Origin of the sequence: Pseudacidovorax sp. (genome assembly GCF_017991995.1) — a bacterium.
Lineage (GTDB): Bacteria > Pseudomonadota > Gammaproteobacteria > Burkholderiales > Burkholderiaceae_C > Xenophilus.
In genome coordinates, this window is sequence record NZ_JAGOPN010000022.1 from 1 (window position 1) to 113116 (window position 113116).

Below are 113116 nucleotides of genomic sequence, written 5' to 3' on the forward strand. Positions count from 1 at the left end.
CCGAGGCCTTCAAGATCATGCTGAAGAACAAGAACGTGAAGGCCATCCTGGTCAACATCTTCGGCGGCATCATGAAGTGCGACACCATCGCCACCGGCGTGATCACCGCCTGCAAGGCCGTGAACCTGTCCGTGCCGCTGGTCGTGCGCATGAAGGGCACGAACGAAGAGCTGGGCAAGAAGATGCTGGCCGAATCCGGCCTGCCGATCATCAGCGCAGACACCATGGCAGAAGCGGCCCAGAAGGTCGTGGCGGCCGTCAAGTAAGGAATCACCAGCCATGTCGATCTACATCAACAAGGACACCAAGGTCATCACCCAGGGCATCACGGGCAAGACCGGTCAGTTCCACACCGAGAAGTGCCAGGAATACGCGAATGGCAAGAACGCCTTCGTGGCCGGCGTGAACCCGAAGAAGGCCGGCGAGTCGATCTTCAACATCCCGATCTACGCCTCGGTCAAGGAAGCCGCCCAGCAGACGGGCGCAACCGTGTCGGTGATCTACGTGCCGCCGGCGGGCGCTGCCGCCGCCATCTGGGAAGCCGTCGAGGCCGACCTGGACCTGGCGATCTGCATCACGGAAGGCATCCCCGTCCGCGACATGCTCGAAGTGCGCAACAAGATGAAGGCCAAGGAAGCCAAGGGCGGCAAGAAGACGCTGCTGCTGGGCCCCAACTGCCCCGGCCTGATCACGCCCGACGAGATCAAGATCGGCATCATGCCCGGCCACATCCACAAGAAGGGCCGCATCGGCGTGGTCTCGCGCTCCGGCACGCTGACCTATGAAGCCGTGGCGCAGCTGTCCGAGCTGGGCATCGGCCAGTCGTCGGCCGTGGGCATCGGCGGCGACCCGATCAACGGCCTCAAGCACATCGACGTGATGCAGGCCTTCAACGACGATCCGGACACCGACGCGGTCATCATGATCGGCGAGATCGGCGGCCCGGACGAGGCCGAAGCAGCCCAATGGTGCAAGGCCAACATGAAGAAGCCGGTGGTCGGCTTCATCGCCGGCGTCACCGCCCCTCCCGGCAAGCGCATGGGCCATGCCGGCGCGCTGATCTCGGGCGGCGCCGACACGGCCGATGCCAAGCTCGCCATCATGGAAGAGTGCGGTTTCAAGGTCACGCGCAACCCGTCGGAGATGGGCCGCATCCTGAAGTCGCTGATCTGAACGGGTGACGGCGCGCCCAGCCGGTCGATCGATCCGGCGGGCGCCCGCATCCCAGGCGAAGCCAGAGGCGTCGAACGAACGCCGTGCCTTCAGCCACTCCATAAAAAAAGCCGGAGGGCGCCCGTGGTTGTCGGAGACCGCAGGCGCCCTTCATCAATTCACTACACCGTGGAGGTAGCAAGCCGTGGAGATTCTTTCCAACCCTGATCTGTGGATCGGTCTGCTCAAGATCATCTGGATCAACATCATTCTTTCGGGCGACAACGCCGTGGTGATCGCCCTGGCGGCGCGTGCCCTGCCGCCCGACCAGCAGAAGAAGGCCGTCATGCTCGGCTCGGCCGCGGCCGTCGTGCTGCGCATCGTGCTGACCATCGTGGCGGTCAAGCTCCTGTCCCTGCCCTACCTGCAGATCATCGGCGGCCTGCTGCTGCTGTGGATCGGCGTGCAGCTGCTCGGCGGCGAGGACGAGGGCGAGGAAGGCGGCGGCAAGCAGCATTCGACCCTGGCCAGCGCCGTGCGCACCATCCTGATCGCCGATCTCGTGATGAGCCTGGACAACGTGATCGCCGTGGCCGCGGCCGCCAACGGCAGCATGGTGCTGCTGGTGCTGGGCCTGGCCATCAGCATCCCCTTGGTGATCTTCGGCAGTTCGCTCATGATCAAGCTCATGAACCGCTTCCCGATCATCATCCTGCTGGGTGCAGCCCTGATCGGCTGGGTCGGCGGCGAGACGATGGCGAGCGACGTGTCGCTGCACGACGCCATGGCCGCCAATCCTGCGCTGCACTACGTGGCGGCCGCTGTCGGCGCCGTGCTCGTGGTGGCGATCGGCAAGCTGCTGGCCAGCCGCGGCCGGCAGCAGGCCGCGCAGCACTGAGCCCCATGGCGCGCCCGGCTGCCATCCTCCAGGACCTCGCCGGGCCGCCCTGGGAGTTCGCCGCGCAGACCGACACCGGCCGGCTGCGTCGCAACAACGAGGATTCCATCGCCTTCGACCCACGCCTGGGTCTGGCGGTGCTGGCCGACGGCATGGGCGGCTATGCCGGCGGCGAGGTGGCCAGCGAGATGGCCGTGGCCTTGCTGCAGGCCTCCATGGGCCGGTGGCTGGCCCAGGCCGGCCACGCGCCCGGCAGCCGGGCGGTCATGAAGGCCTTGCATCAAGGCATCGCTCAGGCCAACCGTGCCGTCTTCAACGCCAGCACAGTCAACCCCGCCCTGCGCGGCATGGGCACCACGCTGGTGAGCGCCGTATTCGGGCCGTGCGGCGCGGTGGTCGGCCACATCGGCGACTCGCGCTGCTACCGGCTGCGGGGCGGCCGCCTGACCGCGCTGACGCGCGACCATTCCTTCCTGCAGGCCCAGATCGACGCCGGCCTCATGACGGCCCAGGAGGCCCTCGCCTCGCCGCATCGCAACCTGGTGACGCGCGCACTGGGCATCGGCGCCGAGGTGGAGGTGGATCTGCTGCACGAGCCCGCGCAGCGCGGCGACCTGTACCTGCTGTGCTCGGACGGCCTGACCGACATGGTCACCGACGAGCAGCTCGTGTCGCTGCTGACCCCCGACATCCCGCTGGCCGACAAGGTCGCCCTGCTGATCACGGTGGCCAACGACAACGGCGGCAAGGACAACGTGTCGGTCATCCTGGCACGCTTCGGCGGCCATTGACCGCCCATGTCATCCGAAAGGTTGCGGGCCTGCCCGCTCGCGGTTACAAATTGATGTCCTGCGCCTGCGCGCCCGTCCGGTCTGAGGAGTGTCGGCCATGCCGAAATTGGTAGTTGCCATCGATGGCGTCGTGCTGAAGGAAGTGCCCCTGCTCAAGGAACGCACCACGCTCGGTCGGCGCCCCTACAACGACATCGTCATCGACAACCTCGCCATCAGCGGCGAGCACGCGGTGCTGCACAAGATCGGCAGCAGCGTGTACCTCGAGGACCTGGACAGCACCAACGGCACCTACGTCAACTCGCGGGCCATCCGCAAGCAGGTGCTGGAGCACAACGACCTGATCGAGGTCGGCAAGTACAAGATCCGCTACCTGCAGACGGCGGAGATCGACGAAGGCGCACACCTGCGCATGACCGCCACCGCACCGCTGCACGACTCGCGACCCATGCCGTTGACCGAGGGCGAGACGGTGCCGGCGGCGCTGGAAGGCGGCAGCGGGGCGCAGGCCTGCATCCGCATCCTCAGCGGATCGGCGGCGGGCCACGAGATCGTGCTGCGCAAGGTAGTGACCACCATCGGCAAGCCCGGCGTGGCGGTGGCGGCCGTCACCCGTCGCCTGCAGGGCTATGTGGTGGCACCCGTGGACGGCAGCGCCACGCTCAATGGCGAGACACTCCAGCCGCGCGCGGCGGCCCTGCAGGACGGCGACATCCTGGAGCTGGGCGGCACCCGCATGCAGTTCGTGCTGGGCTGAGGGCCCGGACGTCAGGGCACCGAGCCACGGCATGGGACCGGGAAGGCTGTTGCGCGGCCTTCGGGGCCATGGCTGGCGCATCGCGATCACCCTGCTGCCCCTCCTCGCCGGGCTGGCCCACACGGCAGGGTTGCTGCATCTGCCTGGCGTGGATCGGCTCGATGCCCAGCTGCAGGACGCCCGGCTGCGCTGGCACGCCCCGCGCGGCATCGACCCCCGCATCGTCATCGTCGACATCGACGAGCCCAGCCTGAAGGCCTTCGGCCAGTGGCCCTGGAGCCGCGAGCGGCTGGCCCGCCTGACGCAGGAACTGACGCAGCGCCAGCAGGTGCGCGTTCTGGCCTTCGACATGGTGTTCGCGGAAGCGGATCGCACCAGCGGACCGGCGCTGGTGCAGGCGCTGGGCGGCCGCTGGCCGGCCGAGCCCGGCTTCGATGCCGAACTCGCCCGCCGCGCATCGGCCCTCGACCCTGATGGCGAATTCGCGCGGGCGCTGGCCGCGGCGCCCGGCCGCGTGGTGCTGGGCGTCCATTTCGACGGCGAGGCTGGCGCCCCGGACCACCCGTCCGCCGCACCCAACGTGCAACCGCCAGCGCCGCTTCTGCCCGCCGACGCACTGGGGCCGGATGCCGCCCGGATTCCGGCCTGGCCCACGCTGGTCGCGAGCCTGCCCGGCCGGACGACGGGCGCCCGACCGGGCTTCATCAACGTCGTCTTCCAACGCGGCCAGGACGGGGTGGTGCGCACCGTACCGCTGCTGGCCCGGCTGGACACCGCGCCCGGCGGCTATTACGAGTCGCTGGCCCTGGCGACCTTCCGGGCCGCCACCGGCAGCGCGCCACCGGTGCTGCGGCTCGCCACGGCGCCGGGGGCGTCCCCGCGGCTCGTCGCCCTGGGGCTGCAGACCGCCAGCGGCCGCCTGGACGTGCCGGTGGGCACCGACGGCGGCCTCGTCGTCCCCTACCGGCGCCCTGGGGAGGACGCGGGGCCGCGGTTTCGCTATGTCTCGGCCCGAGACGTGCTGGAAGGCCGCCTGCCGCCTGCGGCCCTGCGGGACCGCATCGTCCTGGTCGGCGCCAGCGCCGCCGGCCTGCAGGACCTGCGCGCCACACCCATCGCCGCGGCCCTGCCGGGGGTGGAAGTGCATGCCCATGTGCTCTCCGGCCTGCTCGACCGGCGCCTGCCGCATGTGCCCGACTACGCGCCGGGCTATGCCTGGGCCAGTCTGGTCGTGATCGGCCTGCTGCTGGTTCTGGGCGTGACCCGGCGCTCGGCCGCCGCCGGCTTCGCCATCGGGCTGGGGGCCTGCGGCGGGCTGCTGCTGCTCAATGACCTGCTCTACCGCCATGGCGGTCTGGTGCTGCCCCAGGCCGCCGCGCTGCTGGCCGGCGCCGCGGGACTGCTGCTGAGCATGAGCTGGGGCTACTTCGTGGAAAGCCGCAAGCGCCGGGGACTGATGCGCCTGTTCGGCGCCTATGTCCCGCCGCAGCTGGTGGACGACATGGCCCGAGAGCCGCACCGCTACAGCATGCGGGCCGAAAGCCGGGTGCTCACCATCATGTTCTGCGACATGCGGGGCTTCACCCACCTGGCCGAGCACATGGCGCCCACGACCTTGCAGGCCCTGCTGCACGAGGTCTTCACCCGCTTCACCGAGATCGTCAACCGGCACGGCGGCACCGTCGACAAATACATGGGCGACTGCCTCATGGCCTTCTGGGGCGCACCGGTCGTGCAGGCCGACCATGCCGCGCGGGCGGTGCATGCCGCGCAGGACATCGTCGCCGCGCTGCCCGCGCTCAATGCGCAGCACGAGGCGGCTGGCCTGCCCGCGGTGGCCATCGGCATCGGCGTCAACACCGGCCCGGTGGTGGTCGGCAACATGGGCTCGGCGCTGCGCCGCAGCTACACCGTGATCGGCGACGCCGTGAACCTCGCCGCGCGGCTGGAAGGCCTGTGCACGCCCCATGGCGTGCCCATCGTCGTCGGCGAGAACACCCGCGCGCTGATGCCGGATGCGCCCTGGCGCGAACTGGGCGAGGTGCAGGTGCGCGGGCGCCAGCGGGGCGTGCGCATCTACACGCCCGAAGGGCCCGCGCCGGCCAGGCCGCCTGCCGCCGCTCCGGTGCACCGGGGGCACGCTGGGGGCTCTCGCCCACCGGCGCCGGCCAGAACTGCAAATTAGTGACAACCGATCCTGTGCGGCCCCGACGAACAGGCATACTCGCGCCCCGGCGAGGCGTGACGGAAGTCCTTTGCGCCGCAGCAACCGACGCCTTAGCCTGCACTGTCCGCGGGCGAGCCGGCCTGCCGCGGTGCCCGCCCGGCTCCATCGCCTCCTTTATTCAGAGCTCTTCATGAACAGCCTGCAGGTGCGTGTTCTGGGCTGCTCCGGCGCCATCGCCCGGGGCGCACGGACCACCTCCTTCCTGATCGACGACGACCTCCTGGTCGATGCCGGCACCGGCGTCGGCGACCTGTCCCTGGAAGAGATGGCGCAGATCGACGACGTGGTGCTGACCCACTCGCACCTGGACCACATCGCGGCCCTTCCCCTGATGGTGGACGCGGTCGCCAGCCTGCGCCGCCGGCCGCTGCGGGTGCACGGGCTGCGCGCCACGTTGCAGGTGCTGCGGGCGCATGTGTTCAACAACCTGGTCTGGCCGGACTTCACCGCCCTGCCCAGCAGCGATGCGCCGCTGGTCCACTTCGTCGAGTTCGACGTCGGCCAGAGCCTGATGCTCGGCCGCCGCGCGCCCAAGGTGGTGGAGGTGCTGCCCGCCGTGCACACCGTGCCCGCCTGCGGCTTCGCCGTGCGGCGCGCGGACGGCCATTCGCACTGGGTCTACAGCGGTGACACCGAGCGCAACAAGCCCTTCTGGCGCCGGATCAACCAGATGGACGTGGGCGCCCTCGTGATCGAGACCGCCTTCAGCACGCGCGAGCGCCAGCTGGCCGAACGCAGCCTGCACCTGTCGCCCCCCACCTTGGTGGAAGAGCTGGCGCAGATGTCCCCCATGGCCCGCTACCCCGTCTACGTGACGCACACCAAGCCGGCCGCCGCCGCCGAGATCATGGCCGAGGTCAACGCCCTGGTGGGCCAGTTGCGGCTGTGGGACCGGATCGAACTGCGCTGGCTGGAGGCGGGGCAGACGATCGAGGTGCACGGCGCGGGGCATCCGCGCAGCTGAGGCCTGCAGGCCCGGCCTCCGCGGAGGCGCAAGGGGCGACCAAAGCTGTCACCGCCAGCGACTCTGACTTTTTTGTCACTCGGAAACAGTTGTTTACAAACAAGAAGTGTCAGACTGTGTGGCCTAAATGTGAACTTTTAGGCGCATTCAAGGCGGGCAGCCGCATGGCACGCGGTCTGCAAAGAGAAGGCACGACCGGGGCAGTACCCGGACCGCTTTCAACCTGGAGTCTGACCATGAACCGTCGCACCATCGCCCGCACCGCCCAGAAGGGCTTCACCCTCATCGAACTGATGATCGTCGTGGCGATCATCGGCATCCTGGCCGCCGTCGCGCTGCCTGCCTACCAGGACTACACCGTGCGTGCACGGGTGTCGGAAGCGCTGGTGATGGCCGCCTCCGCCAAAACCGGTGTCGCTGAAAACGCAGCCAACGGTGCGTCTACCCTTAATATGGGCATCACGACCGTGCCGTCTGCTACCAGCAATGTGTCGACGATGACCGTTGCCAGCGACACCGGCATCATTACCGTTAATACAACCACGCGAGCCGGTGCGTTGACGCTGACGCTGACCCCTTCTGCTGGCACCGCTCCGCTTGCGACCGCCGCCGTCCCTGCTGCACCCATTACCTGGAAGTGCGCGGTGAGCGATAACACTAAGAATAAGTACGTTCCGACTGAGTGCCGTATCTAAATACTCGTATTTTTAAAAGAAGGCCGTCTCGAACGGCCTTTTTTTTTGCAAAATGAAAATTGATTTGAAATCAGCTCCAATCTGGGCGTTCTTTTTTTTCCTTGTTGCTGCGGTATGTTGGGCGTTGATCGCGGGAAAAGATCTCAATTTCGATTTTCGCAACTACCATCTCTATTCCGTGTATTCTTTACTTCAGAATAGGATAGGAACTGACTATTTTCCTGCGGCTGTCAGCGGATACCTAAATCCACTGGCTGAGGTCCCCGTATATGCAATGGTTAAAGCAGAATGGGATGATCGTTTGGTAGCGATTACGTTAGCAATCATTCACTCATTAAATTTGATTTTTATTTGGAAGATTACAAAGCTTATAATTAAACCAGAAAATGGCTTGGCGATTTCCGCTTGCTTTTTTGCAACTCTTCTTGCCTTTTTGTCTCCGATTCAGCTGACGACGTTAAGCAATACCTTTGCTGATCCTATATCTGGTCTCTTTACGTTAGGAGGAGTTTTTTTTCTCCTGAGGGGGCCGTCACAGTCTAATATCTCGAACATTTTTCTGTCTGGCATTTTCTTTGGCGCCGGAGCAGGATTAAAATTAACCAACCTCCTGTTCTGTCCCGCTTCGTTCGTAGCGCTATTATTTTTATCAGATGGATCCTGGAGAAAGACAGCCAAGTCAATGGCACTTCTTTTTGGGGGAAGCGTTTTTGCTTTTCTTGCCACCAATGGATGGTGGATGTGGCAAATGTACGAGCATTTCGGCAACCCAATATTTCCGCTGTACAACGATTTATTTAAATCTCCGGACTTTATAGATCAGAACTTTTCTGATAAACGAATGCTGACTTATGGCGCTTGGACTTGGGCAGTTCTGCCCTTAACCATGCTCAAAAGCGGCGGGATGCTATATTCCGAAAATTCAGCACCGGATCTTCGCTTAATGCTTTTGATAGTAATCGCTGTCGCAAGTGCCGCGAAAATTTTTATTCGACCCAAAGTAAAACTTTTAAACAGAGAATTTTTGGCGGAAAATCATTGCGCTCGATCAGCAAGAAGATGCTTTTTTGCGCTCTGCGCGTACTTTTCTATTTCATATTTATTATGGGGCATCGTAAGCGGTATAGGGCGGTACGGGTATGTCTTGTGGCTCGTGATCAGCTGCCTATGTGTGGGACTTTTAAATCGCTATTTTAATAGATCCGTTTTCAGGATCGTTCTAACGACGGCAGCGATTGTTCAGATCACCATGATCGTGCTCAATGGTAACCCTTCTTTTACCGCTCATCGGTGGCACGGAAAATGGATTGATTTAGATGTTCCAGCTTCGCTAAAAAACGAGCCTGCAACTTACTTGGTGCATGGGGTGCAGAGCAACTCATTCATATTTCCGTATCTTAATCCACAGTCTAAATTCTCTAACATTATCGGTCAGTACGTCCAGCCCATTGGAGAAAAAATGACACCGAATCTAAAGAAATTCATTTCTTCTCCTATTGGGCCGATAAGAATCTTATTTGAGACCAATGCGGCCTCGGACATTTCTCCTAAACTCGACGAAAGCGTCGAACCTGAATTGAATGCTCTACTTTCAGGTTACGGATTTAAGATTAAAAATATGAATTGCTCACATATTCTGCTTAAGGGAAAAGAACTAACAAAGAGTGCATTGACTGGACTTGAGTGGTCAAGTGCTGCGCTTTCCTCATCTTCTCAAAACAACATTGCGAACGTCTATTGGACGTGCGATTTGGAAGGCCTTAGTCAACAATCACATGAGGCCGCGCTAACAGAGTACTCTAAGGTTGATCGGATTTTCGACGCCATTGAAGACAAATGTGGGTTGGCCTTGTCTCCCCATCGCATACAAACGATTAGATCGATCAATGGCTGGTTTCGAAATTATTTCAATACTATTACCGTCCTAGGAATTAGAGGTAATGAACTCTACATTCACCCACTTAACTCTGCGTTAACGTTTCCGCTGGGAACGATAGAGGAATGGGATAAAAATAAGCTCTCATTTAAATGCCCTGCAATAGACGAGGAAAAAAATAAAATCAAAATTAATGTATCTCCCGTTTAAAACATCTGCATCGGAACAGGGAATAAAATTTCAATACTGGATCTTAGCAGCTGCTTTCGCGGGAGGCTGTGCCTTAACTTTTAACTTAGAGGCCGTGCAGTCGGCACCACGGCAGCTTTGGATTTTGTTGCTGATGTGTGGTGTTGCCGCCTTTGCAAAAGGCACTATTTCGCGGGAGGTCTCTACACTATTGGCCTTATCGGGCTTTTTCATAGCAACGTCAACGCCTAATGTTTGCGCTGCTTTTCCAGCGATTTCGGCATTACTAATCGTGATGGTCGCAGGGCAAGTTCAAAGCGCATCGCTGCGCCCAAGCCCAAGCACGGTCTTTTTCGTATCGTTGATTGCAGTAGACGTCGTAAACGCAATCGTTGGGCTGATCCAATACCACGGCCTCGCCACCCCCCTGCGCCCCTGGGTCGCCGTCCCCATGGAGCCCATCGGCATGGCCTACGGCAACCTGCGCCAGCGCAACCAGTTCGCCACACTGCTGAACATGGGGCTCGTGGCCCTGCTCTGGACGCATGGCCAGGCAGGCCCCCGCGGACGTCGCGTCCTGATGGTTGCCGGCGCCTTGCTCGTCGCGGGCCTGGCCGCCTCCACGTCCCGCACCGGATTGCTGCAGTTGGGAGTCATCGCCGCCGCGGGCGGGTGGATGGCTTGGCGCGAACGCGCGCCGGTCGAACCCGGCGCCGTGACGCAAGGAGCCGCCCGGCAGCCGCTGCTGCCGCGTCCGGGCTGGTTCCTGGGCGCGCTGGCGCTCTACGCCCTGCTGTCCTGGGCGCTGCCCTGGTCGGCCGTCATGGTCGCGTCGTTCTTGGCAGGCGGCGGGAGCGCCGGGGCCGACGTTCAGGGCATGCTCACCCGGCTGCGCGAAGGCGCGCCGCCCGGCCACAGCCGCTGGCTGCTGTGGAGCAACGTGCTGTGGCTGATCGCCCAGCGGCCCTGGACGGGCTGGGGCTGGGGCCAGCTCAGCCTCGTGCACTACCTGGCCGAATACCCGGGCCCGCGCTTTGTCGAGATCCTGGACAACGCCCACAACCTGCCGCTGCATCTGGCGGTGGAGCTCGGCATTCCGGCCGCGGTGCTGATCTGCGGCGGCTTCCTGTGGATGGTGGCGGCGGCCCGGCCCTGGCAGGAGCGCGATCCCGCCCGGCTGATGGCCTGGGGCGTGCTGGCCATGATCGTGCTGCACAGTCTGGTCGAATATCCGCTGTGGTACGGGCCCTTCCAGCTCGTGTTCGGGCTGTGCCTGGGCATGCTCTGGCCCGGCCGCAGGCGCGCCTGTGACGTGCCGCACGACGCCGGCGCCGCGTCGATCGCCGTCCTGCAGCGCCAGGCCGCCCGCGCGCGGTGGGCCGCCCGCCTGACGGCGGCGGCCCTGCTCGCCGTCGTCGCCTACGCGGGCTGGAGCTACGTGCGCGCCAGCCAGCCCTTCCTTCCGGCGGCAGAGCGGCTCGCCGGCTGGCGTGACGATCCGCTCGCGCAGCTGGATCCGGACGGCCGGGACTGGCTCTTCGCCCGCCAGGCGCGCTTTGCGGAACTGGCGCTGACGCCCCTGACGCCCCAGACGGCTGCGCGCGTGCATGCACTCGCCCAGGCCACACTGGCCTTCTCGCCGGAGCCGCGCGTGGTGGTCAAGCTGATCGACAGCGCGCGCCTGCTGGGGCTGGAGCAGGAGGCGCAGTTCCACCTGGAGCGCCTGCGCGTGGTCTATCCCGAAGCCTACGCGCGCTGGCTGGCCGGAAAGCCGCCCGTCTAGCCCGGCGCGCGCCGCCAAGGCCAGGCGGCCGGTCAGCCGGACCGGCGTCGACCGCCGCGGCGACGGCCTCCACCGAGCCCCCGCCCGCGCAGCGCCCACCGCGGCCAAGGGACAATCGCCGGATGACCAAACATCGGATCGTCGTCGGGCTGTCGGGCGGCGTGGACTCGGCCGTCACGGCGCACCTGCTCAAACAGCAGGGCCACGAGGTCGTCGGCATCTTCATGAAGAACTGGGAAGACGACGACGACAGCGAGTACTGCTCGTCGAACGTCGATTTCGTGGACGCGGCCAGCGTGGCCGACGTGCTGGGCATCGAGATCGAGCACGTCAACTTCGCCGCCGACTACAAGGACCGCGTCTTCGCCGAATTCCTGCGCGAATACCAGGCCGGCCGCACGCCCAACCCCGACGTGCTGTGCAACGCCGAGATCAAGTTCAAGGCCTTCCTCGACCACGCGATGCGCCTGGGCGCCGAGAAGATCGCGACCGGCCACTATGCCCGCGTGCGCGCTGTCGACGCCGCCACCGGGCTGGCCTTCGCCGCCGGAGAGCCGGTGCCGGCCTCCGCGCGCTACGAGTTGCTCAAGGGCCTGGACCCCGCCAAGGACCAGAGCTACTTCCTGCACCGACTCAACCAGGCGCAGCTGTCGAAGGCGCTGTTCCCGGTGGGCGAACTGCACAAGACCCAGGTGCGCCAGATCGCCACCGACATCGGCCTGCCCGTGGCCACCAAGAAGGATTCGACCGGCATCTGCTTCATCGGCGAGCGGCCTTTCCGGGAGTTCCTCAACCGCTACATCAGCAAGGCACCGGGCCCGATCAAGGACGAGCGCGGCCGCAAGCTGGGCGAGCACCACGGCCTGTCCTTCTACACGCTGGGCCAGCGCCAGGGCCTGGGCATCGGCGGCATCAAGGAAAAAGGCGCACAGCGCGGCGGCGGCGAGCACGCACCGTGGTTCGTCGCCCGCAAGGACGTGGAGGCCAACACGCTGTGGGTGGTGCAGGGCCATGACCATCCCTGGCTGCAGTCGCGCGCGCTGCTGGCGGCCGACGCGAGCTGGGTGGCCGGCGCGCCGCCCGCCGCAGGCACCTACGGCAGCAAGACCCGCTATCGCCAGGCCGATTCGCCCGCGCTGCTGCAGGCCCTGCCCGAAGCCCGCTTCCAGCTGGTGTTTCCGCAGCCGCAATGGGCGGTCACGCCCGGCCAGTCGGCCGTGCTGTACGACGGCGAGGTCTGCCTGGGCGGCGGCGTGATCGACGCGGCAGAGGGCGCACGCTGATGCCGCGCATCCATTGCGCCACGCCCCTGGCCAGCGGCCAGTCGCTGGGCCTGCCGCCCGGCGCCGCCCGCCACGTGCAGGTGCTGCGGCTGCAGCCCGGCGACGGCATCACGCTGTTCGACGGCCGCGGCGGCGAGTTCGAGGCCACGGTCGAGCGCATGGGCCGCAACGATGTCGACGTGCGTGTGGGCGCCCACCACACGGTCGAGCGCGAGGCCGCGCTGGCCGTGCACCTGGCCGTGGGCATGCCCGCCAACGACCGCATGGACTGGCTGGTCGAAAAGGCCACCGAACTCGGCGTGGCCAGCATCCAGCCGCTGCAGACGGCCCACGGCGTGCTGCGCTTGGCGGGCGAGCGGGCACAGAAGAAGCAGGACCACTGGCAGGCCGTGGCCGTGGCCGCCTGCGAGCAGTGCGGCCGCAACCAGGTGCCTGCGGTGCATCCGGTGCGCGACCTGGGCACCTGGCTGGACGGGCTGGGCGCGGATGCGCCCGCCGCCCGCCATGTGCTCGGCTTCGGCGACGAGGCGCAGCCGCTGGGCCGCGGGGCGCCAGCGGGGGGCAGCGCGCTGTTCCTCAGTGGCCCCGAGGGCGGACTCAACCCGCAGGAAGAGGCCCGGGCCCGCGCCAGTGGCTTCGTGCTGACCACCCTGGGCCCGCGCATCCTGCGTGCCGAGACGGCGCCGCTGGCGGCGCTGGTGCACCTGCTGGCCGTGGCCGGCTGAGCCGGCTTCACCGGCCGCCCGGCGGCGGGATGCCCTGCGACTCCTCGGCCACCTGCGCATCCAGCCAGGCGCCGAAGGCCTGCACGGTCGCGTCTCCCGCCCGGTGCGGTGCCACGAACAGGCTGTAGCCGCGCGGCCCGTCTCCCTCGAAGGGATGGGCCAGGCACAGTTCGGCACTGGCCAGCTCGCGCGCCACGCCGTAGCGCGGCAGCAGGCCGATGCCCAGGTCGGCGCGCACCGCCTCCAGCACCATCGAGAACAGATCGAAGCGGTGGCCCACCATCGCGTTCGCCGGAGGCCGGGCGATGCCAGCTTGCGCGAACCAGGCCTGCCAGGCGCCCAGGCGCGAGCTGAGCTGCAGCAGCGGCACGTCGCGGAAGTCGCCCTGGGCCACCGCGGCACGCCAGCGCGACCGCGGTGCGCACACCACGACCACCCGCTCGGCGCGCAGCGGCCACACGGCCGCACCGGGCCAACTGGCGTCGTCGTACTGCAAGGCGACGTCGAAATGGGGCTCGTCCATGTAGACCTGCGTGGGAAAGACCTGCAGATGCACGCTGCAGGCCGGCTGCTCGGCCAGGAAGCCCGGCAGCCGCGGAAGCAGCCAGCGCTCGGCCAGCATGGGCACGGCGCCCACCAGCAGCCGCTCGCCGTCGGGGCGCTGGGCCATGGCCTCGAGGGTGTGGTTCTCCAGCCGCAGCAGGTCGCCGGCCACCTGCGCGTGATAGCGCCGGCCCGCCTCGGTGAGCAGCGTGCCCCGGGCACTGCGCTGCACGAGGCGTACGCCCAGTTGCAGCTCCAGCAGGCGCAACTGCTGGCTGACGGCACTGTGCGTCAGGCACAGCTCCTCGGCGGCCTTGCCCACGCCGTGACAGCGGGCGACGGCGTCGAACACGAGCAGGGCGCGGGTACTGGGAAGGTGCCGGGGCATGTAAGAAAAACTGACGGTGCGGCGGATTAAATCAGAGCGGGGCCTGCATGCAGCCGCCAGAATTTCCGCCGACCCGCGGCACCCGGTCAGCCTGATGACAGGTGCCGCATCCCCCCGCCCCGATTGCCCTCCAACCGACGCCCATGACTCGCCCCTCTTCGAACCGGCCCCCCATGCCACGCCTGCGGCCGCTCGCCTCGCTGCTCGCCCTGTCCCTTGCCTTTGCCGGCGCCTCGGCGGCCTGGGCCCAGTCCTTCGCCGCCATCGCCCCCACGCCCGCCCAGGTGCGGCCGGCGGTGGACCAGGCCTACACGCAACTGCTGTCGGCCCCGCAGATCCAGGCGCTGATGGAGGCGGTCAAGGCCGACCATGCGCGCTCCATCGACGACCTGAAGATGCTCACCGAGATCGAGGCGCCGCCCTTCAAGGAGCGCCCGCGCGCCGAGGCCTTCCTCGCGCGCATGAAGGCCCTGGGCCTGGCGGACGCCCGCATCGACAGCGAAGGCAACGTCGTCGGCCTGCGCAAGGGCAGCGGCCAGGGGCCCAAGCTGCTGATTTCGGCCCACCTCGACACCGTCTTCCCCGCCGGCACCGACGTCAAGGTCAAGGAGCGCGACGGCCGCCTGTATGCGCCGGGCATCTCCGACGACACGCGCGGCCTGGCGGTGTTGCTGTCCTGGCTCAAGGTGCTGAACGACCAGAAGATCCAGACCGTTGGCGACCTGCTCTTCGTGGGCAACGTGGGCGAGGAAGAACTCGGCAACCTCCGCGGCATGAAGCACATCTTTGCCGAGCACCGCGACATCGACGGCATGGTCGGCCTGGAGCCGGCGCCGGACGGCACCGTGCTGATCCTGGGCACCGCCAGCCACCGCTACGAGGTCAACTTCAAGGGCCCGGGCGGTCACAGCTACGCCGCCTTCGGCCAGGTGCCCAGCGCCATCCACGGCATGGGCCGCGCCATCGCCAAGATCGCCGAGGTGCGCACGCCCACCTTCCCCAAAACCACCTTCACCGTGGGCACCGTCGGTGGCGGCACCTCGGTCAACACCATCGCGCCGGATGCGCGCATGGCCGTGGACATCCGCTCGGACCAGATGGATTCGCTGCTGTCCACCGAGAAGAAGATCCTCGCTGCCATCGACGAAGCCGTGGCCGAGGAAAACAAGCGCTGGAACGTCGAGACCCTCACCGTGCAGACCAAGCTGATCGGCGACCGGCCGGGCGGCCGCACGCCGTCGGACTCGGTGATCGTGGAAGCGGCCACGCGTGCCAACGCCTCCTTCGGCCACAAGACGCTGCTGACGGGCGCCAGCACCGACGCCAACGTGCCGATGGCGCTGGGCATTCCGGCCATCATCGTGGGCGGCGGCGGCAAGACGGGCGGCTTCCACGCGCTGAGCGAATGGATCGACCTGACCGACGGCTGGAAGGGCGCGCAGAACTCCCTGGCCACGGTGCTGGGCCTGGTGGGCGTCCAGGGCGTGACGCCGCCGCTGCTGGAAAAGCGGCCGCCGCGCGCGCCGTGATTGCGTCAAATCCAGTGTCCAAAAGGTGAATTACGCACGGCTTCGCTGAAAAAGCGGCGCCGTTCCGCGAAGAACACGAGGCTGCCCTGAACAATGGCGGCCTCGTTTTCATTTCGCAGGGAAGAAGCCATGGGCTTGCTCGATTCCGTCCTCGGCCAGGTGCTCAACAGCGGCGCACCGGCACCGCATTCGCCGGGCAGCGATCCGGTCGCCATCTTCGGCAGCCTGCTGCAGGAAAGCGGCGGTGTGGGTGGCTTGGTGCAGAAGCTGCAGCAGGCCGGCCTGGGGGACGCCGTAGGTTCGTGGATCGGCACCGGCCAGAACCAGCCCGTGTCGCCCGACCAGGTGCACGGCGCGCTGGGCCAGGACGTGATCGGCGCCGTGGCGCAGAAGCTGGGCCTGAACGTGCAGACGCTGCTGCCGCTGCTGGCGACGCTGCTGCCGGTGCTCATCGACCGCCTGACGCCGCACGGCCGGTTGCCGGATCAGGAGCCGTCGCTGTCGGCCGGCGCGGGCGGGCTGGGCGATCTGCTCGGAGCGCTGGGCCCGCTGCTCGGCCGACGGTAAACGGCGGTCCGGCCCGATCAGTCGGCCGGCGCACGCCAGCGCCCGGGCTGAACGCCCGGCCACATCGGCAACAACCTCGCTTCAGGCCGCCTGTTCGGCCGCGTGCTTGGCCGGCATCGCGGCCATCACCTGCGCGACGGCGGCCGTCAGCCGCTTGGCATAGGGCACGTGCAGGAACTCGTTGGGCCCGTGCGCGTTGCTCTTCGGACCGAGCACGCCGCACACCATCATCTGCGCCTTCGGGAAGCCGGCGCTCAGCATGTTCATCAGCGGAATCGTGCCGCCCTGGCCGATGTAGCCGCAGGGCGCGCCGAAATGGGCCTGGCTGGCAGCGTCCAGCGCCTGCTGGAACCACGGCACCATGGCCGGCGCGTTCCAGCCGGTGGCGCCGCCACCGGACTCGAAGGTCACCTTGGCCTGGTAGGGCGCGTTGTCCTCCAGCAGCGCCTTCAGCTCCTGCACCACCTGCGCCGCCTCCACCAGCGGCGGCAGGCGCAGCGAGAGCTTGAAGGCCGTGTAGGGCCGCAGCACGTTGCCGGCATCCTTCAGCGCAGGGAAGCCCTCGGCGCCCGTCACCGACAGCGTCGGCCGCCAGGTGCGGTTGAGCAGCGCCTCCACCGGATCGGTGGTGGTCGGCAGCGCGAAGGCGGTGGCGCCGCCGCAGTCGTAGTGCGCCCAGGGGAAGCGCTTGTAGACCTCGTCGCCCAGGATGGCCGCCGTGGCCTTGGCCTGGGCCAGACGTTCGGCGGGCACCTCGCAGTGGAAGCTGGCGGGCAGCAGGCGGCCGGTCTTGCTGTCCTCCAGCCGGTCCAGCACCTGCCGCATGATGCGGAAGCTCGACGGCACCAGGCCCGAGGCGTCGCCCGAATGGATGCCCTCGGTGAGGATCTCCACCTTCAGTGTGCCGCCGGCCAGGCCGCGCAGCGAGGTGGTGAGCCAGAGCTGGTCGTAGTTGCCGGCGCCCGAGTCCAGGCAGACCACCAGCGCCACCTCGCCCAGGCGGCTGCGCAGCGTGTCCACGTAGGGCAGCAGGTCGTAGGAGCCCGATTCCTCGCAGGTCTCGATCAGGCCGACGATGCGCGGATGGGCCACGCCCTGCGCCTTCAGCGCCTGGATGGCCGCCACGCTGGCGTAGATGGCGTAGCCGTCGTCCGCGCCGCCACGGCCGTAGAGCAGGCCGTCCTCGTACTTGGGCGTCCAGGGGCCGAGGTCGCGGCGCCAGCCGGTGAACTCGGGCTGCTTGTCCAGGTGGCCGTACATCAGCACGGTCTCGTTCATCGACGTGCCGCTGGCGGGCAGCTCGAAGAACAGCACCGGGGTGCGGCCTTCCAGGCGCACGATCTCCAGCCTGAGGCCCTTGACCTTCTGCGCCTCGACCCAGGTGGCGGCATTGCGCAGCACCGTCTCCAGGTAGCCGTTGGCCGACCAGTCCGGATCGAAGCCCGGCGACTTGGCCGGAATGGCGATGTAGTCGCTGAGCTGGCGGACGATGTCGCCATCCCAGCGGGCGGTGACGTCGGCCAGAGCGCGCTCGGTGTCGAGCAGGCCAGCGGGAATTTCTTTGTGCAAAGGGGCGTTCATCGGCGTTTCTCCTTGGGGGCGCGTGGCCGGGGCAGTCGATCCATTTTGCGCCGGGATGCCCCCCGGCGTAGAGTGCGCCAGCCGCATCACCCCAGCACGCCCATGCCCAAGAAAGCTGCGCCCACCGCCGCCGACCTGCCCGCCCCGCCGCAGACGCCCGTGCGGGTGGGCATCGGCGGCTGGACCTTCGCGCCCTGGCGCGGCAGCTTCTACCCGCCCGGCCTGCCGCATGCGCAGGAGCTGGCCCACGCCAGCCGGCGGCTCACGGCCATCGAGGTCAACGGCACCTTCTACAGCACCTTCAAGCCCGACACCTTCCGCAAGTGGCGCGAAGCCACGCCCGAGGGCTTCGTCTTCTCGCTCAAGGCGCACCGTGTGACCACGCACCGCCGCGAACTGGCCAAGGCCGGCGATGCGGTGCAGCGCTTCATCGGCAGCGGCCTGGCCGAACTGGGCGACCGGCTGGGGCCCATCGTCTGGCAGTTCATGCCCACGCACGCCTTCGACGCCGTGGACTTCGGCGCCTTCCTGGAACTGCTGCCGCCCCAGGTCCATGGCCTGCCGCTGCAGCATGTGATGGAGGTGCGCCATCCCAGCTTCATCGACCCGACCTATCAGGCCCTGGCCAAGCGCCATGGCGCGGCGACTGTCTTCACCGACAGCCCGAAATTCCCGTCCTTCGACGCGCCGCAGGGCCCCATCGTCTATGCGCGGCTGATGGATGCGCAGCCGCGCTTCGCCAACGGCTACGCGCCCAGTGCGCTCGATGCACTGGCGACCCAGGCGCGGGGCTGGGTGGCCGAGCGGCCCACCTATGTCTTCTTCATCAACGGCCACAAAGAAAAAGCCCCCGCCGCGGCGGAGGCTCTTCTGAAGCGGCTGGCCGACGCGCCTTGAACGGCGCGCCGAGCAGCGCGGGCGATGGCGATGCTCAGGCCGCCAGGGCGGGCTTGGCGTCGCTGGAGGTGCTCGTGCCCACGCTGATCTCGCCGGAGAGCTGGCCGCCCTCCTCGATCACGATCTTGCCGTAGCGGATCTTGCCCGACACCTTGCCGGTGGCATGGATCACCAGCTTCTGGCGCACGGTCAGGTTGCCGTCGAACACGCCTCGGATCTCGGCGATGTCGATCTCGGCCGAGCCCTTGAAGGCGCCCTGCTCGGCGATCTGGATGACGCGCGAATCCATGGTCGCTTCGACCGTGCCCTCGACCACCAGCGTGTCGCAGTCGGTGATCTCGACGCCCTTGAGCTTGATGTTGGGACCGACGGTCAGCTTGCTGCCCGTTTCCTGCACCGGAGCCTGTGCGGCGGCTGGCGTGGCGGCAGGTGCCGAGGCCAGCGCCGGCCCACCCACAGGATGGCCCGACAGCGTGCCGGCGCCCATCAGCGGGGCGGGACGCGAAGTCACACTGTCGTTGGGGTCACGGTCACGTTTGCCGAAGAAGGGGGATTGCGAAGCCAAAGGGTGATCTCCTTGCGAAAGCGCCAATGGTAGGCAAGTGATTCTGAATGTTGACACTTCTTTGCGAAAGATCGGTAACAACCCGCGGCAAGGCCGATGTCGCCCGCCTCGCCGCCTTGCCGTCAGAATTCGCCGCGTCCGGCTCACGCCGCTGTACCTCGCTCTTCATGGCCCCACACATCGACCCCGCCCATCACGCCGACGACGACATCCCAGGCATGTTCGATGACCGGGCGGCCGACGCCCGCTTCGGCAAACCCGCTTCCGGCTGGCGCCGCACGCTCTTCACGGTCATCTTCGAATCGGAGACGCGGGCCGGCCGCAGCTTCGACCTGCTGCTGATCGCGGCCATCCTGACGAGCGTCGGCGTGGTCATGCTCGAGAGCATGGCCGGGATGCGGGCCCGCCATGGCGCCTTGCTGCACGGGCTCGAATGGGTGTTCACCGCGCTCTTCACCCTGGAGTACCTGGCCCGCCTGGTGTGCGTCCAGCGCCCGCTGCGCTATGCCCTCAGCTTCTATGGCGTGATCGACCTGCTGGCCCTGCTGCCGACCTACCTGGTGGCCCTGGAGCCATCGCTCGGCGCGCTGATCGACGTGCGCGTGCTGCGGCTGCTGCGGGTGTTCCGCATCTTCAAGCTGTCGCGCTATGCGCACGAATACCGTACGCTCGCCCTCGCGCTGGCGGCCAGCGCGCGCAAGATCACGGTCTTCCTGGGCTTCGTGATGCTGCTGGTGCTGGTATCGGGCACGCTCATGTACGTGGTGGAAGGGCCGCCGCACGGCTTCACCAGCATTCCCACCGCCATGTACTGGGCGGTCTCGACGATGACGACGGTGGGCTTCGGCGATCTGGTGCCCCGCACCGACATGGGCCGGCTCATCGCCTCGGCCATGATGCTGACCGGCTGGGGTGTGCTGGCGGTGCCCACCGGCATCGTCACGGCCGAGATGGGCGCGCAGCGGCGGCTGCAGACGCTGCGCGACCGCGCCGCCGCCGATGCGCATTGCACCGCCTGCGGCGCGGGCGGCCATGCGGACGACGCGCACTACTGCCGGCGGTGCGGCACCGCGCTGCCGCGCGCCGGGGTCGCACTCAGTCCCGCTCGAACTTGAAGACGGCCGTCGCGGCGCGCAGGTTGGGCAACCAGCGCACCTCGCGGCCGTGCTGCACGCCGAACGCATCCAGCACGCGCAGGCGGTTCTTGCGCGCCAGGGCGTCGAAGTCGCGGAAGGTGCCCACGCGGATGTTGGGCGTGTCGTACCACTGGTAGGGCAGCCGCCGCGTCACCGGCATGCGGCCCTGCAGGATGCTCAGCCGGTTGGGCCAGTGCGCGAAGTTGGGAAAGGCGACGATGCCGATGCGACCCACGCGCGCCGTCTCGCGCAGCATGATTTCGGCATTGCGCAGGTGCTGCAGCGTGTCGATCTGCAGCACCACGTCGAAGCTGGCGTCCTCGAACATCGACAGGCCTTCGTCGAGGTTCAGCTGGATCACGTCGACGCCGCGCCGCACGCATTGCAGGACGTTGCCGTCGGCAATCTCCACGCCGTAGCCGGTGCAGCCGCGCTCGCGCTGCAGGCGCTCGAGCAGCGCGCCGTCGCCGCAGCCGAGGTCGAGCACGCGCGCGCCCTCGGGCACGAGGCGGACGATGCGGTCGTTGATGTCGTGGGTCGTGCGCAAGGGCGTGCCTTCGGCGTCGCCTGCGGTGCGGGGGCCCCTGGGAGCAGCCGGGCGGGTGGTCATTGCAGCTCCTTCGCGATGCCGTCGAACCAGGCGCGTACGACGCCCAGGTAGCGGGTGTCGTCCAGCAGAAATGCGTCGTGACCATGCGGCGCGTCGATCTCGGCATAGCTGACGCTGCGGCGGTTGTCGAGCAGCGCCTTGACGATCTCGCGGCTGCGCGCCGGCGAAAAGCGCCAGTCGGTGGTGAAGCTCACGAGCAGGAACTTGGCCATGGCCCGCTCGAAGGCCGCGCGCAGGCTGCCGCCATAGGCCGCGGCCGGGTCGAAGTAGTCGAGTGCGCGGGTGATGAGCAGGTAGGTGTTGGCGTCGAAGTACTCGCTGAACTTGTCGCCCTGGTGGCGCAGATAGCTCTCGATCTGGAACTCCACGTCGTGCGTGGTGTAGCGCACCTGCATGCCCTCGCGCAGCTGGCGGCCGAACTTGGCGTTCATCACGTCGTCGCTGAGGTAGGTGATGTGGCCGATCATGCGGGCGATGGTCAGCCCTCGCTTGGGCACCACGCCGTGGTCGTAGAAGTGGCCACCGTGGAAGTCGGGATCGGTCACGATGGCCCGGCGCGCGACCTCGTTGAAAGCGATGTTCTCGGCATTCAGGTTGGGCGCGCTGGCGATCACCGCGGCGTGGCGCACACGCTCGGGGTACTGCAGCGTCCACGACAACGCCTGCATGCCGCCCAGGCTGCCGCCCATCACGGCCGCCAGGGTGTCGATGCCAAGCGCGTCGAGCAGGCGGGCCTGGGCGTCCACCCAGTCTTCCACCGTCACCACCGGAAAGTCCGCGCCCCAGGGCCGCCCCGTCGCGGGATTGGTGTGCATCGGCCCGGTCGAGCCGAAGCAGGAGCCCAGGTTGTTGATGCCGATGACGAAGAAGCGGTCGGTGTCCACCGACTTGCCGGGGCCGATCATGTTGTCCCACCAGCCCTGCGACTTCGGCTGGCCGGCGTACTGGCCGGCCACATGGTGCGAGGCATTGAGCGCATGGCAGACCAGCACGGCATTGCTGCGGTCGGCATTGAGCGTGCCGTAGGTCTCGTAGGCCAACGCGTAGTCGCCGATGGCGCTGCCGCTGCGCAGCGGCAGCGGCGTCGCGAAGGACATGGACTGGGGTGTGACGTCGAAGGACATGGGAGCAAAAAGAAAACCCGGCCTCGCCAAAAACGAGCCGGGTTGCGGGCATCCGTCTTTAGCTGCATTTATCAAGCGCCCGCAAGCTGGAGCAAATCGGCGCTGGTGGAAAGTATAGGCCGGGCGGCGCTGTCGCCGCCCGGCGAGGGTCATGCCTCAGGCGCCCCAGCCGATGAGCGCAGCCACGCCCAGCACCAGGAAGATCACGGCCGAGATGCTGTGCACGAGCTTGATCGGCACCTTGCGAACGATGCGCTCGCCCAGCCATACCACCGGTGCGTTCGCCAGCATCATGCCCAGCGTAGTGCCGATCACCACCCACAGGTAGTCGTGCGTGAAGCGGGCCGCCAGCATGACGGTGGCGATCTGCGTCTTGTCGCCCATCTCCGCCAGGAAGAAGGCCACCAGCGTGGTGCCGAAGACGCCGAACTTGGAGACACCGCGGGGCGCTTCGTCCTCGTCGAGCTTGTCGGGAATCAGCATCCAGACGGCCATGGCGATGAAAGACAGGCCCAGGATCCAGCGCAGGACCGTGGGCCCGAGAAAGCCGGTCACCCAGGCGCCGACGGCGCCCGCCAGCGCATGGTTGACGACCGTGGCCGCAAAGATGCCCAGCACGATGGGCCAGGGCTTGCGGAAACGCGCCGCGAGGACGAGGGAAAGGAGTTGGGTCTTGTCACCCATTTCAGCCAGCGCGACGATGCCGGTGGCTACCAGAAAGGCTTCCATAGAGATGTGGGGTTCCTCGGCCGAAGGACGCAATCGACCACGCAGCGCCTTCGGCCTTGTTCCCGAAGCTGCGTGGTCAATGGTCTCGCCAGGTCTTCACTGCAGGCGCCATGTTCCGCGTGGGGCGCGGTACAAGTCTGTTGACGCATGCCCTTCTCGCACTCGGAAGGCGGCTACTCCCCAAAGACGGGGCGGATTCTAGCGGCTCTTGCCGCACTGCAGCATGAAACTATGGGTGCGGGCGCAGGAACGCCTGCCGCAGTTGGCGTCAGAAAAAGGAGGCGCAACCGCGCCCGATTAACTCGATGATCTCTTCCGATTACTTAGGAAACCTGTGTTTTCACCGGGCCATCGATGTCAGTGTGCGCAAGCTTCGCAGACTCACGGAGGTTGTTGCAATTCAAGGGAAATTCCTGCCCCCCTCCCAAATAAATCACCCATAATGGGTGGACCTTCGGCCCGGAAAGCCGCAGGCCATTGGGTGATCGGTCAGTTTCGTCAGCCCCGCAGGCCAACATGCTGCGGGTCTTGCGCCCGGGACTCCATCGCTGCTTTTCTTTGTGTTTTACAGGAGTCCCATTCATGGGCAACAAACTCTACGTCGGCAACCTGCCCTATTCGGTGCGCGACGGTGATCTCGAACAGGCTTTCGGCCAGTTCGGCGCAGTGACCAGCGCCAAGGTCATGATGGAGCGCGAAACCGGCCGTTCCAAAGGCTTTGGTTTCGTGGAAATGGGCAGCGACGCCGAGGCGCAGGCTGCCATTCAGGGCATGAACGGCCAGCCGCTGGGCGGCCGCAGTGTCGTGGTCAACGAAGCGCGCCCCATGGAGCCGCGTCCGCCCCGTAGCGGTGGCGGCGGCTACGGTGGTGGTGGCGGTGGTTACGGCGGCGGCGGTGGCGGCGGCTACGGCGGCGGCGGTGGTGGTTACGGCGGCGGCGGCGGTGGCCGCAGCGGTGGCGGCGGCTACGGCGGCCGCGGCGGCGGCGGTGGCGGCGGCAACGACGGCAGCTTCCGCAGCCCCTACGGCACCGGCCCCCGTGGCGGTGGCGGTGGCGGCGGTGGTCGCGGCGGCTACGGCGGCGGTGGCGGCGGGAACAACTACTGATCGCACACGTTGCCGTTCCGCTTTGCGGAACGACTCAATGAAAGGCTCCCTCGGGAGCCTTTTTCATGCGCGCCTGCTTGTGACGGTCCTGCCACAGCCCTCCGCACGCCAGTCGGTCAAGCAGACAGGCTGCGACGCCGCAGCGCTCAGCGAGGCGTATCGGCTTCGTCCCGGCGGCGCTTTCGGCCGCGGCCTTGCACCGCCCGGTCGTAGATGGCGTTGGGCAGCACCCTCATCAGTTTGGCGACGACCCCCATCTGCCAGGGAATGACGCGGTAGCTGACCCCGGCCTCGATGGCGCGGAATGCTCGGTCGGCAAAGACCTCCGCGGAGATGAGGAAGGGCATGCCATACCGATTGCCCCGGGTGAGCGGCGTGTCCACATAGCCCGGACAGACTGTCACCACCCGGACGCCGCTGTCGCGCAACTCGGTGCGCACGCTTTCGCAATACGCCACGACCGCCGCCTTGCTGGCGCAGTAGGCGCCGTGCCCCGGCAGCCCCCGAATCGCGGCAACGCTGCCGATGCCCACCAGCCGCCCGCTCCCCCGGCGCACCATCGCGGCGATGAAGGGATGGAAGGTGGCGGCCAAGCCCACATTGTTGAGTGCGAAGGTCTCGGCCATCACGTCCAGATCCGCACGCTCGGCCGTGTCCATGCCGACGCTGATGCCCGCATTGGCGATGACCACCTCGGGCAGACCCTGCGCAGCCAGGCAGGCCTCGCCCGCCGCGACGATGCTGTCCACCGCAGCCACATCGGCGCCGTAGATGCCGCAGCGCTCCGGCCCCAGGCCCTGGGACGCCGCCCACTCCTGCATCTGCGCCGTGCGCCGCGCCACGAGCGCCAGCCGCCAGCCCGCCTGGGCATAGCGGGCCGCCATCGCCTGCCCGATACCGCTGGACGCGCCGGTGATGAAGACCAGGGGGGCAAGGGCAGGGGCGGACATGGACGGCTCCCGCAGATACGGCTAGCGCCTGCCCGCCGGGGCCGGCGGCATGATCTGGCCCCGGACGCGCCCACGCAGATTGGCGATGCCGCTCATGTGGTCGTAGTCCATCGCATCGGCCTTGAACGTGTCGCTGCCCCGGATCAGCGTGACCGGCAGATGGGAGCGCACCCGGTCCTCGTTGGTGAACACATGCAGGAAGTCGCCCCGGAATTCCAGCCGGGGCGCCGGCTTGCCATCGGGAAGCTTGCCTTCGTCGCGGATCACCACGGCATTGCCGAAGAGCTGGATCTCGCTGGCATCGCCATTGGAAAGACCGCGGTTGGCCGTGGCCCGCGTGACCAGCCCCTGGGGCGACACCGAGCGCACGCGCACGTCATCGACCTCCATCGTGTCGGTGTCGGGGTAATGACGGCCTTCCCGGCCGCTGATCTCGCTGTGCAGCGAGCCGTCGGGCAGGAAGCTGCGCACGGTGAAGTTGCGCATGAAGAAGTCCGGGTCGTGCGAGACCGGGGCCGCGGCGTGCGGCTTGATCAGTTCCGGCGCGTTGCGCACCAGCCAGTAGGTGCCGAGCGCCAGCAGGCCTGTCAGGATGATCGGCAGGTAGAGGCTCAGCCGGTCGAAGGCCAGCCCGAAGACGGAGACGACGCGCTTCATGCGTCGGGCACCCCGATGGCGGCGTCGAGCAGGCCGGCATAGCGCCCGCATGCGCACAGCAGCAGGTCGCAGAACTCGCGGGCCGCGCCCTCGCCGCCCCGCAGGCGGGTGACATGGCGCACGGTGGCCGCCACCTCCGGATGCGCATTGGCAGGTGCGGCCGCGAAGGCCACCCGGCGCAGCACGGGCAGGTCGGGCCAGTCGTCGCCGATGGCCGCCGCCTGTGCCCAGTCGAGGCCCAGGGCCGCCAGGATCTCGGTGGACGCAGCGATCTTGTCCATCACCCCGTAGCGCGCATGCCGTACGCCCAATGCCTGCAGCCGGGCGCGCAGCGGCGCCGAGTCGCGGCCGGTGACCACCACGGGCTCGATGCCGGCCTTGCGCAGCATCTGCAGCCCGTAGCCGTCGAGCACGCTGAAGCGCTTGAGCGTCTCGCCGGCGTCGGTGAAGTAGATGCCACCATCGGTCAGCACGCCGTCGACATCGAAAAAGGCGACGCGGACATCCTGCGCGGCCAGCAGCAGTTCGGGGTCGAAGTTGAGCACGGGTCGGGCGCCCTGCGGTTGCGGCGCCATCAGATGACCTTCGCCCGCATCAGGTCGGTGGTGTTGAGTGCCCCGGCCAGCCGGCCTTCGGCATCGACGACGAACAGGCGGGTGATGCCATGCTGCTCCATGAGTTCGGCCGCCTCGACGGCCAGGGCGTCCTGGCGGATGGTGCGCGGGCCGCGGTGCATGACGTCAGCCGCACGGATCCCGCGCAGGTCGGCGCCCGCCTCGATCAGCCGGCGCAGGTCGCCGTCGGTGAAGATGCCTTCGGCACGGCCCTGGGCATTCATCACCGCCGCGGCGCCGAAGCCCTGCACGCTCATGGCGCGCATGAGCTCGGTGATGCCGGCCTGTGGCGAGACCTGCGGCACCGCACTGCCCTGGCGCATGACGTCGGCCACATGGGTGAGCAGCTTTCGCCCCAGCGCGCCGCCCGGATGCGAGCGGGCGAAGTCTTCGGCACCGAAGCCGCGCGCATCGAGCAGCGCGACGGCCAGCGCGTCGCCCAGCGCCATCTGCGCGGTGGTGCTGGCGGTCGGTGCCAGGTTCAGCGGGCAGGCTTCCTTCTCGACGCCGCTGTCCAGCACCAGGTCGGCATGCCGGGCCAGCGACGAGGTCGCGCCGCCGGTCATGGCGATCAGAGGCACGCCCTGGCGCTTGAGCACGGGCAGGATCGCGTCGAGTTCATTGCTTTCGCCGCTGTTGGAGATGGCCAGCACCACGTCCGCGGCCGTGACCATACCCAGATCGCCATGGCTGGCCTCGGCGGGGTGCACGAACATGGCAGGCGTGCCGGTGGAGGCCAGAGTCGCAGCGATCTTGCGGCCCACATGGCCGCTCTTGCCCATGCCCATGACCACCACCCGGCCCTGCAGGGCCAGGATGCGCCGGACCGCCTCGACGAAGCTCTGGCCGACGCGTGCCTTGAGGCCGAGCACGGCGGCGGCCTCGATGTCGAAAGTGGCGCGTGCGCGGGCCAGCAACGCGTCGGGGTCCGGGGCCGGAAAGCTCATCGGGCGATTTTATCGGCGCGCCTTGCCCCCGCCCCGGTGCAGTGCATGGCCCTTGCTAGCATCCAGCGGATGAACACCTTCGAGCTGACGCTGCTCTACCTGCTGGCCGCCGTGCTGGGCGTGGTGGGTTGCCGCTCGCTCAAGCTGCCACCCATGCTCGGCTATCTGGTGGCCGGCGTGCTGATCGGCCCGCACGCCTTCGCGCTGGCGCAGGATTCGGACGGCGTGCGCCACCTGGGCGAGTTCGGCGTGGTGTTCCTGATGTTCGTGATCGGGCTCGAGTTCAGCCTGCCCAAGCTGCGCGCCATGCGCCAGCATGTGTTCGGTCTGGGCCTTCTGCAGGTGGCGCTGACCATGCTGCTGGCCACGGCGGGTGCCCTGGCCCTGGCCCGCCTGCTGCCCGACCCTTGGCGCATGAGCTGGCAGACGGCGCTCGCCCTGTCGGGCGCCCTCGCGATGAGCAGCACCGCCATCGTGGTCAAGCTGATGGCCGAGCGGCTGGAGCTGGAGAGCGAGCATGGCCGCCGCGTGATGGGCGTGCTGCTGTTCCAGGATCTGGCCGTGGTGCCGCTGCTGGTGCTGATCCCCGCCCTGGGTGCGCCGCCCGAGGCGCTGCTGCGTGGCCTGGGCCTGGCCCTGATCAAGGCCACCGCCCTGATCGGCCTGCTGCTCTACGGCGGTCCGCGCGTGATGCGCTGGTGGCTCACGCTGGTGGCGCGCCGCCGCAGCGAGGAGCTGTTCATGCTCAACCTGCTGCTGGTGACGCTGGGCCTGGCCTGGCTGACCGAGATGGCTGGCCTGTCGCTGGCGCTGGGCGCCTTCATCGCCGGCATGCTGGTGTCCGAGACCGAATACAAGCACCAGGTGGAAAGCGACATCCGCGCCTTCCACGACGTGCTGCTGGGCCTGTTCTTCATCACCATCGGAATGTCGCTGGACTGGCATGTGGTGGTCGAGCGCTGGTCGCTGGTGGTCGTGCTGCTGATGGTGCCGCTGGGCTTCAAGCTGCTGCTGGTGACGGTGCTGGCGCGGCTGCTGGGCGCGACGGCCGGCGTCTCGCTGCGCACCGGGCTGTACCTGGCCCAAGCCGGTGAATTCGGCTTCGTGCTGCTGTCGCTGGCCAGTGGCCGGGGGCTGATGCCGCCGTGGCTGGGCGATCCGGTCCTGGCCTCGATGATCGTCTCGATGCTGGCCACCCCCTTCATCGTGATGTACAGCGAGGCCATCGTGCGCAAGCTGGTGGCCAGCGACTGGATGCAGCAGTCGCTGCAGGTGACCAGCCTGGCGCGCAAGATGATCGACACGGCGGAGCACGTGATCATCTGCGGCTACGGCCGCTGCGGCCAGAACCTGGCCCGCATGCTGGAGCGTGAAGGCATTCCCTACATGGCACTGGACCTGGACCCCGACCGCGTGCGCCAGGCCGCCGCCGCGGGCGACTCGGTGGTCTTTGGCGACGCGGCGCGCCCGCAGGCGCTGATGGCGGCCGGCCTGTCGCGGGCCAGCGCCGTGGCCATCACCTACCTCGACGTGCCGGGCGCCCTCAAGGTGCTGGCCGCGGTGCGTGCCCATGCGCCGACGGTGCCCGTGGTGGTGCGCACACAGGACGACCACGAGCTCGAGAAACTGCGGCGCGCCGGCGCCACCGCCGTCGTGCCGGAGACGGTGGAAGGCTCATTGATGCTGGCGAGCCATGCACTGGCGCTGGTCGGCGTGCCGATGCGGCGGGTGATCCGCTTGGCCCAGGAGGCGCGCGATGCCCGCTACCACCTGCTGCGCGGCTACTTCCGCGGCGCGGACGACGATGCCTCGCTGGAAGACCTGGAGCAGGAGCGGCTGGACAGCTTCACCCTGCAGACCGGCAGCCGCTGGGTCGGACAGGCGCTGGCACGCCTGGGCCTGTCCGATGCGGGCGTGCGCGTGGTGGGCCTGCGGCGCAGCCACGGCCGCACGATGGAGCCGGAGGAAGACACGGTGCTGGAGCCCGGCGACACGCTGGTGCTCTCGGGCCTGCCCGGGCCGCTCGCCACGGCCACCGAACGGCTCCAACGCGGCTGAAGTCTTCGTCGCAGCCCGCGGCCGGGAACGCCAGGGCGGCCGGCGCGCTGGCGGCCCGGTTACTTGCCGATGCAGAAGCGCGAGAAGATCACGCCCAGCAGATCGTCCGACCCGAACTCTCCGGTGATCTCGTTGAGCGCGTTCTGGGCCAGGCGCAGTTCTTCGGCCAGCAGATCCAGCGCGGGCATCGGCGCCTCGAGATGGGCCGATGCCATGTCGAGATGGCCGGCCACCCGATGCAGCGCCTGCACATGGCGGGCGCGGGCCAGGTAGACACCCTCGGGCACTGCCTGCCAGCCCGCCAGAGCCAGCAGCTTTTGGCGCAGGGCTTCGATCCCCTCGCCAGCCTTGGCCGACAGGCGCAGGGCCTCTTCAGGCAGCGCCGGCATCGAGGCGGCCTCGACCGCGTCGGACTTGTTCCAGACCTCCAGCAGCGGCACGCGCGGCGGCAAGCGGCCGGCCAGGCCCGCGCGGATCTCGGCGTCGGCGGCCTGGTAGTCATGCTGGGCGGCGCGCGTCAAGTCGTGCAGGAAGAGCACCGCATCCGCATCCTCGATCTGGCCCCAGGCGCGGGCGATGCCGATGCGCTCTACCTCGTCGCCCGATTCGCGCAGGCCGGCCGTGTCCACCACATGCAGCGGCACGCCCTGGATCTGGATGGTCTGCGAGACGATGTCGCGCGTGGTGCCGGCGACCGGGCTCACGATCGCAAGCTCGGCGCCGGCCAGCGCATTCAGCAGCGAGCTCTTGCCGGCATTGGGCTGGCCGGCGATCACCACCTTGATGCCCTCGCGCAGCAGAGCCCCCTGACGGGCCCGCTGCTGCACGGACGCCAGCTGCGCCTGCAGGCGCGCAAGCTGGCCCGCGGCATCGGCCTGCTGCAGGAAGTCGATGTCCTCCTCGGGAAAGTCGAGGGTCGCCTCCACCAGCATGCGCAGGTGGATCAGCGCATCGCGCAGCGCATGGATCTCGCGCGAGAAGGCGCCGCCCAGCGAACGGCCGGCGCTGCGCGCCGCCGCCTCGGTGCTGGCGTCGATCAGGTCGGCGATGGCCTCGGCCTGGGCCAGGTCGATCTTGCCGTTCTGGAAGGCGCGCTGGCTGAACTCGCCCGGCTGCGCCACGCGCAGGCCCGGCAGGCGCGGCAGGCCGGTGGCGGCATCGACCTCTTCGCCGGCCGCAAGACAGCGGGCCAGCAGCAGTTGCAGCAGCACCGGCCCGCCGTGGGCCTGGAGTTCGAGCACGTCCTCGCCGGTGAAGGAATTGGGACCGGGAAAGTACAGCGCAAGGCCATGGTCCAGCGCGCTGCCATCGGCATCCAGGAAGGGCAGGTACGTCGCCTCGCGCGGCTTGAGGTCGCGCCCGCACAGGCCACGCACCAGCGACACGAGGCCCGCGCCCGACACACGCACGATGCCCACGGCGCCGCGGCCGGGGGCGGTGGCGATGGCAGCGATGGGGTCGTTCAGACGGGCGAGCATGGCGGTGATTCTTTCAGCATTGGCCAGGGTCGGCAGGGGCGATGGCGCGGCCGCCGCAAACGAACAGGCCGCCCGGAGGCGGCCTGTGACGCAAAGCGTGAGCGCCCCGTTTACTTGGTGACGCCCAGACGCTTGTTGATCACGTACTGCTGCGTGATCGACAGGATGTTGTTCGTGATCCAGTACAGCACCAGGCCGGCCGGGAAGAAGAAGAACATCACGCTGAAGGCCAGCGGCATGATCCACATCAGCTTGGCCTGCATCGGGTCCGGCGGTGTGGGATTGAGCCAGGTCTGCAGCAGCGTGGTGCCCGTCATGACCAGCGGCAGGATGAACCAGGGATCCGGTGCCGACAGGTCGCGGATCCACAGGATCCACGGTGCATGGCGCATTTCGACCGAGGACAGCAGCACCCAGTACAGCGCGATGAACACCGGGATCTGGATCACGATGGGGAAGCAGCCGCCCAGCGGGTTGACCTTCTCCTCGCGGTAGATCCGCATCATCTCCTGCTGCATCTCCTGCGGCTTGTCCTTGAGGCGCTCGCGCATTTCCATGATGCGCGGGTTGATCGCCTTCATCTTGGCCATGCTGCCGTAGGCCTTGGCGTTGAGCCAGAAGAAGGCGGCCTTGAGCAATACCACCAGCGCCACGATGGACCAGCCCCAGTTGCCCAGCAGCTTGTGCAGCTGGTCGAGCAGCCAGTACAGCGGCTTGGAGATGATGGCGAAGATGCCGTAGTCCTTCACCAGGTCCAGGCCGGGGGCCAGGGCTTCGAGCTTCTTCTCTTCCTCGGGGCCGGCGAAGAGCACGGTGTCCACCGTCTGCGTGGCGCCGGGCGCCACCGTCGGCAGGTTGGCCACCATGGCCACGGCATACAGGTTGGGGCCCAGAGCATCCGGGCCCTGCACGCGGAACTCGCGCTTGAGGCCGGCGCTGTGCGTGGGCTCCACCAGCCAGGCCGAGGCGAAGTAGTGCTGCACCATCGCCACCCAGCCGGTTTCGGACGCAGGCGGCACCTCGGCCTTGCCCTTGGCGATGTCGGCGAAGGCGATCTTGTGGAACTTCTTCTCTTCGGTGTACGCGGCGGGGCCGGTGAAGGTGCTGGTGCCCAGCATGCTGCCGTGCGCCTCGACGCCGTGGCGCAGCAATTGCAGGTACAGCTGCGGATCGCGCGGCTGGTCGCCCACGTTCACCACCTGGTGGCGCACATGGATGGCGTAGTCGCCGCGCTTGAAGACGTAGGTCTTGACGTACTTGAGGCCGCCGGCGGGCTGCGATTCGAAGCTCACCTCCAGCGTGTCCTGGCCATCGGCCAGCCGGTACGGGCCGGGCTTGGTCGCCATCAGGCTCAGGTGGTTGGGGAACATGGCCCCACCGCCGGCCGGATTCAGCAGGCCGGTCTGGGCGAGGTAGCGGTTGGCCGGGCCGTCGTCCATGAGCACGACCGGCTCTTCAACGACCGGCAGGGCCGGCATGTTCAGCAGGCGGCGCACCATCGGCATCAGGCCGCCGTGCGAGGTTTCCTGCATGTACTGCAGGAGCTCGAGGTGGGCGAGCGTGCCGCCCTGCGGGTCGATGGCCGCCTTGAACACATCAGTCTCGATCTGCACGCGCTCGGCCGGCACGGAGGTGGACGAGGCCGTCGGCGCGGCGGCCGCACTGCCGCCGCCCGCTGCGGGCACCCCGGCGGCGGAGGCCGACGGCGCCGAGGCGCCGGGAGCGGGCGTTGGCGCCTGGGCGGTGACGGCCGGCTTGGTCGAGGGTAGGAAGGTCGGCGCGCGGCCGTTGTGGACCTGCCACTGGTCCCACAGCATCACCAGCGAGAAACCGAAGATCACCCAGAGGATGGTGCGGCGAATGTCGTTCATGAAGAGGACTTCTTGTCGAGAGAGGTGAACAGCCCGGCCCCGGCCGCAGGCGGCACGGGGTCGTGCCCGCCCGCGCACCAGGGATGGCAGCGGGCCAGGCGCCTCAGCGTGAGGTAGCTGCCCTGCGCCGCGCCGTGCGTCTGCAGCGCCTCGATGGCGTAGACGGAGCAGGTGGGCGAAAAGCGGCAGGCGCCACCCAGCCACGGGCTGAGCAGCAGACGGTAGGCGCGGACGATGGCAATCAGAAGACGCTGCATCGGCGACGGTCGGATTTCAGGCAGCCGTGCGGCGCGCGCGGGCGAACAGCTGCTCCAGCTCCGCACGCACGGCGCGGCGCAGGGCTTCGGAGGTGGCGCTGACGAACTGGCGACGGTCGAAGGTCGTGCGCAGGCGCACCACGTACGCGGCGGGCGGCTGGCCTTCGAGACAGAGCCCGACGGTGTAGATCTGGCGGCGGATGGCGTTGCGCGTGACGGCGCGACGGGCCCAGCGCTTGGGCACCATGGCGCCCAGCCACACGCCCGTCGGACGAAACAGCGCCGCGGCAGGCGCCTCCCCATCGGAGACGGACTCGACCGGCAATGGCAACGCACGCCGATGCAAGGCGAAATGCGGCGTGCGTGCAATGGTCGCCCCCGCCATACCCGCCTGGAACTGGTCTCGGTTGCGCAGGCGCAGCAAAGCCGCCGGCACCTGCGCGTGCGCAGCCGGCGAGGGCTCTGAAGGGGGCTGCCCCGAAGCGCGAGGAACGAGGCTCACGCGCTGTGGACAAGCAGTTGGCAACAGCCGGCGGCCGCGGCAAAGACCCGCGACGCCAGTCGGCCAAAACCCACCCCGGCCCGTGCCGGCGGAATCCGCGGCATCGCCAGAGGCGGGCCTGCCCACCACGTCACCGTTCAGACGGCCAGGCGCTTGCGGCCCTTGGCGCGGCGGGCGTTGATGACGGCGCGGCCGCCACGGGTCTTCATGCGGACCAGGAAGCCGTGGGTACGGGCGCGGCGGATCTTGGACGGTTGGTAGGTGCGTTTCATGACGAGGGTTCCTGCAAGAGTGCTGATCGACAGGCCCGTCTGGTGATGTGGAGTCGGACCCTGGATTGCAGCGCGAAGGCACGCGCCTTCGAATTTGCTGCAATCAGGTCCGCGGCCGGGCCCCGGCTGCCCTTGCACCACGCGCGCCGAGGCCGCCCGGTGCAAAAGGGAACCCGAAATTATCGCAGACATCCGAACGCGCAGCAATGCATGCGCTTATCAGCCAGCAATGCCGCCGCCCGTCAAGGGGTGTGGATAAGTTTTTGACAAGTTAGAATCGCGCGTGCTTTCCGTTCGCAACTATCCACAACAGACATACGCGCCGATGAACCCCCAGCGGCCCTTCGGTCAGCGCAGCCGCCATGTCGAGTGAAGGGGTCGGTGCCAGCCTCTGGCAGGCCTGTGTCGACCAGCTCGCGCAAGAGCTGTCCGAGCAGCAATTCAATACCTGGATCAAGCCGCTGACCGCGCAGGTGACCGACGACCTGACGCGGATGACGATCTTTGTCGCCAACCGCTTCAAGCTGGACTGGATCCGCGCGCAATACGCCGCCCGCATCGCCGACATGGCCGAGCGGCTGTCGGGTCAGCCGGTGGCCGTCGAACTGGCCCTGGCGCCGCGCGAGATCCCGGTGCGCCAGCCCGTCACGGTGCAGGCCGTGCCCTCGTCCATCTCCGAGCCCGAACCGCTGCGCCCCGGCGACGGCCCGATGGGCATGTCCGGCATGGGCGGTGCAGCGCCCGACGAACCGGCCGGGGCCTTCAAGAACCGGCTGAATCCGCAGCTCACCTTCGACAGCCTGGTCGAAGGCTCGGCCAACCGCATGGCGCGCGCCGCGGCGATGCACGTGGCCGGCACGCCGGGCCACCTGTACAACCCGCTGTTCATCTATGGCGGCGTCGGCCTGGGCAAGACCCACCTGATGCATGCCGTGGGCAACAAGCTGCTGGCCGACAAGCCCGACGCCAAGATCCTCTACCTGCACGCCGAGCAGTTCGTGTCGGACGTGGTCAAGGCCTACCAACGCAAGACCTTCGACGAGTTCAAGGAACGCTACCACTCGCTCGACCTGCTGCTGATCGACGACGTGCAGTTCTTCGCCAACAAGGACCGCACGCAGGAAGAGTTCTTCAACGCCTTCGAGGCCCTGCTGGCGAAGAAGTCGCACATCGTGATGACGAGCGACACCTATCCCAAGGGCCTGACCGACATCCACGAGCGCCTGGTGTCGCGCTTCGACTCGGGCCTGACGGTCGCCATCGAGCCGCCGGAGCTCGAGATGCGCGTGGCCATCCTGATCAACAAGGCCGCGGCCGAGAGCGCCGAGATGCCCGAAGAGGTGGCCTTCTTCGTCGCCAAGAACGTGCGCTCCAACGTGCGCGAGCTCGAAGGTGCACTGCGCAAGATCCTGGCCTATTCGCGCTTCAACCAGAAGGAAGTCTCCATCCAGCTCGCGCGCGAGGCGCTGCGCGACTTGCTGTCGATCCAGAACCGGCAGATCAGCGTGGAGAACATCCAGAAGACCGTCGCCGACTACTACAAGATCAAGGTCGCCGACATGTACAGCAAGAAGCGCCCGGCCAGCATCGCGCGGCCGCGCCAGATCGCGATGTACCTGGCCAAGGAGCTGACGCAGAAGAGCCTGCCCGAGATCGGCGAGCTGTTCGGCGGCCGCGACCACACCACCGTGCTGCACGCGGTGCGCAAGATTTCCGGCGAGCGCCAGCAGCTCACCGAGCTGAACCAGCAGCTGCACGTGCTGGAGCAGACGCTCAAGGGATGAGCATCCCCACCCCAAAAAGGGGCGCAGACAATGCGCCGGCATCCGGGCCCCTGCCCGGGAAGATCGAGGACGAAGAGTAGAGGACGTACATGATTGTTCTGAAGGCACCCCAAGACCAGGTTCTGGCAGCCCTGCAGTCGGTGGCAGGCATCGTCGAGCGTCGCCACACGCTGCCGATCCTGGCCAACGTGCTGATCCGCAAGGCCGGCGGCCAGCTCCAGCTGACCACCAGCGACCTGGAAATCCAGATCCGCACCACCGCCGAGCTCGGCGGCGACGACGGCGCCTTCACCACCACCGTGGGTGCGCGCAAGCTGATCGACATCCTGCGCACCATGCCGGCCGACCAGACGGTGAGCCTGGAATCGAGCCAGAACAAGCTGGTGCTCAAGGGCGGCAAGAGCCGCTTCACGCTGCAAACCCTGCCGGCCGAGGACTTTCCGCTGGTGCAGGAAGCCGCCAGCTTCGGCCCGGCCTTCAGCGTGCCGCAGCGCACCCTGAAGGCACTGCTGTCGCAGGTGTCCTTCGCGATGGCGGTGCACGACATCCGCTATTACCTCAACGGCATCCTGTTCGTGGCCGAGGGCAAGCAGCTGTCGCTGGTGGCCACCGACGGCCACCGCCTGGCGTTCTCCAGCGCCACGCTGGACGTCGAGGTGCCGCGCCAGGAGGTGATCCTTCCGCGCAAGACCGTGCTGGAGCTGCAGCGCCTGCTGTCCGACGCCGACGGCGACACGCCGCCCATGATCGAGCTGCAGTTCGCCAACAACCAGGCCAAGTTCAACTTCGGCACGATGGAGTTCGTCACCAAGCTGGTCGAGGGCAAGTTCCCCGACTACAACCGCGTGATCCCCAAGAACCACAAGAACAGCGTGACGCTGGGCCGCGCGCCGCTCTTGGCCAGCCTCCAGCGCACGGCCATCCTGACCAGCGACAAGTTCAAGGGCGTGCGGCTGAACATCGAGCCGGGCCTGCTGCGCATCGCCTCCAACAATGCCGAGCAGGAAGAGGCGGTGGACGAGCTGGACATCGACTACGGCGGCGACAGCATCGAGATCGGCTTCAACGTCACCTACCTGATCGATGCGCTGGCCAACATGGGCCAGGACATGGTGCGCGTCGACCTGCAGGACGGCAACAGCTCGGCGCTGCTGACCATCCCCGAGGACGCGAACTTCAAGTACGTGGTCATGCCGATGCGAATCTGAGGTCGCGACGCGCCCTCAAATTCGCTTCGCGTGCATGTGGCGCACCCCCTGCCCCCGCCAAGCGGGGGTTCCAGCCAGATGACAGTCACAGCCGCTTCGCGGCTTCAAGTTAAAGATGAGCGACAACAAGCAGCCCGACGCGCCTGAAACGCCCAAGACCGAGCCCGTGTACGAAGCCGAGATCGACAAGGCGATCCCGATCGAGGTGACGCCCGACACCGGCTATGGCGAAGGCGCGATCCAGATCCTGGAAGGCCTGGAGGCCGTGCGCAAGCGGCCGGGCATGTACATCGGCGACACCTCCGACGGCACCGGCCTGCACCACCTCGTCTTCGAGGTGGTCGACAACTCCATCGACGAGGCCCTGGCCGGCCACTGCGACGACATCGTCGTCACCATCCACACCGACAACTCGATCTCCGTCACCGACAACGGCCGCGGCATCCCGACCGGCGTGAAGATGGACGACAAGCACGAGCCCAAGCGCTCGGCCGCCGAGATCGCGCTGACCGAGCTGCACGCAGGCGGCAAGTTCAACCAGAACTCGTACAAGGTGTCGGGCGGCCTGCACGGCGTGGGCGTCTCGTGCGTGAACGCGCTCAGCAAGATGCTGCGCCTGACGGTGCGCCGCGACGGCAAGGTGCATGTGCTCGAATTCAGCCAGGGCTTCGTGCAGAACCGCATCCTGGAAACGGTGAACGGGGTCGAAGTCTCGCCCATGCGCGTGACCGGCGAGACCGACAAGCGCGGCACCGAGGTCCACTTCCTGCCCGACACCGAGATCTTCAAGGAAAACCACGACTTCCACTACGAGATCCTGGCCAAGCGGCTGCGCGAGCTCTCCTTTCTGAACAACGGCGTGCGCATCCGCCTGAAGGACGAGCGCAGCGGCAAGGAGGACGACTTCTCCGGCGCCGGCGGCGTCAAGGGCTTCGTGGAATTCATCAACGGCACGAAGAAGGTGCTGCACCCCAACGCCTTCTACGCCACCGGCGAGCGGCCGGCCGACAGTTACGGCGGCATTCCCGGCACGAGCATCACCGTCGAGGTGGCGATGCAGTGGAACGACGCCTACAACGAGCAGGTGCTGTGCTTCACCAACAACATCCCGCAGCGTGACGGCGGCACCCACCTGACCGGCCTGCGCGCCGCCATGACGCGCGTGGTGGGCAAGTACATCGACCAGAACGACCTGGCCAAGAAGGCCAAGGTCGAGGTCAGCGGCGACGACATGCGCGAAGGCCTGTGCTGCGTGCTGAGCGTGAAGGTGCCCGAGCCCAAGTTCAGCAGCCAGACCAAGGACAAGCTGGTCTCCAGCGAGGTGCGCGCGCCGGTCGAGGACATCGTGGCCCGCGCCCTGACCGAGTACCTGGAAGAACGCCCGCAGGACGCCAAGATCATCTGCGGCAAGATCGTGGAGGCCGCCAAGGCCCGCGAGGCCGCCCGCAAGGCCCGCGAGATGACCCGCCGCAAGGGCGTGCTCGACGGCATGGGCCTGCCCGGCAAGCTGGCCGACTGCCAGGAGAAGGACCCCGCCCTGTGCGAGATCTACCTGGTGGAGGGCGACTCCGCCGGCGGCAGCGCCAAGCAGGGCCGCGACCGGAAGTTCCAGGCCATCCTGCCGCTGCGCGGCAAGATCCTGAACGTGGAGAAGGCGCGCTACGAGAAGCTGCTGACCAGCAACGAGATCGTGACCATGATCACCGCGCTGGGCACGGGCATCGGCAATGCCGGCGCCACCGGTGGCAATGGGGCCGACGACTTCAACGTCGCCAAGCTGCGCTACCACCGCATCATCATCATGACCGACGCGGACGTGGACGGCGCCCACATCCGCACGCTGCTGCTGACCTTCTTCTACCGCCAGATGCCCGAGCTGGTGGAGCGCGGCCACATCTACATCGCGCAGCCGCCGCTGTACAAGGTCAAGGTCGGCAAGGAAGAGCAGTACCTCAAGGACGGCCCGGCACTGGAGGCCTTCCTGCTGCGCGTGGCGCTGAAGGACGCGGCCGTGCACACCGGTGGCGCCAACCCCACCGTGCTCAGCGGCGAGACGCTGGACGCGCTGGCGCGCAAGCACCAGCTGGCCGAATCGGTCATCGACCGCCTGGGCGTCTTCATGGACGCGGAGGCGCTGCGCGCCATCGCCGACGGCGTGCGCCTGGATCTGGACACGCCCGCGGCCGCCGAGGCCAGCGCCGTCGCGTTGCAGGCCCGCCTGCGCGAGATCAGCAGCAACGGCATCCCGGCCGAAGTGGCGAGCGAGTTCGACGTGCGCACCGACAAGCCGCTGCTGCGCATCAGCCGGCGGCACCACGGCAACATCAAGAGCAGCGTGCTCACGCAGGAGTTCGTGCACGGCGCCGACTATGCGGCGCTGGCCGAAGCCGCCGACACCTTCCGCGGCCTGCTGGGCGAAGGCGCCACGGCCCGCCGCGGCGATGGCGACAAGGCCAAGGAAGAGCGCGTGAGCGACTTCCGCACCGCCATGCAGTGGCTGCTGTCCGAAGCCGAACGCGTCACCGCCCGCCAGCGCTACAAGGGCCTGGGCGAGATGAACCCCGAGCAGCTCTGGGAAACAACCATGGACCCGGCCGTGCGCCGCCTGCTGCGCGTGCAGATCGACGACGCCATCGAAGCCGACCGCGTGTTCACCATGCTGATGGGCGACGAGGTGGAGCCGCGGCGGGAGTTCATCGAGACGAATGCGCTGCGCGCGGCGAATATCGACGTGTGAGCGGGCGACTGGGCATTTCGTCCTGCTTTCGCCCGGCGCGGTAGCGGCAGGCCGAGGCGCGGTCGGCGAGCGGCGGCAGAATGCGCAGCCTCCGGAGCCCCCCCGTGACCGTCCTCGCTCTGCTTCTCGCCGGTTATTCGATCTTCTGCGCTGCGGCGCTGGCTGTTCTCCAACTGCGCAACGATTCCGGGACTCGCCAGCCGTTTGCGCAGACCATGGGCCTGCTGACGCTGGCGCTGCTGGCCGGCCTTCAAGGCGCGCATGCGGCCTGGCTCTACGCCGATGTGCCCGCGCCTCACGAACGCCTGTACACCCTCGCGCTCTTCGCCGTCGCGCCGTGCTTCTTTCTGTTCAGCCGCGAACTGCTGACGCCGGCTCGAGCCCAGCCGCGCCCGCGGGACGCATGGCATGCCCTTCCCATGCTGGCTGCGTTCCTGCTGCCTGAAGAAGCAGCGGGACCGACCGCCTTTCTGATCGGTGCCGGCTACCTCCTCTGGCTGGGCCACCGCCTCCTGGCCTTGCGCCCGGAGCGCGCGCGCTTCCGGACCGAGATCGGACTGCTGGGCACGGCCTTCCTGCTTGCCATCGCCGTGGCGCTTGCCGGCATGGCGCCCGGTCTCCTACCGGACAAGCGCTTCACGGCGCTGTATGCCATCGCCATCGGTATGGCATTCCTGCTGGTGCAGACCACGCTGCACCAGCGTCCGCAGTTGGAGGCCGAAGTCCAGGAAGCAGCGCAGAGCGCCTACCAGCACACGACGCTGGCCCGTGTCGACTGCGACGCCGCGCTGGCCCGGCTGTTCCAGCTCATGCAGACCCAGCAACTCTTCGTCGATCCCGCGCTCAGCCTGCCGGCGCTGGCGGCCCGGCTGGACCTGACGACCCACCAGCTGTCGGAACTGCTCAACACCCGGCTCGGCAAGAGCTTTGCCCGCTATGTGCGCGAACAGCGGATCGAGGCGGCCAAATCGATGCTCTGCGACGAGCCGTCCGCCTCGGTGCTGTCCGTCGGGCTGGCCGTGGGCTTCGCCGCCCAGTCCAACTTCTACGAGGCCTTCCGCGACATCGAGGGCATGACGCCCGGCCAGTACCGCAAGCTGCACGGCCCCGCCGCAAGACGCTGATCGGCACGGCAGGGGCGGACGACGGCGATTTCCGCTCCGAAATGATCGATCCGGAGCGCAAAGCTGCACCGATTCGATCCAACGGGAGGCGCCGCCGCCGGGCGGCTTCCAGACTGAGGGCTGCTCATTCACATGGAGTCCTGCCCAATGGATGCCTCCCTTCCCGCCCCTGCCGGCCAAGGCCTGCCTCAGCGCGGTTCGCCACAGCGCGTCCTGCTCGTGGGCGCCTCCGGCTTTCTTGGGCGCCACATCGCCGCCGTGTTGGCGTCGCAAGGCCACGCCGTCGCCCCCGTGTCGCGCCGCCATGGCCTCGACTTGGCCCACCTCGACCGCCCCGAGGCGTGGCAGCCCCTGCTGGTCGGCATCGATGCCGTGATCAACGCAGCCGGCATCCTGGTCGAGCAGCAGGGCCAGACCTTCGAAGCTGTGCATGTGCGTGCCCCGCAGGCGCTGTTCGATGCCTGCGTGCGCGCAGGCGTACAGCGCGTCATCCAGATCTCGGCACTGGGCGCCGACGACAGTGCCTTCTCGGCCTACCACCTCAGCAAGCGCGCGGCCGACGACGCATTGCGGCGCACGTCGCTCGAGTGGTTCGTCCTGCGGCCCTCGCTCGTGCACGGAGCGGACGGCGACAGCGCAAGGCTCTTGATGCGTTGTGCGCGGCTGCCCTGGATCCCGGTGCTGGGCACCGGCCGGCAGCGCATCCAGCCCGTGCTGGTCGACGACCTGTGCGCCACGGTCCTGGCCTGCCTGCGCACGCGCCAGGCGCGACGCACGCTGGACGTGGTGGGCCCCGAGCCGCTGACTTTTGCCGAATGGCTGCAGCGGCTGCGGGCCGCCCAGGGACGTGCGCCGGCCAGGCTGCTGCACATTCCGAAGGCGTGGGCCTATGTGGCCGCCGCCCTGGCCGGAGGGCTGAGCCCCTTGCTGCATCGCGACAACCTGCGCATGCTGGAGGCCGGCAACGTGGCCGACGCCGAGCCGCTGGCGCAGTTCCTGGGCCGGCTGCCCGCCACCCTTGCGCCGGCCTCCCGCGCCGACACGACACGCGCCCAGGGAGCCGCCTCATGAGCTACACGGCCCTCAAGTCGCTGCACATCCTCAGCATGGTGCTGCTGTTCGGCACCGGCCTGGGCAGCGCCTTCTACAAGTGGATGGCGGACCGCAGTGGCAACGTGCAACACATCGCCATCACCAACCGGCATGTGGTGCTGGCAGACTGGCTCTTCACCACGCCGACCGTGATCTTTCAGCCCCTCAGTGGCCTGTGGATGGCCGCCATGGCGGGCTGGTCATGGCATTCGCCGTGGCTGGCCACGAGCCTGGCGCTGTATGGCCTGGCGGCCCTGTGCTGGCTGCCGGTGGTCGGACTGCAGATCCGGATGCGACGGCTGGCCGAGGCCGCCGCCAGCGCCCATGCACCGCTGCCGGCCATCTACTGGCGGCTGGCACGCTGCTGGTTCTGGCTCGGCGTGCCGGCCTTCACGGCCATGGTCATGATCGTGGTCCTCATGGCGTTCAAGCACCTGCCGGGGGCATCATCATGAGCGGCCAGGCATCCGCCCCGACGCAGGACCGCACGGCCGGCAAAGACGTTTCGGGCTGCGCGGGGGCGCGTTGCGCGCAGACAGGTCGCGGTCCGGGCCTTGACCCGGACACCAGCGTTCCCGGTCCGATGGAGTGCGCGTTGGGCGCGGACTGGGCACGGCTGCCGCCCGCCCTCCAGACGCACCACAGCCGCACCACCGCGGCGGACGTCGGCCACATGGACATCGAGTTTCCCGCCGCGATGCGACCCGTGTTGCGCGTCATGGCCTGGCTGGGCGCGCTGCTCGAAAGACGGGCCGTCGCGGTGCCGACGCACGTGGTCCGGCAGATGGCCGGCGGGCGACAGCACTGGCGGCGCACCATCCGCTTCGACGACGGCCGCGTCTACCGCTTCGACAGCGTCTGGGAATGCGCCGGCCCCGGTCGGCTGATCGAGTACGTGAACCCCTTCCTCGGTCTGGAGATGGCGCCCCGGCTCGACGACTGCCGCCTGTGCTACCGAGGGATTCGCTTCGTGCTGAAACTCGGCCCTGCCAGGATCGGGATTCCGCAATGGCTGGGCCCGGGCGTCACGGACATCGTGGAAGAGGCACTCGACGAGCACCGCTTCGCGATGGATTTCCGCATGACCCATCCCTGGTTCGGTCAGCTGTACCGGTACGCGGGCGTGTTCATCACGGGAGTGCCCGTCTCATCGGCGGAAGAACAAACGTCGCAGGCGGACCCGCCCCCGCCCTCCGGGCCGGCCAGTGCGGCGGCGGGGCGGTGACCTTAAGCCGCACCTAAGGCGGCAGGCGGAAAGTCGAGCGCACTCCCCGGCCGCCACGGCGTCCGCTCCGCCGCCGGGGATGCGAATCCAGCGGACGGAAAGCCAAGGAAGGACATTGCCATGACCACCCTCACCTCCTCCATCGCTCGCCGTACGGCCCGCCCCCTTGCCGTTGCACTGCTACTCGGCATGGGCGCGCTCATGGGCGTGGCGCACGCCGACACCCTGCCCCCCGTACGCACGGCGCCGACCGGCGTCGAGTACATCAGCGGCGGCGTGGGCAGTGACGAGGCCCATGCCATGCAACAGGCGGCGACCCGGTGGCCGGCCAGCTTCGAGTTCGCCGTCAAGGACGGCGCCAAGGCCGACTTCGCGGCCAACGTGCATGTGACGGTGCAGGACGCCCGCACCGGCGCCACGGTGCTGCGCAACGTGAGGGCGGACGGGCCCTTCATGGCCGCCAAGCTGGCCCCCGGCGTCTACCGCGTGACGGCCTCGCTGGACGGCAAGGCGCTGCAGCGACAGATCGACGTCGGCGCCAAGGGCCCGGCGCATGCGGTCTTCATGTGGCCGGCCGGCACGGACATGGCTGGTTGAGCAAGACCCCCAGGCTGCGCGCTTCGCGCTCCGCCTCCCCCCTGTAGGGGGCACATCCTGCGGCCCGGCGAAGCCGGTTCCGCGGATGTTGCTGGCGTGGCCTGCTCCGCGGCCTCCTGATCAAACACGAGGTCTGCCGCACCCGCCACCACCGCGCGGCGGTCCTTTCGAGAAAACGAACCTGTCACACCTCCGTCCATCATGAACACCCCCACACTCGACCGCTCTCTCGCCCGCCCCATCTCCAACCCGATGGTCGCCGTGGGCAACCTGATGGCCGCCAGCCTGCTGGCCGTGGTCGCCGGCGCGGCCCATGCCTCGACCACCTACAACCCGCCCATCGAGATGACCAAGGCCGGCATCGAGTACATGAGCGGCGGCACCACGCCCGACGAAGCGAAGCTGATGAAGGTGGTGGAGCCGCGGTGGCCTGCCAGCTTCGAGTTCGATGCCAAGGGCCAGGGCCCCCTTCCAACGGGCGCACCCATCAAGGTGACGGTACGCGACGCCGGCAGCGGCGCGGTGGTGCTCAGTGACGTGACGGCGGGCGGTCCGTACATGGTGGCTCGGCTGGACCCGGGCCGCTACCAGGTGACGGCCACGCGCGATGGCCAGACCGTCTCACGCGACATCGAGGTGGGCCGCTACACCACGGCCCATGCGGTGTTCGACTGGAACGGCGGCACGGGCGTGGCCAGCAGCCGCTGACGGGGCGCTGAGCCAGCTTGCTGCGGGTGAGCACAGCCGCGGCCCAGGACTCCCCGGCACAGCCCGTGCGTGCCTCGCCGCAGCTTGGCCACAATGGCCCGCTGTTCGACGCAGCCTGCCGTCGCAAAGGAGTCTTCCCATGAGCATGGGCACCCCCATGGCCCGTTATGCCGCCGCCCGCCGGGTCGGCGATTTCGTCTTCATGAGCGGCGTGGTGGCCGTCGATCCGGCCACGCGCCGCGCCGTCTCGCGCTACGAGGACCTGCCCGAGGCCGCGCAGGCCGAGCTGCGTGGCCTGGGCTACGCCACCGGCCAGATGTCGGTGGACGTGTTCGAGGCGCCCGTGGTGGCGCAGAGCTGGTTCGTGCTGGCCCGCATCCGCGACCTGGCGGCCGAGCAGGGCGGCACCATGGACGACGTGGTCAAGCTGGTGCAGTACTTCCGACGCCTGCCCGACTACGCACTCTTCAACCGGGTGCGCGGCCTGTTCTATCCGGGCGAGCCGCCGGTCTCCACCGTGGTGGAGGTCAACCGCTTCCTGCCCGGGGACGAGGTGCTGATCGAGGTCGAGGCGACGATGTACCTGCCGCGCGGCTGAGGCGCCGCGTCAGCCGCGTTGCACGATGTAGCGGTTGACCACAGGCATCGTTTCGCCGCGGTGGAAGGCCAGCCGCCGCTCGCGCAGCGCCAGGTCGGCCGCGGTGGCGCGGTGGAAGCGCCGCAGGTGCTCCGTCCACGACTCGTCCACCACCTGCTCCACATAGCGCTCGGGCGCCGACAGGTCGTGCAGCAGTTCCCACGCGATGGCGCCCTGGCTGAGTCGGGCGCGGCGCGTCTCCTGCATCACGGCATGGAAGGCGGTGGCGCGGGCCGGGTCGATCAGGTATTCGACGGTGATGACCACGCGGCCGTCCTCGCCGGCACTAGCGGGCGGCGGGTTGAAGGCCCAGTCGGTGCCGGCGGGGCTCATGTCGTCCTCGCCCGGGCCGTCGGGTACCCAGCGCAGCACGGCCAGCATCACCAGCGTGCCCGTCACGGCGGCCACCAGCAGGCTGGCGCGCAGCGTGCTCAGTTCCGCGATCTGGCCCCACACCGCCGCGCCCAGCGCGCCGGCGCCCATGATGGCCATCTGATAGGTGGACATGCCGCGCGCCCGCACCCAGTCGGGCAGGGCCAGCTGGGCCGACACCGACAGCGAGTTGGCCACCGTGATCCAGGCCGCGCCACAGAAGAACACGGCGAAGGCGGCCAGCCACAGCGCAGGCGACAGCGCCAGCACGGCGGTGCCCACCGACAGCAGCATCGAGCCGTAGAGCACGCGGTGGTCACGGTCGAACATCTCCCGCAGCCGGGGCAGCAGCAGCACCGCGATGATCGAGCCCGCCCCCATCGAAGCCAGCAGCAGCGTGAAGGTGCCGGCGCCGCCCTTCGGCCCCTCGTGGAAGCCGCGCGCCAGCAGCGGCAGCAACGCCAGCACCGCGCTGGAATGGAAGAAGGAGACGGCCACCCGCGACAGCACGGCCCGCATGCGCTGCGACTGCCGCACGAACTGGACGCCCACGCGCATGGCGCTCACCAGCCGCTCGCGGCCCAGCGGATCGACCTTGTGCTCGCGCCGCCAGCGCAGGATGACGAAACCCGAGGCAATACTCAGCACCGCATTGAGCACGAAGACCCACACGCTGCCCGCGCTGGCGATCAGCACGCCCGCCACCAGCGGCCCGACGATGCGCGAGGCATTCATCGCGATGCCGTTCAGGCCCATGGCGGCCGGCAGCAGCGGGCGCGTGACCAGCTCGGGCACGATGGCCGAGAACACCGGCCAGCGCAGCGCCAGGCCGATGCCGTTGGCGAAGGTGAGCGCCAGCAGCAGCGGCGCGTTCATCTTGTCGAGCCCGATGGCCACGCACAGCACGGTGGCCGAGCCCGCCAGCCAGAACTGCGTGGCCACCAGCCAGCGCCGGCGGTCCAGGATGTCGGCCAGCGCCCCGCTGGGCAGCCCAAGCAGGAAGACGGGCAGCGTGGAGGCCGTCTGCACCAGCGCCACCCACATGGGCGAAGTGGTGAGCGTGGTCATCAGCCAGGCGGCCGCGACGTCGTTCATCCACATGCAGGTGTTGGCGATGAACCAGGTGCCCCACAGCAACCGGAAGACCGGCAGCCGCAACGGCTCCAGGGCCGCGAAGCGCGGCGCGCGGCGGGGTGGCGGGGCGGGGCTGGTCTCGTCGGGGTCGATGGGCGGCATGCGTGCCTGATTGTGGGGCAGCGGGCTTGGCCCTAAGCTCGAACGCTTCGTTCGCCCCCCGGTGCACCCATGAACATGACGGCTTCCACCCCCTCCGGCCCGGCGCTCTGGCGCGGCATGGACCGCCCCACCCTCGACGCCGCCTACGACAGCTCGGCCGCGGTGCCCGACTTCAAGGCCATCACCGGCCGCTGGCCCGAGCGCAGCGCACCCTGGCGCACACGGCCCGACACACGGCTGGATGTGCCCTATGCCGAGCCGCCGCGCTGCCGCATCGACCTGTTCGGACCGGCCGACGCCTCGCCGCTGGTGGTCTTCCTGCACGGTGGCTACTGGCAGATGCGCGGACGGGAGCAGTTCTCCTTTCTGGCCGAAGGGCCGCTGGCGCATGGCCTGGGCTTTGCCGCCGTGGGCTACACGCTGGGGCCGGAGGCCGGCATGGACCGCATCGTCGAGGAATGCCGGCAGGCGCTGGCCTTCCTGCGCCACGAGACGGGACGGCCCATCGTGCTGTCGGGCTGGTCGGCCGGGGGCCACCTGACGGCCTGCCTGCAGAACGAGGCGGGCGTGATCGGCAGCCTGGCGATCAGCGGTCTGTACGAGCTGGAGCCGATCCGCCTGGGCCGGCTGAACGACAAGCTCGGCATGGACGCCGCCACTGCCCGGCGCCACTCGCCGCTGCACCACCTGCCCGCCAACTCGCCGCCGATGGTCATCGCCTGGGGCGAGGCCGAGCAGCCGGAGCTGCGCCAGCAGTCGCTGGACTACGCCGCCGCCCGCGAGGCCGCCGGCCTGCCCACGCGCCGGCTGCCACTGGCCGGCCTGCAGCACTTCGACGAACTCGACACCTATGCTGACCCGAACGGCGCCATGACGCTGGCGCTGGTCGCACTGGCGCGCGGCTGAATGACGACGCGCCGGGTGCCCTACGTGACACGAGCCGGCGATGCACCATCCCCCTTCTTTCAACCCTCAGGAGACTCTCCCGTGATCCTCGAAACCGCAGACATCCGCATCCAGCCCGGCCGCCAGGCCGACTTCGACGCCGCCATCGTGCGCGGCCTGCAGACCGTCATCGCCAAGGCGAAGGGCTTTCGCGGCTGGCGCGTCGTCAAGGGCATCGAATCGCCCGAGCGCTACCTGCTGCAGATCGAATGGGAGACGCTGGAGAACCACACGGTCGACTTCCGCGAATCGCCGGCCTTCGCCGAATGGCGCGCCATCGTCGGGCCTTTCTTCGCGCATCCACCGGTGGTCGAGCACTTCACGCTGGTCGGCGCTGCCTGAACGGCCGCTACCGTCGGCGTGCGGCGGCCGGGCTGAAAGCCGCCCGCAGGCCGATGCGCTCCCCTAACGCCCCGCGCCGCAGCAGGGCCCCTGCGGGCACTCACCCGCCCAGGTGGCCCAGCGGCAGCGCCGAATTCGCCTTCACCTCGCCCAGCGAGAAGCTGGTGTGCAGGTCCTTCACGTTGGGCAGCGTCATCAGGCTGTTGAGCGCGAAGCGGGAGAAGGCGTCCAGGTCCTGCGCCACCACCTGGAGCTCGAACATGCCGTTGCCGCTGATGTAGTGGCAGGCCACCACCTCGGGCAGGCGGCGGATGGCCTCTTCCAGCACGCGGGTGGCGTCGCTGGTGGCGCGGTCGGTGTCCACCCGCACGAAGGCCAGGACGCCCAAGCCGATCTTGCGGCGGTCCAGCTCGGCGTGGTACCCCTTGATGTAGCCCTGCGCCTCCAGGGCGCGCACCCGGCGCCAGCAGGGGGCGGCCGACAGCCCGACCCGCTGGGCCAGCTCGGCATTGGTGAGCCGGGCGTCGTCCTGCAGCTCGCGCAGGATGGCGAGGTCATATTTGTCAATGCTTTCCAAAGCGGCACCCTTTGCGCAAGATCCTTTCCCGATCATCCGTTTTCAGCGCATGGAAAGCAAACACCTATCCAAGGGCCGGGCATACACTTTGCGCACATGATGCATCGGGGGACTTCCACCCGGCGCCCTGCCCACCTGCCACGGCCCACAAGGCCCCAGCCGACGGAGAGAGACAACGATGAACGCTCCCTTGCCCGAACACATCCGCAAGGCCCTCGAGACGGTCACGCTCGATGACAAATACAGCCTGGACTACGGCCGCGCCTTCATGAGCGGCGTGCAGGCGCTGGTCAAGCTGCCCATGCTGCAGCGCCTGCGCGATGCGCAGCAGGGCCACAACACCGCCGGCTTCATCAGCGGCTACCGCGGCTCCCCGCTCGGTGGTTACGACCAGGCGCTGTGGAAGGCCAGCAAGTACCTCAAGGCGCAGAACATCGTCTTCCAGCCCGGCGTCAACGAAGAGCTGGCGGCCACCGCGCTGTGGGGCACGCAGATGCTGGGCTTCTCGCCGAAGGAGCAGCAGAAGTTCGACGGCGTCTTCGGCATCTGGTACGGCAAGGGGCCGGGCGTGGACCGTTGCTCCGACGTGTTCAAGCACGCCAACATGGCCGGCACCGCGCCGCTGGGCGGTGTGATCGCCATCGCGGGCGACGACCACATCTCCAAGAGCAGCACCGCCGCGCACCAGAGCGACCACATCTTCAAGGCCTGCGGCACGCCGGTGTTCTTCCCGGCCAACGTGCAGGAGATCCTGGACCTGGGCCTGCATGCCTTCGCCATGAGCCGCTTCGCCGGCATCTGGTCGGGCATGAAGACGATCCAGGAGATCGTCGAATCCAGCGCCACCGCCATGATCGACCCGGACCGGGTCGAGATCGTGCTGCCCACCGACTTCGACATGCCGCCCGGCGGCCTGCACATCCGCTGGCCCGACGCGCCGCTGGAGCAGGAGGCGCGCCTCATGCACTACAAGTGGTATGCCGCGCTGGCCTACATCCGCGCCAACCGGCTCAACCACAACGTCATCGAGGGGCCCAACGACCGCTATGGCCTCATGGCCAGCGGCAAGGCCTACAACGACACCCGCCAGGCCCTGGCCGACCTCGGCCTGGACGACGCCGCCTGCCGCCAACTGGGCATCCGGCTGCACAAGGTGGGCGTGGTCTGGCCGCTGGAGGCACAGCTCACCCGCGACTTCGCCACCGGCCTGCAGGAGATCCTGGTCGTCGAGGAGAAGCGCCAGGTCATCGAATACCAGCTCAAGGAAGAGCTCTACAACTGGCGCCCCGACGTGCGGCCCAACGTGCTGGGCAAGTTCGACGAGCTGGCGGGCGACTTCTCCGGCGGCGAATGGGCCATGCCCAATCCCACGGCCAACACGCTGCTGCGCGCCAATGCCGACCTCAACCCGGCGCTGATCGCGCGGGCGCTGGTCAAGCGGCTGAAGAAGACCGGCATCCTGGCCTCGGGCGGTGCCGACCTGGTGGCCCGCGTGGAGGCGCAGATGGCGCTGCTGGAGGCCAAGGAGCGCTCGATGCAGGTGCTCAACGCCGGCGGTGTACAGGGCGCGGACCGCGTGCCATGGTTCTGCTCGGGCTGCCCGCACAACACCAGCACCGTGGTGCCCGAAGGCTCGCGCGCCATGGCCGGCATCGGCTGCCATTACATGGCCAACTGGATGGACCGGTCCACCTACGGCTTCACGCAGATGGGCGGCGAGGGCGTCCCCTGGGTGGGCCAGGCGCCCTTCACGCACGAGAAGCACCTGTTCGCCAACCTGGGCGACGGCACCTACTTCCACAGCGGGCTGCTGGCCATCCGTCAGAGCATCGCGGCGGGCGTCAACATCACCTACAAGATCCTCTACAACGACGCCGTGGCCATGACCGGCGGCCAGCAGGTGGGCGAACGGCCCGAGGGCCATTCGGTGCTGCAGATCGCCGAGAGCCTGCATGCCGAAGGCGCGACGAAGGTCGTGATCGTCACGGACGAGCCGGCCAAGTACCAGGGCGTGGCCATTCCGGGCAGCTACGCCGGTGAGACGGTGAAGGTGCGCCACCGCGACGAGCTGGACGCGGTGCAGCGCGAGTTCCGTGAGATCGCCGGCACCACGGCCATCATCTACGACCAGACCTGCGCCACCGAAAAGCGCCGCCGCCGCAAGCGCGGCACGATGGCAGATCCGGCCAAGCGCGTGGTCATCAACGACCTGGTGTGCGAAGGCTGCGGCGACTGCAGCGTGCAGAGCAACTGCCTGTCGGTGGAGCCGCTGGAAACCGAGTTCGGCCGCAAGCGCACCATCAACCAGAGCACCTGCAACAAGGACATGAGCTGCCTGAAGGGCTTCTGTCCCAGCTTCGTCACCGTCGAAGGCGGCCAGCTCAAGAAGAAGGCCAAGGGCAAGGCCGGTACGCCGGCCGAACTGGGCGCCCTGCCCGAGCCTGCGCTGCCGGCGCTGGCGGCCAACCAGGTCTGGGGCATCGTCGTCGCGGGCGTGGGCGGCACGGGCGTCATCACCATCGGCCAGCTGCTGGGCGTCGCAGCACACATCGAGGGCAAGGGCATCGTCACGCAGGACGCCGCCGGCCTGGCCCAGAAGGGCGGCGCCACCTGGAGCCATGTGCTGATCGGGGCGCGGCAGGACGACATCCGCACCACCCGCGTCGGCACCGCCGCCGCCGACCTGGTGCTGGCCTGCGACCCCATCGTCACGGTCAACGGCGAGACCCTGGCCCGCATGCGCGAGGGCCGCACGCACGTGGCCCTCAACACCCACAGCACGCCCACCGCCAGCTTCGTCAAGAACGCGCAGTGGCAGAACCCGCAGGACGCCTGTGCCGTGCAGATCGGCAAGGCCGTGGGCGAGGCCGGCGTGGGCGCCTTCGACGCCGATGCGGCCGCCTCGCAGCTGATGGGCGACACGCTCTTCGTCAACCCGATGATGCTGGGCTATGCGTGGCAGAAGGGCTGGATTCCGCTGGCACACGAATCGCTGATGCGCGCCATCGAGCTCAACAACGTCGCCATCGAGGCCAACAAGGCCGCCTTCGAATGGGGCCGCCAGGCCGCGCACCGGCCGGCCGAGATGGCCCAGCGCCTGAACCCGGGCCAGGTGATCGAGTTCAAGAAGCGCGAGACGCTGGCCTCGCTGGTGGCGCGGCGCGTGGACTTCCTGACCGACTACCAGAATGGCGCCTATGCCGAGGACTACCGCGCCTTCGTCGAACGCGTGCGCGCGGCCGAGGCGCCGCTGGGCAAGACGGCGCTGGCCGAGACGGTGGCCCGCCAGCTCTTCAAGCTGATGGCCTACAAGGACGAGTACGAGGTGGCGCGCCTGCACACGCAGACGGGCTTCCGCGAGCGCATCGACCAGATGTTCGAAGGCGACTACACCGTGCACTACCACCTGGCGCCGCCGGCGATCGCCAAGCGCAACGCCAAGGGCGAGCTGGTCAAGCAACGCTTTGGTCCATGGATGCATCGCGCCTTCGGCGTGCTGGCACGGCTCAAGGGCCTGCGCGGCACCGCTTTAGACCCCTTCGGCCGCACCGAGGAGCGCCGCACCGAACGCGCGCTGATCGGCGAATACCGCGCGGCCATCGAGGAAGTGCTGCAGGGCCTGGACGCCGAACATCATGCGCTGGCGCTGGAGATCGCCGCGCTGCCCGACGGCATCCGCGGCTACGGCCATGTGAAGGAACGCAACCTGGCTGCTGTGCGCACGCGCTGGCAGTCGCTGATGGCGCGCTGGCGCACGGGCGAGCCGGCCACACGCGCCGCGGCCTGATCAGCGCGCGCGGCCGTCCGCCCCGCGGAATGCCGCGCGCCGCTGTCCGGGGTGCAGGCCGAGGCGCGCGGTGACAGCAGCCTTGGCAGGGCGTGCAATATCCCGCGCCGCGTGCCGGCTTGACGCCGGCCCGTCAAGACCCCCCGCATACAATCCGCCGGTTGTGCGAAGCCCTCCCCTCGTGGGTCTCTTCGCGCACCGGCGGCCCCGCTTCCAGCGATCCGGCCGCCCCGGAACCGCGGGCACCGCCTGCGGTCAGACCCCATCCGCTCTCCTGGAGACCTCCCTTGTTCATTTCCTCCGCTTTCGCCCAGACCGCCCCTGCCGCCGGTGGCGGCGACATGATGTCTTCCCTCACCAGCATGCTGCCGCTGGTGCTGATGTTCGTGGTGCTGTACTTCGTCATGATCCGCCCGCAGATGAAACGCCAGAAGGAAACGCGCGCCATGCTCGACGCGCTGGCCAAGGGCGACGACGTGGCCACCGCCGGTGGCGTGGTCGGCCGCATCAGCGCCATGGGCGACCAGTTTCTGACGCTGGAAATCTCCAACGGCGTCGAGATCAAGGTGCAGCGCAGCGCCGTGGTCCAGGTGCTCCCCAAGGGCAGCTACAAGTAATTAGGCGCAGAGGCTGCCCCCGGGGCAGCCTCTCTTTTTGAGCGCATCCGCGTCTCGATTCCTTAGGTATCCAGCGATGAACCGCTATCCGGTCTGGAAGTACGCGATCATGGTGATCGTGCTGCTGGTGGGGCTGATCTACACCCTGCCCAATCTCTTCGGCGAAGCGCCGGCCGTGCAGGTCTCGCCCGCCAAGTCCACCGTCAAGGTGGATGCCTCGACGCAGCAGCGCGTGGAAGCGGCGCTCAAGGCCGCCAACCTCACGCCCGACATGCTGACGCTGGATGCCAACTCCATCCGCGCCCGCTTCGGCACCACCGACGACCAGCTCAAGGCCCGCGACGTGCTGCAGCATGCCCTGGTGCCCGATGCCAATGACGCACCCTACGTGGTGGCGCTGAACCTGGTGTCGCGCTCGCCGACCTGGCTGTCGGCACTGCATGCCTTCCCGATGTACCTGGGCCTGGACCTGCGCGGCGGCGTGCACTTCATGCTGCAGGTGGACATGCAGGGCGCCCTGGACAAGCGCGCCGAGACCTTCGCCAGCGACCTGCGCACCGCCCTGCGCGACAAGAGCATCCGCGGCGCAGCCGTCACGCGCAACGGCCAGGCCATCGAGGTGCGCCTGCGCGACGCCGCCGCCCAGCAGGCCACGCAGAACATCATCCAGGACCAGTTCACCGACCTGGCGGCCACCGCCAGCCAGGACGGCAGCGACTACAAGCTGGCCGTGACCATCAAGCCCGAGGCGGCCCGACGCCTGGAAGACAGCGCCCTCAAGCAGAACATCACCACGCTGCACAACCGGATCAACGAACTGGGCGTGGCCGAGCCGGTGATCCAGCAGCAGGGCCTGGACCGCATCATCGTGCAACTGCCCGGCGTGCAGGACACGGCCAAGGCCAAGGAAATCCTGGGCCGCACCGCCACGCTGGAACTCCGCCTGGTGGACGAAAGCGCCGAAGGCCGCGCCGCCGAACTGGGCACCGGCCCCGTGCCCTTCGGCTCGGAGCGCTTCATGGACCGCGAAGGCCGTCCGGTGATCGTCAAGAAGCAGGTCGTCATCAGCGGCGAGAACCTGACCGACGCGCAGCCCGGCTTCGATTCGCAGACGCAGCAGCCCAAGGTCGACCTGACCGTGGACGCCAAGGGCGGCCGCATCATGCGCGACGTCAGCCGCGACAACTACCGCAAGCGCCTGGCCATCCTGCTGTTCGAGAAGGGCAAGGGCGAGGTGCTGACGGCGCCGTCGATCAACGGCGAGCTGGGCACGCGCTTCCAGATCTCCGGCTCGATGAACGTGGTCGAGGCCAACGACCTGGCCCTGCTGCTGCGCGCCGGCTCGCTGGCCGCGCCGATGGAGATCATCGAAGAGCGCACCATCGGCCCGAGCCTGGGTGCCGACAACATCGCCATGGGCTTCAAGAGCGTGGCCTACGGCTTCCTGGCGATCATGGTGTTCATGTGCGTGTACTACGCGCTGTTCGGCGTCTTCTCGTCGATCGCGCTGGGCGTGAACCTGCTGCTGCTGGTGGCCATCCTGTCGATGCTGCAGGCCACGCTCACGTTGCCGGGCATCGCGGCCATGGCGCTGGCCATCGGTGTGGCCATCGACTCCAACGTGCTGATCAACGAGCGAGTGCGCGAAGAGCTGCGCAACGGCGCCTCGCCGCAGGCCGCGATCCACGCCGGCTACGACCGTGCCTGGGGCACCATCCTCGACTCCAACGTGACCACCCTGATCGCGGGCCTGGCGCTGCTGGCCTTCGGCTCGGGCCCGGTGCGCGGCTTCGCGGTGGTGCACTGCATCGGCATCGTCACCTCGATGTTCTCGGCCGTGTTCTTCTCGCGCGGGCTGGTCAACCTCTGGTACGGCCGCAAGAAGAAGCTCAAGACCGTGTCCATCGGCACCGTCTGGCGTCCGGGCCAGGCCGACGACACGGCCCTGGCCAAGGCCAAGTAAACCGCGGCACGGAGCACAACGACCATGGAATTCTTCCGCATCCACCGCACCATCCCGTTCATGCGCTATGCGAAGGTGCTGAACGCGATCTCGATCATCACCTTCGTCGCGGCCGTCTTCTTCCTGTTCCATCGCGGGCTGCACCTGTCGGTGGAGTTCACCGGCGGCACGGTGATGGAAGTGAACTACCCGCAGGCGGCCGAGCTCGACAAGGTGCGCAGCGCCGTCAGTGGCCTGGGCTATCAGGACGTGCAGGTGCAGAACTTCGGCAGCTCGCGCGACGTGATGATCCGCCTGCCGGCCCAGAAGGGCGTGAGCTCGCAGGAGCAGAGCAACCGCGTGATGACCGCCCTCAAGACGGTCGACCCGTCGGTGCAGCTGCGCCGCAACGAGTTCGTCGGCCCGCAGGTGGGCGACGAGCTCACCACCAACGGCCTGAAGGCGCTGGGCATGGTGGTGGTGGGCATCATGATCTACCTGGCCTTCCGCTTCGAATGGAAGTTCGCGCTGTCCACCGTGCTGGCCAACCTGCACGACGTGGTGATCATCCTGGGCTTCTTCGCCTTCTTCCAGTGGGAGTTCTCGCTGGCGGTGCTGGCGGCGGTGCTGGCGGTGCTGGGCTACTCGGTGAACGAGTCGGTGGTGATCTTCGACCGGATCCGCGAGAACTTCCGGCGCTATCGCAAGATGGACACGGTCGAGATCATCGACAGCGCCATCACGGGCACCATCAGCCGCACGATCATCACCCACGGCTCCACTCAGCTGGTGGTGCTGTCGATGTTCTTCTTCGGCGGCCCGACGCTGCACTACTTCGCGCTGGCGCTGACCATTGGCATCTGCTTCGGCATCTATTCCTCCTGCTTCGTGGCGGCGTCCATCGCCATGTGGCTGGGGGTGAAGCGCGAGGACCTGATCAAGGGCGGCCCGGCCAAGCGCGACGAGGATCCGAACGATCCCAACGCCGGCGCCACGGTGTAAGCGCGCACCGGCCCCCACGTCCAACCCGGCCCCGGCCGGGTTTCTTCTTTTCTGGACAGGGCATGCCGCATGCGGCGCCGCGCGTATCTGTGCAGCCTGTCGCCTTGTCGACGCTTTTCTGACCCGCGCTTCGGGACTTGGGCGGACCCCGCATACGGTGCAGTGGCGGCCTCCGTTACATTCGAACCAGTTGGAATTAACAACAATTCACTATCTTTCGTTCCGCCTGTCTTGCCCCCTGCGTGAACGCCCTGCCCGCTGCCGGCGCTGATGCGCCCTCCCTGTCGCCATGAGCCCTTCGCTCCCCCGCGAATCTGCCCTGCTGCTCGCGCGCGAGTCGCGCGAGCGCTTCGTGCACGCCATGGAGGCGGCGGTGCTGCGCACCACCCAGGCCGTGCGCGACCGGCTGCTGGCCTTGGCCGGCGAGGTGGGCACGGCCCGCAAGATGCAGGAGAACCGCGATCACCTGCTCGCCTGGGAGGCCGACCACGCGCGCTGGCTGGAGGCGGTGCGCCAGCGCTGGTCGCAGGCCCTGTCTCAGGCTCCGGCCGCGGGCACCTCGACCAGCGGATCGCTGCGGCTGGAGCTGGTGGGCGACGAGGTCGTGGAGAACAGCATCCTGGTCTCGCGACTGGCGATGGCGCTCCAGGACCGCTCACCTTTCGAACTGAATGAACTGAAGCTGCGCATCCAGCATCTGGAGGGCAGCAGCGGGGCCGACTGGGCGAGCGGCGACGTGCTGCGGCCGGAGACACTGGCCTCCATCCTGGTCGAGGAATGGACATCGACCGGACTGCCGCGCGCCCTGTGGTCGCAGGTGCAGGACGTCCTCGCGGGCCACCTCGGCGATGCCGCCAGCAAGGGCTACGAGGCCCTGAATGCCTTCCTGATCGCGCGCGGGGTGATGCCGGAGATCGAACTGCGCAGCCTGGTGCGACGGGGCGCGGACAGCGCCGCCAGTCCCCTGGGCCCGGCGAGCGGGAGCGCACCGGCCGGCCGCCAGGGGGCCGCGGGCCCCTGGGATCGCACCCGGGCCATGCCCGACGCTGCCCCCTTCGCCGCGAGCCCCGGCGCCATGGCTTCCGCGCGACAGCAGGCCAGCGCCGTGCTCGGGCGGCTGCGGCGCATCATCGGCGGCGTGGTGGCTGGCGGGGGCGAGGGCGGCCCGGCCTCCCTCGGGGGTGGAGGCGCGAGCGGCATCACCACCGCCCCCGGCGGGCACAGCGGCCGCGGGGGCGCTCCCGGCCCGGCCTACGCCTACGCCTACGGCGCGGGCCCCACGGGCCACACGGCCGGCCCGATGCCCATGGGCGTCGAGCGGCGCAGTTGGGCCACCAACACCGGCGCCCAGGCCTTCACCGCTGCCATCGCCGACGTGGAAGCCGCCTATCCCTTCAACGTGGGCGTGTACGTGGACGTGGCCGAGCCCGGCCTTATGCAGCGTGCCGCCAGCGACCTTCGGCGCCAGAGCGGCGAGCTCAAGCGGCGTGCGCCCACATCGGCCGACAAGGCGACGGTGGAAGTGGTCGCGCTGATGTTCCAGTCCATCCTGGCCGAAGAGCGCATTCCCTTCTCCGTGCGCGTGTGGTTCGCCCGGCTGCAGATGCCCGTGCTGCGGGTGGCGGTGGCCGATGCGGAGTTCTTCGCCTCCCTGCAGCATCCGGCGCGCATGCTGATCGACCGCATGGGCTCGGTCGTGATGGGCTTCGACGCCGCCGCCATCTCCGGCAGCGCGCTGGAGAGCGAAATCCGCCGCGTGGTGCAGGTGATCGAGCAGTACCCGGAAACCGGCCAGCGCGTGTTCAAGCTGGTCTACGACGAGTTCGTGGCCTTCCTCTCCAAGTACCTGACCCAGAACGACGCCACCCAGAAGGTGATGAGCGTCGCGCAGCAGGTGGAGCAGAAGGAGACGCTGGCCATCCAGTACACCATCGAGCTTCGCAAGATGCTCAACGACATGCCGGTGCGCGAGGAGATCCGCGAGTTCCTGTTCAAGGTGTGGGCGGAAGTGCTGGCCATCGGCGCGCTCAAGTACGGCGCACAGGACGAGCAGACGGCGCAGTTGCGCCGGGTGGCCTCGGAGCTGGTCTGGGCGGCCAGCGCCAAGCCGAGCCGCAGCGAGCGCGCCCGCATGATCCAGGCCCTGCCCTCGCTGCTGCAGCGCCTGCGCCAGGGCATGGACCTGATGGGCCTGACCGGGCAGCCGCAGGAGGACCACATCCGCACGCTGGGCCGCACGCTCTCGGACGCCTTCACGGCCAAGACCGAGAGCATTCCCGCCGCGCAGATCGAGAACCTGGCAGGCCGGCTGGCCAATCTGGAGGCGGTGATCGCGGACCAGAGCGCCGAGCCGCTGGCCCTGGACTCGACCCACCTGGAGCTGTTGCTGGGCATCGACGTGTCGTCGATGGAAGTGCTGGCCAACAACGGCGCCGAGGCGCCGCCGGAGGCGCTGGAATGGGCCAACGCGCTGCAGGTGGGCGCCTGGTTCCTCCTCGACCACAACGGACGGCCCAGCCAGGTGCAGTTCGTGTGGCGCAGCAAGCACCGCCAGCTGCACCTGTTCGGCTCGCCCGATGGCCGGCAGTTCCTGATCCAGGCCCAGCGCCTCGCCGCCTACCTGCACGGCGGCCTGCTCGTGCCGGCGGAAGAGGAGACGCTGACCGTCCGCGCCACCCGCGAGGCCCTGGCCAAGATCGACGCCAATCCGGAACGGCTGCTGAGCTAGGAAAAGGGGCGCCCCCCATGCCGCTTCGCGGCTCCCCCCTCTCTTGCGCCTTCGGCTTGGAGGGGGGCGCACCCGGCGGCCTGGCGGAGCCAGTTCCGCGGGTGCTCTGGCATGGCCTGCTCCGCGGCCGCTCGAGCCCTCCCAGCTTGAGCGATAGGCGAAACCAGAATCCAGAATCGCGGCCCTTCCAACGCGGCATGCGCCGTGTTTGCCCGACAGGCGCAGAAGAAGCGCCGACGAAACGCCCCCAGCCAGCTGCCAACCGGGCGTGCTCAGCCCACTTCGATGCGCTGGAACAGGCCGCCGGGCAGTCGGCCGACGCGGCCGTCCAGTTCCAGCTCCAGAAGCCGGGCCTGCAGGACCGGCGTGGCCAGGCCGGTGCGGGCGCAGAGCGCGTCCAGGGTGGCCGGCGCATGGCCGAGGTGCTTCAGCAGTCCGTCGCCGTCCTCCGGCCCGGGCGTGGCCGCTTCGTCCACCTCGCTCGCGCCTTCGCGCTCGAAGAGCGAGGCAGTGCCTGGGACGGATGCCGCGGCGGGCCGGCGCAGTTCCTCCAGCACGTCTGCCGCGGTTTCCACCAGCTTGGCGCCCTGGCGGATCAAGGCATGGCAGCCCCGCGACTGCGGCGAGTGGATGGAGCCGGGAATGGCGAACACCTCCTTGCCCTGCTCGACCGCGCAGCGCGCCGTGATCAGCGAGCCGGAGGCCAATGCCGCCTCCACCACGAGCGTGCCCTGCGACAGCCCGGAGATCAGCCGGTTGCGGCGAGGGAAGTTGGCCGTGAGCGGTGGCGTGCCCAGCGGCTGTTCGCTCAGGATCACGCCCCGGGCCGCGATGCGGTGGGCGAGCGACCGGTGGCGCGCCGGGTAGACGCGGTCCAACCCCGTGCCCACCACCGCGATGGTGCTCAGCCGGCCATCCGCCGCCGTGGCGGCTTCCAGCGCGCCCTCGTGCGCCGACCCGTCCACGCCCAGCGCGAGACCCGAAACGATGGGCAAGCCGGCCTCGGCCAGCGCGCGGGCGAAGAGGCGTGCATCGACGGCGCCCTGCGGTGTGGGATTGCGGCTGCCCACGATGGCCAGGCCGTCGCCGGGCAGGGGCGCATCCACCAGCCCGGCCGGGCCGAGCAGGTAGAGGATCAGCGGCGGATCGGCGATCTCCAGCAGCCCCGGCGGATAGGCGGCATCGCCCAGGGCGACGATGCGGTGCACGGCGCCCTCGGGGCCGGTCGCATCCAACCATTCGCGCGTGCGGTGGAGCATGGCCGCGAAGCCCTCCTGCTCGTCGAGCAGCGCCCGGGCCTGGGCCGGGCTGCACAGCGCCTCCAGGGCGGCGGCCGGTTGCGCGAACACCGCGTCCGGCCATCCGAAGGCCGTGAGCAGCCTTCTTGCGGTACCGGCCCCTACACCGGGGGCCAGGGCCAGCCGCAGCCAGCCCCGCAGATCCTCCCTCTCCACCCCGCGCCCTTGTTGTTCAGGGATTGGTGAGGCGGTCGCCCGCGCGGGGCGTGTCGGTGATCTCGAGCACCAGGGCGTACGAGACGCGCTCGAAGGGACGGAACACCATCAGCAGGCCGATGCGTTCGTCGGGCAGCTTGAGCGTCTCCTTGTCGCCGCCGGTGCGGTCGACGATGGTCTGGCCGTTCTTGAGGATGGCCAGCACGTTGCCGCTCTCGATGCCGTCGCGCAGCCCCTTGTTGATGGCCACGACCTGATTCTGGCCGGCGTACTGCACGCCATTGCCGTAGATCGAGATGATGCGGCCGCCTTCCACCGGCTGGGCCGGCGCGCGGGGCACGTAGCTGATCAGCTGCTCGGGCGGCTCGGGCAACAGGCGGTCGCCGGCACGCATCTCCTCGCGGGCGGCGATCACGTCGACCGAGGCCGGCACCGCGACGCCCGGCGCCGAGTCGGTGGCCGGCGTCTGCGACTCGCCGCGCACGAGGCGCACGCGGCCCACGTATTGCGCCTCGTAGCCGAGGATCTCGCCCGTGCCCGGATCCTTGAGCGGCGTGGCATTGCGGAAGACGCGGTACTGCGGCAGCGGCCCTGCCGGCTCGACCAGCGGCGCCCCGGGTTGGCCGCGGACATAGGCGCGGTCGCCGCGCGACAGCAGCACCCGCTCGTCGTTGCCGGCCACGATCCGCGGGGCGGCGGCCAGCGTGCCCTCCTCGACCACCAGCGGCTCGGTCAGGAAGGCGTCGATGCGGCTGGGATCGAGGGTGGGCAGTGCGAGGTTGGCCGCCGAGTCGTAGCGCGTGCGCGGCGACAGCTTGACCGTGTCGCCGCTGCCGCCCAGGCCGCGACGCAGACTCAAGCGGGCGCGGCCCCCGGTCTTGTCGAGGTAGAGCACCTGGCCGGGATAGATGCGGTGCGGGTTGGCGATCTCGCCGAGGTTCATGCCCCACAGCTCGGGCCATCGCCAGGGCTTGAGCAGGTACATCTTAGAGATGGCCCAGAGCGTGTCGCCACGCTTGACGGTGTATTCGTCGGGCGCGTTGGGCGCCAGTTCGGACAGGGGCACGCCCTGCTGGGCCGTCTGCTGCGCGACGGCCCGCTGAGCCGGCGTCACCGGGTAGTTCTGCGCGTGGGCGGCGAAATGACCGAGCAGGGCCGCGGCGGCAAGGGGGATGGCAGGCAGTCGAAGGTGGTACATGGTCGGCGCGCCATCCTGCCACGGCGCGGGCGGGAGTAGCGAATACTCACAATTTGCAACGATTTTGCGCGCAAGCCCTGCCGGCAGCAACGTCATCCGGGCGCAGCGGCGTCGGGCGGGGGTCGAAATGGCGAAAATAGCCACAACTTTCCGTAAGAGACATGGCCCTGCGAACCATCCTGAGCTATCCCGACCCGCGCCTGCACACCGTGGCCAAGCCCGTGCAGGCCGTCGACGCGCGCATCCGCACCCTGGTGGCCGACATGCTCGAGACCATGTACGAAGCAAGCGGCATCGGCCTGGCCGCCACGCAGATCGACGTGCACGAGCGCCTGGTGGTGATCGACGTGTCCGAGGAGCGCAACGAGCCGCTGGTGCTGATCAATCCCGAGATCGTCTGGGCCAGCGACGAGAAGGTCATGAACGAAGAGGGCTGTCTGTCGGTGCCGGGCATCTACGACGGCGTGGAGCGTTCCACCGCCGTGCGCGTGCAAGCGCTCGACGCCGACGGCAACCCGCAGACCATCGAGGCGGAGGGTCTGCTGGCGATCTGCATCCAGCACGAGCTCGACCATCTGCTGGGCAAGGTGTTCGTCGAATACCTGTCGCCGCTCAAGCGAAACCGCATCAAGACCAAGCTGCTGAAGGCGCAGCGCGACGTGCAACGCGAGGGCGGGCGGCGCAGCGCATGAGCACCGGCCGTCGCCTCGCCCTCGGGTGCGCACTGGCCGCCGCCGCCTGGCTGGTGGGCTGCGCCAGCGAACCGCAATGGGTGCCGCCGGGCGCCCCGCGCGCCGAGGTGCTGCAGCGGCTCGGTGCGCCCACGGCCACCTATCCGCTGCCCGCGGGCGAACGCCTGCAGTACTCCCGCCAACCCGCCGGATTCGAGGTCAACAACGTCGACCTGGACGCCAGTGGCCGCGTCGTCGCCGTGACACAGGAACTGGACGAGGGCCGTTTCGGCCAGATCCTCGTCGACCAGTGGCGGGTGGCCGACGTGCTGCGCGCCTTCGGCCGGCCGGAGGAGATCTCGCGCGTATGGTCGTTCCAGGGCGACGTATGGCAGTGGCGCTACCGCCAGCTGAGCACACCGCGCCTGCTCTACATCTACATCGACCCCCAGGGCGTGGTGCGCCGCTACCACACGGGCGACGACCTGCGCTTCGTGCCGCCCAACCGTCCTTGAAAGCATTTCCCCACCGATGAGGATCGTCTTCGCGGGCACGCCCGAATTCGCCCGCGTGGCGCTCGAAGCCCTGGATGCCGCCGGCATCGAGATCGCCCTGGTCCTGACTCAGCCCGACCGCCCTGCCGGCCGCGGCATGAAGCTGCAGGCCTCGCCGGTCAAGGCGCATGCCCTGACCCGGGGATGGCCGGTAGCCCAGCCACGCAGCCTGCGCCTGGATGGCAAGTACCCCGAGGACGCCGCCCAGGCGCGCGAGCAGCTGGCGGCCGCCCGGGCCGATGCCATGGTCGTGGCCGCCTACGGCCTGATCCTGCCGCAGTGGGTGCTGGACCTGATGGCCGGCCAGGGCGAAGGGGCGCCGGCCGGCACCCAGGCCTTGGGCTGCCTCAATATCCACGCCAGCCTGCTGCCCCGCTGGCGCGGCGCGGCCCCGATCCACCGCGCCATCGAGGCCGGCGATGCCGAAACGGGCGTGACCATCATGCAGATGGACGCCGGCCTGGACACGGGCGACATGCTGCTGGCCGAATCCCTCGCCATCGGCGCCCAGGAAAGCACCGGCCAGTTGCACGACCGGCTGGCCGCGATGGGCGGTCGGCTGATCGTGCAGGCGCTGCGCCAGGCGGAGACCGGGCCGCTGCCGCGCACGCCCCAGCCGGCCGAGGGTGTGACCTACGCCCACAAGATCGAGAAGGCCGAGGCCCGCATCGACTGGACGCAGGACGCCGCCACCCTGGCCCGCCGGGTGCGCGCCTTCGATCCCTTCCCGGGGGCCGTGGCCGAGCTGGACGGCCAGCCGCTGAAGATCTGGGCGGCACGTGCACAACCCGCGGCTGGCGCCACCGGCCCGGTGCCGGGTACCGTGCTGCGCGCCGATGCCGACGGTGTCGTCATCGCGGCCGGCGGCGGCAGCCTGCTGGTGGCCACGCAATTGCAGCGGGCCGGCGGCAAGCGCCTGGCGGCGGCCGACTTCCTGCGCGGGGCGCCCCTGGCCGCCGGCACGGTGCTGGCCTGATGTTCTGGTCGTCCGCCCTCCGCCGGCGGCTGGCTTTCCGCGAGGGCGCCCGGCTGATGACGCCGGTGGCGCTGGGCATTGGCGCCTGGGGCCTGATGACCGGCGTGGCCATGGTGAAGGCCGGCCTGTCGCCGCTGGAAGCAGTGCTCATGACACTGCTGGTCTATGCCGGCAGCGCCCAGCTGGCCGCCGTGCCGCTGCTGGTGGCGGGCGCACCGGCCTGGGTGATCCTGGCCACCGCCTTCTGCGTCAACCTGCGCTTCGTCGTCTTCAGCCTGCACCTGCGCCATTACCTGATGCACATGCCGCGCTGGCGTCGCCTGGTGCACGGCTACCTGACGGGCGACCTGAGCTATGCCGTCTTCACCCGTCGTTATCCGCAGCCACCCACCACCCAGGCCGAGCGCGACGACCAGGAGGCGTACCTCGTGGGCGGCTACACCGTCAACTGGAGCTGCTGGATCCTGCTGAGCCTCGCCGGCGTCGCGCTTGCTGAACTGATTCCCCAGCGCTGGGGCCTGGGCTTCGCCGGCGTGCTGGCGCTGGTGGGCATCCTGGCGTCGATGGTCACCACCCGTCTGCAGGTGCTGGCGCTGCTCATCGCCAGCGCCACCGCGGTGGCGGCCTACGCCCTGCCCCTGCGGCTGAACATCGTGGTGTCCATCGGCCTGGCGGTGCTGGCCTGCTTCTGGCTCGAACAGCAGTTGGGCCGCCTGGCCCGCGGCCGCACCGGAGAGGCGGGCTGATGCAGACCGATCCGTGGACCGTCGCCATCATTCTGGGCCTGGCCGTGGTGACCGTGGTCACGCGCTGCTTCTTCTTCATCAGCGAGCGCAGCCTGCCGCTGCCGGCCTGGGTGCACCGGGCCCTGCGCTACGCACCGGTGGCCGCGCTGGCCGCCGTGGTGGCGCCCGAGGTGGTGATGAGCGGCGGGCACCTGATCCCCTCCTGGCAGGACGCGCGCCTGTTCGCCGCCGCGGTGGGCGCGGCGCTGTACTTCTGGCGGCGCAGCACCCTCATCACGATGGCCGGCGGCATGGCGGTGTACCTGCCCCTGCACCTGGGATTGGGCTGGTAGCGGCAAAGCCGCTCCCTACAATGGCCTGTTGCCCGTCCCGCACGCGGACGGCGCCGAGACAACTTCCTCCCAAGCCGCAACCATGAACGTCATCCGCTTCTCCGATCTGTGTGCACAAGGCAAGGCCCAGGGCCGCCGGGTCTTCATCCGCGCCGACCTGAACGTTCCGCAGGACGACGACGGCCGCATCACCGAAGACACGCGCATCCGCGCCTCGGTGCCCTGCATCCAGATGGCGCTGGACGCCGGCGCGGCAGTGATGGTCACCTCGCACCTGGGCCGCCCGACCGAGGGCGCCTTCAAGCCCGAGGATTCGCTGGCCCCTGTCGCCCAGCGCCTGGGCGAGCTGCTGGGCCGCGACGTGCGCCTGGTGGCCGACTGGACCGACGGCGTGCAGGTCGCCCCGGGCGAGGTCGTGCTGCTGGAGAACTGCCGCCTGAACAAGGGCGAGAAGAAGAACGACGAGGCGCTGGCCCGCAAGATGGCCGCGCTGACCGACATCTACGTCAACGACGCCTTCGGCACCGCCCACCGCGCCGAGGCCACCACCTACGGCATCGCCCAGTTCGCACCCGTGGCCTGCGCCGGCCCGTTGCTGGCGGCCGAGATCGACGCCATCACCAAGGCCCTGGCCGCGCCCAAGCGGCCGCTGGTGGCCATCGTGGCCGGCTCCAAGGTGAGCACCAAGCTGACCATCCTCAAGAGCCTGTCCGCCAACGTGGACCAGCTGATCGTGGGCGGTGGCATCGCCAACACCTTCATGCTGGCCGCCGGCCTGCCCATCGGCAAGTCGCTGGCCGAGGCCGATCTGGTCGACGAGGCCAAGGCCGTGATCGAGGCCATGCGCACCCGCGGCGCCGCCGTGCCGATCCCGGTGGACGTGGTGACGGCCAAGAGCTTCTCGGCCGACGCGCCCGCCACCGTCAAGCCCGCCACCGAGGTGGCCGAGGACGACCTGATCCTCGACATCGGCCCGCAGACCGCCGAGCAGCTCGCCGCCCAGCTGCGCGAGGCCGGCACCATCGTCTGGAACGGCCCGGTCGGCGTGTTCGAGTTCGACGCCTTCGCCAAGGGCACCGAGGCCATCGCCCGCGCCATCGCGGCGAGCAGCGCCTTCTCCATCGCCGGCGGCGGCGACACGCTGGCGGCCATCGCCAAGTACGGCATCGAGAAGGACGTGGGCTACATCTCCACCGGCGGCGGCGCCTTCCTGGAAGTGCTGGAAGGCAAGAAGCTGCCGGCTTTCGAGATCCTGGAAAAGCGCGCAGCGGGCTGAGCGTCCGGAGGCGGCGCGGCGGCGCCTGGGTACCGCCACCGCCTCACCTGCCAGCCAAGCCGTCCGCCCAACAAAAAACCCGGTCCGCATTGCTGCGGCACCGGGTTTTTTGTTTTGTCGCCGCACGCGGCGGCAGGCCGCTGCGGGGGATCAGGTCGTCACGTCAGGCCGGACGGGCGACGGCTTCGGCCGCCTGCGGCGGCACCAACGAGCGCAGCTCGCTCGTGGCGCGGCCCTTGAAGTCGGTCCAGCACTGGCGCGTGAAGTCATAAAGCTTGCAGGCGCGGGCGGTGTCGAAGTACCACTTCCACGAGAAGCGCTGGATGATGATGCGGCCGGGCAGCATCTGCTCGAGCACCTTCTGCGTTTCCTTGAGCTTGTACAGCGGGATGCTCATGTCCACGTGGTGGGCGGTGTGCTCCATGATGTGGTGCATCAGCGCGCCGATCCGGAACGGAAAGGTCAGGTGGACGGTGGTGGAGACGAAGGGCTGGGCGCGCTGCCAGGCGGCCTTCTCGTTGTGCCACTGCACCTTGACGTGGGTGTGGTGGCCATAGATGACGAAGCCCATCATGTTGAACCAGAACACCATCGGCACCACGAAGCCCAGCAGCACCAGCAGCCAGGCCGACTGGCCGCTGGCGAAGGCGGCGCCGACCAGGGCGGCGATCCACACCAGCGCGAAGCCGCTGACCAGCAGGCAGTCGCGGGTGAAGACCGGGCGGTAGGTATTGCCCATGATCTTCTTGCTGGGGAACATCATCTTGGCCCACCAGATCTCGACGGCGTAGTACAGGCCCGGACCCCAGCCGCTGCGGTAGATGCGCTCGGCCACGCGCCGCATCGGCGACATGGCGCGGTACTCATCCTGCGTCATGGGCGCCCAGACGAAATCCACGCCCTTGAGGTTGGTGAAGCCATGGTGCACCACGTTGTGACCCATGTCCCAGAGGCTGTAGGCCGTGAGCGAGGGCAGGAAGGCGATGCGGCCCAGCCACTTGTTGAGGCGGCGGTTCTCGGTCAGGCTCTGGTGGCAGCCGTCGTGCCCAATGATGAACAGGCGGCCGATGACGAAGCCGGCAGCCAGGGCGGCCAGCAGCTTGAGCCAGACGGAATCGACCAGCACCACGGCGGCCATCAGGCCGAAGAAGAGGAGGTAGTCGAGCGTGAGGAGCGCGAAGGCGCGCCAAGTGCTGCGCTGCGCCAGGGGCGTCAGCCAGCTGCGGATGATCTTGCGGTGCGGCAGCGGCGCGCTGGGCTCAAGCGGCTCGGGCAGCGAGAGTTCGGGTCTGTAAGCCATTGAAAAATAGGCGGTTTTCGAATCTGGACAACCGTCGACGATAACCGATGCGGCTTTCCCGAGGATGACGGCCGTCAAATCGGCCCCGCATGTCATGCCGATAAGCCCTATTCCTTGACGGCATGGGAGCAGCGCCAGGCACCTCCGGGCCTTTGGGTGAGAATTCTTCGCCGCCCGGGCTTTTCGGGCGGCGCGACCTGGAGACTCCCGCACATGGCCCCCCGCATTCCCCGCCACGCCACCAAGATCGTCGCCACGCTCGGCCCGGCGTCCAGCACGCCGGCATTGATCGAGCAGATGATCGTCCACAAGGTCAGCGTGGTGCGCCTGAACTTCAGCCACGGCCAGGCCCAGGACCACATCGACCGCGCCGCCATGGTGCGCGAGGCCGCCCGCCGCGCCGGCCGCGAGGTGGCCATCATGGCCGACCTGCAGGGCCCCAAGATCCGCGTGGGCAAGTTCGCCGAGGGCAAGGTCTGGCTGGAGCCCGGTGCCTCCTTCGTGCTGGACGCCGCCCGCCTGGAGCCGGGCGACGTCCAGGCCGTGGGCCTGGATTACAAGGACCTGCCGCGCGACGTGAAGGCCGGCGACCGGCTGCTGCTCAACGACGGCCTGATCGTGCTGCGGGTCGACGGCGTGCGCGGCGATGCGGTGCACACCACCGTGCTGGTGGGCGGCGAGCTCTCCAACAACAAGGGCATCAACAAGGAAGGCGGCGGCCTCACGGCCCCGGCGCTCACGGCCAAGGACATGGAGGACATCAAGACCGCCATGAGCTTCCAGGCCGATTACGTGGCGGTAAGCTTTCCCAAGAACGCCACCGACATGGAGATGGCCCGCCAGCTCTGCAACGTGGCCGGCGCCGAATGGGGCCACAAGCCGGGGCTGATCGCCAAGATCGAGCGCGCCGAAGCCATTCCGCGCCTGGAGGAGATCCTGCGTGCCAGCGACGGCATCATGGTCGCCCGCGGCGACCTGGCGGTCGAGGTGGGCAATGCGGCCGTGCCGGCCCTGCAGAAGAAGATGATCCGCATGGCGCGCGAGATGGACCGCGTGGTCATCACCGCCACGCAGATGATGGAATCGATGATCGCCAACCCCGTGCCCACCCGCGCCGAGGTGAGCGACGTGGCCAACGCCGTGCTGGACGGCACCGACGCCGTGATGCTCTCGGCCGAGACGGCCTCCGGCCGCTACCCGTTGGAGACCGTCAAGGAGATGAGCCGCATCTGCGAGGCGGCCGAGCAGGCCGAGGACACCTCGCGCGACCTGGACTTCAGCGGCCAGCACTACACCCGCATCGACCAGTCCATCGCCATGGGCGCGCTGTTCACGGCGCACCACCTGGGCGCCAAGGCCATCGTGGCGCTGACCGAATCGGGTTCCACCGCGCTGTGGATGAGCCGCCATGCGGCGCACATCCCGGTCTATGCCCTGACCGCGCGGCTGACGACGCAGCGGCGCATGGCGCTCTACCGCAACGTGCGCCCGCTGCTGACGGAGACACAGAACGACCGCGATGCCGCCCTCCACCAGGCGGAGGAACACCTCAAGAAGCGCGGCATCGTCCAGAGCGGCGATGTGTACGCCATCACTTGCGGCGAGCCGATGGGGGCGCCCGGCGGCACCAACATGCTGAGGATCTGCACGGCGTCCTGAACGCCGGCCAGCCGGGCCGCCCCGCCGGCCGCGTAGGACAGCGGCGCGCGCCGGAAACCAAAGCGGCGGCGCCTGCGTATGGGAAGGCATGCCTTCCCACCCTCCCCTGCTGCGCACCGTCGCGGCCGCGCTCGCCGTCGTGGCCGGCGCGCTCTCGCTGGGCGCCTGCTCCCCCATCAAGCTGGTCGACCGGCTCACGCCCACCGACACCTACACCGTCCAGAACGACATCGCCTACGGCAGCGAGCCGCGCCAGCGGCTGGACGTGTACCAGCCGCTGGCGCGCACGGCGCCTGCGGCCGGCCGGCGGCCTCTGGTGGTCTTCTTTTATGGCGGCACCTGGACCACGGGCGACCGGGCCCAATACCGCTTCGTCGGCGAGGCGCTGGCCTCGCGCGGCGCCATCGTGGCCGTGGCCGACTACCGGCTCTCGCACGAAGTGCGCTATCCGGCCTTTGTGCAGGACAGCGCACGGGCCGTGAAATGGGGGCTGGACAACGCCGCCCGCCTGGGCGCGGACCCGGCCCAGGTCTATGTCATGGGACACAGCTCGGGCGCCTACAACGCGGCCATGGTGGCGCTCGATCCGCGCTGGCTCCAGGCGCTCGGGGCGAGTCCCCGGCAACTGGCCGGATGGATCGGCCTGGCCGGGCCCTACGACTTCCTGCCCATCGGCGACCCGGACGTGAAGCGCGCCTTCGACTGGCCGCGCACGATGCCCGAATCGCAGCCGATCAACCATGTCTCGGCCGCCGCGCCGCGCACGCTGCTCATGGCGGCCAGCCGGGACAACCTGGTCGACCCGCATCGCAACACCGCCCAGATGGCGCGCAAGCTGGAGGTGGCAGGCGTGCCGGTGGAGGTCCACACCTTCGACAACCTCAGCCACATCACGCTGATGGGTGCGGTCGCTACGCGCGTGCAGTGGATCGGCGGACCGGTGATGCCGCCGCTTCTGCGCTTTCTGGGACTGCCGCCGTCAGACCTGTCCGACAGGGTCGCTCATTAGAATCGTGGGAATTTTTTCGCACTTTTCCACGATTACTTAAGAGGACATCACCATGGCACTTGTCTCGATGCGCGAGTTGCTGGACCACGCCGCTGCCAACGGCTATGGCATTCCGGCCTTCAACGTGAACAACCTGGAGCAAGTGCAGGCCGTGATGGCCGCCGCCGATGAAGTCGGCGCCCCGGTGATCCTGCAGGCCAGCGCCGGCGCCCGCAAGTACGCGGGTGAGCACTTCATCAAGCACCTGATCCAGGCCGCGACCGAGGCCTACCCCCACATCCCGCTGGTGATGCACCAGGACCATGGCACCAGCCCCAAGATCTGCGCCGGCGCCATCGACCTGGGTTTCGGCTCGGTGATGATGGACGGCTCGCTGCGTGAGGACGGCAAGACCCCGGCCGACTTCGCCTACAACGTGGAAGTGACCCGCAAGGTCGTCGAGATGGCCCACAAGGTCGGCGTGACCGTCGAGGGCGAGCTGGGCTGCCTGGGCAACCTGGAAACCGGCGATGCCGGCGAGGAAGACGGCATCGGCGCCGAAGGCAAGCTGGACCACAGCCAGATGTTGACCGACCCCGAGGAGGCCGCCCAGTTCGTCAAGGCCACCCAGTTGGACGCCCTGGCCATCGCCATCGGCACCAGCCACGGCGCCTACAAGTTCAGCCGTCCGCCCACGGGCGACATCCTGGCGATCAGCCGCGTGAAGGAAATCCACGCCCGCATCCCCAACACCCACCTGGTGATGCACGGTTCGTCGTCGGTGCCGCAGGAGCTGCGCGCCATCATCAACCAGTACGGCGGCCAGATGAAGGAAACCTACGGCGTGCCCGTGGCCGAGATTCAGGAAGCCATCAAGTACGGCGTGCGCAAGATCAACATCGACACCGACATCCGCATGGCGATGACCGGTGCCGTGCGCAAGTTCATGGCCGAGAACCCCGAGAAGTTCGACATGCGCGAGTGGATGAAGCCGGCCCGCGAAGCCGCCAAGGCCGTGTGCAAGCAGCGCTACCTGGAATTCGGCTGCGAAGGCCAGGCTGGCAAGATCAAGGGCGCGGGCCTGCAGGTGATGGCCGCCAAGTACGCCCAGGGCGAGCTGGCGCAGGTCGTCCAATAAACCATCTGACAGGCGCCCGGCGCCTTCCGGACCGGCCACCGCCCGCGCGGTGGCTTTTTTTCGCGCGCGACACGCATACAGGCGGTGACACCGGCCTGTCACCACCCGCGGATAATCGCGCGCTGCTTTCCTCCTTCACCCTGCCGCCCGGCACCTCCATGGCCACGACCGTCCATACCTCCTCCATCCAGAGCCTGCCCCTGCTTGCACGCGGCAAGGTGCGCGACAACTACGCCGTCGGCGAGGACCGCATCCTCATGATCGCCAGCGACCGGCTGTCGGCCTTCGACGTCATCATGGGCGAGCCGATCCCGGGCAAGGGCGAGATCCTGACCAAGATGGCGCTGTGGTGGTTCGACCGCCTGGGCGGCATCTGCCCCAACCACCTGACCGGCGAGGCGCCCGAGAGCGTGGTGCGCCCGGAAGAGGTGGCGCAGGTCACGGGCCGCTCGATGCTGGTCAAGCGCCTCAAGCCCATTCCTGTCGAAGCCGTGGTGCGCGGCTACCTGGCCGGCAGCGGCTGGAAGGAATACCAGGAAAACCGGGAGGTCTGCGGCGTGCCGCTGCCCGAGGGACTCGTCAATTCGGCCAAGCTGCCGCGCGCCATCTTCACGCCCGCCGCCAAGGCCGCCGTGGGCGAGCACGACGAGAACATCAGCTACGAGCGCGTGGTCGAAATGATCGGCCCGCAGCTGGCCCAGCAGATCCGCGAGACCAGCATCGCGCTGTACGAGACGGCGGCCGAGATCGCGCTGCAGCGCGGCATGATCATCGCCGACACCAAGTTCGAGTTCGGCCTGGACGAAACCGGCCAGCTGGTGCTGATGGACGAGGTGCTCACACCTGACAGCTCGCGCTACTGGCCGGTGGAAGGCTACGAGGCCGCGCTGGCTGTCGGCACCAACCCCCCGAGCTACGACAAGCAGTTCGTGCGCGACTGGCTGGAGGCCGTGCGCATCAACGGCAAGCCCTGGGACAAGACGCCGCCCGCGCCGCGCCTGCCCAACGACGTGACCGAACGCACCGCGGCGAAGTACCGCGAGGCGCTGGAACGCCTGACCGGCTGAGCAGCCGGCGGCAGGGCGGCAGGGCGACAGGCGCAGCCCTCAGCGCTGCAGCATCGCCACCGTACGCCCGCTGCCGTCGAGCAGCACGAGGCGCGCCGGCGCCTGAAGGCGGTAGCTCGCCGTGGACTGCAGGGCCTGGAAGAACTGCATTTCGCGCTGCCCGCGCTCGGGTGCGACGCAGGCCATGCGGGTGGCTGCCAGCTGGCCGATGCGCAGCTGGCTGGCCGTGCGGCTGTAGGTGCCCGAAAAGCGGTTGCAGCCGCCACTGCCGACGGCCCGGCCGTCGCTGCCGAACTGCACCGAGGGCGTGCCCTGCGGATCGCCACCACCGTCCACCATCTCGCCCTGCAGCTGGACCAGGCGCCACGTCGGCCCCTCGATGGGCTCGTCCAGGCTGACGCCGCTGCCGCAGGCCGCGAGCGACAGGACGGCAGGCAGTGCGAAGGCCAGAAGGAGTCGGTGTCGGCGAGCGATGGCGGGCATGGAGGGTGCGTCCTTTCGGCGGGAAGTGGGGCCGCGGCATCGTACCCGGGGGCACCGTGTCGCCGCGTCGGCGCAGGCCGGCAACCGCGAGGCCCGGCCGTGTTGCGGAGCGGGCCGGAACAGCCCCCTCAGGCCGGCAGCGCCGCCGGCGCGCCCGAATGCCAGAGCACGGCAAAGAAGTGGCACACGCTGCCACCCAGCACGAACAGGTGCCACACGAAGTGCGCATAGCGCAGCTTCGAGTCGAAGAGGAACACGACGGCCCCCGCCGTGTACGAGACGCCGCCGGCCACCAGCCAGGCCAGGCCGGCGCCCGACATGCGCTCGACCAGCGGCACCGCCGCCACGATCGCCACCCAGCCCATGGCCACATACAGCCCGGTGGACCACAGCGGGTGCTTGAGCCGGTCGAAGAGCTTGGCCGCCACCCCCACCGCGGCCGCGGCCCAGACGATGGCGAACAGCGTCCAGCCCCAGGTGCCGCGCAGCACGCCCAGCACGAAGGGCATGTAGCTGCCGGCGATGAAGAGGTAGATGGAGGCATGGTCCAGCCGGTTGAACCACAGCTTGGCCCGGCCCGCCGGCAGCGCGTGGTACAGGGTGGAGACCAGGTACAGCACGATGGCCGTGCCGGCGAACAGGCTGGCCCCCACCACCTCGGCAACGTGGCCGCGCGCAGCAGCGTGGTGCACCAGGATCGGCAGCGAGGCCATGGCCAGCAGGGCGCCCAGGCCGTGGCTCAGGGCGTTGGCGATCTCCTCGCCGAGGGTCTGGTCACGCAGTTCACTGAGAAGGGACATGAGTCGGTTCAAGCAAGGGCCAGGCCGCGCCCGGCGCATCAGCTGCGTCGCGCGGCGCGGTAAAGGCCTTCGACCTTCGGCACGTTCTGCTCCAGCACGCGGATGCGGTCGGGCCCGGTCGGATGGGTGGACAGGAAGCTCAGGCCGCCCTGGCTCTTGGAGACCTGGGCCATCTTGGTCCAGAGGCTGACGGCGGCCTGGGGTTGGAAGCCGCCGCGGGCGGCGAGTTCCAGGCCGACGAGGTCCGCCTCGGTCTCGTCGTCGCGGCTGAACTTGAGGGAGATCAACTGCGTGCCGGCGCGTGCGCCCATGTCGCCCAGCTGGCCCAGCCCCAGCAACTGGGCGCCCAGCTGCAGCGCCATGCCGGTGCCGGCCGTCTTGGCCATGCGCTCGCGCGCATGCTCGCGCAGGGCATGAGCCATCTCGTGGCCCATCACCATCGCCGTCTCGTCGTCGCTGAGCTTGAGCTGGTCCAGGATGCCGGTGAAGAAGGCGATCTTGCCGCCCGGCATGCAGAAGGCGTTGACCTGCTTGCTGCCGATCAGGTTGACCTCCCACTTCCAGCCGGCGGCCCGGTCGTTCCATTGGCGCGTGTAGGGGATGAGGCGCTGTGCGATGCCGCGCAGACGCACCAGCTGCGGATGCTCGGGGCCGGCCAGCGCGCGCTGGCTGCGGGCCTTGGCGATCAGATCGCCGTACTGCTGCACGGCCGCGCCTTCGATCTGATCGGCCGGCACCAGGTTGCGCGCGGCCGACAGCGGCCCCACGTCGACCTGGGCCGCCACCGGCAGCGCGGCGCCGGCGGCTGCAGCGGCGCCCGCCAGCAGGAAGGCCCGGCGGGGTTGCCAGCGGGGCTGCGCCGGGCCCTCGTCGTCGACAGGGGTGGCGGCGGCAGAACGCAGGTCGCAGAGCAGGCACATGGTGGGCGGAATAATAAGGTTGCAACCTTCCTCCTCCATGTCCAATCCCCCAGCCGTCACTCCCGAATTGCCCAGGCAACCCTGGCGCGAAACCCTGCGCGTGTACCTGGAGCCGGCCTCGCTGCGCATGTTCGCCCTCGGCTTCGCGGCCGGCCTGCCGCTGCTGCTGGTGCTGGGCACGCTGAGCTTTCGCCTGCGCGAGGCCGGTGTCGACCGCGCCACCATCGGTTACCTGAGCTGGGTGGGCCTGGCCTACGGCTTCAAGTGGGTGTGGGCGCCGCTGGTCGACCGGCTGCCGCTGCCGCCGCTGACCACGGTGCTGGGTCGACGCCGCGGCTGGCTGCTGCTGTCGCAGGCCATGGTCATCGCGGGCCTGGTGGGCATGGCCCTGAACGATCCGCGCGCCGGACTGGAGCCGCTGGTGCTGTGCGCCGTGCTGGTGGCCTTCGGCTCGGCCACGCAGGACATCGCGCTGGACGCCTTCCGCATCGAATCGGCCGAGGCCCGCAAGCAGGCCGCGCTGGCGGCGGCCTACCAGACAGGCTACCGCCTGGCCATGATCTGGGCCGGTGCCGGCGTGCTGTGGGTGGCGGCCTGGGCCGAGGGCAGCGCCACCGGCGCCTACCAGAACGGCGGCTGGCGCACGGCCTACCTGGTGATGGCCGGCTCCATGGTGGTGGGCGTGCTGACGGTGCTGCTATCGGCCGAGCCCGTGCGCGTGCCGCTGCCGCCCGCCCGCTCGGCCGGCGAATGGCTGCGCAACACGCTGGTGGAGCCCTTTGCCGACTTCCTGCGCCGCTACCGCTGGCAGGCGGTGCTGATCCTGTCGCTGATCGCCATCTACCGCATCAGCGACGTCGTGATGGGCATCATGGCCAACCCCTTCTACGTGGACATGGGCTTCACCAAGGACGAGGTGGCCACGGTGAGCAAGGTCTACGGCGTCATCATGACCCTGGTCGGCGCCTTCGTCGGCGGCGTGCTGGCCATGCGCCTGGGCGTGATGCGGGTGCTGATGCTGGGCGCCGTGCTCAGCGCTGCCAGCAACCTGCTGTTCGCCTGGATGACTACCCGCGGCCATGATGTGACGGCGCTGGTGGCGGTGGTGTCGGCCGACAACCTGGCCGGAGGCATCGCCTCGGCCGCCTTCATCGCCTACCTCTCCAGCCTGACCAACGTGAGCTACTCGGCCACGCAGTACGCGCTGTTCAGCTCGCTGATGCTGCTGCTGCCCAAGTTCGTGGCCGGCTTCTCGGGGGCCTTCGTCGAGGCCTACGGCTACGCCACCTTCTTCACCGGCACGGCGCTGCTGGGCCTGCCGGTGCTGGCGCTGGTGGCGCTGGCCATGCGGGCCGCCCGCCGACCCGTGTAGCGAGAGGTCTTCAGCACCGCGGGCCCGGCGGCTGTTACGCTCCCGCCTCGTTCCTGAAACCTGCCCGCCGCACCGTGCCGCAGAAGATCCCGCCCCTCGTCATCACGGCCTACACGGCCACCACCGCCCTGGGCACCGGCCTGGAGGCGCTGCGCAGCGCGCTGGCCGCCTCGCGCAGCGGCCTGCGTCCCAACGATTTCGGCGAGCCGACCGAACAGCGCCTGCCCACCTGGATCGGCCGCGTGCCCGGCGTCGAGGACGTGGTGCTGCCGCCCGAGCTCGCGCCCTGGGATTGCCGCAACAACCGCCTGGCCTGGATGGGCCTGAATGCCGACGGCTTCATCGGCGCCGCCCTGGCCGCGCGCGAGCGCCACGGCGCGGACCGCGTCGCCGTGATCATCGGCACCTCCACCTCCAGCATCGGCGAGACCGAACAGGCCTACACCCGGCTGGACGCCGAGGGCCGCTTTCCCGAAGCCATGCGCAACGCGCAGGTCCACACGCCGCATGCACCCGGCCTGTTCGTGCAGCGCGCGCTGGGGCTGACGGGGCCGTGCGAGACGATCTCCACCGCCTGCTCCTCCAGCGCCAAGGTCTTCGCCTCGGCCGAGCGGCTGATCCGCCTGGGCCTGGCCGACGCCGCCGTGGTGGGCGGCGCCGATTCGCTGTGCGGCAGCGTGCTGTTCGGCTTCAACTCGCTGGAGCTGGTGTCGCCCGAGCCCTGTCGGCCCTTCGACGCCGAGCGCCGCGGCATCAGCCTGGGCGAGGCGGCCGGCTTTGCGCTGCTGGAGCGCAGCGGCACCGGCCCGCACCTGCTGGGCCATGGCGAGGCGAGCGACGCGCATCACATGTCCACGCCGCATCCCGAAGGCGCCGGCGCCGAGCGGGCGCTGAACGACGCGCTGGCGCGCGCCGGCCTGGCCACCGACGACATCGACTACATCAACCTGCACGGCACGGCCAGCAGCAAGAACGACGAGGTCGAGGCCGCCCTGGTGGCGCGGCGCTTCCCGGCCCGCACCCATGCCAGCAGCACCAAAGGCTTCACCGGCCACACGCTGGGGGCGGCCGGCATCGTCGAAGCCGCCGTCAGCCTGCTGGCACTGGAGACGGGACTGATGCCCGGCAACATCAACGCGCGGACGTTCGACGCCGTCTGTGGCCCGCAGCTGCGCCGCGAGCCGGCCCAGGGGGAAGTGCGGCACGTGCTGTCCAACTCCTTCGGCTTCGGCGGCAACAACTGCGCGCTGATCTTCGGAAGGGCCGTGCAATGAGCCGGCTGCCCACGCTCTACGTCGAAGGCCCGGCCTTCTGGCATCCGCTGCTGCCTGGCTGGGAGGCGGCCCGCGCCGCCTTCCGTGGCGAAGCGGGCCTGGCCGAAGCTCCGGCCCGCCGCCCGGCGCCGCAGATCCTGGCGCCGGCCGAGCGCCGCCGCGCACCCGACACGGTGGCGCTGGCGCTGGAAGTGGCCAGCGCCGCCGTGGCCGGCTCCGGCCGCGCGGCCGTCGACCTGCCCTGCGTCTTCACCTCGGCCCAGGGCGACCTGGCCATCAGCGACTACATGTGCGCCACGCTCGCGCAGGCGCCCACGCAGCTGTCGCCCATCAAGTTCCACAACTCGGTGCACAACGCCGCCGTGGGCTACTGGACCATCGGCACCGGCTGCCAGCAGGCCAGCAATGCGATCAGCGCCTCGTCGCACAGCTTTGCCGCCGGCCTGCTCGAAGCCGCCACCCAGTGCGCCGCCGACCACCAGGCTGTGCTGCTGGTGGGCTTCGACGCCGAGGCCGCCGGCCCGCTGGCGCAGGTGCACGACACGCACGGCCTGCTGGCCGGCGCCATGGTGCTGGCCCCCGAGGCCAGCGAGCGCACCGTTGCCACGCTGTCCATCGCACTACACAGTGGCGCAGCCATCCCCACGGCATTGCAGTCCGAGGCGGCCCGCGCCCTGCCGCCCAACGCCATGGCCGACTCGCTGCCCTTCTTCGAGGCCCTGGCGCGCGGTCCTGACCCGGGCGGCCAGCCGCTGGTCCTCGCCCTGTCCGACACGCTGGCACTGCACATCACGCTAGGCTGACCGCCCCTTTCAGGAGAGTCCATGCACCCCACGCCCGCCACCCACGACGTCATCATCATGGGGGGCGGCCTGGCAGGACTCACGCTGGCGCTGCAGCTCAAGCGGCGCTTCGGCGACATCGACGTGCTGGTGCTCGAACGCCGCAGCCACCCGGTGCCGCATGCCACGCACAAGGTGGGCGAGTCGTCGGTGGAGATCGGCGCCCATTACTTCGACACCGTGCTCGGACTCAAGCAGCACCTGGACGAAGCGCAGCTGCGCAAGTTCGGCTTCCGCTTCTTCTTCTCTGAAGGCCGGCGCGACCTGGATGCCGTGACCGAGGTCGGCGCGAGCCGGCCGCTGTCGATCCCCAGCTACCAGATCGACCGCGGCATCTTCGAGAACCACCTGGCCGAGGTGGCAGCCGCCCAGGGCGTGCGCTTCGTCGACAACGCGATGGTGCGGCGCATGGCGCTGGACCCCGCCCCGCAGGGCCTGCACCGCATCGAATGGACCGAGGCGGGCGAGCCCCATGCCGCGCAATGCCGCTGGATGGTCGATGCCTGCGGCCGCGCCGGCCTGCTCAAGCGCCAACTGGGCCTGGTGCAGCCCAACGACCACCAGGCCCATGCCGTGTGGTTCCGCATCGGCAACCGGCTCACCCTGGACGACTGGGGCCAGGACCCCGAATGGCGCGCCCGCTGCACGCCCGCCGCGCGCTGGCTGTCGACCAACCACCTGGTGGGCGCGGGCTACTGGGTGTGGCTGATTCCGCTGGCCTCGGGTTCCCACTCGGTCGGCATCGTGGCGGACCCGGCTTTCCATCCGCTGGAGCGCATGGACAGCTTCGACAAGGCCATGGACTGGCTGGCCGAGCACCAGCCCGTGCTCTTCGACGTGCTCGACGGCCAGCGGGACAAGCTGCAGGACTTCGCCTTCATGCGCAAGTTCTCCTATGGCTGCAAGAAGGTCTTCAGCGGCGAGCGCTGGGCGCTCACCGGCGAGGCGGGCTTGTTCCTCGACCCCTTCTACTCGCCGGGCAGCGACTTCATCGCGATGAGCAACACCTTCATCTGCGACCTCATTGCCCACGACCGCGCGGGCCGCTCGGTGCAGGCGCGCGCGCAGCTGTACGACCACATTTACCACTCCTTCTACGACAGCACACTGGCGCTCTACCAGGGCCAGTACGGGCTGTTCGGCGACCCCGAGGTGCTGCCGGTGAAGGTGGTCTGGGACTACACCTACTACTGGGGCGTGCTGTCGCAGCTGTTCTTCCACGAGCGGCTCACCGACGTCGCCACGCTGGGCAACCTGCGCGAGGAACTGCAGCACTGCCAGCAGCTGAACATCGCCATGCAGGGCTTCCTGCGCGCCTGGTCGTCGGTGAGCGAGCGCCGCAACGCGGCACGCATGCTCGACCAGGCGGCGCTGCCGTGGTTTGCCGAGCTCAATGCCAGCCTGCGCGAGTCGCCGCTGCCCGACGCGGCGGCCTTCCAGGCCCGGCTGCGCCAGTGCGTGGCACAGCTGCGCACGCTGGCCCACCAGATCCACCGGCAGGCGCTGGACCAGCACCCCGGGCTGGACGATGGCGCACTGGCCGCGCTGCTGGCCCAGCCCATGCCGCGCACGCCCATCGACCGCGACGCGGCACCGATGCTGTTCGAGCACCTGGCCCGATCCCCCGCGGTGGCCTGAGGCGGAAGGCGACGAGGCAAGCAGCAGGCCGCGGCAGAGGCAGAGGCGGCCGGCAGGCGCTTCGCATGCATCGTCGCGATGCAACCCGGTTTACCCAACTTTACGAAGACTTCAACCGCCCTTGCCGGCGGGCGGCGAGCATTCCCTTCACCATGACGACCCCACAGCTGCTCATGATCGAAGACGACCAGCGCCTGGCGCAGATGGTCGTCGAATACCTGGCCCAGTCCGGCTTCGCCGTCAGCCACGCCGGCGACGGCGCGCGCGGCATGGCGGCGCTGGAGCAGCAATTGCCCGACCTCGTCATCCTCGACCTCATGCTGCCCGATGCCGATGGTCTGGACCTGTGCCGCCGCATCCGCGCCCTGCCCGGCGCGGCCGGCAAGGTGCCGGTGCTGATGCTGACGGCCAAGGGCGACCCCATGGACCGCATCATCGGCCTGGAGCTGGGCGCCGACGATTACCTGCCCAAGCCCTTCGAGCCGCGCGAGCTGCTGGCGCGCATCCGCGCCGTGCTTCGCCGCCGCGGTGAGGGCGGGCTGGCGGCAGGGCCCGAGCCGGCGCGGGGCATGCGCTTCGGCTCACTGGAAATCGACCGCGATGCGCGCACCGTCACCGTGGCCGGCCAGGCGGCCGAACTCACCTCCTACCAGTTCGACCTGCTGGTGGCGATGGCCGAACGCGCGGGCCGCGTGCTCACGCGCGACCAGATCATGGAAGCCGTTCGCGGGCGCGAGCTGGAGGCCTTCGACCGCTCCATCGATGTGCACATGGGCCGCATCCGCGCCGCCATCGAGGCCGACGCAAAGAACCCCAAGCGCATCCTGACCGTGCGCGGCGTGGGCTACGTCTTTGCCAAACAACAGGACTAGCCGGGATTCCATGGTCGGCCTGTTCACCCGCCATCTCTACGTGCGCATCTGGCTGGCCGTGCTGGCCGGCGTGGCCGTGGTCGTGATGGCGGCGGGCTGGGCCTGGAAGGTGGCGGACGACCAGCGCAGCGCCCCGCTGCCGCGCGACGTGACGCTGCGAGACACGCAGAACAACGCCTTTGCCAACGGCAAGTCGGTGCGCACCAGCCGGCCGGGCGAGCCGCTGGAATTCGCCATCTCGCTGGACAACGGCCAGCAGTTCACCATGGAACTGGGCCCGCGCATCGACCGCCGGCCCACGCCGCCGCCCTGGCTCCATCCGCATACCGGCATCTTCTGGCTGCTGGGCATGGTGGGCCTGGCCACCGGCCTGGGGCTGTACCCCATCGTGCGCCGGCTGACGCTGCGCCTCGAAGGCCTGCAGCGCAGCGTGCAGCGCTTCGGCGAAGGCGACCTCTCGGTGCGCGTCGACGACCGCGGCGAGGACGAGGTGGCCGACCTGGCCCGCCGCTTCAACGATGCCGCCACCCGCGTGGAGCAACTGGTGCGCTCGCACAAGTCGCTGCTGGCCAATGCCTCGCACGAGCTGCGCTCGCCGCTGGCGCGCATCCGCATGGGGCTGGAGCTGATGGGCCCCCAGGCCAACAGCGCGGCCCGCGCCGAGATCTCGCGCAACATCGCCGAGCTGGACCAGCTGATCGACGAGATCCTGCTGGCCAGCCGCCTCGACGCCCGCGAAGCCGACGTCGGCACCATCGAGACGGTGGACCTGATGGGCCTGGCCGCCGAGGAATGCGCCCGCGTGGATGCCGACCTGGGCCTGGCCGCGGGCACGGCACTGGACGCGGTGACGGTGCATGGGGTGTCGCGCCTGCTGCGCCGGGCCCTGCGCAACCTGCTGGAGAACGCGCGCCGGCATGGCGGCAGCGGCACGGTGGCCGTCGAGCTGGCGGCCGAGCCGGGCTGGGCGATGCTGCATGTGGACGACCAGGGCCCCGGCGTGCCCGAGGCGCTGCGCGAGCGCATCTTCGAGCCCTTCTACCGCCTGCCCGGTGCCAGCGAGCGCGACGGGGGCGTGGGCCTGGGGTTGGCGCTGGTCAAGTCCATCGCCGAACGGCATGGCGGCGGGGTGCGCTGCACGCGCAGCCCGGCGGGCGGCGCCCGCTTCACCATCCGGCTGCCACGGCCCGCCTGACACGCGCCCGACGGGCCGCCCGCAGGGTCTGCACGATCCTGCCACGGTCGCTTCCTAGAATCGGCAGCCTTTCTCCGGCCACCCGCCGCCTTGTGCTGCACACCAGCCCGCGCGTGCCGACGCCGCGACCAACCGACCCATCCGATGCGCCTTCCCCTTCTTCCCCGCGCCGCCGCCTGCCTGTGGGGCGCGGTGGTGTTCATGCCGGTGGGCCTGAACTACATGGCCTTCCTGCTGCTGCTGGCGACGATGCTGGTGGCAGGCGACTGGCGCGAGCGCGTGGAGCGCCTGGCCCACCATCCGCTGCGCTGGCCCCTCGCGGCGCTGGTGCTGTGGCAGCTGGTCGTGCTGGTCATCGGGCCGCACTACGCCGAGACCGGCGTCAACCTGTGGCACGGCATCCGCATCCCGCTGACCATCCTGCTGGCCCTGATGCTCACCCGCGAGGAGGCGGTGTGGGCGATGCGCGGCTTCCTGGGCATCGCCTTCTTCAACATCGCCTACACGGCGGTGTTCTATTTCATCCTGATGAAGTTCGGCGTGATGCCGCCCATGGGCGTGCTCAAGCCGATGATCATGCTGGTGGGCAACAAGTCGATCAACGATGCGCTGCTCTACACCGTGCTGGGCGGCGCCTCGGCCGCCTGGGCGCTGCAGCGGCTGGTGGAGCACCGGCCCTACCGGGCGGTGGCCGGCTTCGCGCTGACGGCTGCGACGGTCTTCATCGTCAACTGGAACCTGCCTTCGCGCACCTCGCTGCTGGCCATGCTGATCGTGCTGCCCCTGCTGTGCGTGCACCAGTGGCGCAGCCACTGGCGCGGCATGGCCGTGGCGCTGGCGGCCGTGGTGGTGGTGCTCGGCTTCGCGCTGCGCGAGGCGCCGCCCGTGGTCGAGCAGAAGCTGGCCCAGGGTGTGTCGGAGATCGAGGCCGCACGCGCTGGCGCGGTCTCCGAGGGCAGCTGGGTGGTGCGCTACCACATGTACACCGTCACCGGCCGCATGATCGCCGACCGGCCGCTGGCGGGCTGGGGCATCGGCGCCTGGAACCAGATCTGGCGCGAGCGCGGCCCGGCCCTGCTGGCCAACTACAACATGCCGCACAACGACTTCCTGTGGATGGGCTCACAGACCGGTCTGCCCGGCGTGGCCGCGCTGCTGGCCGTGATGCTGTGCGCCGTGTGGCAGGCCTGGAAGCGACCGGACCTGTCTGGCCGCGTGGCCTTCGCCGCCACGCTCATCATGCTGCTGGCCAGCTGCGTCAACTCGGCCCTGCGGGACGCGCAGATCGGGTTGTCGCTGCTGTGGGTGGGGATGGTGTTCCTGCGGCTTTCGCGCGAGCCGGCGGGCGCCTGGCTGGCGGTGCTGCCACGGCGCTGGCGAGGCGCCTCGGTCTAGCACTGCCGCCAGAAACGACAAGGCCGCCGGGGATGACCCGGCGGCCTTGTTTCGTTCTGGCGTAGGGCCCGCGAATCGAGGGCCCGGGTGGCGCCTGCCTCAGTGGCCGCCGGCCACCACCTCGCCCGCCTTCAGGCGGTACAGCGTGCCGCAATACGGGCACTTGGCCTCGCCCGTGCGGGCGACGTCCAGGTACACCTTGGGATGGGTGTTCCACAGCTTCATGTCGGCCTTGGGGCTGGGACAGAAGACGCCGCCCTGGTGGTTCAGGTCCTTGGCGGCGAGTTCGACGACGGCGGAAGTGGACATGGCGATCAGACCTTGGTGAGCCAGTGGGCGTACTTGGGATTGCGGCCGTTGACGATGTCGAAGAAGGCGTTCTGCACCTTCTCGGTCACGGGGCCGCGGCTGCCGATGCCGATCTGCACCCGGTCGAGTTCGCGGATGGGCGTGACCTCGGCGGCGGTGCCGGTGAAGAAGGCCTCATCGGCGATGTAGACCTCGTCGCGCGTGATGCGCTTCTGCACCACCTCGATGCCGAGGTCCTTGGCGATGTGCAGGATGGTGTTGCGCGTGATGCCGTTGAGCGCGCCGGCCGACAGGTCGGGCGTGTAGATCGTGCCGCCCTTGACCACAAAGATGTTCTCGCCCGCGCCTTCGGAGACGAAGCCGGCCGCGTCCAGCAGCAGGGCCTCGTCGTAGCCGTCTTCCGTGGCCTCCATGTTGGCCAGGATGGAGTTGCTGTAGTTGGAGACCGCCTTGGCCTGCGTCATCGTGATGTTCACGTGGTGGCGGGTGTAGCTGCTGGTCTTGACGCGGATGCCGCGCTTGAGGCCCTCTTCGCCCAGGTAGGCGCCCCAGGCCCAGGCCGCGACCATCGCATGGATGGTGTTGCCCTTGGGGCTCACGCCCAGCTTCTCGGAGCCGATCCAGACCAGCGGGCGCAGGTAGCAGCTTTCGAGCTGGTTGGCCCGCACGACTTCCTTCTGCGCCTCGTTGAGTTGCTCCTTGCTGAACGGGATGTTCATGCGCAGGATCTTGGCGCTGTTGTAGAGGCGCTCGGTGTGCTCTTCGAGGCGGAAGATGGCGGTGCCATTCACGGTGTTGTAGGCCCGCACTCCTTCGAAGGCGCCGCAGCCGTAGTGCAGCGTGTGGGTCAGCACATGGATCTTCGCGTCGCGCCAGTCGACGAGTTCACCGTCCATCCAGATCTTGCCGTCACGGTCGGCCAGCGAGGGGATCGCGCTCATGTCTTGCTTGTCCTTGCAGGGAGAAATGCGGGGAGCCGGCGATTTTAAGGCGCCGGCCTGCCCGGGCTTTTACTCGGGCTTACAGGCCGCGCAGGCGACCCCGGCCACGCGGCGCACGCACAATCGCCCGCTTCGCGTTTTTCCCGCCGACCTGCCGTGCCCCGTTTCAAGAACGTCATCAGCTTCCGCATCGAGCCCGCATGGGCGCCCGACTTCGACGCCGCCCAGCAGCAGCTGGAAAAGGAGCGCTTCGTGCCCTGCGGCGCGACGCAGGAATCGTCCGCCGGCTGGGTCGAGCCCCGCGGCCAGGCCGAGGGCCCGCTGCTGGAGTCCGTCGGCGGCCAGTGGCTGTTGGAGTACATGGTCGAGAGCAAGACGCTGCCCGCCTCGGTGGTGCGCCGCAAGCTCGACGAGCGCTGCGCGCAGATCGAGCAGCAGACCGGCCGCCAGCCCGGCAAGAAGGAGAAGAAGCAGCTCAAGGAAGACATCACGCAGGAGCTGCTGCCCATGGCCTTCACCCGCCATGCGCGCATCGCCGTGTGGATCGACCCGGGCGCAAGGCGACTGACGCTGGACACCTCCAACCAGGCCCGCGCCGACGGCGTGGTGACGGCCCTGGTCAAGGCGCTGGACGGCTTCGGCGTGTCGGCCTTCCACACGCAGGTGGAGCCCGGCAGCGCCATGGCCGGCTGGCTGGCCACGCAGGAGCCACCGGCGGGCTTTTCCATCGACCGCGACTGCGAGCTCAAGGCCACGGACGACTCCAAGGCCGTGGTGCGCTATGCCAAGCATCCCCTGGACATCGAGGAGGTGCGCGAGCACATCGCCCAGGGCAAGCGGCCGACCCGCCTGGCGCTGACCTGGGAGGACCGCGTCTCCTTCGAGCTGACCGAGGGCATGCAGCTGCGCAAGCTGCAGTTCCTGGAAGGCGTGTTCGACGGCGCCGGCAGCGATGCGCAGGCCAAGGACGAGGGCTTCGACACCGATGCCGCCATCGTGACCGGCGAGCTGGGGCAGTTGCTGCCCGCGTTGCTGGAGGCACTGGGCGGGGAGATGGCGCCGGGCATGGCGGCGGCAGCCGCGCCAGCGCCGGTGGCCGCGCCGCGGGCTGAATCGCAATTGGTGGCAGAGACAACGCCCGGATCGACGTCGGCGACCGACGACGACGGCCCGCCCTTCTGAAGATGAAGCCCCTCACTCCTTGCGGGAGAGGGGTTGGGGAGAGGGGGAGCCTGCGCGCCAACAGCCCTGCGCCTTGCGAGCGCCGCTCCTCTCCCCCGCCCCCCACAAGGGGAGAGGGAGCAGAAAACGGGCGCCCTCGTGGAAAGAGAAAGGTCGCTCAGCGACCGTCCGGCGCCACCCCGGTCGCCATGCCGCCGGCCTCGGCAACCGAGGGCACGACCGCCGCCGCCTCCTCCACCTGAACCGGCCGCGTCAGCTTCCATTCCCGCAGCTTGCCTTCGTGGAAGGTCGCGTCCACGTAGGAGTCGCTGTTGTCGGTCCAGCGGAAGACTTCGGGCTGCACGCCTTCGGGCGTCTGTGCGGCGCCGATCGCGCGGGTCATGGCGATCACATGCAGCAGCGTCATGCGCGGCTTGAGCTTGGCATTGAGCATCACCGCACTGTCCACATAGCCCATCGGCCGGTTGCCGGCGCGGCGAAGCACCGTCATCGTGCGCGTGAAGTGCAGCAGCAGGAACATCATGATGCCGCCAGCCACGCCAACGACGCCCGCCAGGCCATAGCTGCGCCATCCGATCACCAGCAGGGCCAGTCCCGCGACCGGGACGAGGATTTTCGAGAGAGTCATGGCGGCAGATTGTCCCTGCTCGCGCCGCGGGTCCGCATTGCGGACATCCGCAGGCCGCGCTGCGGGTCAACCCGGATCACTTGACCATCTCGCGCATCCGGCGGCGCAGGGCGCGCTCACGTTTCTGCTCCTCATCCCAGTCGTGGCGGATCGCCCAGGTGACGGAGATCGCCATCAGCACCAACACCAGCGCGAAGGGCAGTGCGAACACGATGGTGGCCGTCTGCACCGCGTTCAAGCCGCCCGCCAGCAGCAGGCTCAGCGCGATGGCCGCCACCAGCACGCCCCAGATGATCTTGACGCGGGCGGGCGGGTTGGGATTGCCCTGCGTGCTCATGGTGCCCAGCACCAGCGTGGCCGAATCGCCCGAAGTGACGAAGAAGACGAACACCAGGATGGTGGCCACCACGGACAGGATGGCGCCGCCGGGCATCGCGTCGAACATCACGAACATCGCGCTCGACACGTTGGAAGCCACGGCCTCGGCCAGCGGGACGCCACGGAAGATCTCGTAGTTGAGCGCCGTGCCGCCAAACACCGCGAACCAGGCGAAGCCCACCAGGCTGGGCGCCAGCACGGTGCCCACCAGGAATTGGCGCACCGTGCGCCCGCGCGAGACCCGCGCGATGAACAGGCCCACGAAGGGCGACCAGGCCAGCCACCAGGCCCAGTAGAAGATGGTCCAGTCGCCGATCCACGAGCTCTGGCGGAAGGGCGTCATGCGCAGGCTCATCCGCACGAAGTCGCTGAGGTAGGAACCCAGGGTGGCGGTAAAGGTGTCGATGATGGCGATGGTCGGCCCCAGGCACAGCACCACCAGGGCCAGCAGGCCGGCCACGATCAGGTTGCCCATCGACAGCCACTTGACGCCGCGCTCCACGCCGCTCACGGCCGAGGTGAGGAACAGCACCGTGGTCACCACGATGATGGCCGACTCTGTCCATCGGCTGTCGGGCAGGCCGAACGCCTGCTGCAGCCCGGCACCGATCTGCGTGGCGCCCATGCCCAGCGACGCGGCGACGCCGAAGGCCGTGGCGACCACAGCCAGCACGTTGACCACCGGCGACAGCCGCCGGGTCCAGGCCCAGGGCAGCGCCTCGGTGGCCGAACTCACCAGCGGCAAGGCCTTGCGCCGGAAGGTGAAGAAGCTGATCGCCAAGCCCACGATGCCGTAGATGGCCCAGGGATGGAAGCCCCAGTGGAAGAAGGAATAGCGCATGGCCGCGCCCGCAGCGTCCGCCGTGTTGGGCGCGATGCCCGGCGGCGGCGTGACGTAGTGCGACACCGGCTCGGCCACGCCCCAGAACACCAGGCCGATGCCCATGCCGGCCGCGAACAGCATCGAGAACCAGGCACCCAGGGAGAACTCGGGCTCGTCGTCCTCGTCGCCGAGCTTGAGGTCGCCGTAACGGCTCACGGCCAGGAAGAAGGCCAGCAGCACCAGGCCCAGCACCACCCACAGGTAGAACCAGCCGAAGGTGCGGGTGATGTCGGCGAGCAGCGTGCCGAAGACGCTGTCCAGTGTGCGGGGCGAGATCAGGCCCCAGAGCACCACGGCCCCGATGATGGCCGCGGAAACGATGAGTTGCATGGCGCACTCCTCCTCGATCGGTGCGCCCTGCGTGGCCCGCCGTGCCCCCCGGGGAACGGTTCAGGCGTCCGCCACGCATGCTGCATGCCGGCACGGGCGCTGATGGATGAAAACACCCGCGGACGACGGCGCGGCATCGGGCGATGCACGAACCAGTCCACGGACGAGGGGCGGGCGGCAGCGGGGCCACCCCGATGCCCAGACTACCGGCGCGAGAGGCCGGATAGGGCGGAACGAAGGCGCGGATTGTAGGCGGCGGGCACCCGGCGTGTCTGTAGGCGCAGGCCGGGCGTCGGGCAGGCGGGACGCGGTTGCGCGGTTGCGCGGTTCCTCCGCACCCGTCGACGGGCGCCGCGCTGGAATCAACGCAGCAGCTCAGTCCAGCTGCCGCACCACCGCCATCGCCTCGTCCACCCGGTCGACGGCATGGATGGTCAGCCCCTCGATGGGCTTCTTCGGCGCATTGGCCTTGGGCACCAGCGCCACCGAGAAGCCCAGCTTGGCCGCCTCGCGCAGGCGCTCCTGCCCACGCGGCGCCGGCCGCACCTCGCCGGCCAGGCCGACTTCGCCGAAGGCCACGAAGCCCTTGGGCAGCGCCTTGCCGCGCAGGCTGGAGCTGATGGCCAGCATCACCGCCAGGTCGGCCGCCGGCTCGGTGATGCGCACGCCGCCCACGGCGTTGACGAACACGTCCTGGTCCATGCTGGCCACGCCCGCATGGCGGTGCAGCACTGCCAGCAGCATGGCCAGGCGGTCGCGCTCCAGGCCCACCGACAGGCGGCGCGGGCTGGGGCCGCCGTCGTCCACCAGCGCCTGGATCTCCACCAGCATCGGCCGTGTGCCCTCCAGCGTCACCAGCACCACGCTGCCGGGCACCGGCTGCGCATGCTGGCTCAGGAAGATGGCACTGGGATTGGCCACGCCGCGCAGGCCGCGCTCGGTCATGGCGAAGACGCCGATCTCGTTGACGGCGCCGAAGCGGTTCTTGATGGCGCGCACCAGGCGGAAGCTGGAATGCGTGTCGCCCTCGAAGTACAGCACCGTGTCCACCATGTGCTCCAGCACGCGCGGGCCGGCCAGCGCGCCTTCCTTGGTCACATGGCCCACCAGCACCACCGCGGTGCCGCTGGCCTTCGCGAAGCGCGTCAGGTGCGCGGCGCATTCGCGCACCTGCGCCACCGAGCCGGGCGCCGAAGTGAGCTGGTCGGAATACACGGTCTGGATCGAATCGATGATGGCGATGGCAGGCCGGTGCGCGTCGAGCGTGGCGAGGATCTTCTCGAGCTGGATCTCGGCCATCAGCTGCACCTGCGAGCGCTCGAGCCCCAGCCGGTGGGCGCGCAGCGCCACCTGGGCGCCGCTTTCCTCGCCGGTCACGTACAGGGCGATCTGCCCGGCGTTCTGCAGCGCGTCGGCCGCCTGCAGCAGCAGGGTCGACTTGCCGATGCCCGGGTCGCCGCCGATCAGCGTCACGCCGCCCGGCACGATCCCGCCGCCGAGCACGCGATCCAGCTCTTCCAGGCCGGTGGCCGTGCGCGCCACGTCGGTGGCCTCGATCTCGGCCAGCACCGCCAGCTCGGAGGCGCCGCCCAGCGCGGCGAAGGTGTTGCCGAAGCGGTTCTGCGCCGCGCCGGGCGCCGCGGCCGGCGCCTGCTCGACCAGCGAGTTCCACGCGCCGCAGGAGGGGCATTTGCCGAGCCACTTGGGGCTGGTGCCTCCACATTCGCTGCACACGTACTGGGTCTTGTCCTTGGCCATCGGTCGAGTGTAGGGACCCCCATCGCGCGGCCCCGGGGCTCGCGTAAACCAGAAGGTCCGATGGCGGGACGCGCTGGAACAATGTCGGCCATCCACCGGGCGCGTCGCGCCCGTTTTTTTCCTCTCGTTCCGGAGACATCCCCATGCAGATCACCCGCCGTCACCTGCTGCAGACCACCGGCGCCTCGGCGCTGCTCGCCGGCATCGGCCAGCAGGCCTTCGCCCAGGCCGCGCTGGAGAACGCCACCATCGTCACCGGCTTCGCGGCCGGCGGCACCTCCGACACCATCTGCCGCCGCGTGGCGCAGAAGCTGCAGCCCGACTACGCCAAGGCCGTGGTGGTGGACAACCGCACCGGCGCGGGCGGCCAGATCGCCATCAACTACATCAAGGCCCGCCCGGCCGACGGCACGACGATGCTGCAGACGCCCACGTCGATGCTGACGATCTATCCGCACATCTACAAGAAGCTGTCGTACGACCCGCAGACCGACCTCACGCCCGTGAGCCTGGGCTGCGTGTTCGACTTCGGCTTCGCCGTGGGCCCGGCCGTGCCGGCCAGCGTCAAGACCGTGGCCGACTTCCTGGCCTGGGCCAAGGCCAACCCGACGGGCGCCAACTTCGGCTCGCCCGCCGCCGGCTCCACGCCGCACTTCGTGGGCGTGCTGATCGGCAAGAGCGCCGGCGTCGAGCTCAAGCACGCAGCCTACCGCGGCACGCAGCCGGCCATGCTGGACCTGCTGGGCGGCAACATCTCGGCCGTGTCGGGCCCCATCGGCGACATCACGCAGCACCTGTCCACGGGCAAGGTCCGCATCCTGTCGGTCTCGGGCACCAAGCGCAGCCGCTTCGCACCCGACGTGCCCACGCTGATGGAGCAGGGCATCAACATGGCGCACAGCGAGTGGTTCGCCTTCTTCCTGCCACCCAAGGCCAACCCGGAGCTGGTCGCCCGCCTGAATGCCGGCATGAAGAACGCCCTGGCGCAGAAGGACGTGATCGACGGCCTGGGCACCTTCGGCCTGGAAGCCATGTCCTCCACCCCCGCCGAACTGGCCGAGCTGATCAAGAAGGACACGGCCAAGTGGGGCCCCATCGTCAAGGAAGTCGGCTTCACGGCCGAGGCCTGACGAGGCCGCAGCGGGACGGATCGCCATGACCTTGCCGGCCTCGTCGCTGATCCATCCCAACCTGCATCCCGACGAGCGGGCCGCCCGCGTGGAGCTGGCGGCCTGCTACCGCGTCTTCGCCATGCTGGGCTGGACGGAGATGATCTACAACCACATCACTGTCCGGCTGCCCGACAGCGTCACGGGCGGCGAGAAGCAGTTCCTGATCAACCCCTTCGGCCTGCACTACAGCGAGGTCACGGCCAGCAACCTGGTCAAGATCGACCTGGCGGGCCGGGTGCTCGACGGCTCGGCGCATCCGGTCAATCCCGCGGGCTTCACGGTGCATGCGGCCATCCACGACGGGCTGCCCGGGGCGCACTGCGTGATGCACACCCACACCACCGCCGGCATGGCGGTGGCCTGCGTGCAGGGCGGGCTGTCGCTGTCCAACTTCTACGCCGCGCAGTTGCATGGCCGGGTGGCGTACCACGACTTCGAGGGCGTGACGGTGCATGCCGACGAGGGCCCGCGCCTGCTGGCCAGCATCGGCGACAAGCCGGCCGTCATCCTGCGCAACCACGGCCTGCTGGTCTGGGGCCAGACGCTGCCGCAGGCCTTCGTCACGCTGTGGACGCTGCAGCGCGCCTGCGAAGTGCAGTTGGCGACGATGAGCATGGGCACGCCGATCCCCGTGGCCGAGGCCATCGCCGAGCAATGCAAGCGCGACGCGCTGCAGTTCCACCCCAAGCAGGGTGCCGGTCAGGACGTCTTCGACGCGCTCGTACGACAGGTGGACCGGCTCGACCCTGGCTACCGCGCCTGAGCATCCGCGGCCGCCGACCGCCGCGTTGCGCGCACGGAGCCGCCCGGGCGACTAGCATCGTCGCCCATCGCGGCTTTGCGACTTTCGGACCCATCCCATGAAGATCTGCATCTACGGTGCCGGCGCCATCGGCGGCTGGCTAGGCGTGGCCCTGGCCCAGGCGGGCGAGCGGCTGAACGTGGTGGCGCGCGGCGCCACGCTCGAAGCGCTGCAAACGAGTGGCCTGCAGCTGGTGCGCCAGGGCGGCGTGGTCACGCGCGTGCCGGTGAACGCGGTGGAGGACCCTGCGGCCCTCGGTCCGCAGGACGTGGTGACCGTCGCCGTCAAGGCGCCCGCCCTCGCCGCCGTGGCCGAGCGCATCGGCCCGCTGCTGGGGCCGGACACCGTCGTACTCACGGCCATGAACGGCGTGCCCTGGTGGTTCCTCGACGGCGGCTTCGGCGGCCCGCTGGCGGGGCGGCGGCTGTCCGCCATCGATCCCGACGGGCGCATCGCCGCGGCCATTCCGGGCCATCACGTGATCGGCGGCGTGGTGCATGCGAGCTGCTCGCTCGACGGGCCCGGCGTGGTGCGCCACCACTTCGGCAACGGCCTGATCGTCGGCGAGCCCTCGGGCGAGCCGACCGAGCGGGTGCAGCGCCTGGCCGACCTGCTGCAGCGCGGCGGCATCGACGCCCGCGTGTCGCCGCAGATCCAGAAGGACGTCTGGTACAAGCTCTGGGGCAACATGACGGTCAACCCCATCAGCGCGCTGACGGGTGCGACCACCGATCGCATCCTGGCCGACGACCTGCTGCGCGGCTTCATCTCGGCCGTGATGCTGGAGGCCCGCACCGTGGGCGAGCGCATCGGCGTGCCCATCGCCGAGATGCCGGAGGACCGCCACGCGGTCACGCGCAAGCTGGGCGCCTTCAAGACCTCGATGCTGCAGGACGTGGAGGCCGGCCGGCCGGTGGAACTCGATGCGCTGGTCAGCGCTGTGCGCGAGCTGGCCGAGGGCGTCGGGCTGGCCACGCCCTTCACCGACGCGCTGCTGGGCCTGGCCCGGGTGCAGGCGCGGGGGCTGGGGCTGTACTGAGTGCGAGGTTGCGGGGCCGTCTAGCGCCGGCCCGTGATGATCCGCAGCGCCTCCGGCAGCGTGTGGGCCTGGGGCACGAAGTGGTCGACCGCGGCACCCAGCAGCACGGCGCACAGCAGGGCACCCAGCAGCGGCTTCCAGGTCAGGCGCACGGCGGCCATCAACCAGCCTTCACGGGCCAGGCGCCGGGTGGTGCGAACCGCCGCATAGGAGAAGGCCAGTTCGACCGCGACGGCCAGCAGCGCCTCCGAGCCGAAGTACAGCCACAGCAGCGAGCCGGCCCCCAGCAGCAGCGCGACACCGATCAGGAAGACGGCCACGACGGGCACCACCACGATGGCGCCCTCGTCCGCAGCGCCGGCGGCCTCGAGCGCCCCCGAGGCCAGGTCACCCAGCGCGTTGCCGTCGGCCGCGGCCGGCGCCGAGAAATCGCCCTGCGCTCCCGCGCCCGCGAAGTCACCGCCGCCGCCCGTGCGGGGCATCGATGGGCCTGCGCCACCGCGGCCGGCCGGCAGGTCGGACCCCGGGAGGTCGAACGCATCGCCCCAATCCCCGCATTCGCCTTCGCGCCGCTCGCCCAGCAGCCGACGCGCCCAGAGGCGCAGCAGGCCCAGGTAGACCAGGTAGCCCACGCCCAGGGTGAGCAGGTAGCGCAGGGCCAGCGAATCGACCTCGGCCCCATGCCGCAGCAGGGCCGAACAGGCCCACATCGTGAGCAGCACGAGGCTGCCGATCAGCCAGCCGTGCATGCGCAGGCTGTGGCGCCGGTGCAGCGCCTGCTCCAGCGCCGATTCCTCCAGGCGCACGGAGCGCCAGGTCGAGCGGACCTTCATTCCAGCGCTTCGACCACGACCGGCACGCGCGGCGCCACGGCGCACATCAGCTCGTAGCCCACGGTGCCGCTGGCGCGGGCCACCTCGTCGATGGGCAGCAGAGTGCCGTGCTGCGCGCTGCGGCCCCACAGCACCACCTCGCTGCCGAAGCCGGCCTCGGGCACGGGCGTGAGGTCGACGGTGACCATGTCCATGCTCACGCGGCCGACGACCCGGGTGCGCACGCCGTCGACCAGCACCGGCGTGCCGGTGGGCGCATGGCGCGGATAGCCGTCGGCATAGCCCACGGCCGCGATGCCGATACGCATGGGCTGCTCGGCCACGAAGCTGGAGCCATAGCCCACGGTGTCGCCCGGCTGCAGCGACTGCACGCCGATGAGCCGCGTGGCCAGCGTCATGCCGGGCTGCAGTTGCCAGTGGGCCGCGTCGTGCTCGGGAAAGTCGGGAGCGCTGCCATAGAGCACGATGCCCGGCCGCACCCAATCGGCCCGGGTGCGGGTTGCATGGCGCAGTACCGCGGCGCTGTTGGCGATGCAGCGCTCGCCGGGCAGGTCGGCCGTGGCGTCGTCGAAGGCGGCCATGGCCGCGTCGATGCCGCACGGGCCGTCGGCATCGCTGAAATGCATCATCAGCGAGACCTCGTCCACCTGCGGCAGGGCCGTGAGGCGCGTCCATGCAGCGCGCATGCGGCCCGGCGCGAAGCCCAGGCGGTTCATGCCCGAGTTCATCTTGAGGAAGACGCGGTGCGGCGCCTGCGTCTTGTGCGCGGCCAGCCAGTCGATCTGCTCGTCGCAGTGCACCGTGTGCCACAGGCTCAGGCGCGAGCACAACTCCAGGTCGCGCGCATCGAACACGCCTTCGAGCAGCAGGATGGGGCCACGCCAGCCCAGGGCGCGCACGCGCTCGGCCTCGGCCAGGTCCAGCAACGCGAAGCCATCGGCGGCCCGGAAGGCCTCGAACACGCGCTCGATGCCGTGGCCGTAGGCATTGGCCTTGACCACCGCCCAGACGCTGGCCGGGGCCGCCCCGCGGCGGGCGCGCTCGAGGTTGTGGCGCAGCGCGCCGGGGTGGATGGTGCAGAGGATCGGGCGGGGCATGGGGCGGCCGGAATTCGATGCGGGATGACGCCCATGTCGGACGCGGACGGGCCGCCTGCGGCAGGGTTATGGGTCATTTTGGCATTGCACCTGCGTGCTATAACCACGGGCCCCCGACCCCGGGGATTTTTTGTATACAGCTTCGAGCCTGCACATGGCCAGCCAGCCCCATCGATGAAGCGCGGCTTCTACACCATCATGTCGGCCCAGTTCTTCTCGTCGCTGGCCGACCAAGCGCTCTTCGTGGCTGCCGTCGAACTGCTGCGGACCGCGGGCGCACCGGAGTGGCAACGGGCGGCACTGGTGCCGATCTTCGCCATCTTCTATGTGGCCCTGGCGCCGCTGGTCGGCGCCTTCGCCGACGCGCTGCCCAAAGGCAAGGTCATGTTCATCAGCAATGCCATCAAGGTGGTGGGCTGCCTGATGATGCTGTTCGGCAGCCACCCCCTGGCCGCCTATGCGGTGGTGGGCCTGGGCGCGGCGGCCTACTCGCCGGCCAAGTACGGCATCCTGACCGAGCTGTTGCCCGCCTCGCAGCTCGTCAAGGCCAACGGCTGGATCGAAGGGCTGACCATCGCCTCGATCATCCTGGGCATCGTGCTCGGCGGCCTGCTGGTGGGCGAGCCTGTCTCCAACCGGCTGCTGGCGCTGGACGTGCCGCTGATCGACACCGGCATCAACACCCCGCCGGAAGCCGCCATCAGCGTGTTGATCGCGGTGTATGCGCTGGCCGCCTGGTTCAACACCCGCATCCCGCACACCGGCGTGGCCATGCGTCCGCTGCGCGCCGATCCGCACCGCAGCTTCGTGGGCAACCTCGTGGCGCTGCTGCCCGACTTCTGGCAGTGCAACGCACGGCTGTGGCGCGACAAGCTCGGCCAGATCTCGCTGGCCACGACCACGCTCTTCTGGGGCGCCGGCGGCAACCTCAAGTACATCGTGCTGGCCTGGGCCTCGCTGGCCCTGGGCTACAGCACGCCGCAGGCCTCGGCGCTGACCGGCGTGGTGGCCATCGGCACCGCCGTGGGCGCCGTGGTGGCCTCGGTGCGCATGCGGCTGGACATGGCGACGCAGGTGATTCCGCTGGGCATCGGCATGGGCCTGCTGGTGATCGCGATGAACTTCATCTCGAACGTGTGGGTGGCCGTGCCCTTCCTGATCCTGCTGGGCGGCCTGGGCGGCTTCCTGGTGGTGCCGATGAATGCACTGCTGCAGCACCGTGGCCACAACCTGATGGGCGCGGGCCGTTCGATCGCCGTGCAGAACTTCAACGAGCAGGCCTGCATCCTGCTGCTGGGGGCCTTCTACAGCGCCTGCACGGGCCTCGGGCTGTCGGCCTTCGGCGCGATCACCGCCTTCGGCATCGTGGTCGCCGGCTTCATGGAGCTCATCCGCCGGTGGCACCAGCGCAACCTGAAGGTGCATGGCGAGGAAGTGCAGCGCCTGCTCGAGATCGCCCGCAGCGATAAGCATCATTGACCACCCCCGTTGCTTGCTCACTTCGTGTAGCCGCCTCCCCCCTCAAGGGGGCGCACCCGGCGGCCCGGCGGAGCCGGTTCCGCGGGTGCCCTTGCATGGCGTGCTTCGCGGCCAGCCGACACGGCCCTCGTCAGCGATGGGCACCACCCACTTGATGAGGAGATCGACATGACGACGCTTCACGACTTCGAGGTTCGCCGGCTGGACGGCTCGCCGGTCTCGCTGGGCGAGTTCCGCGGGCAGGTGGTGCTGGTGGTCAACACCGCCAGCCAGTGCGGCTTCACGCCGCAGCTGGGCGGGCTGGAAGCATTGCATGCCCGCTTCCAGGACCGCGGCTTCGCGGTGCTGGGCTTTCCCTGCAACCAGTTCGGCGGGCAGGAGCCCGGCTCGGCCGAGGAGATCGGCAGCTTCTGCCAGCGCAACTACGGCGTGAGCTTCCCGATGATGGAGAAGATCGACGTCAACGGCGCCAATGCCGCGCCGCTGTACCGGTGGCTCACGAGCGAGAAGCCCGGGCTGCTGGGCACGCAGGCCATCAAGTGGAACTTCACCAAGTTTCTGGTGGGCCGCGACGGGCAGGTGATCCGCCGCTATGCGCCGCTGGACAAGCCGGAGTCCATCGCGGCGGACATTGAGGCGGCGCTGGGCGCAGGCTGAGCCGGCAGGCAGGCCTGCGCGCCGTTCTGCCCTTCGACAAGCTCAGAGCGAACGGGGTGATGCCCAGTTCAGGACGCACGGATGGCACCCAACTCGGGGCGAAGGGTGAGGGCCGTGCAACACCCTCGGACAAAAAGTCCGCCGCATCGCGCGAAGCCCGCTCCTAGAATCGCGCGCTCGCCCATGCGCTCCTTCGCACGCACCCTTCATCGCCTTGCCCGCGGCCTGCTCGGTCGCGCGGTGCTGCTGTGGTTCGCGCTGTCGATGGGTGCGGCCATTGCCTCGCCGCTGGTGCATCCGCAGGCCATGGAACTGGTCTGCTCGGCGATGGGTGCCGTGAAGGTGGTCGTGAAGACCGACGACGGCGTCCAGGAGATGGGCGCCACGCACATGGACTGCCCGCTGTGCGTCTCCATGGGCGCACCGCCGCCCGTGGCACCCCTGCTGCAGCTGCCCCAGGCCCAGCCCCTGGGCGCGGCCCTGCAGCCCATCGAGGCCGCCCGCCTGGCCGCGGCCACCGCCGCGCCGCTGCCGGCGCGCGGCCCCCCGGCACTGCGCTGAGCTGTTCTCTTCCCGTTCGCCCGCGGTGTTGACCGGCGGCGCGACGGCCCTGGCCCTGCGGGCCGGCCGTCCGACCGCTGCACGCCCGGCGTGGACCCGAACCACAGATCGCCGCGCAGGCCCGGGCCGGACCGACTCCGGCCACCGGCTGCGCGGATGCCAGGCCTCTCCATGAATCCCTCATTGCACCCGCGCGCTGCCGAGCGCGCCCGCTTGTCCCGGCTCGCCCTGCGCGCCGGCCTTTCGCTGCCGCTGGCCCTGCCTTTGGGCACGTGGGCGCAGCAGGCCGGCACCACCGCCGCCGACACGCCCGAGCGCGTCAAGTCGCTCGGCGTCGTGACCGTCACCGGCGGCCAGCCCACCTCGCTGCCGACGCAGATCCCCACCACCATCGAAGGCGTCACGCGCGAGGAGATCGCCACGCGCATCAATGCCACCGACAGCGAGGACGCGCTCAAGTACCTGCCCAGCCTGCTGGTGCGCAAGCGCTACATCGGCGACTACAACCACGCGATCCTCTCGACCCGCGCCTCAGGCACCGGCAACAGCGCGCGCTCGGCGGTGTATGCGGACGGCATCCTGCTGTCCAACTACCTGGGCAACGGCATCGCCAACGGCACCAACTTCGCGCCGCGCTGGGGCCTGGTGTCGCCGGAGGAGATCGAGCGGGTGGACGTGATGTACGGCCCGTTCTCGGCCGCCTATCCCGGCAACTCGGCCGGCGCGGTGGTCGACTACGTGACGCGCATGCCGACGACGCTCGAAGCGCATGTGAGCGCCGGCTACTCGTCGCAGCCCAACCAGCTCTACAACACCGATGCGACCTTCAACAGCTGGCAGACCAGCGCCTCACTGGGCAGCCGCGCCGGCGACTGGTCGTGGTGGATCCACCTCAACCGCACCCGCAGCGAAGGCCAGCCGCTGACATTCACCACGGCCACCGTCGCCTCGGGCACGCCCGGTCGTGCGGGGACGCCGGTCACGAGCTGGGTGGGCGGACTCAACACCACCAACACGCCCTGGTACATCCTGGGCACGGGCACGGCCTACCAGACGGTGCAGGACCAGGCCAAGCTGAAGCTGGCCTACGACATCACGCCCACGCTGCGCGCCAGCTACACGCTGGGCTGGTGGCAGAACAGCTCGGAAGGCCGTCCGGCCAGTTACCTGACGGGGCCCGACGGCCTGCCGGTGTACAGCGGCACGGTCAACATCCTCGGCAGAAGCTACACGCTCGCGCCCACCGCCTTTCCGCTGACCAACGACGACCAGACGCACCTGATGCACGGCCTGTCGCTCAAGAGCCGCACCGAGGGCGTTTTCGACTGGGAGCTCGCGGCCAGCCTGTACGACTACCGCAAGGACCAGCAGCGTGCGCCCACGGTGGCGCTGCCGATCGCCGCCTACGGCGGGGCGGGCACGCTGCAGGACCAGGACGGCACCGGCTGGAACACGCTGGCCGCCAAGGGCACCTGGCGCCCCCAGGGCCTGCAGGGCGCGCACATCGTGGACTTCGGCATCGGCCGCGATGCCTACAAGCTGGCCATCGCCAAGAACAACGTCGCCGGCAGCTGGATCGACGGGCCCATCAACCCGCTCTCGCTGGTCAGCAACGTGGGCGGCCGCACGCAGACCGTGAGCGCCTGGGCGCAGGACGCCTGGCGTTTCGCCCCGCGCTGGAAGGCCGTGCTCGGCCTGCGCTGGGAGGACTGGCAGGCCGAGGACGGCCTGAGCGCCAGCGCCACCAGCGCCCTGCGCTATGCCCGCCGCAGCGAGTCGCACCTCTCGCCCAAGGCCGCCCTCGCCTTCCAGGCCACCGACGACACGGTGATCAAGGCCTCGGTCGGCCGCGCGGTGCGCTTTCCGACCGTGGGCGAGCTGTACGGCGCCACCAGTGGCACGCTGTCCTTCGTCAACGACCCGACGCTCAAGCCCGAGAAGTCCTGGACCGGCGAACTCAGCGCCGAGAAGGACCTGGGCAACGGCCTGCTGCGCGCCACGCTCTTCCACGAGACCACGCGCGATGCACTCTTCAGCCAGCTGGTGCCCGGCACCACCACCTCGCGCGTGCAGAACGTCGACAAGGTGCGCACCACCGGCGTGGAGCTGGCCTACACCGGCACCGATGTCTTCATGCGCGGCCTGGACCTGGGCGGTAGCCTGACCTTCGCCGACTCGCGCACCGTGGCCAATGTGGCCAATCCGGCGAGCGTGGGCAAGTGGCAGCCGCGCGTGCCGCGCTGGCGCTCCACGGTGTACGCCACCTACCGTCCCACCGACCGATGGTCCTTCACCGTGGCGGCGCGCTACAGCGGGCGCCAGTACTCCAACCTGGACAACAGCGACGTCAACGCCGATGCCTACTTCGGCGCCAGCAAGTACTTCACCGTCGACACGCGCGTGCGCTGGCAGATCGACCGCCATTTCTCGGCCGCCTTCGGCATCGACAACCTCAACAACGCCCAGTACTGGAACTTCCACCCCTACCCGCAGCGCACCTACACCGCGTCGCTGCAGTGGGACCTGTGATCCACCCCATCCTCCGGAGACCCGAACCATGAGCCGCTTCAACCGCCCCCTTCTCGCCCTCGCCCTCGCCCTGCTGGCCGGCACCGGCAGTGCCATCGCCCACGTGACGCTGCCGCCCGGCGGCGCCACCGTCGGCACCGACTACGAGGCCGCCTTCCGCGTCGGCCATGCCTGCAAGGACGCCACGCTCACCAACGCGCTCACCGTGCGCCTGCCGCAGGGCTTCGCGCTGAAGGACGTGCCTGCGCGCCCCGGCTGGACCATCGAGCAGACGCGCAGCGGCAACGAGGCCGTGGTGCGCTGGACCGCCACCAGCGCGGCCACCGCCGTGCCTGCCGACCAGAAGACCGAGTTCGTGCTGCGCGGCCGCCTGCCCGACAAGCCGGGCCCGCTGTACTTCAAGGTGCTGCAGGGCTGCGACGTGGGCAGCAGCGACTGGGCCCAGCTGCCCACGGGCGCCGCCGACGAGAAGCTGCCCCTGCCCGCCGCGAAGCTGGACGTGCTGCCGCGCGGCGTGGCCGCCGTGGACGTGCGTGACGGCTGGGCCCGCATGGCCGTGGCCGGCCAGAGCGGCACCGGCGCCTTCATGAAGCTGCAGGCGCCCTCGGGCGCGCGCCTGGTGGGCGCCAGCACGCCGGTCGCCGGCATCGCCGAGGTGCACGAGATGTCGATGCAGGGCGACCACATGCAGATGCGCGCCGTCGCCGAACTGGCGCTGCCCGCGCGCCAGACGGTCGAGCTGCGCCCCGGCGGCCTGCATGTGATGCTGATGGACCTGAAGCAGCCGCTGCCCGTCGGCAGCACGCTGCCGCTGACGCTGCGCTTCAAGGACGCACAGGGCAACGAGTCCACGCGCGAGGTGCAGCTGCCGGTGCGTGCCGCGCCGGCTGCGGCGGGCAGCGGCGGGCATCAGCACTGAGGCTCGTTTCTTCTCCCCTCTCCCGCAAGGGGAGAGGGAGCAAATGCCGGTCGTGCGCCGTCCTTCGACGACGTCGACGCAAGCCCCAATGCAAAGAGGCCCCGAAGGGCCTCTCGTTGTCTGCTTCGGCACCGCATCCGGTGCCGAAGCACCATCAGGCCTTCTTGGCCTTCTTGGCAGCGGGCTTCTTGGCAGCCGGCTTGGCGGCGGCGGCCTTCTCGGCCTTGTCGGCCTTGCGCTTGGCGGCCTTCGGGTCCACGGCGGCCTTGAAGGCGGCGCCCGGCACGAACTTCGGCACCTTCTGGGCGGCGATCTTGATCTTCTCGCCGGCTTGCGGGTTGAAACCGGTGCGGGCGGCGCGGGCCACCTGCTTGAAGGTGCCGAAACCCACCAGGGTCACGCTGTCGCCCTTCTTGACGGCGGTGACGATGCTGCTGGTGATGGTCTCCAGGATGCGGCCGGCTTCGGCCTTGGAGACGTCATGGGCGGAGGCGATCTTTTCGATGAATTCGAGACGGTTCAAGATTGGGTTCCTAGAGTTGCTTCGATCTGCGCCGGGGCCGGCGCGCGGTGCGCGCCCCCCCGAGCGAGGCGCGAAGTGTAGTGGAGCCGCATGACCCCGTGCAGCGGGTTGCGCAGGCGCATCGCGCCGAAACCCCACTCGTCAGCGGATCGACGCGCTGCATGCCGAGGACGCGCGTCGCGGCATCCGCGGCCCGCCCGGCGGAGCCGTCCGCCGAGCCCACTCAGAAGCGGAAGTCGGCCGTCTTCGGCCCACCGCCCAGGCTCAGCTCGCGCCGCTGGGTACGGCCTTCGAAGGTGGCTTCCACCACGTAGGCACCGGCGGGCAGGTCCACCAGGCAGACCGGGCCATCGGCGCGCAGCGAGAGGCCGGCGCCGCCCTGGGCACCCCGGATCTCCACCGCCACCGAAGCGAGATAGGCACCATCGGCCCGCGCGAACAGCAGCGACAGCGGATGCGACTTCATCGCCGAGCGCATGGCGGTGGATTCGTCCGAGCCGATGCCGCCGCACACGTAGCGGCCCTGGCCGGCCTCGGTCCACGGCGGCATCTGGGCATGGGCCAGGCCCGCGGTGCAGGCAGCGGCGAGCGCGGCGGACATCAGGAATTGGCGTGAAGGCATGGAAGGTCTCCTCGAAAAAACGAAAGAGATGCTGGCCTCGAAAGGCCCTGGCCGGCTGTCGGACCGCAGCGCCCGCCGGCGTGCGGCCGCGCCGGAAGACGCTCGGGACGCTCAGGCCCGCGGCTGCAGCGCCTCGTCCAGCCACTCCACCCAATGCCGCACCGGCAGCTCGGTGCCGGCCTGCAGATGGGTGATGCAACCGATATTGGCCGAGGCCACGGCCTCGGGCTGCAGCCGCTCCAGGTGGCCCAGCTTGCGTTCGCGCAGTTGCGTCGACAGTTCGGGCTGCAGCACCGAGTAGGTGCCGGCCGAGCCGCAGCAGAGGTGGCTTTCGGTCTGCGTCACGCGCACGTCGAAGCCCAGCGCGCGCAGGCCCGATTCGACACCCCCACGCAGCTTCTGTCCGTGCTGCAACGTGCAGGGCGGGTGATAGGCGATCACGCCCTGGGGCGCCTTCACGCGCTCGCGCAGCAGTGGCACCAGGGCCGGCAGCAACTCGCCCAGGTCGCGGGTGAGGCGCGAGACCTCGCGGGCCTTGTCGGCATAGGCCGGGTCATGCGCCAGCGCATGACCGTAGTCCTTCAGCGCGGCGCCGCAGCCCGAGGCATTGCTGACGATGGCCTCCACGCCGCCGCCCTGCAGCAGCGGCCACCAGGCGTCGATGTTGGCGCGCATCTGGTCCAGCGCGCCGGCCTGGTCGTTCAGGTGGAAGCGGATGGCACCGCAGCAGCCGCCCGCCTGCGGCACCACGGCCTCGATGCCGGCCGCATCGAGCACGCGGGCGGTGGCCGCATCGATGGACGGCGCCATGGCCGGCTGCACGCAGCCCATGGGCAGCAGCACCTTGCGCGCATGGCTGTGGCGCGGCCAGGCGCCGGCGGCGCGCGGCGCGGGCACCTTGGCTTTGAGGCTGGATGGCAGCAGGCCGCGCACGGCCTGGCCGAGCTTCATGGCGGGCGCGAACAGCGGCGAGTTCAGGCCTTCCTTGAGCAGCCAGCGCGTGGCGCGTTCGCCGGCCGGCCGCGGCACCTGCTCGTCCACGATCTTGCGGCCGATGTCCACCAGGTGGCCGTACTGCACGCCGCTGGGGCAGGTGCTTTCGCAGTTGCGGCAGGTCAGGCAGCGGTCCAGGTGCTGCTGGGTGGCACGCGTGGGCGTGCGGCCTTCGAGCACCTGCTTGATGAGGTAGATGCGCCCGCGCGGCCCGTCCAGTTCGTCGCCCAGCAGCTGGTAGGTGGGACAGGTGGCGGTGCAGAAGCCGCAGTGCACGCACTTGCGCAGGATGGCCTCGGCCTCGCGACCTTCGGGCGTGCCCTGGTACTGGGGGGAGAGTTCGGTCTGCATCGTGTCTCGTCGTAGGTGTCTGTCGTGGGACCGCGCGGCGCTGCGCTCAGGAAGGCGGCCGCTGCTGCTGCGGTGGCTCTGCGGCTGCGGCGCGGTGCCTGCGCAGCCGCAGCCGGCCCAGCCAGCCGAAGGTCCACGCCCGCAGGGCCTGGTTGTGGCGCAGGTCGTCCAGGTAGGGCGGCAGCGACAGCCACAGCAGCAGTGCGGCCAGCGGCAGCACGCAGATGAAGCCCAGGTACTTGAAGCCGGTGGCTCCGGCCAGCCCACCCGTCACGAAGGCCAGGATCAGGCCACCGAAGATGCGCACCCGCTCCAGGTTGGGCCGCACCCGCGTGGCATCGGTGCGCCGGCGGTTCCAGTACAGCGCCTTGCCCAGCTCGATGCCCAGGTCGGTGAAATTGCCGGTCATGTGGGTGGTGCGGATCTTTCCGCCGGAGATCTTCGACGCCAGCGCGTTCTGCAGCCCCATGATGAAGGACAGCAGCAGCACCGTCAGCGGCACGGCGAAGGGCGTGTGCCAGCCCAGCGTGAGCGCACCCATGAGCCCGAAGGGCAGCATGAGCGCGGCCTCCAGCAGCAGCGGCAGCGCGTAGACATGGGCCAGCCGGTAGTGGCGGCCCCAGTTGATCTGGATGGCCGCGGTGGCCGCCCCGGCCAGGAAGGCCAGGATGGCGCCCAGCGCGCCCAGCAGCAGCGTCATGTCGCCCATCACCAGCGAATCGGCCACCTGTGAGGTGAAGCCGGTCATGTGCGAGGTGTAGCGATGCAGCACCAGGAAGCCGCCCGCGTTGATGGCGCCGGCGTTGAAGGCCAGCAGCAGGCCCAGCGCCCGGTTGGTCGACGGGGCGCGATGGCGGCCGGTCAGGTGGCGCAGGCGGCGCATGGAGAAGGGAGGACGCTCAGAGCCCGGCCACCAGCCGGCCCGGGTTGAAGATGCCGGCGGGATCGAAGGCGGCCTTGAGCGCGCGGTGGATGTCCATCAGTGCAGGCGACAGCGGCGCGGGCTCGGCCCGCCGGCCCGCCGCGGCGCGGAAGGCCGCCGCCCAGCCACCGGCGGCGCGCACCGACTCGGCCAGGTCCACGGCACCGCCGGGGGGCACGGCGTACCAGCGCTGTGCACCATGCCATTCGATCAGCGGCGCGGACAGGCCGGCGGCCGCCAGCACGGGCGCCGTCTGCGGGACGCTGGCGCGCCAGAGGTCCAGGCCCTGCGCCGCGGCATCGGTGAAGAGGGCATGGCGCTGGTCGCGCAGGCTGCGCCACAGAGCGTCGGCCGCATCGGGCGGCAGCACCTCACCGCCGAGCTGGCGTCCGGCGGCCTGCACGGCGGCGACCGCGCCGCGCAGCCGCAGGTACAGCCGGCCGACGGCGCCGCCACCTGGCCCGGCCTGCCACACGCTGGCATTGAGCGGCAGCGGTTGCCCGCCCCAGGCATTGAGCAGGCGCAGGGCTTCGGCCTGGCTGCAGTCGAAGACGCGGGTGGCCTCGGCCGGGGCCATGGGCAGCACCTTGAGGCTCAGTTCGGTGATGACGCCCAGCGTGCCCCAGGCGCCGGCCAGCACGCGCGAGACGTCGTAGCCCGCCACGTTCTTCATCACCTGGCCGCCGAAGGTCAACAGTTCGCCACGGCCGTTGATCAGGCTGGCACCGAGCACGTAGTCGCGCACGGAGCCCACGCTGGCGCGGGCGGGGCCCGCCAGGCCGGCGGACACCATGCCGCCCACGGTGCCGCCCTCGCCGAAGTGCGGTGGCTCGAAGGGCAGGCACTGGCCGTGGGCCTGCAGCAGTGCCTCCAGCTCGGCCAGTGGCGTGCCGGCCTGCACGGTCACCACGAGTTCACTGGGCTCGTAGCTGGTGATGCCGGTCAGCGCGTCGAGCGCCAGCACTTCGCCATCGAGCGGCCCGCCGTGGAAATCCTTGGTGCCCGCGCCGCGCAGGCGCAAAGGACGCTTCTGGGCCGCCGCGGCGCGCACGCGCTCGGCGATCTGGGACTGGGCGGGGGTCATCCGCGGGATGGTACGTCAGGGTCTCTCTTGGACGTCTTGATTCGCACCAGCTCCGGCCTCTCAGTCCTCGAAGAAGGCGACGGGCCGGCCGGGTGCGTCCATGCGCCGCCAGAGCACCTGCCCGGCCATCGGCTGCCGTGCCAGCTCGTCGGCCGGGCGGCCCTTGCGGGCGGTGGTGACGAAGAGCGTGCGCAGGTCGTCGCCCCCGAAGCAGGGCATGGTGGGGCAGCGCGCGGGCACCGGCAGCACGTCGGTGGTGCGCCCCTGCGCGTCCAGCGCCTGCAACTGGCCGCCCTCGAACATGGCCACCCAGTAGCGGCCATCGGCGTCCATCGTCGCGCCGTCCGGACGGCCGTCGTAGGGCTGGTCCGAGCCGGGGGTCCAGCCGGCCGGCTTGGGATCGAACTGGCGGAACAGGCGCTCGCCCGCCAGCCCGTGCGGCTCGGCCTCCCAGTCGTACTGCCGCACGGCATGGGCATTGGTGTCGGCCCAGTACACACGCGACAGCTCGGGCACCAGCACCAGGCCGTTGGCGGTGATGGCCTCGCCGGCCATGCGCTGCACGCGGGGCGCGCCGCCGCCGCGGGCATCGATGCAGTAGAGCGCGGCGATCGGCCGGTCCTTGGGCTCCTGCAGCGTGCCGGCCCACAGGCGCCCCTGGGGGTCGCATTTGCCATCGTTGAAGCGCATGGTGGCCGTGTCATGGTCGAAGGCGGCGATGCACTGCAGCGCGCCGCCCCATTCGCGGGCCCGGTAGATGCCGTCGCGCAGCGCGATCACCAGGCCGCCGCGGCGGGCCGGCGCCATGCAGCCCGGCTCCTGCGGCAAGGCCCAGCGCTCGACGACAGCCTGGCCGCTGGCGATGTCGCCGCGGGTGCGCAGCGCCTGCCGCCCCGGGATGTCCAGCCAGTACAGCGCGCGTTCGTCCGGATGCCAGAAGGGCGATTCACCCAGGGCGCTATCGCTGCCCGGCAGAGCCGTCCAGCCCAGGGGATCGTTGGGGGGGATGAGGTCAGGCATGCCGGATTATTGGTGGCAGGGCACAGGGGCCTGCGGGGCCCGGTCCCAAAAAAAATGGCCCGCTCATGCCGAAGCACTTGCGGGCCGAACATCCAAAGGAGACTCTCGCTAAAACATTCTTTCGTCCGCCACGCCGCCCTCGGTGCGGCGAAGTGGCGGCGGTGGTCGATCAGCGGTTGTAGGCCGTCTCGCCGTGGGCGGTGATGTCGAGGCCTTCGCGCTCTTCCTCTTCGCTCACACGCAGACCCACGGTCAGGTCGGCGATCTTGTAGGCGATGAAGGAGACCACGGCCGACCAGACGATGGTCAGCAGCACGCCCTTGAGCTGGATCCAGACCTGGGCGCCAATGCCGTTGGAGCCGACGGTGGCCGTGACCCAGTCGGTCACCAGGCCGGGGCCGCCCAGCGCCTGGGTGTTGAACACGCCGGTCAGCAGGGCACCCACGATGCCGCCCACGCCGTGCACGCCGAACACGTCCAGCGAGTCGTCGGCGCCGAGCAGGCGCTTGAGGCCCGACACGCCCCACAGGCAGGCGAAGCCGGCGATGAAGCCCATGACGATGGCACCCATCAGGCCCACGTTGCCGGCGGCCGGGGTGATGGCCACCAGGCCGGCGACGGCGCCGGAGGCGGCGCCCAGCATCGAGGCCTTGCCCTTGTGCAGCGCTTCACCCAGCGACCAGGCCAGCACGGCGGCGGCGGTGGCGGAGAAGGTGTTGATGAAGGCGAGCACGGCGCTGTTGCCGGCTTCCAGGGCCGAGCCGGCGTTGAAGCCGAACCAGCCCACCCACAGCAGCGAGGCACCGACCATGGTCAGCGTCAGCGAGTGCGGCGTGAAGGCTTCCTTGCCGAAACCGATGCGCTTGCCGATCACGTAGGCACCCACCAGACCGGCGACGGCGGCGTTGATGTGCACCACGGTGCCGCCCGCGAAGTCGAGCGCGCCCCATTGCCAGATCAGGCCGGCCTTGGCGTTGGTGGCGTCCACCACGTCGGCGGCGGTGTAGGCGTCCGGACCCATCCAGAACCAGACCATGTGGGCCAGCGGGGTGTAGCTGAAGGTGAACCAGATCACCATGAACACCAGCACGCCGGAGAACTTGGCACGCTCGGCGAAGGCACCCACGATCAGGCAGCAGGTGATGCCGGCGAAGGTGGCCTGGAAGGCGGCGAACAGCAGCTCGGGGATGTAGACGCCCTTGCTGAAGGTCGCGCCGGGCGCGAAGGCGCCGGTGGCCGGGTCGAAGATGCCCTTCATGAACAGCCGGTCGAAGCCGCCGATGAAGGCGTTGCCCTCGGTGAAGGCCAGGCTGTAGCCATAGATGCACCACAGCACGACGATCAGCGAGAAGGTGACGAACACCTGCATCAGCACGCTGAGCATGTTCTTGCTGCGCACCAGGCCGCCGTAGAACAGGGCCAGGCCGGGGACGGTCATCAGGATCACGAGCAGCGTGGACACCAGCATCCAGGCCACGTCGCCCTTGTCGATCTTGGGAGCAGGTGCGGCAGCAGCGGCGGCATCGGCCGGTGCTGCAGCGGGTGCTGCGGCGGCGGGCGCGGCCGGAGCGGCGGCTGCAGGCGCAGCGGCGGCCGGCGCGGACGCCGCCGGGGCCTCGGTGCTGGCGGCGGGCGCCTGCGCGAAGCTGGACACGCCAGCCGTAAGGACGCTCAGGCCGAGCGCCAGGGATACAAGGAACTTCTTCATCTTGGTCTTTCTTGTGCCTTCTTCTGCTGCGTCGGTTTAGAGCGCCTCGCGGCCGGTCTCACCCGTGCGGATGCGGACGACCTGCTCCAGGTTGAACACGAAGATCTTGCCGTCGCCGATCTTGCCGGTGCGCGCAGCGCTTTCCACGGCCTCGATGACGCGGTCGACCAGCTCGTCGGCAACCGCCGCCTCGATCTTGACCTTGGGCAGGAAGTCGACGACGTATTCGGCACCGCGGTAGAGCTCGGTGTGGCCCTTCTGGCGGCCGAAGCCCTTCACCTCGGTCACGGTGATGCCCTGCACGCCGATGGCGGAAAGGGCCTCGCGCACCTCGTCGAGCTTGAAGGGTTTGATGATGGCTGTGATCAGCTTCACGATTTCTCTCCTCTGGGATGAACCGGGCGCGGCAGCCGCCGCGCCCACCTGTCGGCTGGCTGGCGCGACCTCAGAAGGTCTTGGTCAGCGTGGCGATGAAGCGTGCCTTGTTGGGCGACTCGCTGTAGGTGAAGGTGCCCAGGCCGATGGCGCTGTAGTCGTAGACGGCGGTGGTGGCCTGGTAGGCATCCTTCTTGTTGGCACCCACGATGGCGCCCGTCAGGCTCAGGCCGCCACCGAAGTCGTAGGTGGCACCCACGTTGTAGTCGACGTAGCTCTTGTAGGGCGTGTTGCGGCGGATGTCGCTGGACAGGTGCGTGTAGCCCACGGCGGCCTTGAGCGTCAGGTTGGGCAGCACGGCCTTGCTGTACGACACGTTCAGATAGCCGGTGCCGCGGCCCTTCCAGCCCGTGGTGCGGTTGCTGGCGAAGCCGAAGTAGTCCTTGGAGACGGTGCTGGAGTACTTGACGGTGAACGAGCCGATGGCGTCGTCGCTCCAGGTGGCGGCGCCGTACAGCTCGGTGGTGTTGCCGTTGCGGTTGCCCGGGTAGATGTAGGTCAGGGCACCGAAGTCGAGGTCGAAGGGGCCGGCCTTGAACTTGTAGCCGCCGTAGATGTCGCTCTCGATGGAATTGCCGGCGAGCCAGTTGACGCTGGAGTTCCAGTTGCCGACGTAGAAGCCGCTTTCGTGGGCGTAGTCAAAGCCGCCCTGGATGGCGGGCTTGAGGGCCTTGGTCTTGTAGTAGCCGTTGTTGCCGATGACGTCCTGGTCCTGGCCCCGGAACTTGTAGTTGGTGGTCAGCGAGATGTTGGCAGTGATGGGCGAGGCCTCGGGGGCAGCGGCGGGCGCCGTCTGGGCGCTGGCCGCACCGGCGGCAGCAGCCAGGCAGAAGGCAATCGTTGCCGTCTTGATCGTGGCCGGACGGATCTTCATCGGGTAACTCCTCGCAAGTGGTGTTCGTTGGAGTTCCCCTCAAAGCAGGGAGCGTGCCAAAAGACAGCCGCGTCCTACGCATGTGAAGTGCTCCACACCCCCACAAGAAAAATTCGCGAGCGCTTCATGCAGGGGCCGGGCTCCTGTTCAATGCATGAAACAGGATCGGTGCAACGCACCAAATCAGGGAGAAGATGAGCGATGAGCCTTTCTTTGGTGCAGACGCGCGCTTTGGTGGCGCTTGAATCGGCGCCAGTCACCGTCGAGGTGCATCTGGCCAATGGCCTGCCCAGCTTCACGCTGGTCGGATTGGCCGATGTGGAGGTCAAGGAGGCCCGCGAGCGGGTCCGCTCCGCCATCCAGAACTCGGGGCTGGCCTTTCCGCACGACCGCCGCATCACGGTGAACCTGGCGCCGGCCGACCTGCCGAAGGATTCCGGCCGCTTCGACCTGCCCATCGCACTGGGCATCCTCGCGGCGAGCGGGCAGATCGATGGGGCGCGACTCGCGGGCCACGAATTCGCGGGTGAGCTGTCGCTTTCGGGTGACCTGCGCCCCGTGCGCGGCGCCCTGGCCACCGCGCTGGCGGCCGAGGGCCCGTCGCCACGCCCCGTCCTGGTGCTGCCACTGGCCAGCGCGCGGGAGGCCGCGCTGGTCCCCGGCGCCGCGGTCTATGGCGCGGCGCACCTGCTCGATGTGGTGCGCCCCTTCCTGCCGCCCGACACGCTGGCGCAGGTGGAAGACGGCCCGGGCTGGGTGCGCATGGTTCCGCCAGAGCTGGCCGGTCATGCGCCCGACGGACCGGACCTGGCGGACGTGAAGGGCCAGGCCGCCGCCCGCCGCGCGCTGGAGATCGCGGCCGCCGGCGGCCACAGCCTGCTGATGGTCGGCCCACCCGGCGCCGGCAAGTCGATGCTGGCGCAGCGGCTGGCCGGCCTGCTGCCACCGATGGACGTGCAGGAGGCGCTGGAGAGCGCCGCCATCGCCAGCCTGGCCGGTCGCTTCGACCCGCAGCGCTTCATGCAGCGGGTGGTGGCCAGCCCGCATCACACGGCGAGTGCGGTGGCGCTGGTGGGCGGCGGCTCGCCACCGCGGCCGGGCGAGATCTCGCTGGCGCACCACGGCGTGCTCTTCCTGGACGAGCTGCCCGAATTCCCCCGCGCCGCCCTGGAGGCGCTGCGCGAGCCGCTGGAGACCGGCACCATCTCCATCGTTCGGGCCGCGCGGCGGGCGCAGTTCCCGGCGCGCTTCCAGCTGGTGGCGGCGATGAACCCCTGTCCCTGCGGCCATCTGGGCTCGCGCCTGCATGCCTGTCGCTGCTCGCCCGACCAGGTGGCGCGCTACCAGGCGCGCATCAGCGGCCCGCTGCTGGACCGCATCGACCTGCATGTGGACGTGCAGGCCATCGACCCGCGGGAGCTGCTGGGCGCCCCCGCCGGCGAGTCGAGCGCCGCCGTACGCGAACGCGTGGCCGCGGCGCGCGCCATCGCGCTGCAGCGCCAGGGCAGTGCCAACCAGGCCCTGGCCGGCCAGGCGCTTGATGCCCATGCCGGCGCCGATGCCGCCGCCCTCGCCTTCCTGCAGAAGGCGGCCACGCGCCTGGGCTGGAGCGCACGGGCCACGCACCGCGCCTTGCGGGTGGCCCGCACCATCGCCGACCTGGCAGGTGCCGAGACCATCGGCGCCCTGCACGTGGGCGAGGCGATGCAATACCGGCGCACGCTGAGCGCGGCGCCCTGATCCGGCCGGCGTCAGTGCCCGGCCGGCGCGCCATGCCCCGGCGCCGCCCGCACCCGCGCCACCTGCGCGGGCAGGTCGGCCCAGGCCGGCGCCTGCGGGGCGAAGCGGGCGCGCATGTAGCCCGCCAGCTCGGCGACCTGCGCATCGTCCAGCGCGTCGCGGAAGGCGGGCATGAAGCCGATGTCCCGCGTGGGCGGCGTGCGCACGCCGTCGAGGATGGTGCGGATCAGGTTGTCGGGCCGGGTGCTGGTGAGCTGGCTGTTGAGGGCCAGCGGCACGTTGGCGCCCAGCAGCGTGGGGCCGTCGCCGTCGTGGTGGCAGGCGGCGCAGGCCGACTCGAACATGCGCTGGGGCGCGCCCAGCAACGCACCCTGCCCGGCCACGGCACGCTGCACCGCCTGCGTGGCGATGGCCTGCGGATCGGCCGCGGGCGCCGGGTTGAAGCTGGCCAGGTAGGTGGCCATGGCACGCACGTCGGTGTCGGGCAGCTCCTGCAGCCCGTGGACGACCTCGGCCATGGGCCCGCCCGCGATGCCGTGCCGCGGCGAATGGCCGTGGCGCAGGTAGGCGTAGAGGCTGTCCGCATCCCAGGGCACGGCGTTGGTGGAGCGGGCCGTGAGGGCCGGCGCCTCCCAGCCGTCGATCAGCGCGCCGGACAGGAAGTCAGCGCCGGCTTTCTCCGCACCCAAGGTGTTGCGTGGGCTGTGGCAGGCGGCGCAGTGGCCCAGGCCGTTGACCAGGTAGGCGCCGCGGTTCCATTCGGCGCTCTGGCCGGCGACGGGCTGGTAGGGCGTGGGGTCGTGGAACAGGCCGTTCCAGCCGGCCATGAGCGGGCGCAGGTTGAAGGGGAAGCGCAGGTCGTTGGCCGGCATGAGGGCCGGACCGCCATCCTCGCGCGCGCCGGCCTTCACCGGCGGCAGGGACATGAAGTAGGCGTAGAGCGCCTGCAGGTCGTCGTCGCTGGTCTTGGCGAAGGCGGTGTACGGGAAGGCCGGGTACAGGTGGCGGCCGTCGCGCGAGATTCCCTCACGCATCGCGCGCTGGAAGGCGGTGAAGGACCAGCGGCCCAGGCCCGTCTCGGCATCGGGCGTGAGGTTGGTCGTGTGGATCGTGCCGAAGGGGGTGTGCATGGCCCGGCCACCGGCATTCGGCAGGCCGCCGTCGGCCGTGTGGCAGACGGCGCAGTCGCCGGCCGCGGCCAGTTGGCGGCCGCGTTCGATGGTCTGGGCGCTGTAGGCGGGTGCGCTGAAATTGACGGGCGCGATGGCCGGCCGCCAGCCGAGCAGGCCCGCCACCGCGCCGATGGCGCCGACGAGCAGGCCGGCAATGAGGGCCGGCCAACCTTTGCGACGCGGGGCGAGGGTCTGGCTCCTTCCCCCGCTGGGGGAAGGCTGGGATGGGGGCTGCGGCGCTCGATCAGGCGACGGCGTGGTGGACTGGCCCCCACCCCCGCCCTCCCCCAGCGGGGGAAGGAGTGAAGACAGCGCCGCCAGCACCTTCTCCGGCGTGAACGGCGGCTCGCGCAGACGCACGCCCGTCGCATCGAAGATGGCATTGGCGATGGCCGCCGTGCCCGGCACCGACGCCGACTCGCCCGCACCCAGCGGCGACTCGCCGGGGCGCGGCATCTGCAGCACCTCGATGACCGGCACCTCGCGGAAGTGCAGGATCGGATAACTGCCCCATTCGCGCGTGGCGACCACGCCGGCTGGCGGCATGCCGGGCAGCGGGGCCTTCACCGGGACCGGCGGCTTGCCGACGCCGGCCGGCTGCGGGGCAGGCGCGAAGCGCACCTCCTCCTTCAGCGCGCGGCTGGTGGTCTGGATGACATTGCCGTGCACCTGGTGCTCGACGCCGGCCGGGTTGACCGTCAGACCCGCATCGTGGCCGACGACCACGCGGCGCACATGCACCTCGCCGGTCCGGCGGTTGACCTCCACGTCGGCCACCCAGGCCGCCCAGGCCGCGCCGAAGCCGGGCCACTTGCTGTGGATGTAGCGGGCGTACGCGAAGCCCTGTCCAAAAAGGATGTCGCCCCCCGGGCCCACCCGGGACTGCACCGGCCGCGAGGGATGGTCCCCATGCGCATCCTCCTGCGGCCCGGTGCGCCAGCGCCAGCCGGCTTTCTGCGCCGTGGCCTGGATCAGCTCGCGCGCCCGCTCGTCGGGCAGGTGGCGCAGACGGAACTGCACCGGGTCCACGCCCGCGGCCGTGGCCAGCTCGTCGATGAAGCTCTCGTGCGCGAAGGAATTGGGCAGGGCCGAGACGCCGCGCAGCCACGAGGCGCGCACGATGGGCGCCATGTCGCGCACCTGCACCCGCAGGTGGTCGTAGGCATAGGGCGGCCGCGCGGTGCGGTCGCCCATCTCGTAGGCCTGGGCCAGCGGCTCCACGGTGCGGGTGAGCAGCAGGGCCAGTGTGGGCGCACCGTTGCTCGGGTAGCTGGTCTGGAAGTCGTAGGCCGCGATGCCGCCTTCGGGCGACAGGGCGCCGGCCACTTCCATCAGTTGGGCCGTGCCCTTGGGCTCCCACAGGTGCTCCTGCTCGCGGCTGAGCTGCACACGCACCGGCGCGCGGGCCGCGCGGGCCAGCAGCGCGGCATCGGCCGCCACGTCGTCGGCGCCGTTGCGGCCATAGCAGCCGGCGGCCTCCAGGCGGACCACGTCGACTTCGACGTCCTGCAGGTCCAGCAGGCGGGCGAGGTCCGCACGCAGCACATGGGGGTTCTGCGTGCCGGCCCAGCAGCGCAGGCGCACGCGGCCGGGTCCGGCGCTGGGCCCGCCTTCGCGGCCGGCGCCCTTCTGGCCGTCACCTG

Annotated in this window: 102 protein-coding genes, 1 pseudogene and 1 riboswitch (1 of these 104 cut by a window edge); of the genes and pseudogenes, 62 read left to right on the forward strand and 41 right to left on the reverse strand. The window is 69.4% G+C overall.

The window, feature by feature from the left end:
- From sucC to KBC94_RS24445, 12 genes and pseudogenes are all read left to right on the forward strand, one after another.
- A pseudogene (gene sucC, locus KBC94_RS24390) lies at window positions 1-266 on the forward strand (succinate--CoA ligase subunit beta); the annotation flags it as partial.
- Window positions 267-279: 13 nt separating this feature from the next.
- Entirely contained in the window at window positions 280-1173 is an 894-nt protein-coding gene (gene sucD / locus KBC94_RS24395; RefSeq protein ID WP_076507033.1) for a succinate--CoA ligase subunit alpha, read from the forward strand.
- 184 nt (window positions 1174-1357) lie between these two features.
- Window positions 1358-2050: a TerC family protein gene (locus tag KBC94_RS24400; RefSeq protein ID WP_294376495.1), complete on the forward strand. Its 693-nt coding sequence runs from the start codon at window positions 1358-1360 to the stop codon at window positions 2048-2050.
- Between the two features lie 5 nt (window positions 2051-2055).
- On the forward strand, window positions 2056-2841 hold the full coding sequence (locus KBC94_RS24405; RefSeq protein WP_294376497.1) for a Stp1/IreP family PP2C-type Ser/Thr phosphatase: 786 nt from the start codon (window positions 2056-2058) through the stop codon (window positions 2839-2841).
- A gap of 97 nt (window positions 2842-2938) precedes the next feature.
- Window positions 2939-3598, forward strand: a complete 660-nt coding sequence (locus tag KBC94_RS24410) for an FHA domain-containing protein (RefSeq protein WP_017761549.1) — start codon at window positions 2939-2941, stop codon at window positions 3596-3598.
- A 31-nt stretch (window positions 3599-3629) separates the two neighbouring features.
- Window positions 3630-5783: a CHASE2 domain-containing protein gene (locus KBC94_RS24415; RefSeq protein ID WP_294376503.1), complete on the forward strand. Its 2154-nt coding sequence runs from the start codon at window positions 3630-3632 to the stop codon at window positions 5781-5783.
- A gap of 181 nt (window positions 5784-5964) precedes the next feature.
- On the forward strand, window positions 5965-6789 hold the full coding sequence (locus KBC94_RS24420; protein WP_294376779.1) for a 3',5'-cyclic-nucleotide phosphodiesterase: 825 nt from the start codon (window positions 5965-5967) through the stop codon (window positions 6787-6789).
- A gap of 236 nt (window positions 6790-7025) precedes the next feature.
- A complete protein-coding gene (locus tag KBC94_RS24425; protein WP_294376506.1) occupies window positions 7026-7484 on the forward strand; it encodes a pilin in 459 nt (152 codons plus the stop codon).
- Window positions 7485-7536: 52 nt separating this feature from the next.
- Window positions 7537-9570 carry a glycosyltransferase family 39 protein gene (locus KBC94_RS24430; protein ID WP_294376508.1) on the forward strand — a complete coding sequence of 678 codons (2034 nt, stop codon included), beginning with the start codon at window positions 7537-7539 and terminating at the stop codon, window positions 9568-9570.
- Between the two features lie 430 nt (window positions 9571-10000).
- Complete coding sequence (locus KBC94_RS24435) at window positions 10001-11332, forward strand: O-antigen ligase family protein (RefSeq protein WP_294376511.1); 1332 nt, start codon at window positions 10001-10003, stop codon at window positions 11330-11332.
- A gap of 122 nt (window positions 11333-11454) precedes the next feature.
- Window positions 11455-12615: a tRNA 2-thiouridine(34) synthase MnmA gene (gene mnmA / locus KBC94_RS24440; protein ID WP_294376513.1), complete on the forward strand. Its 1161-nt coding sequence runs from the start codon at window positions 11455-11457 to the stop codon at window positions 12613-12615.
- The gene (locus tag KBC94_RS24445) at window positions 12615-13340 is read left to right on the forward strand and encodes a 16S rRNA (uracil(1498)-N(3))-methyltransferase (protein ID WP_294376516.1); all 726 of its coding nucleotides are present in this window, start codon (window positions 12615-12617) and stop codon (window positions 13338-13340) included. Before mnmA ends, KBC94_RS24445 begins: the two co-directional genes overlap by 1 nt.
- Window positions 13341-13347: 7 nt before the next feature.
- Here KBC94_RS24445 and KBC94_RS24450 read toward each other — a convergent pair whose 3' ends face one another.
- Window positions 13348-14271, reverse strand: coding sequence for a LysR substrate-binding domain-containing protein (locus KBC94_RS24450; protein ID WP_294376519.1), 924 nt, complete (start codon window positions 14269-14271; stop codon window positions 13348-13350).
- 173 nt (window positions 14272-14444) lie between these two features.
- Here KBC94_RS24450 and KBC94_RS24455 point away from each other — a divergent pair, with 173 nt between their 5' ends.
- Entirely contained in the window at window positions 14445-15800 is a 1356-nt protein-coding gene (locus KBC94_RS24455) for a M20/M25/M40 family metallo-hydrolase (RefSeq protein ID WP_294376521.1), read from the forward strand.
- 5 nt (window positions 15801-15805) lie between these two features.
- Here the strand turns inward: KBC94_RS24455 and KBC94_RS24460 are convergent, their stop codons facing one another.
- Window positions 15806-15931 carry a hypothetical protein gene (locus KBC94_RS24460; protein WP_294376523.1) on the reverse strand — a complete coding sequence of 42 codons (126 nt, stop codon included), beginning with the start codon at window positions 15929-15931 and terminating at the stop codon, window positions 15806-15808.
- On the opposite strand from KBC94_RS24460, the gene KBC94_RS24465 reads away from it, so the two are divergent.
- Entirely contained in the window at window positions 15930-16367 is a 438-nt protein-coding gene (locus tag KBC94_RS24465) for a YidB family protein (RefSeq protein ID WP_294376525.1), read from the forward strand. The genes KBC94_RS24460 and KBC94_RS24465 overlap by 2 nt on opposite strands.
- Before the next feature lie 81 nt (window positions 16368-16448).
- Here the strand turns inward: KBC94_RS24465 and KBC94_RS24470 are convergent, their stop codons facing one another.
- Window positions 16449-17948: a M20 family metallopeptidase gene (locus KBC94_RS24470; protein ID WP_294376526.1), complete on the reverse strand. Its 1500-nt coding sequence runs from the start codon at window positions 17946-17948 to the stop codon at window positions 16449-16451.
- A 102-nt stretch (window positions 17949-18050) separates the two neighbouring features.
- Between KBC94_RS24470 and KBC94_RS24475 the strand changes: the two genes are divergently transcribed.
- Entirely contained in the window at window positions 18051-18845 is a 795-nt protein-coding gene (locus tag KBC94_RS24475; protein WP_294376529.1) for a DUF72 domain-containing protein, read from the forward strand.
- Between the two features lie 34 nt (window positions 18846-18879).
- Here KBC94_RS24475 and KBC94_RS24480 read toward each other — a convergent pair whose 3' ends face one another.
- Window positions 18880-19410, reverse strand: a complete 531-nt coding sequence (locus tag KBC94_RS24480) for a polymer-forming cytoskeletal protein (protein WP_294376532.1) — start codon at window positions 19408-19410, stop codon at window positions 18880-18882.
- Between the two features lie 218 nt (window positions 19411-19628).
- Here KBC94_RS24480 and KBC94_RS24485 point away from each other — a divergent pair, with 218 nt between their 5' ends.
- Window positions 19629-20525 (forward strand): ion transporter, encoded by an 897-nt coding sequence (locus KBC94_RS24485; protein ID WP_294376782.1) that lies wholly within the window; start codon window positions 19629-19631, stop codon window positions 20523-20525.
- On the opposite strand, the gene metW is transcribed toward KBC94_RS24485, so the two are convergent.
- The 3 genes from metW to KBC94_RS24500 all read right to left on the reverse strand — a co-directional run bounded on the left by metW (window position 20506) and on the right by KBC94_RS24500 (window position 23009).
- The gene (gene metW / locus KBC94_RS24490) at window positions 20506-21156 is read right to left on the reverse strand and encodes a methionine biosynthesis protein MetW (RefSeq protein ID WP_294376535.1); all 651 of its coding nucleotides are present in this window, start codon (window positions 21154-21156) and stop codon (window positions 20506-20508) included. The genes KBC94_RS24485 and metW overlap by 20 nt on opposite strands.
- Window positions 21153-22280 (reverse strand): homoserine O-acetyltransferase, encoded by a 1128-nt coding sequence (locus KBC94_RS24495; RefSeq protein ID WP_234193396.1) that lies wholly within the window; start codon window positions 22278-22280, stop codon window positions 21153-21155. The genes metW and KBC94_RS24495 overlap by 4 nt, the downstream gene beginning before the upstream one ends.
- 156 nt (window positions 22281-22436) lie before the next feature.
- A complete protein-coding gene (locus KBC94_RS24500) occupies window positions 22437-23009 on the reverse strand; it encodes a TMEM165/GDT1 family protein (RefSeq protein WP_294376543.1) in 573 nt (190 codons plus the stop codon).
- Between the two features lie 16 nt (window positions 23010-23025).
- A riboswitch (yybP-ykoY riboswitch) is annotated at window positions 23026-23203 on the reverse strand.
- 388 nt (window positions 23204-23591) lie between these two features.
- Between KBC94_RS24500 and KBC94_RS24505 the strand changes: the two genes are divergently transcribed.
- Entirely contained in the window at window positions 23592-24116 is a 525-nt protein-coding gene (locus KBC94_RS24505) for an RNA-binding protein (protein ID WP_294376545.1), read from the forward strand.
- A gap of 146 nt (window positions 24117-24262) precedes the next feature.
- Here KBC94_RS24505 and KBC94_RS24510 read toward each other — a convergent pair whose 3' ends face one another.
- From KBC94_RS24510 to KBC94_RS24525, 4 genes are read right to left on the reverse strand one after another with little or no spacing between them, the layout of a single operon-like run.
- Window positions 24263-25066, reverse strand: a complete 804-nt coding sequence (locus KBC94_RS24510; RefSeq protein WP_294376551.1) for an SDR family oxidoreductase — start codon at window positions 25064-25066, stop codon at window positions 24263-24265.
- 21 nt (window positions 25067-25087) lie between these two features.
- Entirely contained in the window at window positions 25088-25723 is a 636-nt protein-coding gene (gene lptC / locus KBC94_RS24515; RefSeq protein WP_017760456.1) for an LPS export ABC transporter periplasmic protein LptC, read from the reverse strand.
- Entirely contained in the window at window positions 25720-26298 is a 579-nt protein-coding gene (locus tag KBC94_RS24520; protein ID WP_294376557.1) for an HAD hydrolase family protein, read from the reverse strand. The genes lptC and KBC94_RS24520 overlap by 4 nt, the downstream gene beginning before the upstream one ends.
- Complete coding sequence (locus KBC94_RS24525; protein ID WP_294376562.1) at window positions 26298-27284, reverse strand: KpsF/GutQ family sugar-phosphate isomerase; 987 nt, start codon at window positions 27282-27284, stop codon at window positions 26298-26300. The genes KBC94_RS24520 and KBC94_RS24525 overlap by 1 nt, the downstream gene beginning before the upstream one ends.
- Window positions 27285-27353: 69 nt before the next feature.
- Between KBC94_RS24525 and KBC94_RS24530 the strand changes: the two genes are divergently transcribed.
- Window positions 27354-29342 carry a monovalent cation:proton antiporter family protein gene (locus KBC94_RS24530; protein ID WP_294376785.1) on the forward strand — a complete coding sequence of 663 codons (1989 nt, stop codon included), beginning with the start codon at window positions 27354-27356 and terminating at the stop codon, window positions 29340-29342.
- Between the two features lie 59 nt (window positions 29343-29401).
- Here KBC94_RS24530 and mnmE read toward each other — a convergent pair whose 3' ends face one another.
- From mnmE to rpmH, 5 genes are all read right to left on the reverse strand, one after another.
- On the reverse strand, window positions 29402-30820 hold the full coding sequence (gene mnmE, locus KBC94_RS24535; protein ID WP_294376565.1) for a tRNA uridine-5-carboxymethylaminomethyl(34) synthesis GTPase MnmE: 1419 nt from the start codon (window positions 30818-30820) through the stop codon (window positions 29402-29404).
- Window positions 30821-30930: 110 nt separating this feature from the next.
- Window positions 30931-32691, reverse strand: coding sequence for a membrane protein insertase YidC (yidC, locus tag KBC94_RS24540; RefSeq protein WP_294376566.1), 1761 nt, complete (start codon window positions 32689-32691; stop codon window positions 30931-30933).
- Window positions 32688-32948 (reverse strand): membrane protein insertion efficiency factor YidD, encoded by a 261-nt coding sequence (yidD, locus tag KBC94_RS24545; protein ID WP_017760450.1) that lies wholly within the window; start codon window positions 32946-32948, stop codon window positions 32688-32690. The genes yidC and yidD overlap by 4 nt, the downstream gene beginning before the upstream one ends.
- Window positions 32949-32964: 16 nt before the next feature.
- Window positions 32965-33372, reverse strand: a complete 408-nt coding sequence (locus KBC94_RS24550) for a ribonuclease P protein component (protein ID WP_294376788.1) — start codon at window positions 33370-33372, stop codon at window positions 32965-32967.
- 215 nt (window positions 33373-33587) lie between these two features.
- Entirely contained in the window at window positions 33588-33722 is a 135-nt protein-coding gene (rpmH, locus tag KBC94_RS24555; protein WP_006299042.1) for a 50S ribosomal protein L34, read from the reverse strand.
- A 362-nt stretch (window positions 33723-34084) separates the two neighbouring features.
- Between rpmH and dnaA the strand changes: the two genes are divergently transcribed.
- The 10 genes from dnaA to KBC94_RS24605 all read left to right on the forward strand — a co-directional run bounded on the left by dnaA (window position 34085) and on the right by KBC94_RS24605 (window position 44795).
- Window positions 34085-35506, forward strand: a complete 1422-nt coding sequence (gene dnaA / locus KBC94_RS24560; protein ID WP_234193405.1) for a chromosomal replication initiator protein DnaA — start codon at window positions 34085-34087, stop codon at window positions 35504-35506.
- An 89-nt stretch (window positions 35507-35595) separates the two neighbouring features.
- Window positions 35596-36714, forward strand: a complete 1119-nt coding sequence (gene dnaN, locus KBC94_RS24565) for a DNA polymerase III subunit beta (RefSeq protein WP_234193406.1) — start codon at window positions 35596-35598, stop codon at window positions 36712-36714.
- A 115-nt stretch (window positions 36715-36829) separates the two neighbouring features.
- A complete protein-coding gene (gyrB, locus tag KBC94_RS24570; protein ID WP_294376574.1) occupies window positions 36830-39451 on the forward strand; it encodes a DNA topoisomerase (ATP-hydrolyzing) subunit B in 2622 nt (873 codons plus the stop codon).
- A gap of 104 nt (window positions 39452-39555) precedes the next feature.
- Complete coding sequence (locus KBC94_RS24575; RefSeq protein ID WP_294376577.1) at window positions 39556-40575, forward strand: AraC family transcriptional regulator; 1020 nt, start codon at window positions 39556-39558, stop codon at window positions 40573-40575.
- Between the two features lie 147 nt (window positions 40576-40722).
- Complete coding sequence (locus tag KBC94_RS24580) at window positions 40723-41646, forward strand: complex I NDUFA9 subunit family protein (RefSeq protein ID WP_294376581.1); 924 nt, start codon at window positions 40723-40725, stop codon at window positions 41644-41646.
- Window positions 41643-42122: a DUF2269 domain-containing protein gene (locus tag KBC94_RS24585; protein ID WP_294376583.1), complete on the forward strand. Its 480-nt coding sequence runs from the start codon at window positions 41643-41645 to the stop codon at window positions 42120-42122. The genes KBC94_RS24580 and KBC94_RS24585 overlap by 4 nt, the downstream gene beginning before the upstream one ends.
- Entirely contained in the window at window positions 42119-42892 is a 774-nt protein-coding gene (locus KBC94_RS24590) for a DUF4166 domain-containing protein (RefSeq protein WP_294376586.1), read from the forward strand. Before KBC94_RS24585 ends, KBC94_RS24590 begins: the two co-directional genes overlap by 4 nt.
- A gap of 120 nt (window positions 42893-43012) precedes the next feature.
- Window positions 43013-43489, forward strand: a complete 477-nt coding sequence (locus KBC94_RS24595) for a carboxypeptidase-like regulatory domain-containing protein (RefSeq protein WP_017760441.1) — start codon at window positions 43013-43015, stop codon at window positions 43487-43489.
- 201 nt (window positions 43490-43690) lie between these two features.
- Window positions 43691-44197, forward strand: coding sequence for a carboxypeptidase-like regulatory domain-containing protein (locus KBC94_RS24600; RefSeq protein WP_294376590.1), 507 nt, complete (start codon window positions 43691-43693; stop codon window positions 44195-44197).
- Window positions 44198-44336: 139 nt separating this feature from the next.
- Window positions 44337-44795 carry a RidA family protein gene (locus KBC94_RS24605; RefSeq protein WP_294376593.1) on the forward strand — a complete coding sequence of 153 codons (459 nt, stop codon included), beginning with the start codon at window positions 44337-44339 and terminating at the stop codon, window positions 44793-44795.
- Between the two features lie 9 nt (window positions 44796-44804).
- On the opposite strand, the gene KBC94_RS24610 is transcribed toward KBC94_RS24605, so the two are convergent.
- Window positions 44805-46442, reverse strand: a complete 1638-nt coding sequence (locus tag KBC94_RS24610) for an MFS transporter (protein ID WP_294376595.1) — start codon at window positions 46440-46442, stop codon at window positions 44805-44807.
- Between the two features lie 75 nt (window positions 46443-46517).
- Here KBC94_RS24610 and KBC94_RS24615 point away from each other — a divergent pair, with 75 nt between their 5' ends.
- Window positions 46518-47348: an alpha/beta hydrolase gene (locus KBC94_RS24615; RefSeq protein ID WP_294376598.1), complete on the forward strand. Its 831-nt coding sequence runs from the start codon at window positions 46518-46520 to the stop codon at window positions 47346-47348.
- Between the two features lie 81 nt (window positions 47349-47429).
- Entirely contained in the window at window positions 47430-47729 is a 300-nt protein-coding gene (locus KBC94_RS24620) for an antibiotic biosynthesis monooxygenase (protein ID WP_294376602.1), read from the forward strand.
- 100 nt (window positions 47730-47829) lie between these two features.
- On the opposite strand, the gene KBC94_RS24625 is transcribed toward KBC94_RS24620, so the two are convergent.
- Entirely contained in the window at window positions 47830-48306 is a 477-nt protein-coding gene (locus KBC94_RS24625; protein ID WP_294376605.1) for an Lrp/AsnC family transcriptional regulator, read from the reverse strand.
- Between the two features lie 178 nt (window positions 48307-48484).
- Between KBC94_RS24625 and KBC94_RS24630 the strand changes: the two genes are divergently transcribed.
- The 5 genes from KBC94_RS24630 (at window position 48485) to KBC94_RS24650 (ending at window position 58382) form a co-directional block, all read left to right on the forward strand.
- The gene (locus tag KBC94_RS24630) at window positions 48485-52093 is read left to right on the forward strand and encodes an indolepyruvate ferredoxin oxidoreductase family protein (protein WP_294376608.1); all 3609 of its coding nucleotides are present in this window, start codon (window positions 48485-48487) and stop codon (window positions 52091-52093) included.
- A 287-nt stretch (window positions 52094-52380) separates the two neighbouring features.
- On the forward strand, window positions 52381-52710 hold the full coding sequence (gene yajC / locus KBC94_RS24635) for a preprotein translocase subunit YajC (protein WP_234193418.1): 330 nt from the start codon (window positions 52381-52383) through the stop codon (window positions 52708-52710).
- Between the two features lie 76 nt (window positions 52711-52786).
- A complete protein-coding gene (gene secD / locus KBC94_RS24640) occupies window positions 52787-54673 on the forward strand; it encodes a protein translocase subunit SecD (protein WP_294376613.1) in 1887 nt (628 codons plus the stop codon).
- 24 nt (window positions 54674-54697) lie between these two features.
- Window positions 54698-55654 (forward strand): protein translocase subunit SecF, encoded by a 957-nt coding sequence (secF, locus tag KBC94_RS24645; RefSeq protein ID WP_294376616.1) that lies wholly within the window; start codon window positions 54698-54700, stop codon window positions 55652-55654.
- Window positions 55655-55943: 289 nt separating this feature from the next.
- Entirely contained in the window at window positions 55944-58382 is a 2439-nt protein-coding gene (locus KBC94_RS24650; protein WP_294376619.1) for a DUF1631 family protein, read from the forward strand.
- Between the two features lie 272 nt (window positions 58383-58654).
- On the opposite strand, the gene dprA is transcribed toward KBC94_RS24650, so the two are convergent.
- Complete coding sequence (gene dprA, locus KBC94_RS24655) at window positions 58655-59836, reverse strand: DNA-processing protein DprA (RefSeq protein WP_294376620.1); 1182 nt, start codon at window positions 59834-59836, stop codon at window positions 58655-58657.
- Between the two features lie 16 nt (window positions 59837-59852).
- Window positions 59853-61034, reverse strand: coding sequence for a LysM peptidoglycan-binding domain-containing protein (locus KBC94_RS24660; protein WP_294376623.1), 1182 nt, complete (start codon window positions 61032-61034; stop codon window positions 59853-59855).
- Window positions 61035-61195: 161 nt separating this feature from the next.
- Here KBC94_RS24660 and def point away from each other — a divergent pair, with 161 nt between their 5' ends.
- From def to KBC94_RS24690, 6 genes are all read left to right on the forward strand, one after another.
- Window positions 61196-61726, forward strand: coding sequence for a peptide deformylase (gene def / locus KBC94_RS24665; protein WP_294376627.1), 531 nt, complete (start codon window positions 61196-61198; stop codon window positions 61724-61726).
- Entirely contained in the window at window positions 61723-62220 is a 498-nt protein-coding gene (locus KBC94_RS24670) for a hypothetical protein (RefSeq protein WP_294376630.1), read from the forward strand. Before def ends, KBC94_RS24670 begins: the two co-directional genes overlap by 4 nt.
- 16 nt (window positions 62221-62236) lie before the next feature.
- The gene (gene fmt, locus KBC94_RS24675) at window positions 62237-63235 is read left to right on the forward strand and encodes a methionyl-tRNA formyltransferase (RefSeq protein WP_294376633.1); all 999 of its coding nucleotides are present in this window, start codon (window positions 62237-62239) and stop codon (window positions 63233-63235) included.
- Window positions 63235-63981 carry an AzlC family ABC transporter permease gene (locus KBC94_RS24680; RefSeq protein ID WP_294376638.1) on the forward strand — a complete coding sequence of 249 codons (747 nt, stop codon included), beginning with the start codon at window positions 63235-63237 and terminating at the stop codon, window positions 63979-63981. Before fmt ends, KBC94_RS24680 begins: the two co-directional genes overlap by 1 nt.
- The gene (locus KBC94_RS24685) at window positions 63978-64313 is read left to right on the forward strand and encodes an AzlD domain-containing protein (RefSeq protein ID WP_294376791.1); all 336 of its coding nucleotides are present in this window, start codon (window positions 63978-63980) and stop codon (window positions 64311-64313) included. The genes KBC94_RS24680 and KBC94_RS24685 overlap by 4 nt, the downstream gene beginning before the upstream one ends.
- 82 nt (window positions 64314-64395) lie before the next feature.
- Complete coding sequence (locus KBC94_RS24690) at window positions 64396-65589, forward strand: phosphoglycerate kinase (protein ID WP_294376641.1); 1194 nt, start codon at window positions 64396-64398, stop codon at window positions 65587-65589.
- A gap of 163 nt (window positions 65590-65752) precedes the next feature.
- On the opposite strand, the gene KBC94_RS24695 is transcribed toward KBC94_RS24690, so the two are convergent.
- On the reverse strand, window positions 65753-66889 hold the full coding sequence (locus KBC94_RS24695) for a fatty acid desaturase (protein ID WP_294376644.1): 1137 nt from the start codon (window positions 66887-66889) through the stop codon (window positions 65753-65755).
- Between the two features lie 213 nt (window positions 66890-67102).
- Here KBC94_RS24695 and pyk point away from each other — a divergent pair, with 213 nt between their 5' ends.
- The 4 genes from pyk (at window position 67103) to KBC94_RS24715 (ending at window position 71741) form a co-directional block, all read left to right on the forward strand.
- A complete protein-coding gene (gene pyk, locus KBC94_RS24700) occupies window positions 67103-68548 on the forward strand; it encodes a pyruvate kinase (RefSeq protein ID WP_294376647.1) in 1446 nt (481 codons plus the stop codon).
- Between the two features lie 88 nt (window positions 68549-68636).
- The gene (locus KBC94_RS24705) at window positions 68637-69557 is read left to right on the forward strand and encodes an alpha/beta hydrolase (RefSeq protein ID WP_294376649.1); all 921 of its coding nucleotides are present in this window, start codon (window positions 68637-68639) and stop codon (window positions 69555-69557) included.
- A 52-nt stretch (window positions 69558-69609) separates the two neighbouring features.
- Entirely contained in the window at window positions 69610-70674 is a 1065-nt protein-coding gene (gene fba / locus KBC94_RS24710) for a class II fructose-bisphosphate aldolase (protein ID WP_043114233.1), read from the forward strand.
- Between the two features lie 158 nt (window positions 70675-70832).
- A complete protein-coding gene (locus KBC94_RS24715) occupies window positions 70833-71741 on the forward strand; it encodes a phosphoribosylaminoimidazolesuccinocarboxamide synthase (RefSeq protein ID WP_294376655.1) in 909 nt (302 codons plus the stop codon).
- 39 nt (window positions 71742-71780) lie between these two features.
- On the opposite strand, the gene KBC94_RS24720 is transcribed toward KBC94_RS24715, so the two are convergent.
- The 3 genes from KBC94_RS24720 to KBC94_RS24730 all read right to left on the reverse strand — a co-directional run bounded on the left by KBC94_RS24720 (window position 71781) and on the right by KBC94_RS24730 (window position 73944).
- Window positions 71781-72224, reverse strand: coding sequence for an META domain-containing protein (locus KBC94_RS24720; RefSeq protein ID WP_294376657.1), 444 nt, complete (start codon window positions 72222-72224; stop codon window positions 71781-71783).
- Between the two features lie 128 nt (window positions 72225-72352).
- A complete protein-coding gene (locus tag KBC94_RS24725; RefSeq protein WP_294376660.1) occupies window positions 72353-73024 on the reverse strand; it encodes a hemolysin III family protein in 672 nt (223 codons plus the stop codon).
- Window positions 73025-73062: 38 nt separating this feature from the next.
- On the reverse strand, window positions 73063-73944 hold the full coding sequence (locus KBC94_RS24730) for a M48 family metallopeptidase (RefSeq protein ID WP_294376665.1): 882 nt from the start codon (window positions 73942-73944) through the stop codon (window positions 73063-73065).
- 37 nt (window positions 73945-73981) lie between these two features.
- Between KBC94_RS24730 and KBC94_RS24735 the strand changes: the two genes are divergently transcribed.
- From KBC94_RS24735 to KBC94_RS24765, 7 genes are all read left to right on the forward strand, one after another.
- Window positions 73982-75316, forward strand: a complete 1335-nt coding sequence (locus KBC94_RS24735) for an AmpG family muropeptide MFS transporter (protein WP_294376667.1) — start codon at window positions 73982-73984, stop codon at window positions 75314-75316.
- 74 nt (window positions 75317-75390) lie between these two features.
- Window positions 75391-76590 carry a beta-ketoacyl-[acyl-carrier-protein] synthase family protein gene (locus KBC94_RS24740; RefSeq protein WP_294376670.1) on the forward strand — a complete coding sequence of 400 codons (1200 nt, stop codon included), beginning with the start codon at window positions 75391-75393 and terminating at the stop codon, window positions 76588-76590.
- Window positions 76587-77393, forward strand: coding sequence for a beta-ketoacyl synthase chain length factor (locus KBC94_RS24745; protein WP_294376673.1), 807 nt, complete (start codon window positions 76587-76589; stop codon window positions 77391-77393). The genes KBC94_RS24740 and KBC94_RS24745 overlap by 4 nt, the downstream gene beginning before the upstream one ends.
- A 21-nt stretch (window positions 77394-77414) precedes the next feature.
- The gene (locus tag KBC94_RS24750; RefSeq protein ID WP_294376674.1) at window positions 77415-79070 is read left to right on the forward strand and encodes an NAD(P)/FAD-dependent oxidoreductase; all 1656 of its coding nucleotides are present in this window, start codon (window positions 77415-77417) and stop codon (window positions 79068-79070) included.
- 152 nt (window positions 79071-79222) lie between these two features.
- The gene (locus tag KBC94_RS24755; RefSeq protein ID WP_294376677.1) at window positions 79223-79942 is read left to right on the forward strand and encodes a response regulator transcription factor; all 720 of its coding nucleotides are present in this window, start codon (window positions 79223-79225) and stop codon (window positions 79940-79942) included.
- Between the two features lie 10 nt (window positions 79943-79952).
- Window positions 79953-81137, forward strand: coding sequence for an ATP-binding protein (locus tag KBC94_RS24760; RefSeq protein ID WP_294376679.1), 1185 nt, complete (start codon window positions 79953-79955; stop codon window positions 81135-81137).
- Between the two features lie 144 nt (window positions 81138-81281).
- Window positions 81282-82532: an O-antigen ligase family protein gene (locus tag KBC94_RS24765; RefSeq protein ID WP_294376683.1), complete on the forward strand. Its 1251-nt coding sequence runs from the start codon at window positions 81282-81284 to the stop codon at window positions 82530-82532.
- A 99-nt stretch (window positions 82533-82631) separates the two neighbouring features.
- Here KBC94_RS24765 and KBC94_RS24770 read toward each other — a convergent pair whose 3' ends face one another.
- Complete coding sequence (locus KBC94_RS24770; RefSeq protein ID WP_017758891.1) at window positions 82632-82841, reverse strand: zinc-finger domain-containing protein; 210 nt, start codon at window positions 82839-82841, stop codon at window positions 82632-82634.
- A gap of 5 nt (window positions 82842-82846) precedes the next feature.
- Window positions 82847-83782, reverse strand: coding sequence for a branched-chain amino acid transaminase (locus KBC94_RS24775; RefSeq protein WP_294376689.1), 936 nt, complete (start codon window positions 83780-83782; stop codon window positions 82847-82849).
- 156 nt (window positions 83783-83938) lie between these two features.
- Between KBC94_RS24775 and KBC94_RS24780 the strand changes: the two genes are divergently transcribed.
- Window positions 83939-84964, forward strand: coding sequence for a recombination-associated protein RdgC (locus tag KBC94_RS24780; RefSeq protein ID WP_294376693.1), 1026 nt, complete (start codon window positions 83939-83941; stop codon window positions 84962-84964).
- Between the two features lie 157 nt (window positions 84965-85121).
- Here KBC94_RS24780 and KBC94_RS24785 read toward each other — a convergent pair whose 3' ends face one another.
- The 3 genes from KBC94_RS24785 to radA form a co-directional block, all read right to left on the reverse strand.
- Window positions 85122-85592 (reverse strand): glycerate kinase, encoded by a 471-nt coding sequence (locus tag KBC94_RS24785; protein WP_294376694.1) that lies wholly within the window; start codon window positions 85590-85592, stop codon window positions 85122-85124.
- Window positions 85593-85668: 76 nt separating this feature from the next.
- The gene (locus KBC94_RS24790; RefSeq protein ID WP_294376697.1) at window positions 85669-87183 is read right to left on the reverse strand and encodes a BCCT family transporter; all 1515 of its coding nucleotides are present in this window, start codon (window positions 87181-87183) and stop codon (window positions 85669-85671) included.
- 375 nt (window positions 87184-87558) lie between these two features.
- Window positions 87559-88941 carry a DNA repair protein RadA gene (radA, locus tag KBC94_RS24795; protein WP_114801657.1) on the reverse strand — a complete coding sequence of 461 codons (1383 nt, stop codon included), beginning with the start codon at window positions 88939-88941 and terminating at the stop codon, window positions 87559-87561.
- Window positions 88942-89084: 143 nt separating this feature from the next.
- On the opposite strand from radA, the gene KBC94_RS24800 reads away from it, so the two are divergent.
- From KBC94_RS24800 to KBC94_RS24810, 3 genes are all read left to right on the forward strand, one after another.
- A complete protein-coding gene (locus KBC94_RS24800) occupies window positions 89085-90071 on the forward strand; it encodes a Bug family tripartite tricarboxylate transporter substrate binding protein (RefSeq protein ID WP_017758885.1) in 987 nt (328 codons plus the stop codon).
- 25 nt (window positions 90072-90096) lie between these two features.
- A complete protein-coding gene (locus KBC94_RS24805; protein WP_294376706.1) occupies window positions 90097-90876 on the forward strand; it encodes a class II aldolase/adducin family protein in 780 nt (259 codons plus the stop codon).
- Window positions 90877-90973: 97 nt separating this feature from the next.
- A complete protein-coding gene (locus KBC94_RS24810) occupies window positions 90974-91954 on the forward strand; it encodes a 2-dehydropantoate 2-reductase (protein WP_294376708.1) in 981 nt (326 codons plus the stop codon).
- 20 nt (window positions 91955-91974) lie between these two features.
- Here the strand turns inward: KBC94_RS24810 and KBC94_RS24815 are convergent, their stop codons facing one another.
- Both KBC94_RS24815 and alr read right to left on the reverse strand, forming a co-directional pair.
- Window positions 91975-92787 (reverse strand): hypothetical protein, encoded by an 813-nt coding sequence (locus KBC94_RS24815; protein WP_294376717.1) that lies wholly within the window; start codon window positions 92785-92787, stop codon window positions 91975-91977.
- Window positions 92784-93884, reverse strand: coding sequence for an alanine racemase (gene alr, locus KBC94_RS24820; protein WP_294376720.1), 1101 nt, complete (start codon window positions 93882-93884; stop codon window positions 92784-92786). Before alr ends, KBC94_RS24815 begins: the two co-directional genes overlap by 4 nt.
- Before the next feature lie 174 nt (window positions 93885-94058).
- Between alr and lplT the strand changes: the two genes are divergently transcribed.
- The 5 genes from lplT to KBC94_RS24845 all read left to right on the forward strand — a co-directional run bounded on the left by lplT (window position 94059) and on the right by KBC94_RS24845 (window position 100029).
- Complete coding sequence (gene lplT, locus KBC94_RS24825) at window positions 94059-95363, forward strand: lysophospholipid transporter LplT (RefSeq protein ID WP_294376723.1); 1305 nt, start codon at window positions 94059-94061, stop codon at window positions 95361-95363.
- A gap of 168 nt (window positions 95364-95531) precedes the next feature.
- Complete coding sequence (locus KBC94_RS24830) at window positions 95532-96020, forward strand: glutathione peroxidase (protein ID WP_234193455.1); 489 nt, start codon at window positions 95532-95534, stop codon at window positions 96018-96020.
- Between the two features lie 183 nt (window positions 96021-96203).
- The gene (locus KBC94_RS24835; protein ID WP_114801662.1) at window positions 96204-96581 is read left to right on the forward strand and encodes a DUF2946 family protein; all 378 of its coding nucleotides are present in this window, start codon (window positions 96204-96206) and stop codon (window positions 96579-96581) included.
- Between the two features lie 171 nt (window positions 96582-96752).
- Entirely contained in the window at window positions 96753-99110 is a 2358-nt protein-coding gene (locus KBC94_RS24840) for a TonB-dependent receptor (protein ID WP_294376729.1), read from the forward strand.
- 28 nt (window positions 99111-99138) lie between these two features.
- Window positions 99139-100029 (forward strand): copper chaperone PCu(A)C, encoded by an 891-nt coding sequence (locus tag KBC94_RS24845; RefSeq protein ID WP_294376733.1) that lies wholly within the window; start codon window positions 99139-99141, stop codon window positions 100027-100029.
- Between the two features lie 154 nt (window positions 100030-100183).
- Here KBC94_RS24845 and KBC94_RS24850 read toward each other — a convergent pair whose 3' ends face one another.
- From KBC94_RS24850 to KBC94_RS24890, 9 genes are all read right to left on the reverse strand, one after another.
- Window positions 100184-100552 (reverse strand): HU family DNA-binding protein, encoded by a 369-nt coding sequence (locus tag KBC94_RS24850; protein WP_017757950.1) that lies wholly within the window; start codon window positions 100550-100552, stop codon window positions 100184-100186.
- A gap of 223 nt (window positions 100553-100775) precedes the next feature.
- A complete protein-coding gene (locus KBC94_RS24855) occupies window positions 100776-101174 on the reverse strand; it encodes a carboxypeptidase-like regulatory domain-containing protein (RefSeq protein WP_234193459.1) in 399 nt (132 codons plus the stop codon).
- Window positions 101175-101285: 111 nt separating this feature from the next.
- Complete coding sequence (gene glcF, locus KBC94_RS24860) at window positions 101286-102518, reverse strand: glycolate oxidase subunit GlcF (RefSeq protein WP_294376744.1); 1233 nt, start codon at window positions 102516-102518, stop codon at window positions 101286-101288.
- Window positions 102519-102564: 46 nt separating this feature from the next.
- Window positions 102565-103401: a YoaK family protein gene (locus KBC94_RS24865; protein WP_294376747.1), complete on the reverse strand. Its 837-nt coding sequence runs from the start codon at window positions 103399-103401 to the stop codon at window positions 102565-102567.
- A 16-nt stretch (window positions 103402-103417) separates the two neighbouring features.
- Window positions 103418-104524: a glycolate oxidase subunit GlcE gene (gene glcE / locus KBC94_RS24870; protein WP_294376752.1), complete on the reverse strand. Its 1107-nt coding sequence runs from the start codon at window positions 104522-104524 to the stop codon at window positions 103418-103420.
- Between the two features lie 60 nt (window positions 104525-104584).
- The gene (locus KBC94_RS24875) at window positions 104585-105544 is read right to left on the reverse strand and encodes an SMP-30/gluconolactonase/LRE family protein (RefSeq protein WP_294376754.1); all 960 of its coding nucleotides are present in this window, start codon (window positions 105542-105544) and stop codon (window positions 104585-104587) included.
- Window positions 105545-105713: 169 nt separating this feature from the next.
- On the reverse strand, window positions 105714-107252 hold the full coding sequence (amt, locus tag KBC94_RS24880) for an ammonium transporter (protein ID WP_294376757.1): 1539 nt from the start codon (window positions 107250-107252) through the stop codon (window positions 105714-105716).
- Window positions 107253-107288: 36 nt separating this feature from the next.
- Window positions 107289-107627, reverse strand: a complete 339-nt coding sequence (gene glnK, locus KBC94_RS24885) for a P-II family nitrogen regulator (protein ID WP_017762018.1) — start codon at window positions 107625-107627, stop codon at window positions 107289-107291.
- A gap of 70 nt (window positions 107628-107697) precedes the next feature.
- Complete coding sequence (locus KBC94_RS24890) at window positions 107698-108555, reverse strand: TorF family putative porin (protein ID WP_294376794.1); 858 nt, start codon at window positions 108553-108555, stop codon at window positions 107698-107700.
- Between the two features lie 207 nt (window positions 108556-108762).
- Here KBC94_RS24890 and KBC94_RS24895 point away from each other — a divergent pair, with 207 nt between their 5' ends.
- On the forward strand, window positions 108763-110301 hold the full coding sequence (locus KBC94_RS24895; RefSeq protein ID WP_294376762.1) for a YifB family Mg chelatase-like AAA ATPase: 1539 nt from the start codon (window positions 108763-108765) through the stop codon (window positions 110299-110301).
- 11 nt (window positions 110302-110312) lie between these two features.
- Here the strand turns inward: KBC94_RS24895 and KBC94_RS24900 are convergent, their stop codons facing one another.
- Window positions 110313-113116 carry the 3' portion of a molybdopterin cofactor-binding domain-containing protein gene (locus KBC94_RS24900; RefSeq protein WP_294376766.1) on the reverse strand. It continues 1129 nt past the right edge of the window, so the window shows 2804 of its 3933 coding nt (coding positions 1130-3933); the start codon falls outside the window, past its right edge — the gene reads right to left on this strand; the stop codon is at window positions 110313-110315.

Excerpts from the sequence above, each read along its gene's own strand:
- KBC94_RS24855 (WP_234193459.1), bottom strand. The coding sequence starts at position 101,174 with ATGCCTTCACGCCAATTCCTGATGTCCGCCGCGCTCGCCGCTGCCTGC.
- KBC94_RS24840 (WP_294376729.1), top strand. The coding sequence starts at position 96,753 with ATGAATCCCTCATTGCACCCGCGCGCTGCCGAGCGCGCCCGCTTGTCC.
- KBC94_RS24430 (WP_294376508.1), top strand. The coding sequence starts at position 7,537 with ATGAAAATTGATTTGAAATCAGCTCCAATCTGGGCGTTCTTTTTTTTC.
- KBC94_RS24805 (WP_294376706.1), top strand. The coding sequence starts at position 90,097 with ATGACCTTGCCGGCCTCGTCGCTGATCCATCCCAACCTGCATCCCGAC.
- lplT (WP_294376723.1), top strand. The coding sequence starts at position 94,059 with ATGAAGCGCGGCTTCTACACCATCATGTCGGCCCAGTTCTTCTCGTCG.
- KBC94_RS24775 (WP_294376689.1), bottom strand. The coding sequence starts at position 83,782 with ATGAGCGCGATCCCCTCGCTGGCCGACCGTGACGGCAAGATCTGGATG.
- KBC94_RS24695 (WP_294376644.1), bottom strand. The coding sequence starts at position 66,889 with ATGGCTTACAGACCCGAACTCTCGCTGCCCGAGCCGCTTGAGCCCAGC.
- KBC94_RS24460 (WP_294376523.1), bottom strand. The coding sequence starts at position 15,931 with ATGGCTTCTTCCCTGCGAAATGAAAACGAGGCCGCCATTGTTCAGGGC.
- yidC (WP_294376566.1), bottom strand. The coding sequence starts at position 32,691 with ATGAACGACATTCGCCGCACCATCCTCTGGGTGATCTTCGGTTTCTCG.
- KBC94_RS24445 (WP_294376516.1), top strand. The coding sequence starts at position 12,615 with ATGCCGCGCATCCATTGCGCCACGCCCCTGGCCAGCGGCCAGTCGCTG.
- KBC94_RS24760 (WP_294376679.1), top strand. The coding sequence starts at position 79,953 with ATGGTCGGCCTGTTCACCCGCCATCTCTACGTGCGCATCTGGCTGGCC.
- KBC94_RS24790 (WP_294376697.1), bottom strand. The coding sequence starts at position 87,183 with ATGCAACTCATCGTTTCCGCGGCCATCATCGGGGCCGTGGTGCTCTGG.
- KBC94_RS24595 (WP_017760441.1), top strand. The coding sequence starts at position 43,013 with ATGACCACCCTCACCTCCTCCATCGCTCGCCGTACGGCCCGCCCCCTT.
- KBC94_RS24415 (WP_294376503.1), top strand. The coding sequence starts at position 3,630 with ATGGGACCGGGAAGGCTGTTGCGCGGCCTTCGGGGCCATGGCTGGCGC.
- KBC94_RS24605 (WP_294376593.1), top strand. The coding sequence starts at position 44,337 with ATGAGCATGGGCACCCCCATGGCCCGTTATGCCGCCGCCCGCCGGGTC.
- KBC94_RS24610 (WP_294376595.1), bottom strand. The coding sequence starts at position 46,442 with ATGCCGCCCATCGACCCCGACGAGACCAGCCCCGCCCCGCCACCCCGC.
- metW (WP_294376535.1), bottom strand. The coding sequence starts at position 21,156 with ATGACCACCCGCCCGGCTGCTCCCAGGGGCCCCCGCACCGCAGGCGAC.
- secF (WP_294376616.1), top strand. The coding sequence starts at position 54,698 with ATGGAATTCTTCCGCATCCACCGCACCATCCCGTTCATGCGCTATGCG.
- pyk (WP_294376647.1), top strand. The coding sequence starts at position 67,103 with ATGGCCCCCCGCATTCCCCGCCACGCCACCAAGATCGTCGCCACGCTC.
- KBC94_RS24525 (WP_294376562.1), bottom strand. The coding sequence starts at position 27,284 with ATGAGCTTTCCGGCCCCGGACCCCGACGCGTTGCTGGCCCGCGCACGC.
- KBC94_RS24705 (WP_294376649.1), top strand. The coding sequence starts at position 68,637 with ATGCCTTCCCACCCTCCCCTGCTGCGCACCGTCGCGGCCGCGCTCGCC.
- KBC94_RS24600 (WP_294376590.1), top strand. The coding sequence starts at position 43,691 with ATGAACACCCCCACACTCGACCGCTCTCTCGCCCGCCCCATCTCCAAC.
- KBC94_RS24520 (WP_294376557.1), bottom strand. The coding sequence starts at position 26,298 with ATGGCGCCGCAACCGCAGGGCGCCCGACCCGTGCTCAACTTCGACCCC.
- KBC94_RS24530 (WP_294376785.1), top strand. The coding sequence starts at position 27,354 with ATGAACACCTTCGAGCTGACGCTGCTCTACCTGCTGGCCGCCGTGCTG.
- KBC94_RS24875 (WP_294376754.1), bottom strand. The coding sequence starts at position 105,544 with ATGCCTGACCTCATCCCCCCCAACGATCCCCTGGGCTGGACGGCTCTG.
- fmt (WP_294376633.1), top strand. The coding sequence starts at position 62,237 with ATGAGGATCGTCTTCGCGGGCACGCCCGAATTCGCCCGCGTGGCGCTC.
- KBC94_RS24470 (WP_294376526.1), bottom strand. The coding sequence starts at position 17,948 with ATGAACGCCCCTTTGCACAAAGAAATTCCCGCTGGCCTGCTCGACACC.
- KBC94_RS24660 (WP_294376623.1), bottom strand. The coding sequence starts at position 61,034 with ATGTACCACCTTCGACTGCCTGCCATCCCCCTTGCCGCCGCGGCCCTG.
- KBC94_RS24680 (WP_294376638.1), top strand. The coding sequence starts at position 63,235 with ATGTTCTGGTCGTCCGCCCTCCGCCGGCGGCTGGCTTTCCGCGAGGGC.
- KBC94_RS24830 (WP_234193455.1), top strand. The coding sequence starts at position 95,532 with ATGACGACGCTTCACGACTTCGAGGTTCGCCGGCTGGACGGCTCGCCG.
- KBC94_RS24785 (WP_294376694.1), bottom strand. The coding sequence starts at position 85,592 with ATGACTCTCTCGAAAATCCTCGTCCCGGTCGCGGGACTGGCCCTGCTG.
- KBC94_RS24580 (WP_294376581.1), top strand. The coding sequence starts at position 40,723 with ATGGATGCCTCCCTTCCCGCCCCTGCCGGCCAAGGCCTGCCTCAGCGC.
- KBC94_RS24815 (WP_294376717.1), bottom strand. The coding sequence starts at position 92,787 with ATGAAGGTCCGCTCGACCTGGCGCTCCGTGCGCCTGGAGGAATCGGCG.
- KBC94_RS24510 (WP_294376551.1), bottom strand. The coding sequence starts at position 25,066 with ATGTCCGCCCCTGCCCTTGCCCCCCTGGTCTTCATCACCGGCGCGTCC.
- KBC94_RS24500 (WP_294376543.1), bottom strand. The coding sequence starts at position 23,009 with ATGGAAGCCTTTCTGGTAGCCACCGGCATCGTCGCGCTGGCTGAAATG.
- alr (WP_294376720.1), bottom strand. The coding sequence starts at position 93,884 with ATGCCCCGCCCGATCCTCTGCACCATCCACCCCGGCGCGCTGCGCCAC.
- KBC94_RS24425 (WP_294376506.1), top strand. The coding sequence starts at position 7,026 with ATGAACCGTCGCACCATCGCCCGCACCGCCCAGAAGGGCTTCACCCTC.
- mnmA (WP_294376513.1), top strand. The coding sequence starts at position 11,455 with ATGACCAAACATCGGATCGTCGTCGGGCTGTCGGGCGGCGTGGACTCG.
- KBC94_RS24835 (WP_114801662.1), top strand. The coding sequence starts at position 96,204 with ATGCGCTCCTTCGCACGCACCCTTCATCGCCTTGCCCGCGGCCTGCTC.
- KBC94_RS24590 (WP_294376586.1), top strand. The coding sequence starts at position 42,119 with ATGAGCGGCCAGGCATCCGCCCCGACGCAGGACCGCACGGCCGGCAAA.
- radA (WP_114801657.1), bottom strand. The coding sequence starts at position 88,941 with ATGGCCAAGGACAAGACCCAGTACGTGTGCAGCGAATGTGGAGGCACC.
- KBC94_RS24720 (WP_294376657.1), bottom strand. The coding sequence starts at position 72,224 with ATGCCCGCCATCGCTCGCCGACACCGACTCCTTCTGGCCTTCGCACTG.
- dnaN (WP_234193406.1), top strand. The coding sequence starts at position 35,596 with ATGATTGTTCTGAAGGCACCCCAAGACCAGGTTCTGGCAGCCCTGCAG.
- KBC94_RS24630 (WP_294376608.1), top strand. The coding sequence starts at position 48,485 with ATGAACGCTCCCTTGCCCGAACACATCCGCAAGGCCCTCGAGACGGTC.
- KBC94_RS24730 (WP_294376665.1), bottom strand. The coding sequence starts at position 73,944 with ATGTGCCTGCTCTGCGACCTGCGTTCTGCCGCCGCCACCCCTGTCGAC.
- secD (WP_294376613.1), top strand. The coding sequence starts at position 52,787 with ATGAACCGCTATCCGGTCTGGAAGTACGCGATCATGGTGATCGTGCTG.
- KBC94_RS24770 (WP_017758891.1), bottom strand. The coding sequence starts at position 82,841 with ATGTCCACTTCCGCCGTCGTCGAACTCGCCGCCAAGGACCTGAACCAC.
- KBC94_RS24735 (WP_294376667.1), top strand. The coding sequence starts at position 73,982 with ATGTCCAATCCCCCAGCCGTCACTCCCGAATTGCCCAGGCAACCCTGG.
- mnmE (WP_294376565.1), bottom strand. The coding sequence starts at position 30,820 with ATGCTCGCCCGTCTGAACGACCCCATCGCTGCCATCGCCACCGCCCCC.
- KBC94_RS24495 (WP_234193396.1), bottom strand. The coding sequence starts at position 22,280 with ATGTCCTTCGACGTCACACCCCAGTCCATGTCCTTCGCGACGCCGCTG.
- fba (WP_043114233.1), top strand. The coding sequence starts at position 69,610 with ATGGCACTTGTCTCGATGCGCGAGTTGCTGGACCACGCCGCTGCCAAC.
- KBC94_RS24810 (WP_294376708.1), top strand. The coding sequence starts at position 90,974 with ATGAAGATCTGCATCTACGGTGCCGGCGCCATCGGCGGCTGGCTAGGC.
- lptC (WP_017760456.1), bottom strand. The coding sequence starts at position 25,723 with ATGAAGCGCGTCGTCTCCGTCTTCGGGCTGGCCTTCGACCGGCTGAGC.
- KBC94_RS24405 (WP_294376497.1), top strand. The coding sequence starts at position 2,056 with ATGGCGCGCCCGGCTGCCATCCTCCAGGACCTCGCCGGGCCGCCCTGG.
- KBC94_RS24485 (WP_294376782.1), top strand. The coding sequence starts at position 19,629 with ATGTTCGATGACCGGGCGGCCGACGCCCGCTTCGGCAAACCCGCTTCC.
- KBC94_RS24450 (WP_294376519.1), bottom strand. The coding sequence starts at position 14,271 with ATGCCCCGGCACCTTCCCAGTACCCGCGCCCTGCTCGTGTTCGACGCC.
- amt (WP_294376757.1), bottom strand. The coding sequence starts at position 107,252 with ATGAAGAAGTTCCTTGTATCCCTGGCGCTCGGCCTGAGCGTCCTTACG.
- KBC94_RS24690 (WP_294376641.1), top strand. The coding sequence starts at position 64,396 with ATGAACGTCATCCGCTTCTCCGATCTGTGTGCACAAGGCAAGGCCCAG.
- KBC94_RS24750 (WP_294376674.1), top strand. The coding sequence starts at position 77,415 with ATGCACCCCACGCCCGCCACCCACGACGTCATCATCATGGGGGGCGGC.
- KBC94_RS24505 (WP_294376545.1), top strand. The coding sequence starts at position 23,592 with ATGGGCAACAAACTCTACGTCGGCAACCTGCCCTATTCGGTGCGCGAC.
- sucD (WP_076507033.1), top strand. The coding sequence starts at position 280 with ATGTCGATCTACATCAACAAGGACACCAAGGTCATCACCCAGGGCATC.
- glcE (WP_294376752.1), bottom strand. The coding sequence starts at position 104,524 with ATGACCCCCGCCCAGTCCCAGATCGCCGAGCGCGTGCGCGCCGCGGCG.
- dnaA (WP_234193405.1), top strand. The coding sequence starts at position 34,085 with ATGTCGAGTGAAGGGGTCGGTGCCAGCCTCTGGCAGGCCTGTGTCGAC.
- KBC94_RS24715 (WP_294376655.1), top strand. The coding sequence starts at position 70,833 with ATGGCCACGACCGTCCATACCTCCTCCATCCAGAGCCTGCCCCTGCTT.
- glcF (WP_294376744.1), bottom strand. The coding sequence starts at position 102,518 with ATGCAGACCGAACTCTCCCCCCAGTACCAGGGCACGCCCGAAGGTCGC.
- KBC94_RS24865 (WP_294376747.1), bottom strand. The coding sequence starts at position 103,401 with ATGCGCCGCCTGCGCCACCTGACCGGCCGCCATCGCGCCCCGTCGACC.
- KBC94_RS24800 (WP_017758885.1), top strand. The coding sequence starts at position 89,085 with ATGCAGATCACCCGCCGTCACCTGCTGCAGACCACCGGCGCCTCGGCG.
- KBC94_RS24725 (WP_294376660.1), bottom strand. The coding sequence starts at position 73,024 with ATGTCCCTTCTCAGTGAACTGCGTGACCAGACCCTCGGCGAGGAGATC.
- KBC94_RS24765 (WP_294376683.1), top strand. The coding sequence starts at position 81,282 with ATGCGCCTTCCCCTTCTTCCCCGCGCCGCCGCCTGCCTGTGGGGCGCG.
- gyrB (WP_294376574.1), top strand. The coding sequence starts at position 36,830 with ATGAGCGACAACAAGCAGCCCGACGCGCCTGAAACGCCCAAGACCGAG.
- KBC94_RS24615 (WP_294376598.1), top strand. The coding sequence starts at position 46,518 with ATGACGGCTTCCACCCCCTCCGGCCCGGCGCTCTGGCGCGGCATGGAC.
- KBC94_RS24455 (WP_294376521.1), top strand. The coding sequence starts at position 14,445 with ATGCCACGCCTGCGGCCGCTCGCCTCGCTGCTCGCCCTGTCCCTTGCC.
- KBC94_RS24895 (WP_294376762.1), top strand. The coding sequence starts at position 108,763 with ATGAGCCTTTCTTTGGTGCAGACGCGCGCTTTGGTGGCGCTTGAATCG.
- rpmH (WP_006299042.1), bottom strand. The coding sequence starts at position 33,722 with ATGAAACGCACCTACCAACCGTCCAAGATCCGCCGCGCCCGTACCCAC.
- yidD (WP_017760450.1), bottom strand. The coding sequence starts at position 32,948 with ATGCAGCGTCTTCTGATTGCCATCGTCCGCGCCTACCGTCTGCTGCTC.
- KBC94_RS24845 (WP_294376733.1), top strand. The coding sequence starts at position 99,139 with ATGAGCCGCTTCAACCGCCCCCTTCTCGCCCTCGCCCTCGCCCTGCTG.
- KBC94_RS24475 (WP_294376529.1), top strand. The coding sequence starts at position 18,051 with ATGCCCAAGAAAGCTGCGCCCACCGCCGCCGACCTGCCCGCCCCGCCG.
- def (WP_294376627.1), top strand. The coding sequence starts at position 61,196 with ATGGCCCTGCGAACCATCCTGAGCTATCCCGACCCGCGCCTGCACACC.
- KBC94_RS24410 (WP_017761549.1), top strand. The coding sequence starts at position 2,939 with ATGCCGAAATTGGTAGTTGCCATCGATGGCGTCGTGCTGAAGGAAGTG.
- KBC94_RS24745 (WP_294376673.1), top strand. The coding sequence starts at position 76,587 with ATGAGCCGGCTGCCCACGCTCTACGTCGAAGGCCCGGCCTTCTGGCAT.
- KBC94_RS24465 (WP_294376525.1), top strand. The coding sequence starts at position 15,930 with ATGGGCTTGCTCGATTCCGTCCTCGGCCAGGTGCTCAACAGCGGCGCA.
- KBC94_RS24755 (WP_294376677.1), top strand. The coding sequence starts at position 79,223 with ATGACGACCCCACAGCTGCTCATGATCGAAGACGACCAGCGCCTGGCG.
- KBC94_RS24435 (WP_294376511.1), top strand. The coding sequence starts at position 10,001 with ATGGAGCCCATCGGCATGGCCTACGGCAACCTGCGCCAGCGCAACCAG.
- KBC94_RS24670 (WP_294376630.1), top strand. The coding sequence starts at position 61,723 with ATGAGCACCGGCCGTCGCCTCGCCCTCGGGTGCGCACTGGCCGCCGCC.
- KBC94_RS24585 (WP_294376583.1), top strand. The coding sequence starts at position 41,643 with ATGAGCTACACGGCCCTCAAGTCGCTGCACATCCTCAGCATGGTGCTG.
- KBC94_RS24650 (WP_294376619.1), top strand. The coding sequence starts at position 55,944 with ATGAGCCCTTCGCTCCCCCGCGAATCTGCCCTGCTGCTCGCGCGCGAG.